Origin of the sequence: Rhodococcus sp. WWJCD1, assembly GCF_002258735.1 — a bacterium.
Classification (GTDB): domain Bacteria; phylum Actinomycetota; class Actinomycetes; order Mycobacteriales; family Mycobacteriaceae; genus Rhodococcoides.
The window spans coordinates 1-110,530 of record NZ_NOXY01000024.1; the positions used below are offsets into that span (position 1 = coordinate 1).

General features: G+C 63.7%; 106 protein-coding genes, 1 rRNA gene and 1 pseudogene. 50 read left to right on the top strand and 58 right to left on the bottom strand.

Annotated features, from left to right (window positions below; genetic code table 11):
* Window positions 1-97, top strand: a 5S ribosomal RNA gene (gene rrf / locus CH286_RS16825); the annotation flags it as partial.
* 181 nt (window positions 98-278) lie between these two features.
* Window positions 279-899 carry a DUF6188 family protein gene (locus tag CH286_RS16830; RefSeq protein WP_176458269.1) on the top strand — a complete coding sequence of 207 codons (621 nt, stop codon included), beginning with the start codon at window positions 279-281 and terminating at the stop codon, window positions 897-899.
* Here the strand turns inward: CH286_RS16830 and CH286_RS16835 are convergent.
* The gene (locus CH286_RS16835; protein WP_255182682.1) at window positions 878-1,627 is read right to left on the bottom strand and encodes a YqjF family protein; all 750 of its coding nucleotides are present in this window, start codon (window positions 1,625-1,627) and stop codon (window positions 878-880) included. The genes CH286_RS16830 and CH286_RS16835 overlap by 22 nt on opposite strands.
* 23 nt (window positions 1,628-1,650) lie before the next feature.
* Window positions 1,651-2,319, bottom strand: a complete 669-nt coding sequence (locus CH286_RS16840) for an SIMPL domain-containing protein (protein WP_094609813.1) — start codon at window positions 2,317-2,319, stop codon at window positions 1,651-1,653.
* An 87-nt stretch (window positions 2,320-2,406) separates the two neighbouring features.
* Between CH286_RS16840 and CH286_RS16845 the strand changes: the two genes are divergently transcribed.
* Window positions 2,407-3,399, top strand: coding sequence for an isopenicillin N synthase family dioxygenase (locus CH286_RS16845; RefSeq protein WP_094609814.1), 993 nt, complete (start codon window positions 2,407-2,409; stop codon window positions 3,397-3,399).
* Here CH286_RS16845 and CH286_RS16850 read toward each other — a convergent pair.
* Window positions 3,393-3,821 carry a DoxX family protein gene (locus CH286_RS16850; RefSeq protein ID WP_032402959.1) on the bottom strand — a complete coding sequence of 143 codons (429 nt, stop codon included), beginning with the start codon at window positions 3,819-3,821 and terminating at the stop codon, window positions 3,393-3,395. The two genes, CH286_RS16845 and CH286_RS16850, sit on opposite strands and share 7 nt — an antisense overlap.
* A 34-nt stretch (window positions 3,822-3,855) precedes the next feature.
* Between CH286_RS16850 and CH286_RS16855 the strand changes: the two genes are divergently transcribed.
* Window positions 3,856-4,923, top strand: coding sequence for a DNA polymerase IV (locus CH286_RS16855; protein ID WP_094609815.1), 1,068 nt, complete (start codon window positions 3,856-3,858; stop codon window positions 4,921-4,923).
* Here CH286_RS16855 and CH286_RS16860 read toward each other — a convergent pair whose 3' ends face one another.
* From CH286_RS16860 to CH286_RS16870, 3 genes are all read right to left on the bottom strand, one after another.
* Window positions 4,924-5,628: a TerD family protein gene (locus CH286_RS16860; RefSeq protein ID WP_094609816.1), complete on the bottom strand. Its 705-nt coding sequence runs from the start codon at window positions 5,626-5,628 to the stop codon at window positions 4,924-4,926. It lies immediately after the preceding gene.
* Between the two features lie 197 nt (window positions 5,629-5,825).
* Complete coding sequence (locus CH286_RS16865; protein ID WP_094609817.1) at window positions 5,826-7,577, bottom strand: pyruvate dehydrogenase; 1,752 nt, start codon at window positions 7,575-7,577, stop codon at window positions 5,826-5,828.
* Window positions 7,578-7,783: 206 nt separating this feature from the next.
* Window positions 7,784-8,896 carry a YbfB/YjiJ family MFS transporter gene (locus CH286_RS16870; RefSeq protein ID WP_094609818.1) on the bottom strand — a complete coding sequence of 371 codons (1,113 nt, stop codon included), beginning with the start codon at window positions 8,894-8,896 and terminating at the stop codon, window positions 7,784-7,786.
* Between the two features lie 157 nt (window positions 8,897-9,053).
* Here CH286_RS16870 and CH286_RS16875 point away from each other — a divergent pair, with 157 nt between their 5' ends.
* Genes CH286_RS16875 through CH286_RS16890 form a run of 4 tightly spaced genes read left to right on the top strand, consistent with a single transcriptional unit; the run spans window position 9,054 to window position 11,837 of the window.
* Complete coding sequence (locus CH286_RS16875) at window positions 9,054-9,353, top strand: type VII secretion target (RefSeq protein WP_094609819.1); 300 nt, start codon at window positions 9,054-9,056, stop codon at window positions 9,351-9,353.
* Window positions 9,350-10,357 carry a hypothetical protein gene (locus CH286_RS16880; protein WP_094609820.1) on the top strand — a complete coding sequence of 336 codons (1,008 nt, stop codon included), beginning with the start codon at window positions 9,350-9,352 and terminating at the stop codon, window positions 10,355-10,357. Before CH286_RS16875 ends, CH286_RS16880 begins: the two co-directional genes overlap by 4 nt.
* Complete coding sequence (locus CH286_RS16885) at window positions 10,354-11,310, top strand: hypothetical protein (protein WP_094609821.1); 957 nt, start codon at window positions 10,354-10,356, stop codon at window positions 11,308-11,310. Before CH286_RS16880 ends, CH286_RS16885 begins: the two co-directional genes overlap by 4 nt.
* On the top strand, window positions 11,307-11,837 hold the full coding sequence (locus CH286_RS16890; protein ID WP_094609822.1) for an LpqN/LpqT family lipoprotein: 531 nt from the start codon (window positions 11,307-11,309) through the stop codon (window positions 11,835-11,837). The genes CH286_RS16885 and CH286_RS16890 overlap by 4 nt, the downstream gene beginning before the upstream one ends.
* 1 nt (window position 11,838) lies before the next feature.
* Here CH286_RS16890 and CH286_RS16895 read toward each other — a convergent pair whose 3' ends face one another.
* From CH286_RS16895 to CH286_RS16905, 3 genes are all read right to left on the bottom strand, one after another.
* On the bottom strand, window positions 11,839-12,762 hold the full coding sequence (locus CH286_RS16895; protein ID WP_094609823.1) for an ABC transporter substrate-binding protein: 924 nt from the start codon (window positions 12,760-12,762) through the stop codon (window positions 11,839-11,841).
* A gap of 73 nt (window positions 12,763-12,835) precedes the next feature.
* A complete protein-coding gene (locus tag CH286_RS16900; RefSeq protein WP_255182683.1) occupies window positions 12,836-15,139 on the bottom strand; it encodes an ATP-binding cassette domain-containing protein in 2,304 nt (767 codons plus the stop codon).
* A 138-nt stretch (window positions 15,140-15,277) separates the two neighbouring features.
* Window positions 15,278-15,811, bottom strand: a complete 534-nt coding sequence (locus tag CH286_RS16905; protein WP_094609825.1) for a DUF2231 domain-containing protein — start codon at window positions 15,809-15,811, stop codon at window positions 15,278-15,280.
* An 89-nt stretch (window positions 15,812-15,900) separates the two neighbouring features.
* On the opposite strand from CH286_RS16905, the gene CH286_RS16910 reads away from it, so the two are divergent.
* Complete coding sequence (locus CH286_RS16910; protein ID WP_094609826.1) at window positions 15,901-17,397, top strand: acyl-CoA synthetase; 1,497 nt, start codon at window positions 15,901-15,903, stop codon at window positions 17,395-17,397.
* A gap of 7 nt (window positions 17,398-17,404) precedes the next feature.
* Here CH286_RS16910 and CH286_RS16915 read toward each other — a convergent pair whose 3' ends face one another.
* The 3 genes and pseudogenes from CH286_RS16915 to CH286_RS28430 all read right to left on the bottom strand — a co-directional run.
* On the bottom strand, window positions 17,405-19,009 hold the full coding sequence (locus CH286_RS16915; RefSeq protein ID WP_255182684.1) for an HNH endonuclease signature motif containing protein: 1,605 nt from the start codon (window positions 19,007-19,009) through the stop codon (window positions 17,405-17,407).
* Window positions 19,010-19,055: 46 nt separating this feature from the next.
* Window positions 19,056-19,307, bottom strand: a complete 252-nt coding sequence (locus CH286_RS28240; RefSeq protein WP_255182694.1) for a DUF3253 domain-containing protein — start codon at window positions 19,305-19,307, stop codon at window positions 19,056-19,058.
* A gap of 15 nt (window positions 19,308-19,322) precedes the next feature.
* Window positions 19,323-19,592 (bottom strand): annotated as a pseudogene (locus CH286_RS28430) (DUF2256 domain-containing protein); the annotation flags it as partial.
* On the opposite strand from CH286_RS28430, the gene CH286_RS16925 reads away from it, so the two are divergent.
* The 3 genes from CH286_RS16925 to CH286_RS16935 all read left to right on the top strand — a co-directional run bounded on the left by CH286_RS16925 (window position 19,474) and on the right by CH286_RS16935 (window position 21,948).
* Window positions 19,474-20,040 carry a peptide deformylase gene (locus CH286_RS16925; protein ID WP_094609828.1) on the top strand — a complete coding sequence of 189 codons (567 nt, stop codon included), beginning with the start codon at window positions 19,474-19,476 and terminating at the stop codon, window positions 20,038-20,040. The pseudogene CH286_RS28430 and the gene CH286_RS16925 overlap by 119 nt on opposite strands.
* A gap of 83 nt (window positions 20,041-20,123) precedes the next feature.
* Window positions 20,124-20,537 (top strand): DUF6992 family protein, encoded by a 414-nt coding sequence (locus CH286_RS16930; protein WP_094609888.1) that lies wholly within the window; start codon window positions 20,124-20,126, stop codon window positions 20,535-20,537.
* Window positions 20,538-20,679: 142 nt separating this feature from the next.
* Window positions 20,680-21,948: a DUF4185 domain-containing protein gene (locus CH286_RS16935; protein ID WP_032404083.1), complete on the top strand. Its 1,269-nt coding sequence runs from the start codon at window positions 20,680-20,682 to the stop codon at window positions 21,946-21,948.
* On the opposite strand, the gene CH286_RS16940 is transcribed toward CH286_RS16935, so the two are convergent.
* Window positions 21,881-22,543 (bottom strand): hypothetical protein, encoded by a 663-nt coding sequence (locus tag CH286_RS16940; protein WP_032404084.1) that lies wholly within the window; start codon window positions 22,541-22,543, stop codon window positions 21,881-21,883. The genes CH286_RS16935 and CH286_RS16940 overlap by 68 nt on opposite strands.
* On the bottom strand, window positions 22,540-23,496 hold the full coding sequence (locus tag CH286_RS28250) for a hypothetical protein (RefSeq protein ID WP_255182685.1): 957 nt from the start codon (window positions 23,494-23,496) through the stop codon (window positions 22,540-22,542). The genes CH286_RS16940 and CH286_RS28250 overlap by 4 nt, the downstream gene beginning before the upstream one ends.
* 320 nt (window positions 23,497-23,816) lie before the next feature.
* On the opposite strand from CH286_RS28250, the gene CH286_RS16950 reads away from it, so the two are divergent.
* The 6 genes from CH286_RS16950 (at window position 23,817) to CH286_RS16975 (ending at window position 31,461) form a co-directional block, all read left to right on the top strand.
* Window positions 23,817-24,797, top strand: coding sequence for an ABC transporter permease (locus tag CH286_RS16950; RefSeq protein ID WP_032394960.1), 981 nt, complete (start codon window positions 23,817-23,819; stop codon window positions 24,795-24,797).
* Window positions 24,798-24,829: 32 nt separating this feature from the next.
* Window positions 24,830-25,750 (top strand): ABC transporter permease, encoded by a 921-nt coding sequence (locus CH286_RS16955; protein WP_080730695.1) that lies wholly within the window; start codon window positions 24,830-24,832, stop codon window positions 25,748-25,750.
* Window positions 25,743-27,644, top strand: coding sequence for an ABC transporter ATP-binding protein (locus CH286_RS16960; protein WP_032404085.1), 1,902 nt, complete (start codon window positions 25,743-25,745; stop codon window positions 27,642-27,644). Before CH286_RS16955 ends, CH286_RS16960 begins: the two co-directional genes overlap by 8 nt.
* Window positions 27,645-27,679: 35 nt before the next feature.
* Complete coding sequence (locus CH286_RS16965; RefSeq protein ID WP_094609829.1) at window positions 27,680-29,368, top strand: ABC transporter family substrate-binding protein; 1,689 nt, start codon at window positions 27,680-27,682, stop codon at window positions 29,366-29,368.
* A gap of 212 nt (window positions 29,369-29,580) precedes the next feature.
* Window positions 29,581-30,021, top strand: coding sequence for a hypothetical protein (locus CH286_RS16970; protein WP_141215857.1), 441 nt, complete (start codon window positions 29,581-29,583; stop codon window positions 30,019-30,021).
* 81 nt (window positions 30,022-30,102) lie between these two features.
* A complete protein-coding gene (locus CH286_RS16975) occupies window positions 30,103-31,461 on the top strand; it encodes an acetamidase/formamidase family protein (protein WP_094609831.1) in 1,359 nt (452 codons plus the stop codon).
* Window positions 31,462-31,534: 73 nt separating this feature from the next.
* Here CH286_RS16975 and CH286_RS16980 read toward each other — a convergent pair whose 3' ends face one another.
* Window positions 31,535-32,152, bottom strand: a complete 618-nt coding sequence (locus CH286_RS16980; RefSeq protein WP_170944772.1) for a TetR/AcrR family transcriptional regulator — start codon at window positions 32,150-32,152, stop codon at window positions 31,535-31,537.
* A gap of 85 nt (window positions 32,153-32,237) precedes the next feature.
* Here CH286_RS16980 and CH286_RS16985 point away from each other — a divergent pair, with 85 nt between their 5' ends.
* Window positions 32,238-33,590, top strand: a complete 1,353-nt coding sequence (locus CH286_RS16985; RefSeq protein ID WP_094609832.1) for a cytochrome P450 — start codon at window positions 32,238-32,240, stop codon at window positions 33,588-33,590.
* Between the two features lie 2 nt (window positions 33,591-33,592).
* Here CH286_RS16985 and CH286_RS16990 read toward each other — a convergent pair whose 3' ends face one another.
* The 7 genes from CH286_RS16990 to CH286_RS17020 form a co-directional block, all read right to left on the bottom strand.
* Window positions 33,593-34,456 (bottom strand): alpha/beta fold hydrolase, encoded by an 864-nt coding sequence (locus tag CH286_RS16990; RefSeq protein ID WP_094609833.1) that lies wholly within the window; start codon window positions 34,454-34,456, stop codon window positions 33,593-33,595.
* Between the two features lie 47 nt (window positions 34,457-34,503).
* Window positions 34,504-34,800, bottom strand: coding sequence for an antibiotic biosynthesis monooxygenase family protein (locus CH286_RS16995; protein ID WP_094609834.1), 297 nt, complete (start codon window positions 34,798-34,800; stop codon window positions 34,504-34,506).
* 67 nt (window positions 34,801-34,867) lie between these two features.
* Window positions 34,868-36,244 (bottom strand): NAD-dependent succinate-semialdehyde dehydrogenase, encoded by a 1,377-nt coding sequence (locus tag CH286_RS17000; RefSeq protein WP_032404091.1) that lies wholly within the window; start codon window positions 36,242-36,244, stop codon window positions 34,868-34,870.
* A gap of 67 nt (window positions 36,245-36,311) precedes the next feature.
* Window positions 36,312-37,298 carry a helix-turn-helix domain-containing protein gene (locus tag CH286_RS17005; protein ID WP_255182686.1) on the bottom strand — a complete coding sequence of 329 codons (987 nt, stop codon included), beginning with the start codon at window positions 37,296-37,298 and terminating at the stop codon, window positions 36,312-36,314.
* A gap of 112 nt (window positions 37,299-37,410) precedes the next feature.
* Window positions 37,411-37,893 carry a hypothetical protein gene (locus tag CH286_RS17010; protein WP_094609835.1) on the bottom strand — a complete coding sequence of 161 codons (483 nt, stop codon included), beginning with the start codon at window positions 37,891-37,893 and terminating at the stop codon, window positions 37,411-37,413.
* A 22-nt stretch (window positions 37,894-37,915) separates the two neighbouring features.
* Window positions 37,916-38,449, bottom strand: a complete 534-nt coding sequence (locus CH286_RS17015; protein ID WP_217902934.1) for a flavin reductase family protein — start codon at window positions 38,447-38,449, stop codon at window positions 37,916-37,918.
* A 117-nt stretch (window positions 38,450-38,566) separates the two neighbouring features.
* Window positions 38,567-39,991: an NtaA/DmoA family FMN-dependent monooxygenase gene (locus CH286_RS17020; RefSeq protein ID WP_094609892.1), complete on the bottom strand. Its 1,425-nt coding sequence runs from the start codon at window positions 39,989-39,991 to the stop codon at window positions 38,567-38,569.
* A gap of 619 nt (window positions 39,992-40,610) precedes the next feature.
* Between CH286_RS17020 and CH286_RS17025 the strand changes: the two genes are divergently transcribed.
* Window positions 40,611-42,848, top strand: coding sequence for an NADP-dependent isocitrate dehydrogenase (locus CH286_RS17025; RefSeq protein ID WP_094609837.1), 2,238 nt, complete (start codon window positions 40,611-40,613; stop codon window positions 42,846-42,848).
* Between the two features lie 173 nt (window positions 42,849-43,021).
* On the opposite strand, the gene CH286_RS17030 is transcribed toward CH286_RS17025, so the two are convergent.
* Complete coding sequence (locus tag CH286_RS17030; protein ID WP_176458270.1) at window positions 43,022-43,846, bottom strand: adenylate/guanylate cyclase domain-containing protein; 825 nt, start codon at window positions 43,844-43,846, stop codon at window positions 43,022-43,024.
* Window positions 43,843-44,823, bottom strand: coding sequence for a GlxA family transcriptional regulator (locus tag CH286_RS17035; protein WP_094609838.1), 981 nt, complete (start codon window positions 44,821-44,823; stop codon window positions 43,843-43,845). The genes CH286_RS17030 and CH286_RS17035 overlap by 4 nt, the downstream gene beginning before the upstream one ends.
* 125 nt (window positions 44,824-44,948) lie before the next feature.
* Here CH286_RS17035 and CH286_RS17040 point away from each other — a divergent pair, with 125 nt between their 5' ends.
* The 4 genes from CH286_RS17040 to CH286_RS17055 are packed head-to-tail and all read left to right on the top strand — an operon-like array spanning window position 44,949 to window position 47,691.
* Window positions 44,949-45,581, top strand: a complete 633-nt coding sequence (locus CH286_RS17040) for an isochorismatase family protein (RefSeq protein ID WP_176458271.1) — start codon at window positions 44,949-44,951, stop codon at window positions 45,579-45,581.
* 21 nt (window positions 45,582-45,602) lie between these two features.
* Window positions 45,603-46,025, top strand: coding sequence for an EVE domain-containing protein (locus CH286_RS17045; protein ID WP_242640189.1), 423 nt, complete (start codon window positions 45,603-45,605; stop codon window positions 46,023-46,025).
* A gap of 12 nt (window positions 46,026-46,037) precedes the next feature.
* A complete protein-coding gene (locus CH286_RS17050) occupies window positions 46,038-47,012 on the top strand; it encodes an alpha/beta fold hydrolase (protein ID WP_094609840.1) in 975 nt (324 codons plus the stop codon).
* Window positions 47,013-47,034: 22 nt separating this feature from the next.
* Window positions 47,035-47,691: a nitroreductase family protein gene (locus CH286_RS17055; RefSeq protein ID WP_094609894.1), complete on the top strand. Its 657-nt coding sequence runs from the start codon at window positions 47,035-47,037 to the stop codon at window positions 47,689-47,691.
* A gap of 22 nt (window positions 47,692-47,713) precedes the next feature.
* Here the strand turns inward: CH286_RS17055 and CH286_RS17060 are convergent, their stop codons facing one another.
* The 3 genes from CH286_RS17060 to CH286_RS17070 form a co-directional block, all read right to left on the bottom strand.
* Window positions 47,714-48,004, bottom strand: a complete 291-nt coding sequence (locus CH286_RS17060) for a DUF1330 domain-containing protein (protein WP_094609841.1) — start codon at window positions 48,002-48,004, stop codon at window positions 47,714-47,716.
* 66 nt (window positions 48,005-48,070) lie between these two features.
* Window positions 48,071-48,715 (bottom strand): response regulator, encoded by a 645-nt coding sequence (locus tag CH286_RS17065; protein ID WP_094609842.1) that lies wholly within the window; start codon window positions 48,713-48,715, stop codon window positions 48,071-48,073.
* Window positions 48,706-49,926: a sensor histidine kinase gene (locus CH286_RS17070; RefSeq protein WP_094609843.1), complete on the bottom strand. Its 1,221-nt coding sequence runs from the start codon at window positions 49,924-49,926 to the stop codon at window positions 48,706-48,708. The genes CH286_RS17065 and CH286_RS17070 overlap by 10 nt, the downstream gene beginning before the upstream one ends.
* Window positions 49,927-50,097: 171 nt before the next feature.
* Here CH286_RS17070 and CH286_RS17075 point away from each other — a divergent pair, with 171 nt between their 5' ends.
* Complete coding sequence (locus CH286_RS17075) at window positions 50,098-50,754, top strand: DedA family protein (protein WP_094609844.1); 657 nt, start codon at window positions 50,098-50,100, stop codon at window positions 50,752-50,754.
* A 61-nt stretch (window positions 50,755-50,815) separates the two neighbouring features.
* Here the strand turns inward: CH286_RS17075 and CH286_RS17080 are convergent, their stop codons facing one another.
* From CH286_RS17080 to CH286_RS17090, 3 genes are all read right to left on the bottom strand, one after another.
* Complete coding sequence (locus tag CH286_RS17080) at window positions 50,816-51,883, bottom strand: ParB/Srx family N-terminal domain-containing protein (RefSeq protein WP_094609845.1); 1,068 nt, start codon at window positions 51,881-51,883, stop codon at window positions 50,816-50,818.
* A gap of 138 nt (window positions 51,884-52,021) precedes the next feature.
* Window positions 52,022-53,248 (bottom strand): MFS transporter, encoded by a 1,227-nt coding sequence (locus CH286_RS17085; RefSeq protein ID WP_094609846.1) that lies wholly within the window; start codon window positions 53,246-53,248, stop codon window positions 52,022-52,024.
* Window positions 53,249-53,295: 47 nt separating this feature from the next.
* On the bottom strand, window positions 53,296-53,826 hold the full coding sequence (locus CH286_RS17090) for a GNAT family N-acetyltransferase (protein ID WP_037148642.1): 531 nt from the start codon (window positions 53,824-53,826) through the stop codon (window positions 53,296-53,298).
* Window positions 53,827-53,942: 116 nt separating this feature from the next.
* On the opposite strand from CH286_RS17090, the gene CH286_RS17095 reads away from it, so the two are divergent.
* From CH286_RS17095 to CH286_RS17110, 4 genes are read left to right on the top strand one after another with little or no spacing between them, the layout of a single operon-like run.
* Window positions 53,943-54,800 carry an ABC transporter permease gene (locus CH286_RS17095; protein ID WP_080734286.1) on the top strand — a complete coding sequence of 286 codons (858 nt, stop codon included), beginning with the start codon at window positions 53,943-53,945 and terminating at the stop codon, window positions 54,798-54,800.
* A gap of 3 nt (window positions 54,801-54,803) precedes the next feature.
* Window positions 54,804-55,523: an ABC transporter ATP-binding protein gene (locus CH286_RS17100; protein ID WP_094609847.1), complete on the top strand. Its 720-nt coding sequence runs from the start codon at window positions 54,804-54,806 to the stop codon at window positions 55,521-55,523.
* Window positions 55,524-55,574: 51 nt separating this feature from the next.
* Window positions 55,575-56,621 carry an ABC transporter substrate-binding protein gene (locus CH286_RS17105; protein ID WP_094609848.1) on the top strand — a complete coding sequence of 349 codons (1,047 nt, stop codon included), beginning with the start codon at window positions 55,575-55,577 and terminating at the stop codon, window positions 56,619-56,621.
* A 28-nt stretch (window positions 56,622-56,649) separates the two neighbouring features.
* Window positions 56,650-57,759, top strand: a complete 1,110-nt coding sequence (locus CH286_RS17110) for an LLM class flavin-dependent oxidoreductase (protein WP_032402581.1) — start codon at window positions 56,650-56,652, stop codon at window positions 57,757-57,759.
* Window positions 57,760-57,780: 21 nt separating this feature from the next.
* Here CH286_RS17110 and ribA read toward each other — a convergent pair whose 3' ends face one another.
* The 4 genes from ribA to CH286_RS17130 form a co-directional block, all read right to left on the bottom strand.
* Window positions 57,781-59,007 (bottom strand): GTP cyclohydrolase II, encoded by a 1,227-nt coding sequence (gene ribA, locus CH286_RS17115; protein WP_094609849.1) that lies wholly within the window; start codon window positions 59,005-59,007, stop codon window positions 57,781-57,783.
* The gene (locus CH286_RS17120) at window positions 59,007-59,504 is read right to left on the bottom strand and encodes a flavin reductase family protein (protein ID WP_094609850.1); all 498 of its coding nucleotides are present in this window, start codon (window positions 59,502-59,504) and stop codon (window positions 59,007-59,009) included. The genes ribA and CH286_RS17120 overlap by 1 nt, the downstream gene beginning before the upstream one ends.
* Window positions 59,501-60,007 (bottom strand): NADPH-dependent FMN reductase, encoded by a 507-nt coding sequence (locus CH286_RS17125; protein ID WP_094609851.1) that lies wholly within the window; start codon window positions 60,005-60,007, stop codon window positions 59,501-59,503. The genes CH286_RS17120 and CH286_RS17125 overlap by 4 nt, the downstream gene beginning before the upstream one ends.
* A gap of 157 nt (window positions 60,008-60,164) precedes the next feature.
* Window positions 60,165-61,457, bottom strand: coding sequence for an NtaA/DmoA family FMN-dependent monooxygenase (locus CH286_RS17130; protein ID WP_094609852.1), 1,293 nt, complete (start codon window positions 61,455-61,457; stop codon window positions 60,165-60,167).
* Between the two features lie 418 nt (window positions 61,458-61,875).
* On the opposite strand from CH286_RS17130, the gene CH286_RS17135 reads away from it, so the two are divergent.
* From CH286_RS17135 to CH286_RS17190, 12 genes are all read left to right on the top strand, one after another.
* The gene (locus CH286_RS17135; RefSeq protein WP_032402586.1) at window positions 61,876-62,703 is read left to right on the top strand and encodes an ABC transporter ATP-binding protein; all 828 of its coding nucleotides are present in this window, start codon (window positions 61,876-61,878) and stop codon (window positions 62,701-62,703) included.
* Window positions 62,700-63,743, top strand: a complete 1,044-nt coding sequence (locus CH286_RS17140) for an ABC transporter permease (protein WP_094609853.1) — start codon at window positions 62,700-62,702, stop codon at window positions 63,741-63,743. The genes CH286_RS17135 and CH286_RS17140 overlap by 4 nt, the downstream gene beginning before the upstream one ends.
* Window positions 63,743-64,627, top strand: a complete 885-nt coding sequence (locus CH286_RS17145; RefSeq protein WP_052077540.1) for an ABC transporter permease — start codon at window positions 63,743-63,745, stop codon at window positions 64,625-64,627. Before CH286_RS17140 ends, CH286_RS17145 begins: the two co-directional genes overlap by 1 nt.
* A gap of 134 nt (window positions 64,628-64,761) precedes the next feature.
* Window positions 64,762-66,417 carry an ABC transporter substrate-binding protein gene (locus CH286_RS17150; protein WP_141215858.1) on the top strand — a complete coding sequence of 552 codons (1,656 nt, stop codon included), beginning with the start codon at window positions 64,762-64,764 and terminating at the stop codon, window positions 66,415-66,417.
* A gap of 183 nt (window positions 66,418-66,600) precedes the next feature.
* Window positions 66,601-67,908, top strand: a complete 1,308-nt coding sequence (locus tag CH286_RS17155; protein ID WP_032402590.1) for an NtaA/DmoA family FMN-dependent monooxygenase — start codon at window positions 66,601-66,603, stop codon at window positions 67,906-67,908.
* Window positions 67,909-67,941: 33 nt separating this feature from the next.
* Entirely contained in the window at window positions 67,942-69,255 is a 1,314-nt protein-coding gene (locus CH286_RS17160; protein WP_094609855.1) for an NtaA/DmoA family FMN-dependent monooxygenase, read from the top strand.
* A 37-nt stretch (window positions 69,256-69,292) separates the two neighbouring features.
* A complete protein-coding gene (locus CH286_RS17165) occupies window positions 69,293-70,582 on the top strand; it encodes an NtaA/DmoA family FMN-dependent monooxygenase (RefSeq protein WP_032402592.1) in 1,290 nt (429 codons plus the stop codon).
* Window positions 70,583-70,665: 83 nt separating this feature from the next.
* Window positions 70,666-72,102, top strand: coding sequence for an MFS transporter (locus tag CH286_RS17170; protein ID WP_141215859.1), 1,437 nt, complete (start codon window positions 70,666-70,668; stop codon window positions 72,100-72,102).
* Window positions 72,099-73,388, top strand: coding sequence for an NtaA/DmoA family FMN-dependent monooxygenase (locus tag CH286_RS17175; protein WP_032402593.1), 1,290 nt, complete (start codon window positions 72,099-72,101; stop codon window positions 73,386-73,388). The genes CH286_RS17170 and CH286_RS17175 overlap by 4 nt, the downstream gene beginning before the upstream one ends.
* Window positions 73,388-74,827 carry an MFS transporter gene (locus CH286_RS28255; RefSeq protein ID WP_094609857.1) on the top strand — a complete coding sequence of 480 codons (1,440 nt, stop codon included), beginning with the start codon at window positions 73,388-73,390 and terminating at the stop codon, window positions 74,825-74,827. Before CH286_RS17175 ends, CH286_RS28255 begins: the two co-directional genes overlap by 1 nt.
* On the top strand, window positions 74,791-75,987 hold the full coding sequence (locus CH286_RS17185) for an NtaA/DmoA family FMN-dependent monooxygenase (protein WP_255182687.1): 1,197 nt from the start codon (window positions 74,791-74,793) through the stop codon (window positions 75,985-75,987). Before CH286_RS28255 ends, CH286_RS17185 begins: the two co-directional genes overlap by 37 nt.
* Complete coding sequence (locus CH286_RS17190; RefSeq protein ID WP_094609859.1) at window positions 75,984-77,312, top strand: NtaA/DmoA family FMN-dependent monooxygenase; 1,329 nt, start codon at window positions 75,984-75,986, stop codon at window positions 77,310-77,312. Before CH286_RS17185 ends, CH286_RS17190 begins: the two co-directional genes overlap by 4 nt.
* 43 nt (window positions 77,313-77,355) lie before the next feature.
* Here CH286_RS17190 and CH286_RS17195 read toward each other — a convergent pair whose 3' ends face one another.
* Window positions 77,356-78,207 (bottom strand): GntR family transcriptional regulator, encoded by an 852-nt coding sequence (locus CH286_RS17195; protein WP_094609860.1) that lies wholly within the window; start codon window positions 78,205-78,207, stop codon window positions 77,356-77,358.
* A 279-nt stretch (window positions 78,208-78,486) separates the two neighbouring features.
* On the opposite strand from CH286_RS17195, the gene CH286_RS17200 reads away from it, so the two are divergent.
* A complete protein-coding gene (locus CH286_RS17200; RefSeq protein ID WP_094609861.1) occupies window positions 78,487-79,404 on the top strand; it encodes an ABC transporter ATP-binding protein in 918 nt (305 codons plus the stop codon).
* Window positions 79,405-79,414: 10 nt separating this feature from the next.
* Here CH286_RS17200 and CH286_RS17205 read toward each other — a convergent pair whose 3' ends face one another.
* Genes CH286_RS17205 through CH286_RS17220 form a run of 4 tightly spaced genes read right to left on the bottom strand, consistent with a single transcriptional unit; the run spans window position 79,415 to window position 83,438 of the window.
* A complete protein-coding gene (locus CH286_RS17205) occupies window positions 79,415-80,575 on the bottom strand; it encodes a serine hydrolase domain-containing protein (protein WP_094609862.1) in 1,161 nt (386 codons plus the stop codon).
* On the bottom strand, window positions 80,565-81,191 hold the full coding sequence (locus CH286_RS17210; RefSeq protein WP_094609863.1) for a TetR/AcrR family transcriptional regulator: 627 nt from the start codon (window positions 81,189-81,191) through the stop codon (window positions 80,565-80,567). The genes CH286_RS17205 and CH286_RS17210 overlap by 11 nt, the downstream gene beginning before the upstream one ends.
* Window positions 81,188-82,750, bottom strand: a complete 1,563-nt coding sequence (locus CH286_RS17215; RefSeq protein WP_094609864.1) for a class I adenylate-forming enzyme family protein — start codon at window positions 82,748-82,750, stop codon at window positions 81,188-81,190. The genes CH286_RS17210 and CH286_RS17215 overlap by 4 nt, the downstream gene beginning before the upstream one ends.
* Window positions 82,751-82,775: 25 nt before the next feature.
* Window positions 82,776-83,438: a nitroreductase family protein gene (locus CH286_RS17220; RefSeq protein WP_094609865.1), complete on the bottom strand. Its 663-nt coding sequence runs from the start codon at window positions 83,436-83,438 to the stop codon at window positions 82,776-82,778.
* A 183-nt stretch (window positions 83,439-83,621) separates the two neighbouring features.
* Between CH286_RS17220 and CH286_RS17225 the strand changes: the two genes are divergently transcribed.
* Window positions 83,622-85,562, top strand: coding sequence for a flavin-containing monooxygenase (locus CH286_RS17225; RefSeq protein ID WP_255182688.1), 1,941 nt, complete (start codon window positions 83,622-83,624; stop codon window positions 85,560-85,562).
* On the opposite strand, the gene CH286_RS17230 is transcribed toward CH286_RS17225, so the two are convergent.
* The 3 genes from CH286_RS17230 to CH286_RS17240 are packed head-to-tail and all read right to left on the bottom strand — an operon-like array spanning window position 85,563 to window position 87,516.
* Window positions 85,563-86,174: a hypothetical protein gene (locus CH286_RS17230; RefSeq protein WP_141215860.1), complete on the bottom strand. Its 612-nt coding sequence runs from the start codon at window positions 86,172-86,174 to the stop codon at window positions 85,563-85,565.
* A 14-nt stretch (window positions 86,175-86,188) separates the two neighbouring features.
* Window positions 86,189-86,824 (bottom strand): hypothetical protein, encoded by a 636-nt coding sequence (locus tag CH286_RS17235; protein ID WP_141215861.1) that lies wholly within the window; start codon window positions 86,822-86,824, stop codon window positions 86,189-86,191.
* 14 nt (window positions 86,825-86,838) lie between these two features.
* Window positions 86,839-87,516, bottom strand: coding sequence for a hypothetical protein (locus CH286_RS17240; protein WP_094609896.1), 678 nt, complete (start codon window positions 87,514-87,516; stop codon window positions 86,839-86,841).
* Window positions 87,517-87,778: 262 nt separating this feature from the next.
* On the opposite strand from CH286_RS17240, the gene CH286_RS17245 reads away from it, so the two are divergent.
* On the top strand, window positions 87,779-88,306 hold the full coding sequence (locus CH286_RS17245) for a hypothetical protein (protein ID WP_094609868.1): 528 nt from the start codon (window positions 87,779-87,781) through the stop codon (window positions 88,304-88,306).
* Window positions 88,307-88,331: 25 nt separating this feature from the next.
* Window positions 88,332-88,856: a hypothetical protein gene (locus tag CH286_RS17250; protein ID WP_094609869.1), complete on the top strand. Its 525-nt coding sequence runs from the start codon at window positions 88,332-88,334 to the stop codon at window positions 88,854-88,856.
* Between the two features lie 21 nt (window positions 88,857-88,877).
* Here the strand turns inward: CH286_RS17250 and CH286_RS17255 are convergent, their stop codons facing one another.
* From CH286_RS17255 to CH286_RS17320, 14 genes are all read right to left on the bottom strand, one after another.
* Window positions 88,878-89,351, bottom strand: coding sequence for an ArsR/SmtB family transcription factor (locus CH286_RS17255; RefSeq protein ID WP_094609870.1), 474 nt, complete (start codon window positions 89,349-89,351; stop codon window positions 88,878-88,880).
* Complete coding sequence (locus CH286_RS17260) at window positions 89,348-90,454, bottom strand: serine hydrolase (protein WP_094609871.1); 1,107 nt, start codon at window positions 90,452-90,454, stop codon at window positions 89,348-89,350. The genes CH286_RS17255 and CH286_RS17260 overlap by 4 nt, the downstream gene beginning before the upstream one ends.
* A gap of 99 nt (window positions 90,455-90,553) precedes the next feature.
* The gene (locus CH286_RS17265; RefSeq protein WP_094609872.1) at window positions 90,554-91,327 is read right to left on the bottom strand and encodes an 8-oxoguanine DNA glycosylase OGG fold protein; all 774 of its coding nucleotides are present in this window, start codon (window positions 91,325-91,327) and stop codon (window positions 90,554-90,556) included.
* 219 nt (window positions 91,328-91,546) lie between these two features.
* Complete coding sequence (locus tag CH286_RS17270) at window positions 91,547-92,383, bottom strand: SMP-30/gluconolactonase/LRE family protein (RefSeq protein ID WP_094609873.1); 837 nt, start codon at window positions 92,381-92,383, stop codon at window positions 91,547-91,549.
* The gene (locus CH286_RS17275; protein ID WP_094609874.1) at window positions 92,380-93,312 is read right to left on the bottom strand and encodes a sugar kinase; all 933 of its coding nucleotides are present in this window, start codon (window positions 93,310-93,312) and stop codon (window positions 92,380-92,382) included. The genes CH286_RS17270 and CH286_RS17275 overlap by 4 nt, the downstream gene beginning before the upstream one ends.
* Entirely contained in the window at window positions 93,309-93,935 is a 627-nt protein-coding gene (locus tag CH286_RS17280; RefSeq protein WP_094609875.1) for a bifunctional 4-hydroxy-2-oxoglutarate aldolase/2-dehydro-3-deoxy-phosphogluconate aldolase, read from the bottom strand. The genes CH286_RS17275 and CH286_RS17280 overlap by 4 nt, the downstream gene beginning before the upstream one ends.
* Window positions 93,936-93,961: 26 nt before the next feature.
* Window positions 93,962-95,110: a galactonate dehydratase gene (gene dgoD / locus CH286_RS17285; RefSeq protein ID WP_094609876.1), complete on the bottom strand. Its 1,149-nt coding sequence runs from the start codon at window positions 95,108-95,110 to the stop codon at window positions 93,962-93,964.
* Window positions 95,107-95,826, bottom strand: coding sequence for a FadR/GntR family transcriptional regulator (locus CH286_RS17290; RefSeq protein WP_094609877.1), 720 nt, complete (start codon window positions 95,824-95,826; stop codon window positions 95,107-95,109). The genes dgoD and CH286_RS17290 overlap by 4 nt, the downstream gene beginning before the upstream one ends.
* Before the next feature lie 31 nt (window positions 95,827-95,857).
* Entirely contained in the window at window positions 95,858-96,598 is a 741-nt protein-coding gene (locus CH286_RS17295) for an SDR family NAD(P)-dependent oxidoreductase (RefSeq protein WP_094609878.1), read from the bottom strand.
* Entirely contained in the window at window positions 96,595-97,779 is a 1,185-nt protein-coding gene (locus tag CH286_RS17300; RefSeq protein ID WP_094609879.1) for a DUF4380 domain-containing protein, read from the bottom strand. Before CH286_RS17300 ends, CH286_RS17295 begins: the two co-directional genes overlap by 4 nt.
* The gene (locus tag CH286_RS17305; RefSeq protein WP_255182689.1) at window positions 97,776-98,870 is read right to left on the bottom strand and encodes a zinc-dependent alcohol dehydrogenase family protein; all 1,095 of its coding nucleotides are present in this window, start codon (window positions 98,868-98,870) and stop codon (window positions 97,776-97,778) included. The genes CH286_RS17300 and CH286_RS17305 overlap by 4 nt, the downstream gene beginning before the upstream one ends.
* 38 nt (window positions 98,871-98,908) lie before the next feature.
* On the bottom strand, window positions 98,909-99,961 hold the full coding sequence (locus CH286_RS17310; protein WP_255182690.1) for an ABC transporter permease: 1,053 nt from the start codon (window positions 99,959-99,961) through the stop codon (window positions 98,909-98,911).
* Window position 99,962: 1 nt separating this feature from the next.
* A complete protein-coding gene (locus CH286_RS17315; RefSeq protein WP_255182691.1) occupies window positions 99,963-101,555 on the bottom strand; it encodes a sugar ABC transporter ATP-binding protein in 1,593 nt (530 codons plus the stop codon).
* A complete protein-coding gene (locus CH286_RS17320; protein ID WP_094609881.1) occupies window positions 101,522-102,505 on the bottom strand; it encodes a substrate-binding domain-containing protein in 984 nt (327 codons plus the stop codon). The genes CH286_RS17315 and CH286_RS17320 overlap by 34 nt, the downstream gene beginning before the upstream one ends.
* Window positions 102,506-102,649: 144 nt before the next feature.
* Here CH286_RS17320 and CH286_RS27875 point away from each other — a divergent pair, with 144 nt between their 5' ends.
* From CH286_RS27875 to CH286_RS17340, 5 genes are all read left to right on the top strand, one after another.
* Window positions 102,650-102,823, top strand: coding sequence for a DUF6670 family protein (locus CH286_RS27875; protein ID WP_176458272.1), 174 nt, complete (start codon window positions 102,650-102,652; stop codon window positions 102,821-102,823).
* Window positions 102,824-102,896: 73 nt separating this feature from the next.
* The gene (locus CH286_RS17325; RefSeq protein WP_255182692.1) at window positions 102,897-105,347 is read left to right on the top strand and encodes an AAA family ATPase; all 2,451 of its coding nucleotides are present in this window, start codon (window positions 102,897-102,899) and stop codon (window positions 105,345-105,347) included.
* Window positions 105,344-105,700 (top strand): hypothetical protein, encoded by a 357-nt coding sequence (locus CH286_RS17330; protein ID WP_094609883.1) that lies wholly within the window; start codon window positions 105,344-105,346, stop codon window positions 105,698-105,700. The genes CH286_RS17325 and CH286_RS17330 overlap by 4 nt, the downstream gene beginning before the upstream one ends.
* Before the next feature lie 26 nt (window positions 105,701-105,726).
* Window positions 105,727-106,665, top strand: coding sequence for a hypothetical protein (locus CH286_RS17335; RefSeq protein ID WP_176458273.1), 939 nt, complete (start codon window positions 105,727-105,729; stop codon window positions 106,663-106,665).
* Window positions 106,662-107,231, top strand: a complete 570-nt coding sequence (locus CH286_RS17340; protein WP_217902935.1) for a hypothetical protein — start codon at window positions 106,662-106,664, stop codon at window positions 107,229-107,231. The genes CH286_RS17335 and CH286_RS17340 overlap by 4 nt, the downstream gene beginning before the upstream one ends.
* Before the next feature lie 369 nt (window positions 107,232-107,600).
* On the opposite strand, the gene CH286_RS17350 is transcribed toward CH286_RS17340, so the two are convergent.
* Both CH286_RS17350 and CH286_RS28260 read right to left on the bottom strand, forming a co-directional pair.
* Window positions 107,601-109,571 (bottom strand): lipase family protein, encoded by a 1,971-nt coding sequence (locus CH286_RS17350; RefSeq protein WP_141215863.1) that lies wholly within the window; start codon window positions 109,569-109,571, stop codon window positions 107,601-107,603.
* 136 nt (window positions 109,572-109,707) lie between these two features.
* Complete coding sequence (locus CH286_RS28260) at window positions 109,708-110,424, bottom strand: hypothetical protein (RefSeq protein ID WP_255182693.1); 717 nt, start codon at window positions 110,422-110,424, stop codon at window positions 109,708-109,710.
* Between the last annotated feature and the right edge of the window lie 106 nt (window positions 110,425-110,530).

Genomic DNA, 110,530 nt, shown 5'->3' on the forward strand with positions numbered 1-110,530 from the left:
GGAAACGCCCGGTCCCATTCCGAACCCGGAAGCTAAGCCCTCCAGCGCCGATGGTACTGCACTCGACAGGGTGTGGGAGAGTAGGACACCGCCGAACACAACATTCCGTAATGCCCCCGACCTCACGGTCGGGGGCATTACGCATTTCGAAACCACAACCGCCACAGCCGAACCCGCGCACACCGATCGCGACACCGACGACTCTCCAGCCCCGCCGCCCCGGGTGTGCCGTGCTCGGTTATGTACCGGGACTCGGTTCTGTGGCACAGTCGAAGTCGATGAAACTCGCCGTCGATCAGCACCGTGTCAGCAGAATTCTGCTCGATTTCGATCTGACCATCGAATTCGACGATGGAGCCACCGTTTCCTTCAGCGAAGTGGTGATCGATGACCTCACGGTCGACGAAGACAATCAGTTCGAGGGTTTACGGGCCTTCGCGGCTTTGCACGGTCTCGTGTGCGAGGACGTCGACTACGACCGATCGGGCGTGCTGCGGATGGCGTTCGCCGGCGGGCACACAGTGGTGGCTCGTCCCCGCGACGAAGTCGAATCCTGGGAGTACTGCGCCGCAGACGGGTCCACCGTCCTGTGCGGACCGGATGGAGCCGTCGAATCGTGGCCGGCCCCCGAGCACCCCAGTACGGAGGGGCCGACCGTCGAAGGTCTCCCGTCCATCGGAGCCACTGTAGTTCGGTTGTCGACGGGTGACGAGCCGGCTGTCGAATTCTCGGACGGCACAAAGCTTCTGTTCGACCTTCCGCTCGATTCCGGCTATCTCGTCTTGCGGGAGAGCGTCACGTCGAGCTCGAGCTCCGAAGAAGGCGACGAGGCCCGCGGCGATTGGGTAGTCGAGCTGTCCTCGGGACACGTGATCTTCTATCGGCCGCGAACCGTGTAGGGCTTTCCGAACTGGGTTTCGACTCCCGGTGAATACAGCACCGAGTCCGGCGGTCGTGTGCTGACGCCGGGCAGGCCTGCCGCAGCAACGAGTTCATCGGAGCAGTGGGTCAGTTCGGCATCGACCAGGTTCCAGTGCCGGTGCACGTTCGGTACGTACAGCAGCCGGCCGGCCAGCGAGGTGTGCAACCCCCATCGCGCGGTGAGAAACACGGCCAGTGAGTTCTCGGACATGTCGCGTGTTCCTCGGACAATTCCGAAATTGGTCGTGGCACCGCGATGCGGGGGAGCGAGCCGCTTGCTGCGGTATCCGATCGTGGTGGTGTCATCGTCGATGTCGATCGATGCCCATCGATACGGAATGCGGGCGACGTTGGTGCCCAACACGACTGCCAGTCGGGAAGCCTCCAGCGATCTGAACACGACGCCGCGTCGACCCTCTGCGTCGACGGAGTAGAGCCGGACATTGATCTCCCCGAACGTACCGAAGTAAGGAACCGGGTGCCGATATCCGAGTCCGGCACCGACCATGTGAAAGCCGATCAGGCCGACCCAGGTCGAACCGTCGAACTCGTCCGGTTCACATCCTTCGGGAAGCAGCGGGGCGACGGCCGAACTCGGGACTTGCCAATGCAAGAAGACCAGCCGTTCCCAGCGCTGATCCATCAGGATCGGACGAGGCAAGAGCGGTGGCCGCGGCCAGAGGCGTCGGGCATCGTCTCGATTCATGGTTCGAGCGTATGCGCGCGGAGTCAGGTAGCGGTGAATCGGGCGTGCACGCTCGCAACGATCGTGATGTTCTCGGGTTTGAGCGCGAACCCGGCCGGGGCCGACTTCGCGGCGAACATGCGAGGCGAGGCGTCGGGGCCACCGTGCTCGGCGGTCCCCGGCAGCAGACCTGGATCGGCTATCGCGACGGCGTGCACGCTCGTTCTCCCCAGGCTCGACGCGTAAGCCTCGGCCTTGGCCACCGCGTCCTGAACGGCGAGTTCGCGTACTGCCAGCGTGTGCGAGATCCGGCTCGATTCGGTCAGGTCCCAATCGAAGTGATCGATCGACACACCCTCGAGCGCAGAGGAGGCGTAGACGAAGGCATCGACGAGGTCGAGCTGGCTGAACTGTACTTCCACCGACGCCTCCGCCTGGTAGACGTACGGCAGTTGTTCGCCGTCGTGGTTGAACGGCCGGTTCCGCGAGTGCCGCACCTGATCGACGGACCATCGATCGATGGGGCCGCCGTCGCTGCTGTAGAGCGGCTCGACAAGACGCGTCAGCTCGCGGACTAGTTGTTGGGCCGGCTCGGACGCCGACTCCGCCGTTCGTCCGTCGGTACGGACGGTCAGCGACAGCGTGCACTGCTCGGGCGGATAGGTGGCTGCGCCGTGACCGACGACTGTGATGTCGAGTGCTCCATGGCTCATGGCGTCCAGTGTGGCATTGGCGCATGGATATTCACGGAACCTCAACAGTGCTGGCCGCCGCGTCAGGTGGGGAGGACAATCGCGAGCATGCTTCCTGTTCTCGATCTTGCTTCGGCCGAAAAGGACCCCTCCGCGTTCGAGCGGGCACTACGCGAGGCCGCCCATCGGTCGGGCTTCTTCTACCTTGTCGGGCACGGGATCGAGACCGAGCGAATGCACGACGTGCTGCGTCTGGCACGGGAGTTCTTTGCTGTGTCGGACGATGTCAAAGACGAGATCAGTCAGCTGAAGAGCCCTCATTTCCGCGGCTATTCGCGGGTGGGCGGAGAGCTGACCAACGGCCGAGTGGATTGGCGGGAGCAGATCGACATCGGACCCGAACGGCCGGCACTCGATGGGGCCGAGGGGTACTGGAACCTTCAGGGTCCTAATCTGTGGCCGTCACAGCCCCCAGGGTTCAGAGAGACGTTCGAGGACTGGGAACGCACGGTGTCCGGTCTCGGACTTCGTCTCCTACGGCATTGGGCGCAATCCCTCGGAGCCCCCGAGAATGTGTTCGACGAGGCCTTCGCCACCGCGCCCGCAACGCTCATGAAGGTCGTCCGCTATCCGGGTACCCCCGATCATTCGCAGGGCGTCGGCGCACACAAGGATTCCGGGGTGCTGACGCTGCTCCTCGTCGAACCGGATTCGTCCGGACTGCAGGTGGAGACGACTCCCGATACGTGGATCGATGTGCCGCCCTTGGCCGGGGCATTCATCGTCAACATCGGCGAGTTGTTGGAAGTGGCGACCGGCGGCTATCTCCGGGCCACGCGGCACCGGGTGGTCGCGCCAGGCCCCGGCAGCGACCGGATATCGGTGCCACACTTCTTGAGCCCGGCGCTCGATGCCGTCGTACCGGTCATCGAACTGCCTGCCGAATTTGCGCAGCATTCACGGGGAGTCGAGAACGACCCCGACAACCCCATCTACAGCACCTACGGCGAGAACGCATGGAAGTCCCGCACGCGAGCACACCCCGACGTGGCGCAGTTGCACCACGGCATCGTTCCGGCCGGGCAGCGGTCCGCCTACTGACTCCGGCTGCGCCCGTGTCGTGACAGTCGATACTGCGCCCATGCCCCGGTGCACCACAGCGCCCACAGGATCAACAGTGGCTGGAACAGCAATCGGATTCCTCGTGCCGTGTCGGAGTCGAGGCCGAACGCGTCGGTGTGCGTGACGAACTGTGAAATGTTGCCGGGGAACACCGCGACGAAGAAGGCCGCGACCACCCAGCCGACGAGCGGTGCGCGAGCAGTCCAGAACAGCAGTGCCAGCCCGAGCACGATCTCGACGACCCCCGAAGCCAGCACAACGAAGTCGGTGCTCAGTGGCACCCACCCGGGCACCTGGGCTGCGAACGTACTGCGTGCCCAGAACAGGTGGCTCAGGCCGGCGAAGACGAGGAACGCCCCGAGTACGACCCGGCCGATGGTGCGAGATATCGATTTGGTCATTGCGCCATGAGACACCACGGGCACACTGGGCACCATGACCGGGAGCACCCCAACCGACCCAGGGCGTCGCCGATGGGTACTGCACGTCGACCTCGACCAGTTCATCGCTGCCGTCGAAGTGCTGCGCAACCCCGATCTGGTAGGCAAAGCCGTGGTGGTCGGCGGTAGGGGAGATCCCACCGAGCGCGGTGTGGTCTCGACGGCGTCGTACGAGGCGAGGGCCAAGGGTGTCGGTTCCGGGATGCCGCTGCGCATTGCCGCGAAGAAGATCCCCGACGCGGTCTTTCTCCCGGTCGACAAACCGGCATACGACGAGGCGTCGGCGATGGTGATGGACACGCTGCGGACGTTGGGTGTCGTAGTCGAGGTGATCGGCTGGGACGAAGCATTTCTCGGTGTCGAGACCGATGACCCGGAGCGCTTCGCCAAGACAGTGCACGACGCGGTGTTCGACGCGACAGGGTTGCATTGCTCGGTCGGCATCGGAGACAACAAGTTACGAGCCAAGATCGCCACCGACTTCGACAAACCGCAGGGCATCTACCGCCTGACACAGAGCAATTGGTTCGAGGTGATGGGTGAGCGTGGTACCGACGCGCTGTGGGGGATCGGCAAGAAGATCTCGAAGAGGCTCACCGCACTGGGCATCTCGACCGTTCGTGAATTGGCCGATGCCGACGATGCGGACCTGGCTGCGGCGTTCGGACCGAAGATCGGCCCCTGGCTCGGTACGAAGGGGCGGGGTATCGATCTCGCGCCGGTCACGTCCGAGCCGTGGGTAGCGCGATCACACAGTCGCGAAGTCACGTTCCAGACCAACGTCGCCGATTGGGCCGTGATTCGGCAAGAGGTCGCGGCTCTGACATCGAAAGTGTTGGCAGACATCGAAGCCGAGAACCGGCCGGCCGTGCGAGCGGCACTGAAGATACGCTACGCACCGTTCGAGACGCATACCGTCAGCGCGCCGATCGCCGGAGCGCCGACCTTCGATCCGGAGATTCTGACCTCGGCTGCAGTGGCCCTCGTCGATCGCCTCGACCACAATCGAGAGGTTCGACTGATCGGCGTCCGGCTGGAAATGACTCCGCCGCAACCTCTCTGACTACTTGCGCCCCGCCGCCCAGCGCAGTCCCCAACCGTACTTCTTGTCCAGGTCGGCCTGGCTACCCTGGATGTACTCCACCTCACGGGTGACCGTGATTCCGGCAGAAGTGTTCTCCAACAATGCGATCGAGCAGATCCGCGCAGAGTTCTCGGCCGAGTCGAGTCGTACCTCCACCTGAGGTCCGCTGGTGGGGTACAGCGTCACCACTCCGTCGACGGCCGCCCAGTTCGGTGCGCCGTCGTAGATCATCGCGAAGATCAGGATGCGGGCAAACTTCTCGGGGTGGGCGAGATTGATGTGCATGTTCTCGCCGCCGCTGACCGAGCCGGAACGGTCGTCGCCGTCGAGCGCGATGAACGGCGCATCCTGCAGCGAACCGAAGCTGTTGCCGAGCGCCTGTACGACGCCTTTGGAGCCGTCGCGCAATTCGTAGAGGCACCCGAGGTCGAGATCGACTCCGCCCGAACCGTACGACGCGGCAGCCAGCTTGGCCAGGAAGCCCTTCTTCTTCGGCTGTGCAGCGGGTGCGCCGGTGGACCAGTTCAGGTTGACCCGCATCGAACCCTGCTTCTCGCCGGACTTGGTGAGGCTGATCGTCGGCGACGCCTTGGACAGCGTCACTTTGCTCAGACTGACCGGAGCACCGGCCTGCGGCGCCGAGGATTGCCCGGTCGAGGGCTTGCGGGTGTAGTCGATGGCCATGGTGGTGCCTTCCGAACGGTCGATTCCCGGATCGTGATGTCCGGTTTGGGCGGTCCGTCGAGAATAGCTGCAAACTTGGCGATCGACGCTCGGTGTCGGCCGGACGTCGACCGGTGGATCGAGGCACCTGCGACAGAACTCGGCGCGACGAGCGAGACCTCGCGGGTAACCCGTCGCGCCGATGTCGAGAGGTGCGACTACGGCCGGGGCACGTTGCGCAGATTCGACTTCGCCATCCGAACCGCCTCGCCGACGCCGCCGTTCAGTACGACTTTGCTCATCGCGAGCGCGAATCCCTTGATCTGCTCCCCGGTGATGGTCGGCGGAACGGACAGCGCGAGCGGATCGGTGATCAACTGGACCAGTGCCGGGCCGTCGACCGCGAAAGCAGCCTCGAGTGCGCTGCGGATGTCCTCCGACTTCTCGACGCGTTGCGCGTGAAGGCCCGCTGCGGCTGCGATGCCCGTGTAGTCGACCTGGGGCACGTCCACGCCGAAGTCGGGTAGGCCGTCGACGAGCATCTCGGCCTTGACCATGCCGAGCGTCGAATTGTCGAACAGCACGATTTTGACGGGCAGCTTGTACATCGCGACGGTCAAGAGTTCGGAAAGCAGCATCGAGAACCCGCCGTCGCCGGAGATCGACACGACCTGGCGGCCCGGATTGGCGAACTGCGCTCCGATGGCGTGTGGCAACGCGTTGGCCATGGATCCGTGCAGCATCGACGCGACGAAAGCTCTTCTGCCGGTTGGGTTGATGTAGCGCGCGGTCCACACGTTGCACATGCCGGTGTCGGTGGTGAACACTGCGTCGTCGGCAGCAAGGTCGTCGAGAACCGATGCGGCGTACTCGGGGTGGATCGGAACGAGCTTCTCGGCGTTGCGGGTGTACGCGCCGACGGTCTTCCCCATCAGGTCGTTGTGCTTGTCGACCCACTTCTCCACGTAGCGGCGGTCGGTCTTGCGAGTGACCAATGGCTGCAACGCATTCAAGGTTGCCCGAACATCACCGTGGATCGGGTACTGCACCGAGGTTCGACGTCCCAGCTTGGTGGGATCGATGTCGATCTGCGCGGTCGTGACGTCCTCGGGAAGGAACTGCTGATACGGAAAGTCGGTGCCGAGCAGGATGAGCAGATCGGCGTCGTGGATCCCGGCATGCGCAGCTCCGTACCCGAGCAGCCCCGTCATGCCGACGTCGTACGGGTTGTCGTACTGGATGAACTCCTTGCCGCGCAACGAATGTCCGACGGGAGCGCCGATGGTGTCGGCGAATGCGACCACCTCGTCATGGGCACCCTTGACGCCGTAACCGGCGAAGATGGCAACTTTCTCGGCGTTGTTGATGGCGTCGGCCAGTGTCTGGATGTCCGCCGCGGGCGGTGTGACGATCGGTGCCGAGGGAATGGCGATGGGGTCCATCGTTCCGGCGGCCGACAGCTCAGCGATATCGCCCGGGAGCGTCAGAACAGACACCCCGCCCCCGGTGATGGCGGCATTGATCGCCGCACGGAACACCCGAGGTGCCTGCTCCGCGGTGGAGATGAACTCGTTGTAGAGCGAGCATTCGCCGAAGAGTCGATCGGGGTGTGTCTCCTGGAAGTAGCCCGAGCCGATCTCACTGCTGGGAATGTGCGACGCGATCGCCAGAACCGGTGCGCCGGAACGGTGTGCGTCGAACAGTCCGTTGATCAGATGCAGGTTGCCCGGGCCACACGAACCCGCACACACGGCCAGCGCGCCGGTGGTTTGCGCGTCGGCGGAAGCAGCGAACGCAGCGGCCTCCTCGTGGCGTACATGAATCCAGTCGATGCCGCCCTTGGCCGATCCGCCGGTGCGACGCACTGCATCGACCACAGGATTGAGACTGTCGCCGACGATGCCGTAGATGCGTTGTACGCCGGCGTCGACGAGTCCTCGAACGAGCTGATCGGCCACTGTGGTGGGCATGTGCAATTCTCCTCGGATGTAGTGGCGCGTTCGGATCGATGTGCCTCACGTGCGCCAGTTCGACGCCTTCCCTGTGCCGAGGGCGTATCAAACATAGAAGTGCAGCACGATCGGTACCGCAAGAGGAAAGACCAGGTAGAGGCCCGACGCGATCTCCGTCACGTGGCGATATTCCTGCCAGCACCCAACCGGTTTTGCGGGTGGCCCTACGCAGACAACCGCATCACCCGGAGGGACGCTACGGTTCCCAGCACCAGCACCCCGGTCGCGATGGCGAAGGCGATCGAGTACGAGTCGCCGATCGCCGGCGCGACGACCAACGGCCCCACCACCTGACCGACGCCGTAGACCGCCGTCAGCGTCGCCGCGGTACGTCCGATGGGCAATGTCTGGGCGGTACTCATCGTCAGCATCGTGATGCCCATGAACGTTCCGCCGAACAACAGAGCCGAGATCACGGCGGCGACGGTATTTCCGGTCAGAGCGGGAAGGACCGCGGCGATGGTCTGCAATGCGAATGCTGCCACCAGAGCGCTGCGCATGCTGGTTCGCCGAGCAATTCCCTGCCACAACACGGTCGCCGGTACCGCGGCGAATCCGACGACGATCCACACCGCCGGACCTACCGACGTGCTGCCGTGGCCACCGACCGCTGCCACGAGAAACGTGCCGACGACGATGTACCCGAGGCCCTCGAGGAAGTACGCGACGAGCAGTGTCCGCCACACCGCCCTGGTTCCAGCGTTCACCTGCCCGGACTCGGACCGCCCTCCAGGCTCGGGGTGTACTCGAAGCGTCCACGCCGGGGCGACGAGCACTGCAGTCAGTATCGCCGAGCACACCCACAGCGCCTCCCAGGACATGTGCGGTCCGACGAGCAGGGTCAGAATTCCCGACGCCGCGATGCCTGCGCCGACGCCGCCGAAAGCGATACCAGGGGAGGCACCTTCGGCGCGATGTTTCGTCACGGTGCTCGCGCACGCGATGAAAACCGCGGCGCTCGCCAGGCCGGCCAGGAACCTCAGCGCCGAGAACGCTGCGGTGGAATGCACTGCAGCCATGGCCAATTCGCTGGCCACAAGCACGACCGTCCACAGCCTGAACGACGTCGTCGTATTGATCGACGGGCGCACGGACAACACGATTGCCCCGACGAGATAGCCGGCATAGTTCGCGGTTGCGATGACGGCACCGCTGCTCGGCGTCAGCTCCGCCGCGTCGACCATGATCGGTAGTAGCGGCGTGAACACGAAGCGCCCGACGCCCATCGCGGCCGCGAGTCCGGCCGCGGCAGCGAACGATAGTCGACGGCCGTTCATGCGGTTGCCCCCCCTTGGGTCGTTAGCCGGGTCAACGGTACGCGTCCCATTCGCGTCTGCGGAACCGGACCGGAGGGAACCGATCCGATCCGGCAGGCGTCAAACCCGATGACGCCGATTCACCGGGCGTCGATACGGTGCGACTCGGGGGAGTGTCATGACAGTGAATGTGGATCCAGTGATCCTGCGGCAGTTCTCGAATGTGTTGTCGGGAACCGGGGAGGCGATTGCCGAGTTGGATACCCTCGCCCCGTTCCGGGAATCCGAGAATGCGCTGCAGGGTACCGACTTCGGCGCAGCATGTGCGGCGGCGGCCGCAGCAGCGGCGGGAGCTGTTGCGGCACTGGCCGGCCGGGCCGAATGCGTCGCGGACATCGCACGCGGTGTTGCGCAGAACTACGAGATCGCCGACGACGAACTCGCCCGCCGCCTCGCCGCAATGGACGAGCCGAAATGACACCGACCGTGCCGCACGTCGCCGGCTGGGAGCCGGAGTCGATGCGTAAGACGATGATCGAACTGGCCGAGATCGTCGAGCGAGTCAACGGTCAACGCACCAGCGTGTTGGACGAGCAGGATGTGCTGGCCGAGACATGGACCGGCGACGCAGCAGGCGCAGCGGCCGAGCGCGTGGTGACCGAATGCTCCAGGATGAGCTCGGTGTGCGGTGAGATCGATTCGCTCGGTAAGGCATTCGAGACCGCAGCAGGAATGGTCGACGCCGCGAAGGCGCACCTGCAGGCGCAGGTGTCGGCAGCAACGACCAGCGGGTTCGCCGTACGGGCAGACGGTGTGGTCGATCCCGACGGGATGATTGCGCTGATCCCGGACAGTCTGGGCGAAGAGAAAGTACGCCAGGCCGATGAACTGCGCTCTGCTGCAGCGCAGTTGACTCGGGATATTCAGAGTGCTCTGAACCAGGCCGACAAGGCCGCGCTCGACGCTGCCGAGCAGCTGGTCGGCCCCACGAAGCTGTTGACAGAGTTGGCGCTCACCAGCCCGACCGGACAGTTCGTGGAGAACCCGGACGGATCGTTCTCGTGGATGCCGGATTGGCCGACGACCGTGGCGGCGTCGGTCATCGGTGCAATGACCGACGCAACGAAGAGGGCGCTGGAACTTCCAGGTGTCGGTTCCGTGGACGACGTCGCCAGAAACATCGGTCGCGGACTCGGGGCATTCGGTGCGGTCGCCGGAACGATTCCCTCGATTGCACACGATATCGACGAAGGAGTGGACCCGACCGAGGCAATCCTGGTGAATTCGGCGAGCACGGCCGTCGGTCTGGCGGCCGCAAGCTACGTGACGTACGCGCTCGCAGGACTCGGGGGCGCAGCGGGCTCATGGTTTCCGGGTCCTGGAACGGTTGCCGGCGCCGCCGCAGGGGTCGCGTTGGGAACCCTCGTCGGGGGCACCGTGAGCCACGGCGTGTCCAAAGCTTTCGAGTGGACATTGCGATGACCGACCGCAGAGACGATCGTGCCGTGCCGCGGCAGGAGGGTCCTCCGGCATATTCGGTTCGTAAAAGCGTTGTGGGACCGCCGAAGCCACTGTGGGTGCGAACGTGGCGCAGTGTGCATGTCGGGTGGCTCATAGCGTTCGTCGGTCTCGCTGGGGCATCCGTAGCGATTCTTGTGACCCTCGTCCTTCTGTTCGAGCCCCTTCCCCCGGATGTGCTCATGGGCTTGTTGTGGCCCGCGTTTCTGGTGATCGTGGCACTCGGACAGTCTGTGGTGATGTCCGGTGTAGGATCTGTGCGGCTGTCGCGTTTCGTGCGACCGATCGAGGTGGCTGCGGAGGGACGTGGTTTGTCCGTGCCCGGGCGGGGAGACTTCCTGATCCGGAGCTTCATCTTCGCCCTCGCGGTTCTGTTCGGCTTTTCCTATTTCTACTGGAGGGACGACGAACCTGGACGTCGCCAGTTCAGGGCGGAGATCTCGACGCTCGTCGGAGCCCCGGTGGTGCTGCTGTGCTTCGTCCTGGGATTCGTCATCGTCAACCGGACGAGAATTTCGCTGCATCCCGACGGCATAGTGCAGGAGATCTATCGACGTCGGGCATGGAAGGTGACCAGCGACGTCACGGTTGTTCCGTGGGACGGGATTGTCGGCCTGCAGCCACAAACACATCCGAATCCGGCGGTGCCCCATCCGCACTTGTACCCCACTGTCCGGGTTGTGTATCGCGAAGCCGACAGCGAATCGGATCAGGAGCTGATACTGATGGTGTGCGAGAAGAAGGTCGAACCGAACTCGTTGCTCGCGCTGTTGCAATGGTGTCGCGACAATCCCTGGGCTCGTGAGCAACTGGGCCACGACGATGCGCGCGAGTTGCTGCGTCCACCCAGTCTGCTCGAGCGCATCCGCGCCGACCGAGCCGCCTCGATCTCCGTTGGAAGGAATGGTGTTCAATGACGGTTCGAGAGGGATCGATCGACAGTTTCCTGCAGCAGCAGGGTGTCGAGCTCGTGCCCGTACATCGCAGCGAATGCGACAGGTTCGGTCTCGAACTGCCGACAATGCCGGGCTGGGACCTGGTTCCCGAGCACCTGTTCCCGCATGCCACCGCGGTGCTGTGTTCGCCGGCGAATGCCGTCGACGGGTTCGTGCCGAATGCAATGGCTCTGGTGGGCAAGTTCACGCGATCAGTGGACCCGATAGCGTTGCTGGAATGCGGGTTCGGAGACTCGCGGGCGTTGCCAGGTTGGGTCGAGGTCAGTCGCGACCGAGCACCGCTGCGCGGACTCCCGTCCGTCTCGATCGCCGGTCGATACGACTGGGACGGTCGGACGCTGTTCGCCCGGACCCGCTATGTGGTCGTCCAGCACATCGTCGATCAGTACCTCGTGCAGATGACGGTCACCCTGCCCGACCTGACCAGGGATCGATTGGGTTGGGCAGCAGACGAGTTCGTAGACGAGGTGCGGATCGGGTACGAGTGACTCACGCAGGAATTTGCTGCACCACGGCGGCAACGGCCTCCACCTGGTCCGCGATGCGAGGACCCCATCGACTCGACAAATCCTCGTCCATCGCGAAAATCCTGCCGTCCCGGACGGCGGGCATTGCTCCCCACCCCGGCCGAGCTGCGACGGATTGGGCTGTCACTCCGCAGCATTGGGCGTCAGCGAGAAAGACCACGTCGGGGTCCGCGGTGATCACGGTCTCGGCGGACAGCTGCGGGTAGTCACCGGCATCGGAGCCGTCGGCGATGCTTTGCAGACCGAAGAGGCCGTAGATCTGCCCGACGAAGCTCTGGCTGGTCACGGTGTACAGCGTGTCGTCGAGTTCGTGGAAGTACGTCAGTGGCTCTTCGCGCGTCGGCACGCTGGCGACGGCCGCATCGATCCGGTCACGCATCTGCGCGACCACTGCGTCGCCTTCGGCGTCGTGCCCGGTCGCGTCGGCCACTTGTTCGATCTGCGAGTACGCGTCGTCAAGGCTTGTCGCGGCCGGCAGCAACAGCGTCGGGACCCCCGCCTCGGCCAGGGTGGATGTCACGATGCCCAAGTCGGTGGAGGTGATCACCAGATCGGGGTCGTACGCAACGATCGCCTCGAGGCTCGGCGTGAATGCCGACAGGCCGGTCTTGGGCGCGTCGGCCGGATAGTCCGACTGATCGTCGACGGCCGCAACCTGCTCACCCGCGCCGACGGCGAACAGGGTCTCCGTCGCCGTCGGGCTGAGCGAGACGATCGTGCGGGGCATCGCGGCGATGGTGACGGTCCCACCGTCAGAGCCCGACGCGATCGACTTGGGGAATTCCCCGGTCGGCGCGGCGGCTGAGGTGGTGGCCGGGGTATCGGTCGTCGCGCCACCGCACCCGGCTGCAAGAAGCGCGACGACCGCGAACCCTGCTGAGATCATTCGTGCCGATCGACGCTGCACTGCCACTCCTGTGTCCGATGTCCCTGGAGGGCCAACACTATCGGGTCTTCGGTCACCGTCCCAGGCTGCGCGCCAGGTACCGCCCGGTGTGGGTGTCCGAGGTGAGCAGCGCGTCCACCGGTCCGGTGAACGTGATCAGGCCGCCGTTGTGCCCGCCGTCGGGGCCGAGGTCGATGACCCAATCGGCGGCGGCAACGACGTCCAGGTTGTGTTCGATGACGATCACCGATCTGCCCTCGTCGACCATCCCGGACAGCAACGCGATCAGATTCGACACGTCCGACGGGTGAAGACCGGTCGTCGGTTCGTCGAGTACCAACACCGGTGACGATCCGACCAGCTCGGTGGCGAGCTTGAGGCGTTGGCGCTCGCCACCGGACAACGAGGAGAGGTTCTGGCCGAGGGAGAGGTAGCCGAGGCCGACGTCTCGGCACCGCCGCAGAATGTCGCGGATCTTCTTGACGTCGAAGAAGTCCTGCGCGTCCTCGACGGACATCTCGAAGATGTCGGCGATGCTGATGCCGTCGACGGTGTGCCGGATCGCGCCCGACCGAAATCGCCTGCCCTGGCACGTCTCACACGTGCTGGTCACCGGGTCGGTGAATCCGAGATCGGTGAAGATCACGCCACTGCCCTGGCAGTCGGGGCAGGCACCGTCGGAGTTGGGTGAGAACAGCGATGGCGGCTGGCCGGTCTTCTTGGCGAAGTACGCGCGGATCGGGTCGAGGAGTCCGGTGTACGTCGCGGGGGAGGAGCGGCGCGAGCCGCGGATGGGTGCCTGGTCGATGATCACGGCGTCCGGCGCGGCCTCGCGGAGGTGTCCGTGGATGAGCGAAGACTTTCCGGAACCGGCGACCCCGGTGACGGCGGTCAGCACCCCCAGCGGAACGTCGACGCTGACGTCGCGCAGATTGTGGGTGCTTGCTCCGGTGATGCTCAGCCAGCCGGAAGGGGCACGCGGAGTGCGCAATTCGATGTTCTCGCGTCGTAGTGCGGCACCGGTCCGGGTGTCGGCGTCGCGTAGCTCGTCGTAGGTTCCCTCGAACACGACTGTGCCGCCGGCCTTTCCAGCACCGGGTCCGATCTCGACGATGCGGTCGGCGATGGCCATCACCTCGGGGTCGTGCTCGACGACGAGGACGGTGTTGCCCTTGTCGCGGAGCGCGAGCAGCATGTCGTCGAGGCGGTGCACGTCGCGAGGATGCAACCCGGTGGTCGGCTCGTCGAAAACGTAGAGCATGTCGTTGAGTGTGGCTCCCAGGTGCCGGACCATCTTGATGCGCTGAGATTCACCACCGGAGAGCGACGACGTAGCGCGGTCCAGGCTGAGGTAGCCCAGTCCGAGATCGACGAGTCTGCGGAGCTGCGTGACGATTTCGCTCGTGAAGGTGCCCAAGCCCTTGATCTTCCAACCGTCGATGCGATCGGCGAGTTCGGATACCTGCATGGCGAACGCCTCGGGGAGGGAAAGCCCCTCGAGGGTGGCACCTCGGACGGTCTCGTTGTAGCGGGAGCCGCCGCAGGCCTCGCAGGTGCCCCGGGTGACGATGCGCTCGAACGCCAGCTTGGACTTTCCCTTGAGCGCATCGGCGTCCTTCGCCAGATAGCTGCGTCGGAAGCGGGAGACGATGCCCTCGTAGCTCTTCATGACTGCGTCGGGGTTCGTCACCTCGACCTCGCCGGGCTTGGCGTCGAAGAAGATGTGGCGCTCGCGGGCCGAGTACTGCTCGATCGGGACTTCCAGGTCGAACAGACCCGAGTCGGAGAACACCCGGTACGGCCATTTGCCGACCTCGAAGTCCGGATGCTTGAACGGCCCTTCTCGCAAGGACTTCGACTCGTCCACCAGTTCGCCGAGGTCGACGACCTTTGCTTCGCCGAGCCCCTCGCACTCGGGGCACATGCCGGCGGGGTCGTTGAACGAGAATGCGTTGGCGTAGCCGATCGACGGAGTGACGCCTCGGGACCAGAGCATGCGCAGCCAGTCCCCGATGTCGGTGATCGTGCCGACTGTCGAACGCGGGCCGCCGAAGAGACGCTTCTGATCGACGATCACGACGGCCGACAGGTTGGCGATCAGATCCGCGTCGGGCCGACCGTAGGACGGGAGGAACGTCTGCGCGAACGCGGTGAACGTGGAGTTGATCTGTCGTTGGGCCTCGGCTGCGATGGTGTCGAAGACGAGGGATGACTTGCCTGACCCGGAGACGCCGGCGAACACGACGAGCGAACGTTTGGGCAGGTCGAGGCTCACATCACGAAGATTGTTCTCGCGGGCACCGCGAACGATGATGGTGGACAGGTCTTGGGCAGGTGTGGCTGGCGGAGTGGAGATCATCGGCTGGGCTGGAGTCATTGCGCGGGAGTCGCCTTTCGCCGCCCCCGGCGCTGGTTCGCCCGGGGCCGACGCAGTCTACCGTACGGCGTACGGAAATGCTGCTCCTAATAGTTGTGTGCAGGCCACGGCCGGACCGCTGATGCGCACTCCGCGGCGTCAGGCGCGGTGTTGAACCACTGATGGCGTGTCACTGCTGGTCGAGCTGTAGGCGAGGTGACCTCCGATGAGTCCACCCACGCTGGCGGAAGCGAGACCAGCCGCGGCGAGCGCTTTGGCAACACCGTCGGTGTGCTTGCGGCGTCGTAGGTAGGAGCCGAGGAACAGGAATACGCCGGTCGCGTTCGAGGCCGCGTGGATCATCCCGACCCGCCGCTGGCGAACGTTCATCGTCGAGCAGTCGGCCCAACCGGTGGCGATAGCGGCGGGCGCGGACGCCAGCCCGACGGAGATGACCAGTTTGCTCGCCCGGGACTGGTGATTCATCAGGTCGAGGACCACTGCGCTCGTCCAACTGCCGATGGTGACGTTGACCAACGCAGGGTGGATGGGGTGCCCGACCCACCGCCCGCGGAGCGCGGAACCGACGGCGGTGTCGTCGAGTGCGGGCGCGAGAACTCCGTTGATTGCGTTGCCGGCTCCGTCGAGGAAGGAGGCCGATTCGAGGCTGTCGAGTGCTTGTTTGGCTGTCATACCTTCCCGCATGCCCCACCTGTCCTGTGCGAACCGTAAGGGCAGCCAAACACAGGACGAAATGCTTGGACGTCCTATAACGTCGGGTGATGAGCAGCGGAACACGAGTGAACACCGTCGACGGCGTCCTGCGACGGTCGGCAGCGAAATTCCCCGACCGTCTCGCCGTGACGTTCGAGGGACGTAGCCACACCTACAGAGAACTCGATACCGCGGTCACCCGCGCCGCTCGTCGACTGATCGCGTTGGGTTTGAACAAGGGTGACCGCGTCGCGGCGTACGGCGTGAACTCGGATGCGTACGTCGTTGCGTTCCTTGCTTGTGCGCGAGCCGGATTGGTGCACGTTCCGATCAACTACGCGCTCGTGGGCGAGGAATTGCAGTACTTGCTGGAACAGTCGGGCTCCCGCGTGGTTCTCGTGGACCCGGCGTTGACGGCCACCCTCGACTCGGTTCGCACCAACCTGAGCATCGAGCACGTGGTGTCTCTTCCCGATGTGCTGGGCACGGACGGCGACAGTTCTGACCTCGACTCCGCCGCAGAGTCGACCGACCTCGCTCAGTTGCTCTACACCTCCGGAACGACGTCGAAGCCCAAGGGCGCGATGATGTCTCACGGCGCACTCGTCGCGGAGTACGTCTCGTGTGTCATCGCTCTCGGGTTCACCCAGGACGACGATCCGCTGCTCGTGATGCCGATGTACCACTCGGCGGGGATGCACGTGTTCATGCTGCCCTACCTGTCTGTGGGTGCCACTGTGCGTTTGATGCGTAGGCCCGACGTTCCGGAAATCCTGCGCCGCATCGAAGAAGAGAGGATCAAGTCGCTGTTCCTGGCCCCGACGGTCTGGGTTCCGCTGGCCAATCACCCCGATCTGGAGACGCGCGACCTCTCGTCGTTGAAGAAGGCGCAGTACGGGTCGTCGATCATGCCGGTCACAGTGCTCACCCGACTGCGAGAGCGGTATCCGGACATCGAGTTCTACAACTGTTTTGGGCAGTCCGAAATAGGGCCGCTGGCAACGGTATTGCAGCCTGCCGAGCACGAAGCGAGGCCGGCGTCGTGCGGCCGCGCGGTGTTCTTCGTCGAGACCCGCGTCGTCGACGCCGACGGCAACGGTGTGCCGGACGGTGAGCCCGGCGAGATCCTCTACCGATCCCCTCAGTTGTGCCACGGCTACTGGGACAAGCCGGAGGCGACGGCAGATGCGTTCTCGGACGGGTGGTTTCATTCCGGCGATTTGGTGACCCGCGATGCCGAGGGGTTCATCACCGTCGTCGACCGGATCAAGGACGTGATCAATACCGGCGGCATTCTCGTCGCGTCACGCGAAGTGGAGGATGCGATCTACACCCATTCGGCGGTGGCCGAGGTCGCGGTGATCGGGACCCCCGACGACCGGTGGATCGAGGCGGTCACTGCTGTCGTTGTGCTGAAAGACGGGCAGGAGTTGTCGGCGGAGGCGTTGATCGACCACGTCAAGGGTCGCATCGCGCCGTTCAAGGTGCCCAAGACCGTCACGTTCGTCGACGAGTTACCGCGCAACCAGAGCGGGAAGCTGCTCAAGCGAGAGTTGCGCGGTTGACCTGTCCTCAGGCTGCTCGTCGTTTTCGTCGGTGGTAGCTGGGGAGTGGTTGTCTTTTGGGGTCGACGGATTCGGGTGGGATGGCGTAGGGGTGTCCGTCGTCGCCCATGATCATTTGCCAGTCGCCGTGGTGGACGAGTCGGTGGCATTCTCCGCAGACCAGCGCGAGGTTGTTCAGATCGGTTACGCCGCCGTCTTCCCAGAACTTCACGTGGTGGGCTTGGCACCACTGCGCCGGTCGGCCGCACATCACGCAGCAGGTGTCGCGGATGGTCAGGGCGATGCGTTGATCGTCGCTGGCGAGTCTGGTGGTGCGCCCGAGGGCGAGCGGAACGCCGTGGTCGTCGACGATGACCGGGGTCAGGTCTGCGTCGCAGGTGAGAAGTTCGGCAAGGAAGCGAGTGATCGGGCCGGTCCAGTCGAGGTGGAACGGCCAGTCGGCGTCGCCCGGCTCGGGCGCAGATTTCTGCCCGGCACGATCACCGCCGGCTGTTGCTTCGCCGCGAGCGTCGGTATGGCCTCGGGCAGCGCGATCGGGACGCGGGTCGGTGGGACCGGTGCTGTCGCCCTCTTCGTGGCGCACTGCATCAACGCTGGAACCGACCCTGTCGTGGCCGGCACCGGTTCCCGTCGAGTCCGTTGTTGCGCTTCCGGGTTGCTCCTTGCCGCTGTGGGCGAGCAAGTCTCGTAGCGGAACGATCAGGTGCACCGACGCCCGCGACTCACCTGCCGGCCCGCGGGTGCTGCCGTGTAGGTGTCGGTCGAGGATCTGATCGAGGGCGTCGGCTCGCCGCTTCGATGGGCTACGTGGGTCGCGTTCGCCACCGGGACCTGGCCGCGGCGCCGTCAACGCCGACAGGGCGGTGAGCAGTTTCTCGGCCAGCAATCGGTCGGCGTTGCCACCGAATTGATAGCGGCCGTTCGCGAGAGGATGAAGATCGAATCGGTTCAGGTCCGGGTTCTCCGACACCGGTGCCGGCGCGGGAGTCGGCGGAACAGGCTCGGGTGCAGGCGGTTCCGGGTCGGGTAGCCTGCCGTGTGGAGTCGCTGAGTGATCGCTCCGTCCCGCCTGATCTTGATGCTCCGGCTCCCTCTTTTCCTGCTCTCGTTGTTGTTGCTCGCGCCGGTCCTTCTCGTGTCGAGCTCGGGCGTCGTCCGCCGCAGAGTGCGCCAGTGCTTGCGCACGTGAGGTGACCTGACCGGCGGTATTGCGTATCGCGGTGTCGAGGAGTTCGGCGACGATTGCGTCGCGTCGTTGCTCGTCGAGGGTGGGGTCGGCCAGCAGGACGACGTCGTAGCCCTCGGCGATTGCTGCGGCGTGAGCGGCGTGAATCTCACCGCAGGCGAGGGCGTCGAGCACAGTGTGGTGATCGTGCAGCCAGTACCCCAGTGCGTTCTGGCGGGCCGCTGATCCGTCGGTGATCCGGACCGATCGGGCGTACCAGCGGGTGACGGACGAGTGACCGAGTTTCATCGCCAAGCCGCGTCGGTCGATTTCGGCGAGCAGTGTCAATCTGGTTGCAGCGAGTGCGTTTTCGAGGGATGTCACGTCAGTGAGCTCGGAGACCAATTCCTGGTCCGCGAGCCCGAACACATCCCCCCATGTCTTCACACCACGAAAGCTATACCCACCCACCGACACGTTTTTGCGACGCCGGTCAACGCTTCCAACGAATACGGATCGGGCCCTTCGCAGTCGAGGGATCGACCACGGACCCCTTCTGGGTGATCTCGACTTCTCCCGCGTCGACCATGCGGCGAGCAGCGCGGCGGACCGGCTCCATCAGCTCGCGCCATCCGTCGTCGGACAGTGCTCGTGCCACGTCGGAGGGGCAGATCGTGGCGTCGCGGGATCTGGCCTCGAGCAGGGTGCGGATCTTGTCTTCGAGTTCTTTGTCGGTGGTGCTCACCTTGTGTCGCCGGCATGTGTCGCTGCAGTACTTGATGTCATCCCAGTTCTTCTCCCACTTCTTGCGCCACTCGATTCTCCGCCCGCACGATGCGCAGACCTTGTCCGCGGGGTGAGCCGTGGGGGAGCGACGGGAGTGAGCCATACTTCGACAGTAACCTCGTCGCATGGCGATTCGATCCATACTCATTGCCGGCGACCCGCGTCTGACGACCCGAGCCACTCCCGTCACCGTGTTCGATGCGGAACTGGCGGCGTTCGTGGACGACCTGTTCGAAACGAACATCGCCGCACACGGGGCGGGCCTCGCTGCCAATCAGGTCGGTGATCCGCGTGCAGCTTTCGTCTACGACCTGCGCGACGGCGGAGTGCGTCACCGCGGGCACGTGATCAATCCCGTGCTCGAGACGTCGCCGATCCCGGAGACGATGCCCGCCCCGGAGGACTCCGAAGGGTGTCTGTCGGTCCCGGGGGAGCGGTACCCCACGGGACGCGCCGAGTGGGCCCGCGTCACCGGCGTCGATGTGGAGGGGAACGCGGTGACGGTCGAGGGCGAGGGCTACCTGGCTCGGTGTCTGCAGCACGAGTGCGACCATCTCGCCGGACATCTGTATCTCGACCGTCTGATCGGCCGCAATCAGCGTGCAGCGAAGAAGATGATCAAAGCCAATGGGTGGTCGGTACCAGGCAACAGCTGGCTGCCCGGATCCGACTCGAATCCGTTCGGTCGGTGATCAGCACGCCCCGGTTACAGCGCACGCTGTCGAACGCTCCTTTTTCAAACGGCGCTGCCGCCGAACACGGCACACTGGAAACCATGACCCCAATCGAAGCTCCCGTCGTCGCCGAGCGGCTCGGCCGTCGTCTCACGGTGTGGGGTGGTGGAAGTGTGCTCGCCGGAACGGTGTTGGCGTTGCGCGGCTCGTCGCCCGCACGACGAGCGTTCGGTCTGCAGACGGCCGGGTGGGGTGCGATCGATCTCGCGATCGCGGGTGCCGGCGCACTGAGTTCGACGCCGCCGACGGCTGCGAGCCTGAGCCGGCTGCTGTGGATCAATGCCGGTCTCGACGTCCTCTACATCGCGACCGGTGCGCACATCGCCGTCAGGAAGCCTCGCTTCGGCCGCCGGATCACTGCCGACCAGGCGTTGGGCCACGGAACGGCAGTTGTGGTCCAAGGCGTAGCCCTGCTGGTTCTGGACACGGCGCACGCACGCATGATCAGCGGATAATCACACCAGTGTCATTCCCGCAGTGGGTGATTTGTCAAGCACCGACACGCCCCATTTGTTGCGCGATGAGTAGATTTGCGTAACACTCGTCCCATCAGTCACATGAGTATCGTGGGTCACACGGGAAACGGTGGGTTCGTCCATGCGTGTACGTAGTCGGCAGATCGCTGTCGGGGCTGTCCTGGCACTGGCAGTGAGCGGGCTCAGCGCTCTGACCGCGCCTACCGTCTCGGCCGAGCCGTGTGGTGGCCTCGGCGGACCGGGCTCGTCGCCGCTCTTCGGGTCCTCGGGCAGCGCGGGGATGTCGGGCAAGAACCCCCAGGGTCCGCAGGGGCCTCTTCCGCGCATCACCGGCAACACGCAGAGCATCGCCTGGGTCACCGGCCCGCAGAGCGTGAACGACACCTACAACACTTTGGCGATGTCGGGAACCGACCTGGGCATCAGTTGGGACAACGGCTCCGGCCAGATCCTGATGGCGTTCGGTGACACGTTCGGTGATTGCTCCTCGGGAAATGCGCAGTGGCGCAGCAATGCTCTGTTCCGGTCGGACAAGGCGTCGACCGATCTCTCCCAAGGAATCAAGATCGGCCCGGCCGACCCGAACAGCAGCACCTCGGGTGCTGTTGTCCGAGCCAACAATCCACGCTACGCCGCCGAGATCATCTCGAGCGCAAAGCTACCGAGCGTCGAGGACACCACCATCCCCACGGCGGCTATCGCGATCGGCAGCACCCAGTACATCAACTACATGTCTGTGCAGAGCTGGGGCGCACCCGGTCGCTGGATCACGAACTACTCCGCGACGGCCAAATCGACCGACAACGGCCAGAATTGGACGACGGATCCCAAGACGATCCGCGTCAACAAGGGCGTCACGATCCCCGGCTTCACCAATGTCCACGAGAGCCAAGGGAAATTCCAGCAGAGTGCCTACGTACTGAGCCGCGATGGCAAGACCCTGTACCAGTTCGGCACCCCCAACGGACGATTCGGTGATGCCTTCGTCTCACGAGTCGCGTCGGCCGACATCGAGAATCTCGACGCGTACGAGTACTCGACGCAGGATCCCGACCCAACCAAGCAGTGGTCCAAGAACATCGGCGATACCGTCGCCATCGTCAAGGGACCGGTCAGCGAGATGTCCGTTGCGTGGAGCGACTACCTCGGCCGCTACGTGATGATGTACGGGGACGAGAACTCTCGTACGTTGGTCGCGCGTACTGCCGAGAATCCAGAGGGGCCGTGGAGCGCGCCGAAGACGATCCTCGATGCAAACCAGACGGCCGGCGGTATCTACGCACCGTTCATTCATCCGATGTCGAGTGGAAAAGACTTGTACTTCACTGCATCTCGGTGGTCGGACTACAACGTGCTGCTGCTGAAGACGAACCTCGATGCGCTGAAGTGAGCTTCGCCGATCGTTCGATGGCGGCTTCCAGGTAGGCGTCGACGTCCAGATCGAGCGCTGCAGAGAGCAGCCCGCGGCGAATCGTCGAGCGATATCTGCTCGACGGTGCGCCGGGCTCCCGCACGATCGAGCTGGTCAGTGTGAAGGCCGGAATTCCGTCGATGTCCGGAAGCCGCAGCAGTGCATCGTATTTCCCGCGGAAGCTCTCGCCCTCGCGATCCACTTCCAGCTGCGACCACTGTCCGACGGCGAGCGTCTCCGTCGCCCCGGCATCGATGGCTGCGACGACGTTCTCGACCGCGGCCAGGTGAGCGAACTGGACTCGTTCGATCAGATAGCCGTGCGCTACAGAACGATTGGCGGCATCGACCGTCGTCGACACGAAGGCGGATGCTCCGGTCCAGCGCCGGGATACTCCCGCGAAGTACAGCGCATGATCGATCCACAGCCACCGTTGTTCGGCAGGTAGTGACGCGGTGGGTGCCGGCGGGTGCGCGCCGAACTCCGAGTGCTCGTCGGATCCGGTCAGGTAGGTATGGAACCTCTCGCGCAGCAGATTGGACCCGTACGAGACGTACCACAGCCGTTCGCTCATTCGGCCTCGAACAGCTGCCGGTACGCCTCGGCGAGTAGGTCGGCCGCGAGATCGTGGTTGTGTGCCGCTGCGCCCGTTGAGTTTCCGGACCGCATCAGTCGAGCGTTGAGGCCGTAGGCGAGGTCGTCGAACGTGTCGTCGTCGATACCCAGGTCGACGTCCACGTCCTCTTCCAGCAGCGCCCCGAGGTCGATCGACCACGACCACACGCGTTCGTCTCGATGCGGTCCGCGTCCGGCGCTGACGGTCTCGTTGAAGATCTCGAGCTGCTCGTCGGTCCGGTCGCGCGGAACGTTGGTATTGATGCGCAGGTCCAGCTCGATCGTGTCGTCGTCGTGCATGATCTCGTCGACGCGGAGGGTCTCGAATCCGCCGCACGTCAGCGTCAGTAGACGTCGCGGACCGGTGTCGTCCTGTGCGTCGGACAGGGCGCTGATCTGCCACAGGTACTTCTCGGTGTTCGCCGGATCGGGGATCGAGGAGTTGATGTAGTCGGCCACGATGCTGCGGATGGCGGGGTAAGCGATGTGGTCGGAGAGCTCCCAGAACCGTCGACGGCTCTGCCCGACGGCCGCGTCCAGCAGCGTTGCGCGCTTGGCGCGTTCCTTCGGCAATGCGGCTTTCGCGCTCGGTGCTTCGCCGATCGCGGTCGGCTCCGCCGGACGCTGACGCAGGTCGGTCAGTTGCGAGACCAGCGCTGTCAACTGCTCGAGCTTGTCCTCGGTCCCGGGGGTGAAGTCGAGCGAGTCGATGTCGGCCCAGATGACGCGGTCGGCGGCGAATTGGGCTGCCACGGAGTGGGAGTATCCGACGAAGGCCTCGTCGTTCGTGAAGTGCAGGATGTACAGCCCGGATCGGTGATCCTTGGCCGCGAAGGTCGTGGCGATGGATCCGGCATCGATGACATCGAACCGCTCGAAGGCGAACCCGTCGGGTGTGGAATCAGTCGGCATGGTCGAGAATCTACCGATGTGAGCTGAAAGCACCTATTTCCGGCCTTGTCCGCAATGTCGGGAATTCGTTCCAGAAACCCATGATTTAGGTGAACCTTCGTAAACTCGACGTTCAGACTTGTTCTGGCACCGCCTGTTCCGCATTGTCCGATGTACCGGAGGTACTTCCGCTACCGTGAACGAAAGACGAATTCGTGGTGCTATCTTGTGGAATGTCTGTTTCCACCGCTAACGAAACAAGCAGGTAACACGCGGTGTGAACAATGCCGAGAGCAGTGCCATCGGGCACGGCCGTGGTGCTCGATGGAAGGTGGTTGCGCGTGGGCGGTTATCTTGCGCGGAGGTTGCTGAACTACGTCGTCCTACTGCTCATCGCGACGTTTCTGACCTACCTTCTGGCCTCGCTCACGTTCGATCCGCTGTCCAATCTGCTCAGTCGCAATCCGCCGCCCTCGAGCGCTGTACTCGACGCCAAGCGCGCGGCGCTGCATCTGGACGACAACCCCGTGCTGCGCTATCTGAAGTGGCTGTGGGCTGTGCTTCATGGCGACTTCGGTCAGACCATCGCGGCCGGCTCCGTCAACGACGAACTGTGGCGACGCATCCTCGTCTCGCTGCGGTTGGTAGTGCTCGGCACCGTCCTGGGCGCAGTGCTCGGCACGCTCGTCGGTGCGTACGGTGCCGTCCGGCAGTACAAGATCTTCGATCACGTCGCGACTGTCGTGACGTTCATCCTCATCAGCACTCCGATCCTGGTTCTGGCACCGGTTCTCAAATACCTTGCTGTGCAGGTCAATCAGAGCACCGGAAGCCAGTTCTTCCAATACACCGGTGAGACGTCGACAACGCTCGCCCCCGGTCTGATGAACGAAATCATCGACCGCGCACAGCATTTGCTGTTGCCGACCGTCGTGCTGATGTTGTTCACCATCGGCGGTTACAGCCGCTACATGCGCAGCTCCATGCTCGACGAGCTGAACATGGACTACATCCGCACGGCCCGCGGCAAAGGGCTCACCCGCGGCCGTGCGATCTTCAAGCACGGTTTCCGTACTGCTCTGATCCCGATGGCGACGCTGTTCGCGTTCGGTATGGGCGCGGTGATCACCGGTGCCACGTTCACCGAGCGCGTCTTCGGTTGGTACGGCATGGGGGATTGGCTGATCTACGGCATCACCAGTCAGGACATCAACATCACGCTCGCGGTTTCGCTGTTCACGGCTCTGTCGGTGCTCGTCTCCGGCATGTTGACCGACATCTTCACTGCCGCTCTCGACCCGCGCGTTCGCTACGCGGACTGACCCACCACCTCGGACGAAAGAAAGGACTGGCGATGGCGACACCCGTGGTTCCCGAGATCACCGCGGTGGACGGCCCGAGCGATTCGACGGCTCCGATCACCCGCAGGCGCTTGGTGCTGCGCCGGTTCCTGCGCAACCGGCCGGCGCTGGTGGGCATCGTGGTACTCGTGGCGATGTTCGTCGGCGCATTCGTGCTCCCGCATTTCATCCCGTTCACCTACGAGGAACTCGACGCGTACGCGCTCAACTCGCCGCCGACCACCCGGCATTGGTTCGGCACCAACCAGATCGGGCAGGACGTCCTGGCTCAGACGTTGCGTGGTCTGCAGAAGTCGCTGATCATCGGCATGCTCGTCGCGTTGATCTCCACGGTGCTCGCCGGTGTCGTCGGTGCGGTGGCGGGGTATTTCGGCGGTTGGACCGACCGCGCGCTGATGTGGGTCGCCGATGTTCTGCTCGTCGTCCCGAGCTTCCTGGTCATCGCGATCTGCTCACCGCTGTTTCGCGACAAGAGTTTCTTCATCCTGGTTCTGCTGCTTGCGGCGTTCGCGTGGATGATCACCTCGCGCATCATCCGGGCGATGACGCGATCTCTGCGCGAGCGCGAATTCATCCGTGCCGCAAAGTACATGGGTGCAACGCCGAGCAGCGTGATCGGCAAGCACGTGCTGCCGTCGATGGCGTCGATCCTCATCGTCGACGTCACGCTCAACGTGGGTATCGCCATCATCGGTGAGGCGTCGCTGAGCTACTTCGGCTTCGGTGTCCAGCGGCCCGACGTCTCGCTCGGCACACTGATCGCGGACGGTACGTCGTCCGCGTTGACGTATCCGTGGCTGTTCGCGTTCTGCTGTGGCGCACTGGTATTGATCGTGCTAGCGACGAACTTCGTCGGCGACGGCCTGCGCGACGCATTCGATCCGAACTCGACGAGGGGACAGGCACGTGGCTGAGACTGTGCCGGTGTTGAAGGTCAGCGGACTCGAAGTCAGCTTCCCGAGCGAAGAAGGCCGCGTCACCGCAGTGCGTGGTCTGGACTATCAAGTCGACAAGGGCGAGGTCATGGCCATCGTCGGCGAATCCGGCTCCGGAAAGTCGGTCTCGTCCCTGGCCGTCATGGGGTTGCTCCCGCAGAGCGCACGCGTCACCGGGTCCATCGAGCTGAACGGCCGTCAGCTACTCGGACTGTCCGATCGCGAGATGTCCCGTGAGCGTGGGCGTTCGGTGGCGATGATCTCGCAGGACCCGCTGACGGCGCTGACTCCCATCTACCGCATCGGCGACCAGATCGCCGAAGCGATCTCCGTACACAATCCGTCGCTGAGCAAGGCGAAGGTCGAGGAGCGCACCCTGGAGTTGCTCGATCTGGTCGGCATCTCCGATCCGAAAACGCGGGCGAAGTCGTATCCGCACGAGTTCTCCGGCGGTATGCGCCAACGCGTCGTCATCGCGATGGCCATCGCGAACGATCCCGATCTCATCATCGCCGACGAGCCCACCACTGCTCTCGACGTGACGATCCAGGCGCAGATCCTCGACCTGCTGCGCACGGCCCGTGACGTCACCGGAGCAGGCGTCGTGTTCATCACGCACGACCTGGGAGTCGTTGCCGGAGTTGCCGATCGGGCCATGGTGATGTACGCCGGGCGCGCCGTCGAAACTGCTCCGGTGGACGAGCTGTACGCACACCCGTCGATGCCCTACACGGTGGGCTTGCTCGGCTCCGTCCCTCGCCCGGACCGTCCTGCGCAGGAGCGCCTGGTGCCCATCGAGGGCACGCCGCCCGCGCTGGTGAATCTTCCGACGGGCTGCCCGTTCGGGCCTCGATGCCCGTTGCACACGGAGGCCTGCGACAAGGGTGAACCGCCGCTGATCCAGGTTGCCCCGAATCACAGCGCGGCGTGCATCCGCATCGATGCGGCCACAGCCGAGTCGGTGGAGGCCGAGTTCGAGGGTGCCCCGCGGTCGGAGGCACCGGCGGAGTTGGTGGTGACCGTGCCGAAGGATGCTCCGGTGCTGTCGGTGACCGATCTGCACAAGAGCTACCCGATGTTCAAGGGCTCCGTGCTGCGGCGTCGGGCCGGGGACGTGCCTGCCGTACAAGGCATCAGCTTCGACGTGCACGCCGGATCCACTCTGGCCATCGTCGGTGAATCCGGGTGCGGCAAGTCGACGACCCTGCTCGAGATCATGGAATTCGTGAAGCCGCAGCAAGGCTCGATCGAGATCAACGGCGTCGAGCCCTACAGCCTGAGCCGCGCCGAGCAACGAAAGTTGCGCGCACACATCCAAATCGTGTTCCAGGACCCGATGGGCTCGCTCGATCCCCGCATGCCGGTGGGGGAAATCATCGCCGAGCCGTTGAAGATCAACGGCGTCCCGGTCGACGAGCGCACCCGCAGGGTTCGGGAACTGATGGACACCGTCGGAATGCGTCCCGAGCTCGCGGATCGGTATCCCACCCAGTTCTCCGGCGGGCAGCGTCAACGTGTCGGTATTGCACGGGCTTTGGCGTTGAAGCCGTCGATCCTGGTCCTCGACGAGCCTGTGTCTGCGCTCGACGTGTCGATCCAGGCGGGCGTGCTGAACCTCCTGCAGGATCTGCAGGAGGAGCTCGGTCTGGCGTATCTGTTCGTCTCGCACGATCTGTCGGTGGTGCGTCACCTCGCCGACGAAGTGGCCGTGATGCGCAACGGAGTGTTCGTGGAGAAGGGCCCGACGGCGCAGATCTTCGACGCACCCCAGGACCCGTACACACGGGCACTTCTGAAAGCCATCCCCATCCCCGATCCCGTGCTCCAACGAGCCCGAATCGCCGAGGCCGCAAAACTGGCCGACGCCATCTGACCCGCAAGATACGGCACACTGAGAAAGGTGAACTGATGAGAGCCAAGCTATTTCGGGCACTGGTCCCGATCGCGGTGGCCGTGACCACTGTGGGACTGGTTGCGGGGTGCAGCTCAGGCGATACCGGGCCCAACCCCGATGCGCCTGCGTCCTTCGAGAGCGGAGCGCAGATCAATCCGCATCCGATCAGCGATCTGCAACAGGGCGGGAACATGAACTTCCCCCTCTCGCAGGTGCCGACCAATTACAACTACTACCAAATCGACGGCACCACAGTCGATGCGGCACGGTACTACCTTGCATTGATGCCGAGAGCGTTCACCGCGGCGGCCGATGCGAGCCTGACCACTGCGTCGGACTACTTCACCGACATCACCGAATCGGAGGTCGACGGCAAACAGGTCGTCACCTACAACATCAACCCGAAAGCCAAGTGGAGCACCGGTCGGCCGCTGGACTACACCGACCTCGTGGCTACATGGACGGCCAACAGCGGCAAAGACCCGGCCTACGAGGCGTCGTCCACCGCAGGTTACGACAAGGTCGAATCGGTGGTTCGGGGCGAGAACGACCAGCAGGTCATCTTGACCTTCAACGAAAAATTCGGCGACTGGCGTTCGCTGTTCGTGCCCCTGATGCCTGCAGAGTCGGTGAACACCGTCGAGGCGTTCAACACCGGATCGGTGACCACGATGCCCGCTACCGCGGGGCCGTTCCGCGTTCGGAACATCGAGCCCGGCGGAAAGCGCATCGTCGTCGAGAGGAACCCGGATTGGTGGGGTGAGAACCCAGCGGTCCTCGACACCATCACCTACCTCCCACTCGATTCGACGGCCTCCGTCGGAGCGCTGCAGAGCGGCGAGCTCGACTACTACGAATTGGGCAGCAGTGCTGATGCATTCAAGGTGGCCCGGGGTATCCCGAACGTCGACTTGCGGCAGAGCCTGGGTCCGCAGTACCGCCACTTCGATTTCAACGGCGCGTCCGGACGCATCACCTCGGACAAGGCGGTAAGGCTGGCTCTGATGAAGGCGATCGACCGCGACTACCTGGCTACCTCCCAGCTCGGCCAGATCACCTCCAGTCCGACGGTGCTGAACAGCCACATCTACGTCGACGGCCAGAAGGGTTACCAGGCCAACAACGGAGACATCACGTTCGATCCCGAGAAGGCGAAGTCCGAGCTCGACGCTGCGGGCTGGACGATGAACGGTGACTTCCGGTCCAAGGACGGCCAACAGCTCGATCTGCACGACATCATTCCGGCCGATACTCCCAATGCGACGCAGGAAGCACAGATCATCCAGCAGAACCTCAAGGCCGTCGGTGCCAACCTCATCATCGATGCGGTGCCGTCGGACGACTTCTTCGAGAAGTACATCTTGGTGGGTGCCTTCGATGTCACCCACTTCACTTGGGAGGGAACGCCGTACACCTCCAGCAGTGACGGCATCTTCCGTTTGACGCCCGGCAGTACGTTGCAGAACTACGGCCAGGTCGGATCCGAGGAGATCAACGGTTTGCTCGACAAGGCGGCCGGCGAGCTCGACGACGATGCACGTATCGCCGACTACAACGAGGCGGACAAGGCGATCTGGGCGGAGGGGCACAGTCTGACAATGTTCCAGCGTCCGTCGACGTACGCGACGAAGTCCAATCTCGCCAACTTCGGTGCTCCAGGATTCGGAGACATCGACATGTCGAAGGTCGGGTTCCTGAAATAAAGAACGGGCTCGGCTATCCGGTCGGTGTCGCGGCAATCAGTCTGGTTGTCGCGGCATCGACCGTTGTCGTCATAGCTCCACTGAGTGTGTTCGTTGCGTTCGTCGTCCTCGTCTGGACGGGTTGGTCGATGGCGTGCGCCGTACTCGCCCGCCGGTCAGCCAAGTCCGGGCCTGTACGAACCACCGTGCGGCGAGTTCGGTTTCAACACCGCATGCGGTCGCGCGGTTACCTGGAGGTCCACGAGAACAAAGGGCGGGCCTGGTACCCGATCTACTTTCACACCGGGCTGCTGGCGATCATCCCGGACGCTGGCGCGCACGCGAGCAGGTCGATCCTCGGACGCCGCGCCTTTGTCGTCGAACCGGGGATAGTTGCGCTGCCGTCGGGGCGTCGTCGCACCTCGTTACCTCCCGGAACACCCCTCGATGCCCCTCGTCTCAACGAGTCCGATCTACGCACGCGCAGTGAGAGATTCGGATCGCTGCGCCGCCGAATCATGCTCGACGCCCCCGCCGCGGTGGCCGGCCCGATCATCGGCCTGCTGTGGCTGATCGTCGACGGGGGAGGATTCGCTCAGTTCCTCGCAGTCACTCTGCTGGCTGCAGTCACCGCGCTCTGGTGGTCGGCAATCGGGGGCAGCGACCCCAGCTGAGCAATTGGGGCGACGCGCGTTCGTAACTGCCGAGAAACACCCCTGATCTACGTTCGAGATTCGGACAATTCAGGAGGCACCATGGCGCGGTCGATGGCGGAGCAGGCAGCGGAGACGATCACCAAGGGGATCGGTCGTCGCGGATTCATCCAGGCGGTCGCCGCCTTGGGCGCGGGCGTCGGAATTGCCGGCACGGCAGCGTGTTCGACCTCGTCGACGAGCACCTCCGCCGCGAGTTCGTCGGCACCGGCACCGGTCGGCATTCTTCAGCCCGGAGCCGGCGACATCTCCGGCGATCACTACCTGAGCTCGGAGGTCGACAAGGTCCTGTGGGGCTACGTCCCGACGGTCGAGTCCGAATCGGTGCTGCAGATGAAGTCCGGTGAAACGGTGACCATCGACGCGCTCAGCCATGAGGGGATCCTCGAAGACCAGGGCCGCGACCCCGTCGAATTCTTCGGCGGCAAAGGTGTTTCCGAGTCCGATGTGCTGCAGGACGCGATCGACATTGCCGGCGGGTACGACCGGACGGTACGCAACTTCGACGTCGACGGACCGCACGTGGTGACGGGCCCGGTGTTCGTCGAGGGTGCGCAGCGCGGCGACGTGCTCAAGATCGAGACGCTCGAGGCGATTCCCCGTGTCCCGTATGGCGTGGTGTCGAGCAGGCACGGCAAGGGATCTCTGGCGGTCACCGCGTCCGGTGAGGCACCTGCAGGTATCAGCCTGGACGAGGTCATGCCGCCGATCGGAAGCGATGGCAGAAAGTCGGGTGACCCGACGCAGTACGGCAACGTGTCCACGTTCACCGCGGTCGAGGACGGGCAGGGCGTGATGCGGTACGGCGATGCGGCCGTGCGCTTTCCACTGCGACCGTTCATGGGCATGATGGGCGTTGCGTTCGCCAGTGACCCGGGTCTGACGTCACCGAACGCCAATTCGATTCCCCCGACGCTCGGCGGCGGCAACATCGATGTCGGTCTGCTCGGCGTCGGATCGACGTTCTATCTCCCCGTGTTCGCCGAGGGCGCGTTGTTCTACGTCGGTGATCCACACATGGCGATGGGCGACGGCGAGGTGGCGCTCACCGCGATGGAGGGGTCGCTGCGCGGCACCTTCCGTCTGACCGTCTGCAAGGCGGGCAGTGGAGACGCACCGTCCGTCGCGTACTCGTATCCCTTTGCCGAGAACGAGGATTCGTGGATCCCGATCGGCCTGTCCGATCCGGACGGTGCCGTCGGAGGCCAGAGTTCGGACCTCAACGCCGCCATGCGTCGCGCCGTGGTCAACGCTTTGGATTTCCTCGAGACGGATCTCGGCATGGACCGCGCGACGGCGTACGCGTACCTCTCCGCGGCCGCGAACTTCACCGTCTCGCAGGTGGTCGACAAGACGGTCGGCGTGCACGGCCAGATCTCGAAGGCACACTTCGACCGGTAGGAGTGCGCCTTCGGCGCAGTGGTGCGTTCGAGTGCCTCAGCGGGCACCTGATCACACCACTGCCGAAGGCACCTCAGCGGTGCGCCGTCGCGATGAACTGCCGGGTTGCGGCGTCGACGATGTCGCCTGGGGTGATGTCTATTTCGTCGTTCAGCCAGGCAATCACGAGTTCGGCGAGTCCGCCGATGAACAGCAGGCCGTTGATCTCCGACTGCGGGTGCGGAAAAGCCTGCTCACCGTAGAGTTCGCGTGATTGTTCGGCAACCAGATGGGCGAAGGCGCGCATGGACTTTCGTCGGTACGCCCGGAGTGAGTCGACGGCCAGCGATTCGATCATCGCGACGCGGCCCTTACGTGGGTCCTCGGTGAGCACGCCGACGAACGCGGCGATGGCGTTGTGCACCTGTTCCTCGACGGTAGGCGCGGGGGAGTGCAGCGCGTCGAGCGCCTTGGCTCGGATCTCGTCGGATATCGAATCCACCACTCGTTCGAGTAGATCGTCTCTGCTGCTGAAGTTTTCGTAGAAATAGCGTTCGGTCAGCTTGGCGTGCGCGCAGATGGCGGTCATGGTTGCACCCTTGGCCCCGGCGGCCGCGAATACCTCGAGCCCGGCATCGAGCAAACGGGCCCGACGGTCGGCAAGGCGATCGTCGGCGCTCATGCCGTTGTAGCGGCGCGTGGTGGAGGCCATGGATAGATCTTGACAGACGGAGCGCGTGTGACGCAGACTACATCTCATCTGACAGGCCGCTCTGTCAGATGGATGGAGGTCGACAATGGCACGTGCTTTGGCTGCTCCACCTGTTGATTCAACGCTCGAGCCGGTGTTCGGCGATGGCGGTCTGCCGGTAATCGGTCACACCCTCGAGTACATCCGCGACCCCCTCAAGCTGTTGGGTAGTCGGTGGGAGAAGTACGGCGAGGTGTCGTGGTTGACGATGGCCGGCCAGAAGTGGATCACCGTCCTGGGGCCGAACGCGTGCCAGCAGGTGCTGCAGAACGCGGACAAGGCGTTCGTCAACGGTGACGGATGGTCTCTGCTGATCGGACCGTTCTTTCACGGCGGCCTGATGTTGCTCGACTCCGAGGAGCATCTCCGGCACCGCCGAATCATGCAGCAGGCGTTCACTCGCGATCGGCTCACCAAATCCGTCGACGCGTTGAACCCCGTCACGGCAACAGGATTGGACGCCTGGCAGGGCGGACGCGACTTTCAGGTCTACCCGGCGCTCAAAGCGCTGACGCTCGAGGTCGCAACATCCATCTTCATGGGCGGGGCCGAGGACAGTACCGATGCCGACATCGCAGAACTCAACGCCAGTCTCGTGGCGTGTGTCCAGGCCGCGACCTCGATCGTGCGCTATCGGGTTCCGGGTACCCGCTGGAAGCGGGGGCTGGACGGCCGGGCTGTGCTCGACGACTTCTTCCGCCGCTACCTACCGGCCAGGCGCACACAGGAAACCGACGACCTCTTCTCGGTTCTGTGCCACATCGAAGGGGACAACGGCGAGCGTTTCTCGGACGACGAAGTGATCGACCACATGATCTTCCTGCTCATGGCTGCGCACGACACGTCCACGATCACGCTCTCGACGATGATGCAATACCTCGGCCAGCATCCGGAGTGGCAGAACAAGTGCCGTGCCGAGTCCGAGTCGCTGGGCACCGATGCGCCGACGCTGGCGCAGCTCGACGAACTGCCCAGCGTCGATCTGGTCATGAAGGAATGCTTGCGTTTGGTGTCGCCGACCCCGGTGGTCGCCCGCCGCGCAATCAAGGACACCGAGGTGCAGGGCAAGTTCGTCCCCGCGGGGACGTATGCGTCGGTCGCCCCGCACTTCACGCACCACATGGCGCAGTACTGGCCCAACCCCGAGGAGTTCGACCCCGGCCGATTCGCCGACGACCGTCGTGAGGACAAGGTTCATCGCTATGCGTGGGAGCCGTTCGGCGGCGGTGTGCACAAGTGCATCGGGATGTTCTTCGCCGGCGCGGAGATCAAGACGATCATGCATCACCTGCTGCTGCGGTTCGACTGGTCGGTCGATCCCGATTACGTTGCGCCACTGAACTTCACGTCCCTGCCCTTTCCCGAGGACGGGCAGCCCGTGCAGCTGCGAAAGCGGTAGGTCTATCCGGCGCGGTCGGTGAGCCAGCCGACGATGTTCGCGGTGACCTCGTCGCGGTTGGTTTCGTTGAGAATTTCGTGGCGGGCACCGGGGTACAGAGTGACGGTCACGTCGCTCATGCCGGCCTCGCGGTATCGGGCAGCAAGGGTTTCGATCATCTGACCTCCGCCCGCGAGCGGATCGTCGGTTCCCGACGTGATCAGGAGTGGCAGGTCGGAGCGGATCTGCTCGAGGTTGTGTGGATCGGCGAGCTTCTCGGCCTCACCGAACAAGGCAGGGACCGTCGACTCGGGGAGGTCGAAGCCGCACAGCGGGTCGGAGACATAGGCGTCCACTTCGGCCTCGTCGCGAGAGAGCCACTCGTATCCGGTGCGGTGCTCGAAGGCGGCGTTGAACACGCTCAGGTCCCCGGCGGGGGCGTCGGCCATTCCGGCGGCGAGAACGTCCAGCGTGGTCGATCCCGACAACACCACACCCTCGTACAGATCCGATCGCTCGATCAGAACATGCTGCGCGGCAAACGAACCCATCGAGTGAGCGAACAGGAACAGTGGCAGGTCCGGGTACTCGTTCAGCAACGATTCGCCGAGTTGCTCGATGTCGGCCCACAACCCGGCGAACGCGGCAGCCCCGAAGTTGCCCGGTGTGTCGACGATCGACTCTCCGTGGCCGCGATGATCGGACGCGACGACGTGAAATCCGGCGTCGTTCAGCGCGGCGGCGAAGCGGGCGTAGCGGCTGCCGTGTTCGGCGAGTCCGTGCGCGATCTGTACGACGCCGCGAGCCGGATCGACGGACGTGGTCCAGGTGTAGGTGCTGATCTCGATGTCGTCCTGCTTGGATACGAACGACGAAGCGTTGGCCACGAAAATCTCCTCGGAGCGGCGATGGGGACGAGACTCGAACCTATCTCTTAGGCCTTCGATATCGGTTCGAAATGCTCGACGACGGGAAACGGCTCGTAGAAGTGATGCAACAGGGTCTTCCACTCCTGATACCGGTCGGACTGTCGAAAGCCCTCGGTGTGGTCTTCGAGGCGTTCCCATTCCACCAGCAGTAGATAGACATCGGGCTGCTCGATGCCTTTGGACAGTGTCAGATTCACGAACCCCGGCATCGAGGAGATGATCGATTTCGCGTCGGCGAAGGCGGCCTCGAATTCGACGGTTCGCGCGGGGACGACGTGCAACAGAGCATGTTCGACGATCATCGGAACAGTATGACCGCGGCATGACATGGCTCCCCGGACAACTGCCCGGGGAGCCATGTCAACAGATCTATTTCGCTGAAACTCTGACGAGCTTCTTGTTCACGAACTCGTCCATGCCCCACGGTCCCAGTTCGCGGCCGACGCCGGAGCGCTTGACGCCGCCGAACGGCAGGCCGGGCAGTGTGGTGCCGTGTTCGTTGACGAAGGCCATGCCGACTTCGAGTTGCTCGGCGACGTCGCGAGCCTTGTCCAGGTCTGCGCTCCACACCGAGCCGCTCAGGCCGTAGGCAGAGGAGTTCGCCAGTTCGATTGCCTGCTGCGGGCTTTCGACCTTGTAGATTACCGCTGCCGGTCCGAACAGCTCTTCGCTGTACGCACGCATGTCCGGGGTGACGTCGGTGAGCAGCGTCGGCTGGACAAATGCACCCGGCCCGTCGATCTTCTTGCCACCGGTGAGCAGTGTTGCGCCCTTGGCGACGGCGTCGTCGATCTGCTCGATCAACGTGTCGGCGGCGGTCTGCGACGACAGCGGGCCGAGGGTGGTGTTCGCGTCCAACGGGTCACCGGTCTGCACTGCCTCGAACGAGGCGGTGAGCTTGGTGACGAAGTCGTCGTAGTACTCCTCGGCGACGAGGATGCGCTTGGCGGCGTTGCAGGCCTGGCCTGCGTTGGACAGCCGCGCCCGGGTTGCGGACTCGACCGTGGCGTCCATGTCGTCGGAGTCGAGCATGATGAACACGTCCGAGCCGCCGAGCTCGAGCACGACCTTCTTGAGGTTGCGTCCTGCGGTTTCGGCGACCGAGGTGCCGGCCCGCTCGCTACCGGTGAGCGAAACCCCCTGCACGCGTGGGTCGGCGATCATGTCGGCGATCTGGTCGTTGGTCGCGAAGATGTTGATGTACGCGTCCTGGGGGAGTCCGGCCTGCTCGAAGATCTCCTCCATCAGCAAAGCCGACTGCGGGCAATTCGGTGCGTGCTTGAGCAGAATCGTATTGCCCACCATCAGGTTCGGGCCGGCGAACCGGGCCACCTGGTAGTACGGGAAGTTCCACGGCATGACGCCGACGAGGGCACCCACCGGCTTGCGCTGCAGCACAGTGTTTTCCGCGCCGGGCACGTCGAGCGTCTCGTCCTCGAGCAGCGCGGGGCCGTTGTCGGCGTAGTAGCGGTAGATGTTCGAGGACAGCTCGACCTCGCCCTGGGATTCGGTGAGCGGCTTGCCCATTTCGAGCGAGATGGTTCGGGCCAGTTCGTCGGAACGCTCGGTGTAGAGGTCGGCGACCTTGTGCAAGATTTCGGCGCGGTGCTTCGGTGAGGTCTTGCGCCACGTCTGGAAACCGGCGTGTGCGTCGGCCAGTGCGCGCTCGACGCCGGCCGCGTCGAGAGTTTCGAATTCCTTGACAGTTGTGCCGTCGGCAGGATTGACAGTTTTGTAGGTCGTCATGATCTGTTCAACGGTCGGGGAGGGGCCCGTTGTTCCTATTCGGGCAAATCGGATGCTCCGACGGTGGTCAGGAAGGGGTCCGAGTTCCGGCGCCGCGGTGACGCGTCCGGTACTCCATAGGTGTGCAATCGAATTGACGACGGAACGTACGCGTCAGGTGCGAGCTGTCGTGGAAGCCCCACCGCGCAGCGATCTCGCCGAGGGTGACCGCGGGATCCGCGGTGAGGATGTCTCGTATCGCGCCGTTCATGCGTTCGTGGCGCACGCATTCGGAGAAGGTGGTGCCTGCTGCGTTCAGTAGGCGGTGCATCGTGCGGGTCGAGATCATGGCCTCGCGCGCTGCGGCGTCGGCGCTGACGCGGCCGGACGGTAGGGCGGTGCGGATGTAGTGGCGCAGCATCATTCGGGTGGCGTTGTCGCGTGTCTCCGACTCGCGTGTGTTCGTCGTCGATCCGGCCACCGCGGTCAGCACGTCGACGAACGATCGATCGAGTGTCGCGAGTGCGCCGGGGTCGAGCGTCGAGCTCTCCTTCCACAGAACCGACATCATCGATCCCACCAGTGCACCCGCACCCGTCGTGGTGTCGATGCTGGTGCCCGTCACCGCGTCGGGATTCCACAGCTCCCGCGGGATTCGGAACGAGAGCACTTTCCACATCTCTCTGCTCTCGGTCTCGCGGTACTCCATCTGGTACGGGCGGGTGGTGTCGAAAACGGTGATCGAACCAGGCGTGATCAGCGAGCGGCGTTCGTCCTGCTCCGCGAGGCATGTTCCTTCCAGCTGGAGGTTGACGAACACTGCGTCGAGCGGCGTCCGCGTGACTTCACGTCGACCGTGTTTGAGGACCTGGGTGACCGAGGAGATCTCGGCGCAGTTGACCACCGCCAGTTCCTGAGAGTCGACCCAACCCGGGACACCGTCGGGAACGGAGCTGCGGTCTCGTTGCGAGCGGCCTCGATGGGGAGCCAACGGTGTGAAGGCCTCGCACACCACGTCACCCCAGTAGCTCACCTGCTCCTGGGGGCTCAGCCCGGACGTGGACCAGTACGGCACGATGGCCCTCCTCCCGTGGTGTCGGCATGTCCACTGGAACCGACGATAGATCGCCTGATCGACAGCTGTATTTCCCCGGCGTAACAACCTCGACCGTGGCGGTCGTCGCGCGTCAGGCCGTTCTGCGGTACGTCGATTCGCAGTGGGCTGCCCTGGTGTGCAGCATCGGCAGGACCTCGTCGAGGAGGGAGCATTCGAGTTCGGCGCGATGAGTGTCGAGCAGGGGAACGATCGTCACCCCGTCTGCGACGTGTGCTGCCTCGATGTCGGCGATGAGTCCGGCCAGACCCGACGGTGTGCCGATGTAACAGACGGTCCTGGGGGCCTGGACTCGTGCTTCGGCCAGTTCAGTGCGCGCTGTTCTCGCGTCGTGCGCTATGTGAACCGCGACGTCGAGAACGACCGACGGCGCATCTGTCCGGTGCTCACGGTCGTTGTGCGCTGCACGCAGGCGGGCTCGGGCGAGCTGGGCCGTGGCGAGGTCATCTGCCCGGATGTGAACGGTCTCGGTGACCGGTGGGTCGGTCAGCCACCGTGGATTCGACTGGTCGGTCGGTGTGAGAGACAGTGCGACAGCCATATTCGTGGTGAGCATGAGGGGTCCGTTCGCGTCGAGGTCAGTGAGTGGGTTCGGGTGGGGTCAGGGACCGCAGGGTGGATCCGTGCCATACGAGGGGTTCGGTGCTCGGGTCGCTGCCCATGCGGTGCACCTCCATCAGCACGACGTCGTGGTCGCCGGCTCGAATCTCGCTGTGGATGCTGCATTCGAGGTGTGCTGCGGCACCGCCGATGAAATGCGCTTGGGCATCGGAGGTGAACGAGTCGATCCCGTCGAATCGATCTCCGGACTTCGAGGACAGCTGACCGACCGAGGATCGGTGGAGTCCACTGAGCACCGACACCCCGAGGCGCGGCGATCTGCGCAGCTTCGGCCAGGTGGTCGAGGTGTGCTGCACGGCGAACAGCACGAGGGGTGGGTCGGCGGAGATCCCTACCTGAAAGGAGGAGGCCACAAGACCGACGGGCACGTCGTCGACGACGGCCGACAGCATGACGATGCCCGACGGAAACAGTGCGAAGGTTTTTCGAAGCAGGCTCGCGTCGTCGGAGACGTCGACGAGCGAGAGTGAGGGTGAGGGTGGTGTTGCCATCCGGGTCATGTGTGACCGCCGTTCTGAGTGCTTGGGGGTGGTCGAGCGGGGGATGGCCGCCGAGTGCGGCCATCCCCCGTCCGGAGGAGAGCGATGTGTGAGAGCTGCGGCGACGTGTCAGACGCCCGCGGTGACCCAGTCGACGTGTGTTCCGCCCGTGCCACTGACCTCGGCGTCGCGCACAAAGGCTCCTCGGTACTTGGCGGCTGCGTGCCGATCGGGGAGCTGAGGGCCGATCTCCGGGAACATGCGTTCGCGCAACGTGCCGGATCCGTATTCCTTCTGCGCGAGTCCACGTTCCTGCAGCACCGGGATGACATAGTCGACGAAGTCCTCCGCCGACTGTGGGAAGTACTGGATGATCTGGTTGACGCCGTCCACGCCCGCGTCCTGCCACTGCTCGAGCTGATCCGCGATCTGCTCGGGGGTGCCCACCATGCGACTGGCGTAGGAGAGGGCCCCGACGAGATCGGAGACCTTGGCCTTCTGTCCGTTGTTGGAGTCCTCGAACATGCGGGCGTACCCCTGCACTCCGGACATGGAGGTCTGCTCGATCGGCATGTCCGGGTCCAGGCCGGACACGTCGATGCCCATATCGCGGCCGATGTGTGCGGCCAGGCCTCGATAGCTGATGTCCTCGTCGATCTCGGCGGACTTGCGCCACGCCTCTTCCTCGGTGGATCCCACGACGAAGGAGAAGCCCTGGATGAACTTGAGGTCGCCTGCGTTTCGGCCGGCGGCCACCGTTTCCTTGCGCTGCTCGGCGATTCCCTTTCGAGCTCCCTCGATCGTCGGATACACGACGAACGTGGCCTCGGCATGACGAGATGCGAACTCACGTCCCACTTTCGACGATCCGGCTTGATACATGACCGGTGTGCGCTGCGGGGACGGGGACGCCATGTGTGGGCCGAGGACCTTGTAACGCTCGCCCTGGTGGTAGATCCGGTGGATCTTGTCGGCATCGGCGTAGACACCGGCTTCACGATCGGCGAGCACCGCGCCGTCGTCCCACGATCCTTCCCACAGCTTGTAGACGACCTTCATGTACTCGTCGGCCCAGCGGTATCGTTCGTCGTGCTCGACGATCTTGTCGAAACCGAAGTTCTGCGCGGCCGAGTGGGTGGCGCTGGTGACGATGTTCCACCCGATTCGCCCCTTGCTCAGGTGATCCATCGTGGACATCTTGCGAGCGAAGCTGAAGGGGTGCTCGGTGAGGATCGAGCTGGTGAACGTCAGTCCGAGGTTGTCGGTTGCCCCGATGAGAGCAGCGCAGAGAGCAGCCGGGTCGTGGCAGGGCATGTGCAGCCCCTCCTCGATGTACGCGTTCCACTTGCCCTCGTACGCGGGATCGATCCCGACGACGTCCGCCAGGAACAGGGCGTCGTACTTGCCGCGTTCGAGCGTCTTGGCGAGGTCGACCCACGTATCGAGGGTGTCGAAGTGCACCTGGGTGGTTTTCGGATTGCGCCACAGACCGTGATAGGTGTGCGAGACGGTATTCATCTGGAATGCGTTGAAGATCATTCGATTGCGTGTCATGGAGAGAAATGTAAACAGCGCTTGTGTCGCATCCATTAAACGCGGAATCGGTTGCGTTTCCATCACCTCACCGGTACTTGCAGTGGGCAGTGAGGCGGAAAGAATCACCGAATATCTTGTGATGCAACATGATTGGTATGCCAGCATTGAGACTGACTTTCGTGAAAAAGGCATGCGAAAGCCGCACCCTGCTCGTGTTTTTCGGCAGATGTGCGGCGTTCTATCGGGAATGTGCATCCCGGATAATCGGGTTACGGAAAGTCGGTTTCGATCGGTGCAAGGGCCTGTTTTGCCGAGCCTGTTGTCGGAGGAATTCTTTCTCGTGGATTTGCGTGCGCTCGGCTTGCGGGGGCGGTCGTGGGGGTGTGCGCTCCATGTTGCCCCCGCAGTGCGGTGTCTCGATTGTAAAAATCGGCCATCTTTTTGTACCGGTGCGCCATGCCAGTCGATCCGGGCCTGGAGAGGTGGGTCTGCCGACCTGCGGAACTGCTACTGGTCGGTAACTTTGGCGCGTGGATGGAGTGATACCCCACTGCCCCGCACAGCAGCAGATTCGAAGATTAAAGTCGAGGTTGGACGCATCCAAAAGACGACGTTGAAACTGAGGCAAAGGCGAAACATGACAGCGAAGAAGCCGACCATCATTTACACCCTGACCGACGAGGCGCCCATGTTGGCGACTCACGCGTTTCTGCCGGTCATACGTTCTTTCGCCAGCGCGGCCGAGATCAACGTCGAGTCGAGTGACATCTCCGTTGCCAACCGCATCCTCGCCGAGTTCCCCGATTACCTCAACGAAGACCAGCGAGTGACCGACAACCTCGCCGAGCTGGGCAAGCTGACACAGCTGCCCGAAACCAACATCATCAAGCTGCCGAACATCAGCGCTTCGGTGCCGCAGTTGCTCGCTGCCGTCAAGGAGCTGCAGGACAAGGGCTACGCGATCCCCGACTTCCCCGGCAACCCGAAGACCGACGAAGAGCGCGAGATCCGCGACCGGTACACCAAGTGCCTCGGCAGCGCGGTCAATCCTGTTCTGCGTGAAGGTAACTCGGATCGCCGCGCGCCGAAGGCCGTCAAGGAATTCGCGCGCAAGCACCCGCACAGCATGACCGAGTGGTCGATGGCGTCGCGCACCCACGTCGCGCACATGCGCGAGGGCGATTTCTACCACGGAGAGAAGTCGACCGTGGTCGACGGCGACCGCGAGGTCAAGATGGAGCTGCTGCCCGCCGATGGCGAGCCGATCGTGCTCAAGGAGAAGGTCTCGCTCACCGACGGTGACGTCATCGACTCGATGTTCATGAGCAAGAAAGCGCTTCTCGATTTCTACGAGGCCGAGATGCAGGATGCCTACGAGACCGGCGTCATGCTATCGCTGCACGTCAAGGCGACGATGATGCGGGTTTCGCACCCGATCGTCTTCGGCCATGCCGTTCGCGTGTTCTACAAGGACGCGTTCGCCAAGCACAACGAGATCTTCGAAGAGCTCGGCGTCAACGTCAACAACGGCCTCTCGGACCTGTACACCAAGATCGAGACGCTGCCGGCGTCCAAGCGTGACGAGATCATCGAAGATCTGCACAAGTGTCACGAGACCCGTCCGGAGCTCGCGATGGTCGACTCCGCTCGCGGCATCTCGAACTTCCACTCGCCCAGCGACGTCATCGTCGACGCATCCATGCCCGCGATGATCCGCGCCGGCGGCAAGATGTGGGGAGCGGACGGGCGTCCCAAGGACACCAAGGCCGTGAACCCCGAGTCGACCTTCTCCCGGATCTACCAGGAGATGGTGAACTTCTGCAAGACCAATGGCCAGTTCGATCCGACGACGATGGGCACCGTTCCCAACGTCGGCTTGATGGCGCAGAAGGCAGAGGAGTACGGCTCGCACGACAAGACCTTCGAGGTACCGAAGGCAGGCGTCGCGAACATCACCGACAAGGCCACCGGCGAGGTGCTGCTGACGCAGACCGTCGAAGAGGGCGACATCTGGCGTCTTTGCATCGTCAAGGATGCCCCGATCCAGGACTGGGTCAAGCTCGCCGTGACGCGCGCGCGTGAATCCGGCATGCCGGTCGTCTTCTGGCTCGACCCGTACCGCCCGCACGAGAACGAGCTCATCGGCAAGGTGCGCAAGTACCTGAAGGATCACGACACCGAGGGCCTCGACATCCAGATCATGTCGCAGGTTCGCGCGATCCGGTACACGATGGAGCGTCTGGTCCGCGGACTCGACACCATCTCGGCCACCGGCAACATCCTGCGTGACTACCTCACCGACCTGTTCCCGATCCTCGAACTCGGCACCAGTGCCAAGATGCTCTCCATCGTTCCTCTGATGGCAGGCGGCGGACTGTACGAGACGGGCGCAGGCGGATCGGCTCCCAAGCACGTCAAGCAGCTCATCGAGGAGAACCACCTGCGCTGGGATTCGCTAGGTGAATTCCTGGCTCTGGCAGTCAGCCTCGAAGACCTCGGCACCAAGACCGGCGACGTCAAGGCGACCATCCTCGCCAAGGCACTCGACTCCGCCACCGGCAAGCTGCTCGAGAACAGCAAGGGCCCGTCGCGTTCGACCGGTGAACTCGACAACCGTGGCAGCCAGTTCTACCTCGCGCTGTACTGGGCGCAGGAACTCGCCGAGCAGACCGAGGACGCCGAACTGGCCAAGCACTTCGGCGCACTGGCGAAGACGTTGGCAGACAACGAAGAGAAAATTGTCGCCGAGCTCAACGAGGTCCAGGGCAAGGCAGTCGACATCGGCGGCTACTACTACCCGGACCCCGAAGCCACCGCTGCCGTGATGCGTCCGTCGAAGACGTTCAACGACGCTCTGGAGTCGGCAAAGCAGTAGTTCTTTCTGGCTCACCCCTTCATGGAATGAATGGTCCATTCACGCGCTCAGACGTTGTGAATGGACCATTCATTCGTATTGGGGTGCAACAACACTCGGGTTGACCGCCCACCCCGGTTTGGGGTCAATGCGACTTTCACGCGCTCAGACGTACTGAATGGACCATTCATTCCTTAAGTGACCTCGGCAGCCGGCAGCACGGGCAACGCCACCGGATACAACTGGAAACTTCCGCTCATTCCCTTGAGTTCGACGTCTCGTGGCGTACCGAGGTTCAGATCATGCGCCGTGCTGATGGCGTTGCGCACCGGTTCGCTGACGAGAATTTCGCCGCCGTCGGCCTGTCCTGCGACGCGTGCTGCCATGGCGACGTTGAGACCGAACAGGTCGTCGCCTCGCCGCACCGAGCTGCCGACGTGCACGCCCATGCGCACGCGGATGCGGTCCCACCTATCTGGGTTCTTCAGCAGGGCCTCTTGGACTTCCACCCCGCAGCGCACGGCCTCGGCCGGGTCGGAGAAGGCGATCATGTAGCCGTCGCCCTGACTCTTCACCACATGTCCTCCGTGATCTGCGACGTGCTTACAGATCAGTTTGTTGTGCTTTTCGAGCAGCTTCACCCAGCCGCGATCACCCAGTTCCTCGTTGCGTGCGGTCGACCCCTCGATGTCGGAGAACATCACCACGATGTCGCCGTCTGCGGTCATGCGTGCCAGGTCGGGGCGTTCCACCTTGGCCCAGCCGGCGAGATCCTCGACGGAGTTGCGCACTGTTGCGCTGAAGCCCTTGTTGATGAGTAGGTCCGTGGTGTGGAAGGCAGTTCTGATCGCAAAGGGCACCAAGCCGCGTCGTTTTCGACGTTGCTGCGATTCGAGAGCGCGGTCGAGTGCTCGGCGCGTGTGCTTCAATTGTCGGCGCGAGACGATCAAGACCACGCCGAGTGCAATGATGGCGGCGAGCTCTACTCCGGCAACTATCCACAGGATCACGTCGCTCATCCTTGCCTGTCGACCGCACCTGTGGGCGCACAACCGACGGCGAATTGCCGTCGATATGCCGTCGGTGTCACCGCGAATGCCGAGCGGAAGTTCTGACGCAGAGTGACAGCGCTGCCGAATCCGCACAGAGCAGCGATGTTCTCGATACTGCGATCGGTCGTTTCGAGCAGGCTTCGAGCTTCCTCGAGACGTTTGTCCAGCACCCAGCGAGCCGGGGTGGACCCTGTCTCGAGCTGAAACTGGCGGATGAAGCTGCGTCGGCTCATGCGCGCGTGTTCGGCCAGTCGCTCGATGGGCAAGGGCTCGTCGAGTCGCTCGAGTGCCCAGCTCAGCACGTCGGCGATCGCAGTATCTCCCGATGCCTCGATGACCGGACGTTCGATGTACTGCGCCTGACCACCGTCGCGATGGGGTGCGACCACCAGGCTGCGCGCCACCCGCGTCGCCGCAGCCGAACCGAGGTGCTTGCGCACGATGTGGAGGCAGGAATCGATCGACGACGCGGTTCCCGCGGAGGTCATCACGTCTCCGTGGTCGATGTAGAGAACCGACTCGTCGACGCCGGCGTGTGCGTTTCGCTCCCGCAGTTCCGTCATCTTGGTCCAGTGCGTGACGGCGGGGCGGCCGGCCAGCAATCCGGTATCTGCGACGGCGAACGAACCGAGACACAGACCCGCGATCTCTGCGCCTCGGGTATGTGCTCCGCGGAGTGCCTTCGAGAAGTCAGTATCTATGTGGGGCAACGACTCCGGCCACGACGTCACGATGACGATATCGGCCCAGTCGACAGTGTTGGGACCCGCGATCTCACCGATCGGAAACCCCTCCTGGGTGCGGATTGTGCCTGGTTCGTCGGACCACACTCGCGTCTCCCAGTCCGCGGCGAGTCCGAGTCGGGTCACCTCGCCGAACACCATCAACGGCGCGGCGAGGTGAAACATCGTGATGCCGTCGAACACATAGAGCGCTATTCGCATGGCCGGCTCCGATCTCCAATGTTGGCGCAAATCAATCGAAAGTATGCATCCGTGCCACTCGTGAATGCAAGGTCGGTGCCGAAGTATGAGTCTCGACCGAGAACGCCACTTGAAGGAGAATGCCCATGACTGCACCGCGTAGAGCCCTCATCGTCATCGATGTCCAGCAGGAATACTTCGAGGGAGTGCTGAAGATCCAGTACCCGCCTCGCGACGAGTCGTTGGCCAACATTGTTCTTTCCATCGAAGCTGCTGTGGCGCAGGATGTTCCGGTCGCGATCGTGCAGCACGAGATGCCCGAAGGTTCGCCCGCTTTCGTCAAGGGAACCCCGACGTACGAGCTGCACCCCGAGATTCAGGCCGTCGTACAACCCTCGTTCGTGCGGGTGGAGAAAAAGTACAGCAGCGTGTTCGCAGGAACCGGCGTCGCGAAGTGGTTGCAGAACAACAATATCGACACAGTCACGATCGTCGGTTACATGACCAACAACTGCGACCTCGCCTCCAGCGCCGACGCCGAGGCGCTGGATCTGACCGTCGAAATTCTGTCGGACGCTACCGGTGCAATCAACCTCTCCAACGAGGCGGGCACTGTCTCGGCCGAGCAGCTGCACAAGGCTTTGATGGTGCTCTATCAGTCGAACTTCGCAGCAGTAGCAACGACGGATCAGTGGATCGACGCGGTGAAGAACGGAAGCGGGCTCACCGCGAACAACCTGGTGGTCTCGGCTGCTCAGGGCAACGACGCGGTGGCCTAGTTCGTCACTACGATGGCGAGTGTGACGACACGCGCGATAACGAACCAGACGCTCGGTGCGTGGGTCATCAAGTGCAATCCGCACAAGACCGATCTCGCACCGATGGTCGAAGCCAGACGTGCGCACGAGAACTGGTGCGTCGCCGACAATTATCGAACGCGCCTGATGGCACCCGGGCAACCCGTTCTGTTCTGGGTCAGTAGCCATCCGCGACGCGGGATCTGGGGTGCGGGTCGATTGACCGGCACCCCGGTCCCCGGTCCGCAGTGGAAGGTCCCGACGAACATCGCTCTGTTCGACGCGCCGATTCTCGCGTCGGACATTCAGTGCGTCGAGGAACTGTCGATGCTCGAGGTGTTCCGATCGCCGCAGCAGTCCAACCCCTCGTGGATCGACGCAACCGCATGGGCGGCGATTCGGCCGATGCTGCCGGTCATCCAGTGATGTGATGGCGGCATGACACTCGACCACGACCGTCCGACACTGCACGGGATGTTGGATGTAGGGGATGGGCAGCGAATCTATTGGGAGCAATGGGGTCCTTCGGACGGAGTCCCGGCGGTATACCTGCACGGCGGACCAGGCGGAACTCTGAACGCCAGTCAGTTTCGTCGACACTTCGACCTGTCCCGTGTTCGTGCAGTCGGATTCGAGCAGCGCGGGTGCGGACGGTCCACTCCGCATGCGTCGGATCCCTCGACGTCGTTGGCTACCAACACCACTGCGCACCTGATCGCCGATATAGAAGCCCTGCGTGAGCACCTCGGCATCGACGCCTGGATCGTCAACGGCGCGTCCTGGGGATCCACCCTCGCCGTCGCCTACGCCCTTGCGCATCCGACGCGTGTCCTCGGCATTGTCTTGTGCGCCGTCACTACGACCAGCCGCGCGGAGGTCGACTGGATCACCGAGGGCGTCGGCGCGATCTTCCCCGAGGCGTGGGATCGTTTCGCCACGTTCGCCGAGCAGGCCGGCGTCGGCTATCGCCGCGGGCACGGTCGAATCGTCGACGCCTACGACCGTCTGTTGAATTCATCCGACCTTGCACTGCGCGACAGCGCATCCCGAGAATGGGCATTGTGGGAAGACGTCCACATTTCGATCGGCACCGGCGGTATCCGACGCGATCCCAGGTGGGAGGATGACCGGTTCCGCCTGGCCTTCGTGCGGCTGGCCACGCATTACTGGTCGCACGACGGGTTCTGCGATCCGCCTCTGCTCGATCGTGCCGGCGGTCTACGTGATGTCCCGGGCGTCCTGATCCACGGCCGACTCGACGTATCCGGACCCGCCCTCACTGCGTGGCGTCTGCACCGGAAGTGGCCCGGATCGACACTCGTCGTCGACGAGGGTGACGGGCACGGGGGCAGGTCCATGGCCGCGCAGTGGGACGCTGCGAACGAGGAACTGGTCGATCGGGCCCAGAGGTGACCGCATGGTGCATGATCGAGAGGTGACTTCCTTTCCGATTGTCGATCTGACTCCCGACGAACTGCTGACCACGACGCGCACCGTCCGCAAGCGCCTGGACCTGACGCGGCCGGTGCCGATGGAGCTGATCAAGGAATGTCTGGAGATCGCGCTGCAGGCACCGTCCGGCTCGAACAAGCAGGGGTGGCAGTGGATCGTCGTCACCGATCCTGATCTTCGTGCCCGCATCGGTGCGATCTACGGAGAACTGTTCGCCGAGTATCAGGCATCGAAGCATTCCGCATCGGCCTTGTTCGCCGACGATCCGGAACGCGCATCGGTGCAGAAGCGCGTCGGAGACAGTGCCGGATGGCTCGGCGAGCACATGGGTGAAGTTCCGGTGCTGCTGATTCCGTGCATCCAGGCCGGTAAGACGCTTCCGGCAGGAAACCAAGCGGGACTGTGGGGTTCGCTGCTACCTGCGGTGTGGAACTACGCCTTGGCCGCACGCGCTCGTGGCCTCGGAACGGCCTGGACGACAATCCATCTCGCGAAGGAAGCAGAGATCTCCGAGCTACTCGGCATCCCCGAGGGATTCCACCAGGGTGCGCTCATTCCAACGGCGTACTACACGGGTGAGACGTTCAAGGTCGCTCCGCGGGATCCGATCGAGACGGTTCTGCACGTCGATCGCTGGTAGACGCACCGGCCCGGCGCAGCCATCAGACGAGCGTCTCCACGTGAATTATCTCGGTTCTCGCCACCGCCCGGCGATGGACATCGGCGAGTGCAAGCCGCTCGGGGTCCTCCAAGTAGGCTTTCAAGGCCGAATCGTCCGGCAGGTGGATGACCTGTACCTCGAGTGGTCCGTCGCCCGGGTCGACGCGGCGGACCCTGCTCACCACTTCGCCGCCGTACTTTGGAATCAGGTCCAGCACCGTGTCCTCGTAGCGGGTGAGTGCGTCTTCTTGTCCGTCCGACGCCCACAGCAGCACACACAGCTTCAGGTTCATGACGCGACAGGGTACCGGACGTCATGAGCCCCAGACTTGCTCTGCAACGCCTACCCCCGATCGACATCAACTTCGCAGGTAGGCCACCACAGCCATGACGCGTCGGCTCATACCGGTGGAGTTCGCCAATCCGAGTTTGTCGAACACAGCGTTGATGTGTTTTTCGACCGAGCTCACCGAGATGTACAGATCGGCTGCGATCCGCGCGTTGGTGAGACCTTGCGCCATCAGCTCGAGAACATCGCGCTCTCGGGGAGTAAGTCGTTCGAGTGGATTCAATCGGGTCGTGCGTGACAGCAGCTGGCGCACCACTTCCGGGTCGAAGGCAGTCCCGCCGCCGGCCACCCTGTCGAGGGCGTCCAGAAACTCGTCGACCTGCGCGACGCGGTCTTTCAACAGATAGCCGACCTTGCCTCCGGATCCACTGATCAGCTCTGCTGCGTAACGGTTTTCGACGTACTGGGAAAGCACGAGAACCGCCACCTCGGGCCATCGATCGCGAATCGTCAGTGCTGCCCGTAGTCCCTCGTCACTGTGATCGGGAGGCATCCGGACGTCGGTAACCACGATGTCCGGACGGTCCCGTTCCACGGCAGCCAGGAGCGCGTCGGCGTCACCTACGGACGCGATCACGTCGTGGCCTTCCTCGGCGAGCAGACGAACCAGTCCCTCACGCAGCAGCGTCGAGTCCTCGGCAACGATCACCCGCATGGGACGCTCGCCATCACGACGGTCGGGCCTCCGTCCGGGCTGTGCACGGTCAGGGTGCCGTCCACGGCCGCGACGCGGCGGGCCAGCCCGGACAAGCCGGTACCGGACGGATCGGCCCCGCCGGGACCGTCATCGGTGATGGTCGCGAGAGCGCGGTCGAACTTCTGGTGAGTGACGTTGACCTCCAACAGTTTCGGGAAGGCGTGTTTGGCTGCGTTGGTCACAGCCTCCGAGATGACGAAATAGAGGACCGCCTCCACAGCGGGCCGTAGTCTCTCCGTCAGTTCGTAGGTGAGTCGGACGGGAACACTGGCGCGCTCGGCCATCGTCTCGACAGCTGCGCGCAGGCCGTCCTTGTCGAGCGCGATCGGGTACACCCGGTTGGCGACCTCGCGTAGCTCGCTGATCGCCCCCTGCGATGTTGCCTGGGCTTGAGCGAGCAGCTCGTGCACCTTGTCGGGTTCGTCGGCCCGGCGGGCCCGGCCGATGAGCATCCCCAGAGCAATCAATTGCTGCTGTACACCGTCGTGCAGATCGCGCTCGATGCGGCGGCGTTCGTCGTCGATGGCATCGACAACGTGATCGCGGCTGCTCGTCAGTTCGGCAACCCGCTGGTGCAGCAACCGATCCGACTGCCGGCCCAGTACCTGGATGACGAACCAACGATCCAGCGATCCCACCCCGGCCACGCCGACGGCCGCGACGAAGATCAAGAGGATCCCAGGCAAGGCTGCGACCGCTACGAGTCCACCGTCGACTCGGTCGGAGTTCTCGATCAGGCCCCAGCTGCCGTTCAGGATCCACGCCGAGATCATCGAGCCGGCCACGACGAGACAGAGCATCAGAAGAAGGACCACGCCGATTCCGAGTAGTCCGATAGACCAGCGCATCCCGAGATACCAGCGGCAACGTCGAGGGGTCGCCGCATCCGTGTGCACCGTGCCATGAAAGCGAGTGATTCGACGAATCTCCAACTCGGACAACGCCAGTGTGCTCTCATCGACTGCCCTCCGAAGTGGCGTTCCCCAGCGGCCGAGGATGCGCGCCAGAGTGAGGGCGAGTACTGCCGCAACCGAGAACAGCAGGGCCGCGATCGCCGTGAGGCTACCGAGCAGAACACCGACCAGCGCACCGAACCATTGCCGAAGAAGTGAGCTGACGGCAATGCGATCCGCCAGGTCAGGTGGATGGACGCCGTCGTTTTCGAGCACGCATGCAGCGTAGCCGGGTATGTGTCCGCTGATACTGCGGAAAACCGCAAGGTTTCACGGGGGCAGCCCCATGCATGTTCGACGGCATTCCTCGATGTCCCGCAATCAGGAAGTTCATAGCGTTTTCAGCGTCCTTCCTGACAAGCAACACCAACGAACAGGGGAATGAATATGTCCGACTTGCTGATTGCCGCAACTGCTGAAACCGAGCAACTCGACGGGCTGGCCGGATGGGCGGTCGGCGTCATAGATGCGCTCGGCGGCCCCGGTGCCGCCGTTGTCGTCGGTGCCGACAATCTGTTCCCGCCGATCCCGAGCGAACTCGTTCTCCCACTTGCCGGGTTCTCGGCCAGTCAGGGAGTGTTCTCCTTCGGTGCCGCTCTCTTCTGGACCACGCTCGGCTCGGTCTTGGGCGCGGTCATCGTCTATGCGGTCGGTGCGCTCATCGGACGCGAGCGCACGCGAGCACTGGTGGCACGGATCCCACTGATCAAGGCCAGCGACTTCGACCGAACGGAAGCGTGGTTCGCCAAGCACGGCTCGAAGGCGGTGTTGCTGGGCCGCATGGTCCCGCTGTTTCGCAGCTTCATCTCCCTGCCCGCCGGAATCGAGCGGATGGGAATGGTGAAGTTCCTCGTACTCACCACGATCGGCAGCCTGATCTGGAACACCATTTTCGTCACCGCGGGATATCAGCTCGGCGAGAACTGGCACGTGGTCGACGCGTATGCCGAAATCCTGCAGAAGATCGTCGTCATGACTGTCGTGTTTGCTGTCGTCGTCCTCGTGGCCTTGCGGTTGCGGTCGCGCCGCCGGGCCGGTCTGTGACGACGCCGGCCCGGCGACATGACTTGGATCTACCGCGACGTGGAACTGACGCGACGTGGAATTACCGGGGCAGTCCCAACTTGTACTGCAAGGCGTAGGCCAGTTTGCCGGGCTTGTCGTCCGAGTACGGTGCCGAGAGCTTCCCGAACTCGCCCTTGCCGGCTGCCTTCCCGTCGTTCCAGGCGTCCAGAGCGCCGAGTTCCGCTGCGGTCCGGCCACTGTCGATCACACTGTCTTTCGGGGCCGCGACCTGCGCGCGCGAGACCGACTCGACGGTGCTCAGGTAGCTCGCCAGGTTGTTGCTGTCCCAGCCGCTGATGTCGACTTCCGCCGAGTCGCGAACCCATGCACCCCAATAGAATTCCTGGAACGGGATGGTTCCGGGTGTGAAGCCGATGTCGCGGGCGAAGTACATCAGGCTGCGGTACTTGTCGTTCTGGAACTTGGCGAGGCCGACTCCCGACGGCAGTTGTTCCACTGGAACCTCGTTACCGTCGACGTCGTAGTTCCACACCCACTTCTCGGCTTTCATTCGCGCCCAGAAATCGGCGGTGCTCAGGTCACTGAGGTTCGCGACCACCCGCAGGCGGAGGTGCAGATTCGGTCCGCCGTCGGCTGTTTCATAGAACGAGGTCAGTGTGTGGTGCCCGTCGGTCAGGTAAGGCACACCGCCCGGCCCGATGACGACAGTCTTCATCGGCGCGATGGTGTCGGGCGTTTCCTGGCCGACGGGGACGGTGCAGGTGAACGACGACGGATTGTCCAGTCGTGCATCGGGTAACGCGGAGGCGGCCTCTTCCTGGCCGTTGGCCTCGCACCAGTCGTCGAACTTCTTGTTGATCTCGTCCTTGCCGAGTGTGTATCGACCGAGCTTGTAATACACCTCGTCGTACCCGAGCGAGGGTTGCGTCGCACGCACTTCGCCGATCGGCAGATCGAGAAGCTCACCGGCTTCGGCACATTGGTAACCGAGGCCCGAAGACGATCCGGTCGGGATGAGGGCTGCGACCTGACACAGCGGCGACGCCGTCCGGGCCGGGGCGGCAGTGGCAACGGTGCCCATCGACGCGGATGCGAAAGAAATGAGTGCGAGTGTGCCCAGCAGGGCTGCTCTACGACGCGAGGTCATCCGTGAAACTCCTATGAGTTCGAGTGAAGTTCCCCGGAGACTGTCGCACTCCGGTCACCGGCCGATGTCGAGGAACCGAACGAAAGATGGTCGCGAAGTGAACGCGCTACGTCGCGGACACAGCACTGGGATGCTTGGTCAGAACTCGGCTTCAGGGTGTCGCAGTGGCGAGAATGCCACTATGGCTGCGGCGATGGTGAATACGACGATGACGCCGATCAGGGTCGGTCGTTCACCGATCGCGCTGACCAACAGGCCCGCGATCACGGCACCGAGGGCGGCCATGGTGCGGTTGATGGAGCGCCTGGTTGCATTCACACGCCCGAGCAGCTCATCCGGGGTGAGCGCTTGCCAGTACCCCATCTCGTTCGCGTTCTCCGCGCCCGCCGCGAGGCCTTGCAGGCCCAGGGCCGCGAAAAGCAGAACATGGCCGACCGTTGTGTCGGTTGCGAGGGCCACGAGAATCCAGGCGAGGGGATACAGCGTGCGGGCGAGGATGACTGCTGGACCCGGCCCGAGTCGCTTGCTGAGCGTGTGGGCGATGGACGCTCCCAGCAGGCTGGCGGCACCGAATGTCGTCAGCAGCAATCCGTAGGTGTAGGCGCTGAACCCGAGCGAGCGGAGCGCGAAGAGCGACAGCACGGTCAATGCGGCTCCGTTGGCGAGGAACCACACGTGTGTCGAGACAGCGAGCGGGTTGAGCGTGCGGTGGCGGTACGTGAACTTCAGACCGTCACGTACTTCGCCAATGAGGTTGCGGTCGTGAGCAGTAGTTCGAGGCTCGTCCACATCGAGACTCGAATTGAGTGCTGCATCGACGAGATAGCTGATGGCATCGACAGCAATGACCACGGGAGCGCCGAGCAAGCCTACGAGTCCGCCTCCGATTGTCGGCCCCAATGTCGTTGCTGCCGCGTCGGCTTGGTCGAGTCGAGCGTTCGCCTGCACCAGTTGACCGCGTGGCACCAACCGAGGCAGCAACGACTGCATCGCCGCGAATCCGAACACCGAGAAGGATCCGAACAAGAGCAATACGACGATCAGTACCCAGATGTGAAGTAGGCCTGCGAGCCACAAAAGCGGCACAGCGCCGAGCGTCAAGGCGCGGCCGACGCTGGCCCACACCAGAATCGGCTTGCGACGCCACCGATCGACGTACACCCCGGCGACCAACCCGAGTACCGCATATGGGATGAACTGTGCAGCGTTCACCACCCCGACCTCGAAGGGTGTCGCGTCCAGAAGCTGCACTACCAAGATGGGCATCGCAACCGCTGTCACCGACGAGCCGGCCGAGCTGATCACTGCGGCCGTCAGAAACCGGCGAAACGACGAACGACGGCCGGGCGTCGAGACGTCACTCACGGGTTCTGCTCACGGTGCCTCCGCACAACTCGGCCGGTCTGTGGTGGTCAGCGATCCCCGCGCAACATCGCGTAGACGAGGGTGTCGGTCCATTCACCCTTGCACCACCAGTTCTGGCGGAAGTGCGCTTCCTGACGCATCCCCACCCGCGCCGCCAACCGGGCCGACGCGTCGTTGCGGCCGTCCAGCTGTGCGCTGATCCGGTGAATCTGAGGTAGCGAGAACACGTGCTCGACCAACGCGTTCACCGCTTCTGTGGCATATCCGCGGCCCGCCACGTCGGGGGAGAACGTCCACCCGAGCTCGACGAGAGCCGGGGATCCGTCGATCAACCACGCCTCGACGTTGCCCACCACAGTTCCCTCGTGTTCGACGACCATCGCGAGTGCCTGGGTGTTCAATCCTGATCGCTTCATCCGTTTGCCCACCGCAGCAACCGCATCGGCGTGAGTCCACGCTTCGTGGAGCAGGTAGCGGCAGACCTCCGGGTCGCTGTAGTACGCGAGAATCCTTTCTGCGTCGTCGGGTTCGTACAGACGAAGGGTCAGGCGCTCGGTGTGGATGGGCTCGACAGTCATATGTCCGATTCTGCCCGACTTGCATTCACGCTGATTCGAACCCTGGTCTCGGACCGGCATCGTGACAGATGGTGGTGAGTCGAACCTGCTCGTCATCAAGTGGAAGGCACGTGAATATGGTCGTGACGTCGTACGCCCCACCCGCGGGACCCGTGGCCACGCGTGTCAGCGACGTGCAGGGCGGCCCGGCACCCGTTTCACCGACACAGTCGGTGTGGCAGCGGTATCGATGGACCGTCCTTCGCGTTCTGTCGCCCGTCGCACTGCTCGTCCTCTGGCAGATCGCCAGCGCGGCCGGAGTTCTCTCCGAACGGGTTCTGCCCGCCCCGTCGCTGATCTTCGACGCGGGTCTGGAATTGCTGCGCAACGGTGAATTGGCCGACGCGCTGGCCATTTCCGGCACGCGCGTGGTCCAGGGGCTTGTGCTCGGCGGGCTGATTGGGGTGGCGCTCGGAGCACTCGTCGGACTGTCCAAGCTCGCCGAAGCAACCGTCGACCCACCGCTGCAGATGCTGCGCGCACTCCCGCACCTCGGCCTCATCCCGCTGTTCATTCTGTGGTTCGGGATCGGCGAGACTCCCAAGATCCTGCTGGTCGCTCTGGGAGTCGCGTTCCCGCTGTACCTCAACACGTTTTCGGCCATCCGTCAGATCGATCGTGACTTCCTGGACACGGCCGTCGTACTCGGTTTCTCTCGGCGTCAGCGGTTCACGACGATCATCCTGCCCAGCATCGCACCGCAGCTTCTGGTGGGACTTCGGCAGTCGTTGGCCATCGCGTGGCTGTCGTTGATCGTGGCCGAGCAGATCAACGCCGAATCCGGGCTGGGCTACATCATCAACAATGCACGGGACTTCCTGCGTGTGGACACCATCATCTTCGGGCTCGTCGTCTACGCCCTGATGGGAATCGCTACCGACGGCATCGTGCGAGTACTCGAAAAGCGCGCCCTCCGTTACCGATTGGATGCTTGATTCATGACTACGACGACGACCTCCGTCGCCACCCTGCACGGCATCGACAAGTTCTACGGATCCAGCCACGTGTTGAAGGGCGTCGACCTGTCCATCGAACGCGGCGAAGTCGTCTCGCTGGTCGGGCGATCCGGCTCCGGCAAGTCGACCATCCTGCGTGTTTTGGCCGGACTGTCGACCGACCATACGGGGGAGCGGCATGTGGCCGGGCATCCCGCGGTGGCATTCCAGGAACCACGCCTGTTTCCGTGGCGGTCGGTCCGCCAGAATGTGTCCTACGGTCTGAACACCGCGGGCGTCACGGGTAACGACGCGCTGACTGCTGCGGACGCGACTCTCGACGAGGTAGGTCTGGCCGACAAGCGAGACGCATGGCCACTCACACTGTCCGGTGGGCAAGCTCAGCGCGCCGCGTTGGCGCGGGCATTGGTGGGGGAGCCGGAACTGCTGCTCCTCGACGAACCGTTCGGTGCCCTCGACGCACTCACGCGGCTCACCATGCAGTCTCTCTTGCTCGATCTGTGGGGACGGCACGGCTTCGGCATTCTGCTGGTCACCCACGACGTCGACGAGGCAATCGCCCTGGGGGACAGGGTGGTGGTGCTCGACGGGGGTGCCGTTTCCGAGACCGTCCCCGTCGACCTGCCTCGTCCCCGCGACCGGGGAACAGCCGGATTCTCTCGCATTCGCACTCACTTGCTCGGCGCTCTCGGCGTCCACTGATCTTCCAGTTCGCCGACCCATCAATTTCACTGATAAGAAGGATCTTTCAGCATGTCGTCACACGCTCGTTCTCGATCGCTGCGCGCCGTCGGGATACTCGCTGCCCTCTCCTTGACGGTCGTCGGGCTGACCGGTTGCGTCTCCCGTGGCAGCGACACCGCGACCACCGAAGCCCCCGCACTCGTCTCCAACGACCAGCTCGCCACGGTCACCCTCGACGTCGGCGACCAGAAGGGTGGCACCGAGGCCCTGCTTCGTGCGTCGGGTGAGCTCGACTCGGCTCCCTACGACGTCGCGTTCTCCACCTTTACCTCCGGCCCGCCGCAGGTGGAGGCCGCAACGGCCGGCCAGATCGACTTCGCGGTCACTGGCAACACGCCGCCGGTGTTCGGTGTGGCAGCCAACGCGCGAATCAAGGTCGTCTCCGCCTACAGCAACGATGCGAGTGGGGATCAGATTCTCGTGCCGGCAGATTCGACTCTGGCGTCGTTCACAGACCTTCGGGGTAAGAAGATCGCAGTGGGCAAGGGAAGTTCGGCGCACGGTCATGTGCTGCTGCAGTTGCAGAAGGCCGGCTTGACCACCGATGACGTTCAGTTGGTGTTCCTTCAGCCTGCCGATGCGCTGACGGCATTCACCTCGGGTGAGGTCGATGCCTGGGCGATCTGGGATCCGTTCACCGCGATCGCGCAGGTCCAGAACGGCTCGAAGACGCTGACCACCGCGGAGGGCGTGGCCAACGGCTACGGCTTCGGTATCGCGTCGCAGCAGGCGCTGGACGATCCCGCGAAAAACACTGCGCTGCAGGACTTCGTGGTTCGTCTGGCCAAGGCGTCCGCATGGGCGGACGCCAATCCGACCGAGTGGGCGGCGGCGTACTCCACGGCCGTCGGCATCGACCCGGCCGCGGGTGAATTGGCGCAGGGACGAAGCCAGCGACCCGCAATTGCGTTGGACAACACTGTGATCGACTCCGAGCAGGCGCTCTTCGACGCGTTCGTCGAGAGCGGAAGTATCCCCGGCGGGAACAAGTTCGAGGACTTCGTCGACACGCGTTACAGCGACGCCATCGCGGGCGCGACCGCCTCCACCAACTGATCACCCACCACGTCGTAGGAGTTCACACGTGACCGCACGTATCTTCTGGTTCCTTCCCACCGCTGGCGACGGCCGCTCCATCGTCGGCGCGTCCCATGCATCCGGCAACCTCCGCGAACCCGCCGGGTTTCGACGCCCGTCGCTGCGCTACCTCACCGAGGTCGCTCAGGCCGCGGACCGACTCGACTTCGAGGGTGTGCTGACCCCGACCGGAACGTGGTGCGAGGACGCATGGCTGACGACGGCCGCGTTGCTGCAGAGCACCCGACGGCTGAAGTTCCTCGTCGCCTTCCGCCCCGGCCTCACACCGCCCACGTTGGCGGCGCAGCAGGCCGCGACGTTGCAGCGGTTCTCGGAAGGGCGTGTGTTGTTCAACATCGTCACCGGTGGCGACGACGTCGAACAGCGTCGTTTCGGGGATTGGATCGACCACGATCGGCGCTACGCCCGCACCGACGAGTTCCTCGAACTGGTGCAACGCATTTGGACCGAGCCGTCGGTGGACCACGAGGGTGAGTTCTTCAAGGTCGCCGATGCGCGAGTGTCCGAAGCGCCGGACCCATTGCCGGAGTTCTGGTTCGGCGGTTCCTCCGAGCCGGCTCTGGCCGTGGCAGCCAAGCGAGTGCAGACGTACCTGACGTGGGGCGAGCCACCGGCCGATGCTCGCGCCAAGATCGAGAAAGTGCAGGCGCTCGCGGACGCCGAGGGCCGCAAGCTCACCTATGGCATTCGCCTGCACACCATCAGCCGCGACACGTCCGAAGAGGCCTGGGCCGTCGCGCAAAAGCTCCTCGACGAGCTTCCCGAAGAGCAAGTGTCTCAGGCACACGCGCTGCACTCGTCCTCGCAGTCCGAGGGGCAGCGCCGGATGGCCGCATTGCACGGCGGCAGCAAGGACTCGCTCGAGATCTACCCGAACCTGTGGGCAGGTGTCGGCCTGGTTCGTGGCGGCGCGGGTACGGCTCTCGTCGGTTCACACGAGGAGGTCGCGAACCTGATCGGGGAGTATCACGATGCCGGGTTCGACGAGTTCATCCTCTCGGGCTACCCGCATCTGGAGGAGGCGTATCACTTCGCCGAGGGAGTGCGTCCCATCCTCGACGCGCGAGGAATCACCGTTCCGGCCCGCCGGGTGTAGTTCTCGGTTCGAGTGGGTGGGCTACCAACCCTGGGCAACACTGCGGGGGAGCAGGTGGCCCATGTGAGCGCGCTTGGTCTCGAGGTAGTGAATGTTCGCCTGCGCCGCACCCACGATGATCGGTAAGCGGGTACTGACATCGACTCCGTGCGCTTCGAGGCCGCGAATCTTGTCCGGGTTGTTCGTCAGCAATCGAACGGTCGTCAGCCCGAGATCGTGCAGAATGGCTGCCGCGCCGCCGTATTCGCGTCCATCAGCAGGCTCGTCGAGTTCGAGGTTGGCTTGCACGGTGTCGAATCCCTCGTCCTGAAGTCGGTATGCGGCAAGCTTCTTCAGCAACCCGATTCCGCGACCTTCGTGACCGCGGAGGTAGACGAGTACGCCTCCTTCGGTGGCGATCTGCTCGAGAGCGGTGGTGAGTTGTGGGCCGCATTCGCAGCGCTGCGACAGGAACGATTCGCCGGTCAGACACTCCGAGTGAACGCGAACCATGGCGTCGTTGCGGACATCTCCCGAGACGAGCGCCACGTGCTCGGCGCCGGTTTCGAGGTCGAGGTAGCCGAACATCCGGAACTCGCCGTGCGGTGTCGTGAGAACGGTCTCCACGATTCGTTCCACACGAGCGGGGACGGCCACCGGCGCGGGATCGACCAGCCGGCGATAAGCGATGAGTTCCTCGATGGTCAGTACCGGCAGATGCATGCGAGAGCCGAGGCGTTCGATCTCATGGAATTGCATCATCGAACCGTCGTCGGCGACGAGTTCGGCAATCACACCTACCGCGGGAAGCCCGGCGAGCGCACACAGGTCGACGGCGGCTTCGGTATGACCCGGCCGCTCGAGGACGCCACCGGGGCGTGCCCGGAGCGGTAGGACGTGGCCGGGACGGATGATGTCGGTGGCGACGGAACCGGGATCGGCCAAGACCTGCAGGGTCCTGGCTCGATCCGCTGCGCTGATTCCGGTGGTGATGCCCACGGCCGCATCGACAGTGACGGTGTAGGCGGTCTTCTTCGGGTCCTGATTGTTCGACACCATCGGCGGTAACTCCAGGGCGTCCGCGCGGGCGTCACTCATCGGAGCGCACAGCAGGCCCGAGGTGTTGCGGACGGTCCACGCCGTCCAAGCCGGAGTGACCCGGTCGGCCGCGAGGATGACGTCGCCCTCGTTCTCGCGGTCGGCCGAGTCGGTGACGAACACCGGCTTTCCCGCTCGCAGTGCATCCAGGGCATGCTCGACGGCACTCATCACAGATCCACAGCGAGACGTCGGAACTTGCTGCCGTGGAACACTATCGGTGCGATGCCGTCCTTGATCTCGAGCTCGTTGATGCGCATCAGAACGATGTCGTGGTCACCTGCAGTGATCTGCTCGGTCACCGTGGCGTCGAGCCACATGCTCGCGCCGTCGATGAAGACTGCACCGTCGTCGGTTGTCGTCGTGGTCAATCCTTCGAAGCGGTTGCCCGTCTTCTGCGCGAGGGTTCGTGCGGCGACGTCGTGGAGCTCACCGAGCACGCTGATACCGATGCGCGGTGCTGCTGCGAACTTGGGCCACGTCGTCGAGGTGTCCTGTACGCAGAAGGCGACGAGAGGCGGATCGATCGACACCGCAACGAAACTGCTTGCGGCCATGCCGATCTTGACCCCGTCGATCTCGGCGCAGACGGCGACGACACCACTGGGAAACTGCCCGAACGCGTTTCGTAGAACGGACTGGTCGAGGCTTGTGGTGGTCAGGGTCATGATGCATCCGTTCGGGTTCGGGCCACGGCGACGATGGTGTCGCCCCAGCGTGAGACGTAGTCGGCGATAAGAGAATCGGTGGTGTAGGTGGAATCGATCAGGTAGAGCCCGGGGGCGGGGGTGATCGCGCCCAGTTCGACCAGAACGTGCTTGAGAAACAGATCCGGTGCCATCGCATGAGCGGGCCCGGCACCCAACATGAGCGGAACGGCAACGACATTCTGCAGGCCGGTGCCTCCGGCGAATTGATCGAGGAACAGCTTCAGTACGCCGGTGTATGTCGCCTTGAACGTCGGACTGGCGAAGACGACGAGGTCCGACGAAGAGACGGATTCGACTGCAGCCTTCACTGCCGGATCGCCCCAGCCGAGCAGACCGGCCCCGAGGGTGATCACGTCGATGGTCTCTCCGGGCTCACCCGTCAGTGCGGTTGCGAGAACATGCGCTGCGTCGAGTGTGCGCGACTCGGGTTTCGGATTGCCTGCTACTACAGTGATTTTCATTGGTGAACCTATTCTTCGAGGCGATGACATCAGCCAACACCAGGCGCGTGACGGTCGTGACACCTCATCGTTGCGGAACCATTGCGCCGCTCGCAAGGGCTGTGAAAACGGTGCACGCTGCGGCGTTAGCGCACGTGGCGATCACAACGCCACCGGTTCAGAAGGCGGCGAGGTTCTCGCGGAACGTCGTTCGGGAGTAGCCGTCGCGTATTGCCCCGCGTCGACGCAATGCGGGAGCGAGACCATCGCTGATCTCGGAGATCACTTTTCGGGTCACGGGGGAGGCGATGAGGAATCCGTCGCCGCCGACGAATTCCATTGCCTCGTCCATCTTCTCGGCGACGGTCTCGGCTGTTCCGACGAGTTCCATCGATTCGACGGTCGGATAATTGGCGATGATCTCGCGCAGCGTCTTTCCCGATTTGGCCATGTCCTCGAGCGTGCTCTTGTGGCCGTTGTACTTGGTCAGATCGGGAACCGGTGCGTCGATGTCGAATTGCGAGAAGTCGGTACTGCTGAGATAAGACATCGCAGCGAGTACTCCGTCGATGTTGTTCTTCTGGACTTCGCGCATGCGATCGCGCTTGACGACGGCTTCCTCATCGGTGTCCGCCATGATGGGGCTGACCAGGAACAGCACTTTGACGTCGTCCGGCTTGCGGCCGTAATCGACCAGTCGACGGCTGATGTCCTCGCGGTATTCCTTCATCGCGTCGAGTCCGCGGACGTTGGCAATGATGGTGTCCGCGTGCTTGGCACCGAACGCCCGGCCGGCAGGGGAGCCTCCGGCCTGGCAGATCACCGGCCGCCCTTGGGGTCCGCGCGGAACGTTCAACGGGCCACGCGAGGCGTAGTACTTTCCCTCGAAGTCGATCTTGTGGATCTTCTCGTGATCGGCGAACACACCGGACTCCGGGTCGAGGACCAGAGCATCCTCGTCCCATGAATCCCACAGCTGCGACACGACATCGACCCATTCGTCTGCCATCTCGTATCTGAGATCGTGCTCGATCTGCTTGGGTAGTCCGTAGTTCTGCGCGGCTCCGTCGGCACTCGCGGTGACGAGGTTGATTCCGACGCGGCCCTTGGTCACATGATCGAGGGTCGACATCAACCGTGCGGCGAGAAACGGTGGGTAGAACGTCGTCGCGACGGTGGCGATGATGCCGATGCGCTCGGTGGCGTCGGCCATCAGTGGGACGAGTGGCATCGGGTCGAAACGTACGGTGGTCCCGCGTCGAACCGAGCTCTCGAACGTTCCGCGATACACGTCGGACAACACGGAGGAATCCTCGAGCATGATGTAGTCGAATCCGGCGCGCTCCAGGCTCTTTGCCGCGTCGACGAACAGATCGGGGCGACCGATGTCCGACGCCACGTTGCCGGACCACGGTTGGTTCCAGCCGTAGACACCGAAACCCGTGGTGAAGAACCATCCGAGGTGCATCATCGGGCAACGCCCGAGTGGAGTCGATCGGTGGACAACTGCGTCGGCTCGACGCAGTCGGCGGAAGCGTGCTCGTTCATGCCAATCCTTTCGTGATGGTGGGCAACTCATCGGTTGCTCATGAACGAAGCCTGCTGCAGCGGCATTACTGAACGTGGCGCAGGCGTAAATGAGTTATTACGCCGCGAACAACCCCTGCTCGAGCCGTTTGTAGGTTCCGATAACGCCGCTCGTCGCCGGCACGCAGGGTGGCCGAGACCTACGTCACTGCGGCGTTAATAAAGTTCCGGGGGCTCTGACCAGTGGATTCAGGCGGCGTAATACTTCAGTTACGCCGGAGGTCGTTTTCAGTAATGCGTGTCGAGAAAGCTGTGCGAACAAGCAGCAGATCTGCTGGAGACAACCGGCTTGGAGGATCTTGATGAGTGGCAATTCGCGCACTGCGTACGCCGAGATCGACGTCGAACACCTGGGCAAGAGTTTCGATCGCACGGGATCCAGCGCACCGGCCGTGAACGACATCGACATGACGATCACGTCGAGTTCGGCAATCGGAATCGTCGGTGAGTCGGGATCCGGCAAGTCGACGTTGGTTCGGATGATGTGCGGGCTGCTTTCACCCACGACGGGTTCGGTGCGCTACAACGGAGCCGAACTGAACGGGGTGCTGTCCTCGAAGTCAGGCAGGCGTCAATTCAGGTCGAAGGTGCAGTATGTCGCGCAGGACACGACATCGTCCTTCGATCCGCGCCGAACATTGCGTGATGCGGTGCGGCTACCTGCCGTCCGGCTTCTCGGTATGGACAACAAGGCCGCAGACGCACGAGTGGACGAGACATTGGAGTCACTCGAAATCCACCCCGCGATGGCGGACCGATATCCCTCGGAGGTCTCGGGAGGTCAACGGCAGCGTTTTTCGATTGCTCGGGCGTTGGTCGTTCGGCCCCGGATCTTGCTGTGCGACGAGGTGGTGTCCGCATTGGACGTCTCGGTTCAGGGCGCAATCCTGAACATGCTTCGTCGGTACTGCATCGAATCGGAATGCGGACTGGTCTTCGTCTCGCACGGGCTACCCGCCACGGCGTTCATCGCCCGCGACCTCGTCGTCATGCGGAACGGCATCATCGTCGAGCAGGGCAGCACCGACGATGTCGTCGAGCGACCACAGGACCCCTACACGGCGGAACTGCTCGACGCGTACCGCGGTGACGAAGCCGTCGAGCAACTCGCCGTGGCGGCTGCGCGATGAAGACAATTATCGGACGTCAACGGTGGTGGCTCGGCCGAGTGGCCGTCCTACCGCTGCACCTGTTGGTCTTCGCGGTCGCCGCGTTCTTCCTGGTACGTGCCATCCCGGGTGACCCTGCCCGCGAAGTGGTCGGTCCCGAAGCTACCGAGGCCGATTACCTGGCGACGAAGGCCGAGCTCGGTCTCGACGGCAGCCTCTTGTCTCAGTTGATGTCGTATCTGAGCGATCTACTGCATTTCGACCTCGGCAACGCGATCATGACCGGTAGGCCGGTGACGACCGATATCGCAGACCGTCTACCGGGCACGCTCGAACTCGCAGGAATCGCGTTCTTCTTTCTCCTGGCGATCACGTTGCTGCTCTCGGCGGTAGTCGTCGCCTGGCCCGGATCGGTTGTGGCGCGGGCTGTTCGCGGTTACGCCCAAGCCGCCGGTGCCGTTCCCGAATTTGTCGTCGGCGTGGTCGGAATCTTCCTGTTCTACGCCACGCTGCAGGTGGTTCCCGCCCCTACCGGCCGAGTGCGGGCCGGATTGACCGAACCCGAGCCGCTCACCTCGTTCCCGCTGCTCGACGCGATTCTTCGTGGAGACACCGTTGTGGTGTCCTCGATGATCTCGCACTTGCTGCTCCCGATTGCTGTGCTGGTGCTCTCGGTCACCCCGATTCTACTCAAACAGCTTCTGACAGCTCTCGATTCGAGCCTCGCCGCGCAACCGACGATGTTCAAGATCGCCACCGGTTCGGCCCGCAAGTACATCTATGCAAGTGCGTACCGTCGAGCATTGCCGCCGACCGTCGCGCTGTTCGGCATGGTCTTCGGCTCTCTTCTCGGCGGTGCGGTCATTCTCGAGACCCTGTTCGGACTCGGCGGCATGGGCCGATACGCCGTCGAGGCAGTCGCGGCGACGGATCTGATTGCGCTGCAGGGATTCCTGCTCGTCGTCGCCGCAATCTCGCTGGTCGTGTTCCTGTGTGTCGATCTCGTCAACATGTTGCTCGACCCTCGCCGCAAGCCGGGCCGAGCAGGAGGTGGTTCCTGATGGTTGCTCTGGTACCGAAGAAGGTCGAGTCCGATACTCGCAGTGCGAGGCGGCCGACTCGAAGGTCGGTCTCGGTCGGCACTGTCCTGCTCTTCGTTCCGCTGGCCGTGATTCTGCTGATCACCCTGATCGGACCGTGGATCGTCCCGTTCGATCCGACCAAGGTCGTCGGTGCACCCTCTCTGTCACCGGATTCCGAGTTTCTTCTCGGCACCGACTCCAACGGCCTCGACGTGTTCTCACGCACCATCGCCGGGGCCCGCATCGACGTGACGATCGCCCTCGCCGTCACGGTTGCCGCCACCGTGGCGGGAATTCTGATCGGACTCACCATCGGAATGAACGAGGCCGGACGCGGACTGGGCGGCTTGCTGGCTCGCGGCGCGGCGCGCTTCCTCGATCTGCTCGAAGCCGTTCCCACAGTGATCGTCGCCTTGGTTGTCGTGTCGTTCTTCGGAACGTCCTCGATCACCATGATTTTCACGCTCTCGATCATTCTCGCGCCGATTCAGGCCAGGCTCGTCCGTACCGAAGTACTGCGGGTGCGCGGCGACGCGTATCTCGATGCCGCCCGTCAGGCAGGATTGTCCGAGACGCAACTGGTGTTCCGACACGTATTGCCCAATTCGTCGGTTCCGGCGCTGCAGAACGCGTCGGTCGTGTTCGGCATGACGATCATTCTCACCGCAGCGCTCGGCTTTCTCGGTGTCGGTCTGCCGCCGCCTACCCCCGAATGGGGTTCGATGATCACCCGCGGTGCAGGCGACGCCGCCATCGGAAAGCTGTGGTCGGCAGGCGCTCCCGCGTTCGCACTGTGTCTGACCGTCGCCTCGGTGGCGATCGTCGGTCGCAGGTTGACCAAGGGCACCCGCCGCTCCCATTGACTGCGGCCATCTGCCACAACGGACAGTGCTGTCCGCGAAAACCTCTCTCGTACCTCATCTCCCGCGATCGAAGCCACTGGCTCGACCGGTGATTCCCTCTGCGCTCGTGCACCCAAGAAGGAGACCAACCCATCGTGAAATCCTCACATCGTCTTTCCATCGGACTCAGGTGGACGGTCCCGTTGCTCGTCGGTGCCCTCGCGTTGAGTGCCTGTTCGGACAGCGGAACCGAGTCCTCGGCGTCGACCCCCGGCGAAATCGTTGTGGTGACACCTGATCAGGCGTCGAATGTGGTGCGCGACTACGGCTACACCGCAGGCACCGACAATCAGGACGTCACCAACAACATGCATGCCCAGTTGATTCGTAAGCCGTACGTCGAGGAGGACGGCTCGGATGCATTGGTGCAGGACTACTACAACTTCGAGCCGTACCTGGCGGAGAGCTACGACGTCAGCCCCGACCAACTCGTCTACACCTTCTCCCTGAAGCAGGGCGTGATGAGCGAGCACGGTAACGAGCTCGACGCCGACGACGTGCTGTGGTCCTTCGAGCGCAAGTTCGCCACTCCGGGTGGCGGTATGGCCGGCTATTACAAGCCGATGTTGACCGACCCGGCGACCCAGATCAAGAAGGTCGACGACTACACCGTCAGCTTCACCGTGGAAAAGGCCGGCTACGGATTGACCCTGCTGGCCAACCTGGCCGAGAACATCGGGTCGATCTACGACAGCAACTACCTCATCGAGAACGCCACTCCCGAGGATCCGTACGCGGTGGCCTGGGGTGCCGAGGACATGATGCGCGGCAACTTCGGTTATGGCGCATACATGTTGGAGTCCGTCACTCCCGGCCAGGAGATCGTCATGACGGCGAACCCCAACTTCGTTCTCGGTGAGCCCGAGGTGAAGCGCATGATCCGACGCGTCGTGGCGGACCCCGCGACACGAGCGAACATGGTTACCCGCGGCGACGCGGATGTCGCCCTGGCGCTGCGCTCGTCGGACCAGGCCACGTTGGAGAGCAACGACGCCGTGACCGTCCCGACGACGACATCGAATCAGTACCTGTTGTTCTCGATGAACACCACCACCGCGCCGTTCGACGACGTGCGTGTCCGCCAGGCGATGGCCTACGCGATCCCGTACGACCAGATCATGTCCGACGTCTTCTTCGGCAGGGCCTACAAGTACAACCACGTACTCGACGACAAAGCGCCGAACTGGGACGGGAGCGATCTTCCCCAGTACGACAGCGACCCCGAGCGAGCCAAGTCGCTGCTGGCGGAGGCCGGCTTGACCGATGGTCTTGCGTTCACCCTCAGTGTCAACAATCAGCTTCCGGCGGCGCAGGACACGGCGATTCAGATCCAGTCGTTTGCGGCCGAAGCGGGCATCGACGTCACGATCGCGGAAGTGCCTGCAGCGCAGCTCAATGCCGACACCTTGGCCGGAAAGGTCCAGGCCAGCCTCAGTATCGGTGCATCGGTGACGATGACTCCGCCGTACTCGCTGCAGTTGCTCACGCAGCCGGGTGGTGGCTCCAACATCGCGCTGTGGAACGACCCCGAGTTTCTCGCGATGGTGGATCAAGGACTCGATGCCGGTGATGCACTGAGCCCCGAGGCCGGGGTGTTCTGGAATCAGGCAGAGCTGCGCATGACCGAGCAGGCGCCCTACATCTTCATCGCCAGGGTGCGGCCGTCGGTGGCGCTCGAGGCCGGCATCGGCGGGTTCGTACAGCGCACCGATTTCCGGATCGACTACTCCAATCTGACGCTCGGTTCGTAGAGCGCACTCCCGCAGGCAGTTCGGTCGGTGGTCATATCGGGCTTCCCGGCCGAACTGCGTGCGGAAACGCCCGTGATTCGCGGCGAAATCCGACGGCTACCGAGAACGTGGCCGGGCGAAACATCCGCGCGGTGTAGTTGACCTACACCGAGGAAGAACGACCAGCGAGGAACGAATGTGACCATGACAGACAACAGATTTCATCTCGGTTGGTTCGGCAGCTTCGTACCGACGTCCTGGAACACCGCGTTCGAGGGTTCCGACAGTGGGGACTGGTTGAACGGAGATTTCTACGTCGACTTCGCCAAGACCCTCGAGCGCGCATGCTTCGACTTCCTGCTCCTCGAGGATTCGTCGATGGTGTCCGATACCTACGGTGGCAGCTCGGAAGCGACCCTGAAGACCGGCGGGTGGGCACCGAAAGGTGATCCGATGGCATTGGCTCCCTTGCTCACCCGGGCCACCAGTCATCTCGGTATCGCCCTGACCGCATCGACGTCTTTCTATCCGCCCTATCTTCTGGCACGCTCGATCTCCTCGCTCGATCACCTCTCATCGGGTCGTATCGGGTGGAACGTGGTGACGTCCAGCGAAGATCGCGCGGCACAGAACTTCGGCATGGACGCGCTCCCTCCGCACGACGAGCGCTACGTGCGCGCCGACGAGTACGTGGAGCTGGTCGAGAAGCTGTGGGACTCGTGGGATGCCGACGCTGTGGTGATGGATCGCGAGACGTCCACCTACGTCGACCACACCAAGGTTCACACCATCGACTTCCAGGGCAAGTACTACTCCTCGCGCGGGCCGCTCAACACGCTGCCGTCACCGCAGGGGCGACCGGTCATCACGCAGGCGGGCGGTTCACCGGCAGGCCGTGACTTCGCGGCCAAGCACGCCGACATGATCATGGCGCTGCCCAAAGGTGTTGCCGCGATGAAGGAGTACCGGTCCGACATCAGGCGCCGGATGGCGCTGCACGGCCGCGATCCCGATTCGGCAAAGGTGATGTACGTGGTCTCGCCCATCCTCGGTGAGACCCACGAGGATGCGCTCGCGCGCAAGGAACGCAAAGCGGAGGCGGTACGCGCCAATCCTGCGGGCGTGCTCGTCGGCTGGTCGGCGAGCATGGAGATCGACTTCTCCACGTTCGATCTCGACAAGCCGATGCCCGAGGACGTACACACCAACGGACATCAGTCCACGTTGGAGAACTTCCGCAACTGGGCCGACGGCCGCACGCTCCGCGAGGCCTGCGTTGCGTACCGAACCGAATCGATGGAGCTGGTCGGTACACCAGATGCTGTTGCCGCGCAGATGGGCGACGCCATGGCCGAGGTCGGCGGGGATGGGTTCCTGATCTGGAGCCAGCCGCACAACCGACGGTACATCGGTGAGATCGCCGACGGACTCGTGCCCGCTCTGCAGAGTCGTGGCCTGATGCGCACCGAGTACAGCAGCGATCATCTGCGCGACAACCTGCTCGAATTCTGACCCTTTCACTCGTTTCGTATCTGGAGAAAAACTATGACTGCCAACAAATTTCACCTCGGATGGTTCCTCGGAGCCGGCTTCGGCGTCCAGTCCTGGAACCAGCCGTGGTCGGGTACCGGTGCGACCGACTGGATGATGCCCGATCAGTACGTGGACCTGGCGCACTCGCTTGAGCGGGCGTGTTTCGACTTCCTCATCATGGAGGATTCGGTGCAGGTCTCGGACACCTACAAGGGTTCGATGGAGTACTACCTGGCAACGGCATCCGCGGCACCGAAACACGATCCTGCCGTCCTCGCCGGAATTCTGTCCTACACGACCAAGCACCTCGGCATCGTTCCGACCCTGACCACCACCTTCTACCACCCGTACACCGTGGCGCGTCTGATGTCGACGCTCGACCATATCGCCGAGGGGCGAATCGGCTGGAACATCGTCACCGGCAGCAACACTCGCGCCGCGCAGAACTACGGATTCGACATGCCCGAGCACGATCTCCGCTACGACATCGCCGACGAGTTCGTCGAGCTCGCCTGCAAACTGTGGGACTCGTGGGAAGACGGAGCGGTGCACGCGGACACCTCGGCGGGCGGCATCTACGCCGACCACGAGAAAGTCAACCGAATCGATTTCGAGGGCAAGTTCTTCAAGTCGAGGGGACCGTTGAACACCATACCCAGCCCGCAACGTCGGCCGGTGTTTCTGCAGGCAGGTGGCTCGGACAAAGGCAAGGAGTTCGCCGCCAAGCATGCCGACGCCATCATCTCCAATCCTCATGGGACCGAGAAGATGCGACGCTACCGCGAGGACATCCGCCAGGGTGCCGTCGAGGCCGGTCGCAACCCCGACGACGTCAAGGTGATGTACCTGATCTCCCCGATCCTCGGTGAGACGACGGCCGAGGCCAAGGCCAAGCAGAAGCGTCGGGCAGATGCAGCGTCGAGCAACATCGACGGTCTCCTCGCCGGACGTTCGCACCTGTCCGGTATCGATCTGAGCCAGTTCGACCTCGACGCGCCGTTGCCGGCCGATCTCGAAAGCAACGGGCACCGCAGCAGTTTCGCCGAGTTCAAGGGCGACGGCACGCAGACCCTACGCGAGCGCATCACCGGCCACAGCGCCATCGACACCCTGGAATTCGTGGGTACTCCCGACGACGTCGCAGACATGATGGACGGCGTCATGCAGGAGGTGGGCGGCGACGGCTTCCTCATCGCGGGAGCTCCGATGAACCGGCGCTACGTCGCCGAGATCACCGACGGGTTGGTGCCCGCGCTCAAGCGTCGAGGCCTGACCCGAACGTCCTACGAGCACAACCACTTCCGCGAGAATCTTCGCGCATTCTGATCGACCGACCGTAGGTTTCGAAACAAGAGGAGAAGACATGTTCCACCTTGGTTGGTTCTTGAGCTGGCAGGTGCAGTCGTGGAATCAGATGTGGTCGGGTGAGGGCGGAACCGAATGGAACCATCCCGAGCTGTACATCGACATGACGCGATCGCTCGAACGGGCCGGATTCGACTACATCATGTTCGAGGACGGCTCGTTCGTCCCGGACTCGTTCGGTGGTTCCTCGGAGTGGTGGCTGGCCAATGCACGGTCGGTCCCCAAGCAGGACCCGAACTCGTTGCTGCCCATCCTGAGTCAGCACACCGAGCGTCTCGGCCTCATCGCCACGATGACGACGTCATTCCATCCGCCGTACATGGCGGCCCGCACGGCAGCCACGCTCGACCACCTCAGCAACGGGCGCGCCGGGGTCAACCTCGTGACCTCGCACAATGTTCGGACGGCACAGAACTTCGGCTACGAGGAAATGTTCGAGCACGACCACCGGTACGAGATGGCCGACGAGTGGATCGACCTGGTCAAGCAACTGTGGTCCTCGTGGGAGCCGGATGCGGTTCGGCTCGACCGAGAAGCGGGCGTCTTCGCGGACTTCGCGAAGGTCCACAACATCGATTTCAAGGGCAAGTACCACTCGTCCCGCGGGCCGATCAACACCACTCCGACGCCGCAGGGCCGACCGGTGATCTGCCAGGCCGGCGGTTCGCCTGCAGGCCGCGGCTTCGCAGCCAAACACGCCGAAACCATTCTGGCTCAGGTCGAGAGCGTCGAGGCCATGAAGACGTACCGCGACGACGTCCGTGCCCGCATGATCGTGGAGGGTCGGGACCCGGATTCGTGCAAGATCATGTTCATCGTCAGCCCGGTACTCGGTGAGACCGACCAAGAAGCGCAGGACAAGAACGAGCGGATCCTCGACGGCTTCCGCAACAACATCGACGTCAATCTGGCCTCGATGTCCTACGCCAGTGGTATCGACTTCTCGAAGTTCGATCTGGACGCGCCGATTCCCACCGTCGAGACCAATGCGGGCCGGGGAACGATGGCCCTGATCGGTGCCAACACCTCGGGGATGACACTGCGGGAGGCGGCGAGTTCGGACATCAGGAAGTCCGTCCAACTGATCGGCACAGCCGACGCGGTGGCGGAGCAGATGGGCGATATCGCGGCCGAGGTCGGCGGTGACGGCTTCCTCATCGCGGGAAGCGTGAACCGGCGATACATCAGCGAGATAACAGACGGTCTGGCACCCGAACTGCGTAAGCGTGGACTGATTCGTGACGGATATGCGCACGAGTTGTTCCGCGACAACCTGATGGACTTCTGATCGTCGCTGCAGGGGTCGGCCCGTCGACGCAGGTGCGACCCGACTCGTATCCCTGGCGCGTGCTGTCGGTCACCGGACTCGGGATGAGCATCACGTTCGTATCGGTCTCGATGCTCCCCGTCGCGCTCCCGGAAATGAGCGCGGGACTCGGAGCCTCTGCAGCGCAAACCGATTGGTTCATGCTCGCCTACCTTCTCACCACAGCAGTGTTCATTCTGGTGCTCGGTAAACTCGCCGATCTCGTAGGCCGACGCCCGGTCTACCTCGCCGGCTTGGCCTGTCTGACCGTCAGCGCCGCGGTTATTGCGATGGCGAGTGACCCGGATGTCGTGATCGCGTTGCGGGTGGTGCAGGGTATCGGCGCTGCGGCGGTGATCACCAACACCACCGCGCTTCTCGTCGACGCGTTCGAGCCGCACAAGCTCTCGATCGGTATCGGCTGGAACATCACCATCATGTCGCTCGCCGTCTCCATCGGCCCGCTGCTCGGCGGCGTGCTGACCGAAACAGTCGGATGGCGTGGAGTATTCGGAATCGTCGTTCCCCTCGGTGTCGTCGGAACAGTGTGGGCCTGGCTCACTCTGCGCCGGACTCCGCGGCCGAAGGCCGGGGCACCCCTGGACTACGCCGGCGCAGTGGGATCGATGGTCATCCTCGGCGGCCTGGTCTACGGGGTGAATCGAGGGGGCAGTGACGGTTTCGGCGCGTGGCAGTCGGTGGCACCGCTCGCGTGCGTTGTGGTCGCGGTGCCGCTGTTCTGGTGGTGGGAGAAGCGAGCCGCAGATCCGATCGTGGATCCGAAGCTACTGATGGACAGATTCCGGGGGAGTGCCTACACCGCATCGTTTCTGGTGACGATGGCTGAAGGCGCGGTGGCGGTGACCATGTCGCTGTACCTGCAGAGTGTCCGGGGCTCGAGTCCTATCGACGCCGGATTGCAGATCACCGCGCTTGCCGTCGGTACCACGGTGATGTCGCCGATCGCGGGCACACTGGCCACCCGGGTATCGACTAGGACGTTGACGACGGTGTCCACGCTTGGCACCGCAGCAGTGCTGTCGGTACTCGCCCTGCATATCGCCGGGCCGGCCCAGGGCGTTCCCATCGTCGTGCTGCTGTTCGCCCTCGGTCTCAGTGGCGGGATCTTCAAGACAGCCAATGCCGCCGCGATCAACGTGGGGGTGGCACCGAACCGTTCGGGAATGGCGAACGGTCTTCGGGTGTCCCTCGACAACACTGCAGTCACCCTCAGCACGGCGCTCGCCCTGGTGCTCGCCGTGTCTGCACTGCCGCCTGCGCTGCGCGAGTTGGTGTACTCCGGCGACAGCGACATGTTGACTGCGGCCGAATCGGATCCTCTGACAACGGGATTCGTGATCGCCGTCGCCGCGATGGCTGTCGCAGCGCTGCTCGCAAGCGTGGCGTCGGGCCTGCGCGGAATCCATCCGAAAGAACCCGCCGAGCTGTCTCGGCTGCACAGAAGTGATCTACCCACATCGAGAGCAAGGAGCACGGCATGACCAAATTTCATCTGGGGTGGTTCACCAACTTCTCCAACCCGCCGTGGAACACCACCTGGGCAGGCGACGAAGGCAGGACGTGGGCCAACGGCGAATTGCACGTCGACTTCGCTCGGTCACTGGAACGAGCCTGCTTCGACTACATCATGCTCGAGGACTCCTCGATGGTCTCCGACGCCTTCGAGCAGACGTCGAGGGTGGACCTGAAGTACGGCCTGTATGCGCCGAAACACGATCCGGTGACGCTGGTTCCGATGCTGACGGCGTCGACGAAGCACATCGGCATCATCGCGACGTGTTCGACGTCCTTCTACCCGCCGTGGCTGCTTGCGCGCCGGTTCTCCACCCTCGATCACCTCAGCGGCGGGCGGGTCGGTTGGAATGTCGTGACGTCCAGCGAGGACCGTGCCGCGCAGAACTACGGCATGGACAAGCTGGCCGAGCACGACCAACGGTACGAGCGCGCCGACGAGTTCGTCGATCTCGTCAAGCAGTTGTGGGCGTCGTGGGAGGAGGACGCAATGGTCCTCGACCGGGACACCGGCACGTACGTCGATCACACGAAGGTCCACGTCACGAACTTTCGCGGCAAGTACCACGCATCTCGCGGACCGCTGAATCTGCCGCGGTCACCGCAGGGCGAGCCGGTGATCTGCCAGGCCGGCGGATCGCCGCGGGGTCGCGAATTCGCCGCCCGCAACGCGGAAACCATCCTCAGCGCAGCCAAGGACCCGGTCGCGATGAAGGCATTCCGCGACGACATCAGGATGCGGATGGAGAAGGCCGGTCGCGACCCCGACAGCTGCAAGATCATGTTCATCACGCAGCCGGTATTGGCCGACACCGAATCCGATGCCCGCGCCAAAGTGGAACGGATGTCCGCCGACGTCGATTCGCGCATCGAGTCGGCGCTCGGCCACATCTCGGCGCTGACCGAGATCGACCTGTCGACGTACGAGCTGGACGAGGAGTTCCCCGAGCTCTCCACCAACGGGCACCGGACGACCCTCGGTGACTTCCTGTCCTACGGAAACACGCCCCGCACAGCGGCATTGGGTTGGACCATGAAGAACGTGCACTACGTCGGCACCCCTGACTCCGTTGCCGAGCAGATGGGCGAGACGATGGACTTCGTCGGGGGTGACGGATTCCTGATCACCGGCAACATAGGTCGACGCTACGTCGGCGAGATCACCGAAGGCCTCGTCCCTGCGCTGCAGCGACGTGGACTCGTCCGCACCGAATACGAGCACGACATGTTTCGTGAGAATCTCATGTCCTTCTGATGCGGTTGCTGCGCAGAGATTCGGTGGTACCGGGGCCGGTGTACGCGTTGGCGTTCGTCAACGTGTGCATCGGTCTCGGCTACGGCGTTGTGGCTCCCGTCATTCCGGTCTTCGCCCGGGATTTCGGGGTGTCCGATCTGGCGGCGTCCTCGGTGGTGAGCATCTACGCCTTCACCCGAGTGTTGTCGTCGTTCGGCGCATCTCGTCTGTTGATGCGGTTCGACGAACGCACGATCCTCACCTCGGGGCTGCTGCTGGCGGCCACCTCGTCGCTGGCGGCAGCATTCGCTCCGACGTTTCTCTCACTGTTGTTGCTCCGGGCCGCCGGCGGCGTTGGAACTGCGATGTTCACCGTGGCCGGGCAGCAGTTGCTCTTCCGCTACAGCACCCCGGAAACCGGCGGCAGAACTGCGTCCGTCTTCCAGTCCGGCTTCCTCATCGGCGGGGTACTGGGCCCGGTCATCGGCGGTGCGGTCGCTCTGGTCTCGCTTCGGGCTCCGTTCCTCACGCACGCACTGACGCTGATCGTCGGGGTCGCCGTCGTATGGTTCGCGTTCCGATCGAGTGACAGAAAGGACGCCGCGAACGGTGTCGTGCACGATACGACAACACGACCGGAGATGATGACGCTGCGAAGTGCGCTCGGCCACCGCGGATTCCGGGCGTCCATCGCGTCGAACTTCGCCAACGGCTGGGTCGGCAACGGGGTGAGGTTCACTCTCATCCCACTGTTCGTCGCGACGGTGATCGGTGGCAGCCCCTTCGTCTCGGGTCTGGTTCTCGTCGTCGGAGCCGTGGTGCAGATCGTTGTCGTCAAACCTGCAGGCAAACTCGTCGACAGCTGGGGTCGACGGCCCATGCTGGCCTTCGGGTCCGGTCTGATCCTGCTCGGGCTCGTCGTTCTCGCCCTCGTTCCCACATTGCCGATCCTGGTGCTGACGATGGTGTTGTGGGGAGTGGGCGGCACGTGCGCCATGGTCGCAAGCGCCGCGACCGTCGGCGACGTGCTGGCGGGACGCGGCGGCAGTCCCATTGCCGTGTACCAGGTCACGTTCGATGTCGGCACCATGCTCGGCCCGCTCGTCGCCGGCGCTGTCGTCGCTCAGGCGTCCTACTCACTCGCCTTCACCGCCTGTATCCCCGTCGCGGCATTGGCCGTCCTACTGGCACTTCGACCCTGGCGGACCGTCGCGGTGTCGACCCCCGAATCGAAGGTGGTCGTCACCGAGGAGTCCGCCGTCCCTACCCCGACCATTCACGACCACCACTTTGGAAAAGAGGACCGATGTCACAACCGTTCACTCTCGGTTGGTTCACCAACTACCTCGTACCCGACTGGACCGGACCCTTCGCCGGAACCGGTGGAACAGACTGGGCCGACGGCACTTTCGCTGTCGACGTCGTGCGCGCGCTCGAGCGAGCGGGAATCGACTTCGTGATGCTGGAGGATTCGACGGCGCTGACCGATATCTACGGCGGCACGTTCGAGTCCGAACTCAAGTGGACACCGCGAGCGCCGAAGCACGACCCGATGGCGCTGGCCTCACGACTGGCGTACGAGACCGACAGAATCGGCATCGTCGTCACCGCGTCCACGAGTTTCTACCCACCGTTCCTGCTCACTCGGCTGCTCTCGACCCTCGACCATCTCAGTCGCGGACGGATGGGGTGGAACATCGTCACTTCGACCGGGGACCGAGCGGCACAGAACTTCGGCAAGGACACGCTGCCGACCCACGATGCCAGGTACGAGATCGCCGAGGAGTTCGTCGACGTCGCGAACCAGCTCTGGGCGTCCTGGGACGCCGATGCCGCATCCCCGATCGCTCCCGGCCTCGAGTCCTACGTGGACCACACCAAGGTCAGGACCATCGATCATGTCGGAGCGCACTTCTCGGTCCGGGGCCCGCTCAACACCTTGCCGAGTCCGCAGGGCAAGCCGGTGCTGTGCCAGGCGGGAGCGTCGAAGTCCGGTATCGATCTCGCGGCACGAGTCGCCGATCTCGTTGTCGCTGCGCCGAAGGGGCGAGACGCGATGCGCGAGTACCGAAACACGGTGCGGGCCCGTGCCGCGGAATTCGGACGCGACCCCGACGACATCAAGGTTCTCTACATGGTGACGCCGATTCTGGGGGAGACCGAGGAAGATGCGAATCGCAAGGCCGAGCGCTACTACGAGGCGACCGATGCGGCCATCGCACGCCGGCTGATCATGCTGTCCGGAGACATCGACTTCTCTGTGCTCGACGTGGACAAGCCGATTCCGGACGATCTGAAGACCGAGGGGAGCACCAGCATTCTGGACAACCTGCGGAAATGGGCGAACGGCAGATCGATTCGCGAGACCGTGGCCACCGAACGGACGGAATCCTTGCGACTGGTCGGCACGCCGGCCAGTGTGGCGGACGACATGGAAAGCGTCATCGACGAGGTAGGCGGGGACGGCTTCCTGTTCTTCGGGGGTGGCGGCGGGGTGCTCAACCGTCGGTACGTCGATGACGTGTGCGACGGGCTGATGCCCGAACTCGCACGACGGGGCGTCGCAGGCACCGGGTACCGCGGTGGCAATCTTCGTGAGCACCTGGCAGGTGTGCGATGAGTACACCGCGCATGCATCTGGGCTGGTTCACCAGCTTTCGTCCACCGGTGTGGAGCTCGCACTGGACCGGATCCGATTCCGACTCCTGGGCGGACGGGCGTTTTCACGTCGAGATGGCTCAGGCGCTCGAGCGTGCAGGATTCGACTATCTGATGCTCGAGGACTCGTCCATGGTGTCCGACATCTACGGCGGCACCACGGAGTTCGATCTGGCGAAGGCGCAGTACGCGCCCAAGCACGATCCGGTCGCACTGGTGCCGATGTTGGCCGCGGCAACATCGAGGCTCGGGATCGTAACCACGATGTCCACCAGTTTCTACCCGCCGTACCTGCTGGCACGGGTGGTGTCGACTCTCGATCACATGTCCCACGGACGGGTCGGGTGGAACGTGGTGACGTCGAGCGAGGACCGCGCCGCACAGAACTTCGGCATGGGCGCACTGCCGCCACACGACGAACGGTACGAGCGCGCCGAGGAGTTCGTCGAGGCTGTCGATGCGCTCTGGAAGTCGTGGGAACCCGACGCGCTGGTGATGGACAAGGCGTCGAACACCTACGTCGATCACACCAAGGTGCACGACGCGAATTACGTCGGCAAGTTCCACCGCACGCGCGGTCCGCTCAACACGCTGCCGATGCCCCAGGGCAGGCCGGTGATCTGCCAGGCCGGGGGATCTCCGCGCGGACGCGCATTCGCCGCTCGCAATGCCGACACCATCATCTGCCAGGCTCAGGGCATCGAAGCGATGAAGGCCTATCGCGACAATGTTCGAGCCATGGCGTCGGACGCCGGTCGCGATCCCGATTCGATCAAGATTCTCTACATCGTGTCCCCGGTGCTGGGTGAGACCGACAGCGAAGCTCGCGAACTGGATGCGCGCTCCCGCGAGGCCACCGATGGACGTGTGCACGCCGCCTTGGCGCATATTTCCGCGGTGACCGGAAACGATCTGTCGACGATGGACATCGATGCCCCGCCGCCGGATCTGACGACCAACGGGCACCGCACGACGCTCGCGGACTTTCTCGCGGGCTCGGGTAGCAGCAAGTTCAACGAGGACGGAACTCCGAAGACGTTGCGCCAGTTGGCTGCCACCTGGTCGATCACCTCGGTTCCGCTGGTGGGTACTCCCGATACCGTGGCAGAGCAGATGGAGGACGTCATCGATGCTGTCGGTGGTGACGGCTTCCTCATGACCGGTCGGCTCGGGCGTCGGTATTACACCGAGGTGACCGACGGGCTGGTGCCTGCATTGCGTCGCCGCGGATTGGTGCGAGACACGTATGCGCACAAACAGTTCCGCGATAATCTTCTGGACTTCTGACTGATCGACACCAGGGGGTCGGTATTCGCACGACCCCCTGGTGTCAGTTCAGGGTGGTGGTACCGGCAGTGACAGTAGATCCGATGATGGCGACTCGGTCGGCTCGGAAGTGAGTGAAACTGAGCTCGGACGGACGGCCATCGGTGTCTCGAGTAATCAACTCGCGCAACAATACCGGTGATCCTACCTGCATCTCGAGTAGCTCGGCCGCCCGTTCCTGGCAGGAGATCGCCTCTACGACGGAGCTGCTTCCGCCGTAGGTGGTGCCGAAGATTCGATGATGCGCGACGGCGATCGGTGGGAACTCCGAGTGATTGCTCTCGATGCGTTCGGTGAACTCGCCGATGTCGAAGTCCGTGATGCAGTAGCCGACGCGAAGGTAGAGCGGCTTTGCGTTCATCCGGCCGATCTGTTCGAGCAGAATCACCGACTCGACGTCGGTACCGATGAACTCCTGAATGACCGCAGGTGCAGTGATGCGTCTGCATTCCAGTGTCTCCACCGTCAGTCGGCCCGCGTCCGGCATGCCCGCCCACGCTCTCGGGCCCACTTCGCCGTCGCGTACGGCCACGATGTCGTGAGCGATCGATGTCCCTGCTCGACGCGCCCGCAGCACGACGCCATCGTCGGCGAGCATCTGAAGTGCCTTGCGCACAGCATTTCTCGTCGCTCCCAACGTCTCGATGAGATGCTGCTCCGAGAGAACCTCGTCGTGCGGCATCGTGCCGCGGCGGATTCCCGAGCGGATCAGTTCGTACACACGGCGGGGGGAGGTTACGGACTTCTCGCCGCGGTTCGATTGCGCGCGAATGTATCTGGCGCGCTGCTCGTCGGCCTGTCTGCGTAGATGGGCGGCAACGGTGCCGGATTGGTCGTCGAAGAAGGGGCGAGTCATCTGTCATCGCCTTTCGGGGATGCGCATGGGAGATCCGAGGTGGCCGCAGCGTCGAGATCACCGATGATGACTACGAGCATATCGGACGTGGGCGGTGAACTTGTTGTTCGAGCTACGGCCTTAACGAAGAAAATTACGAACAAATACCTGCTCAGGGACGTATGGGCGCGGCGTAGAGGCTGCGTAATGCGCTGTTTACCGCCGACGCGGCTCAGGGAAACACCGTGCCGCGACCATGGACACCGTACATAATCGACGGCGTATCGGCAGGAGTTCCCAATGACGACAACCGCAGAGCGAGAATCGCTTTCGCTTTCCAGTCGCGATCATGACACCGATGACTACTCGCTGGTAACCGACCGGCCGGTTCTCGGTGTCGAGGATCTCACTGTGACATACGGAACCGGTGACTCTGCGGTGGTCGCGGTGAGGGAGGCATCGTTCGAGATTGCACCGGGCGAGAGAGTTGCTCTGGTGGGTGAATCGGGTTCGGGGAAGTCGACCTTGGCTATGACGATCGCGGGATTGCTGGACGTGTCGGCGGGCGCAACAGTGGAATCGACGCGTCTCGAATTCGAGGGCAGCCCCGCCCGGCCGGAGACCGGTCGCAGCGTGCCACGGCGCACCGACGGAATTGCGATGGTGTTTCAGGACGCTATGACGGCACTCGATCCGGTGTGGACCATCGGGGGCCAGTTCAAGCACGTGCTCGCGGGAGCGGGAATCAAGGGCAGGCGTGAGCGTGCGGATACCACTGCGTACTGGCTGAACAAGGTCGGGCTCTCCGACACGAAGCGAGTGATGCGGAGTCGGCCGTACGAGTTGTCCGGCGGAATGCGTCAACGGGTGATGACGGCTCTGGCGTTGTGCGGGTCTCCGCGTCTGCTGATTGCCGACGAGCCGACCAGCGCGCTCGATGCATCTCTTGCTCGCGGAACGATGGAGCTGCTGCAGAACCTGACCCAGGAGCAGGGGACTGCGCTACTCATCGTCAGTCACGACATCAAGCTGTGCCTCGAATTCTCCGACACCATGCTGGTGATGTACCGGGGCGAGTTGGTGGAGCAGAAGGCGTCCGCGGAAATTGTCGCAACCGCGGTGCATCCGTACACCAAGGGTCTGTTGGGTTGCGTCCCCACTCTTGCGAACCGTTCGGCGACGAGACTTCCCGTGCTCCGAGACTTCATGTCTGCCTGACGGGTCTCGTTCAGTCGCGACCTGGTTTCGAAGTAGTGGATGACACGGCTTCGTAGACAGCCCGCACGTACTGCTCTGCCCGGTCGGAGCCGATGATTCCCGGACCCATTCGGTTCATGACATAGGAGATGGTCAGCTGCGATTCCGGATGCAGAACGGTCAGCGATCCGCCCCAGCCTCCCCAGAAGCAGATCTTGCCGTCGGGGATGTACGGCATCGATTCCTTCTGTGGCAGAGCGAAGCCCAGGCCGAAGCGCAGCGGAATTCCCAGGGCTAGGTCGACTCCGCTGGACTGCTCCTCGAAGATCGTGTCGATCGTCCCCGGGCTCAGCAGCCTTACTCCGTCGACTGTTCCCCCTCGGGAGATGACCGACAGGATTCTCGCGACCGATCGGGCATTGCCGTGCCCGTTCAGTGCACCCATGTCCGCGGCACGCCACCCTGGGGTGTTTGCCGACGATGCCTGCACCAACGGTCCGAGAAAGGTCTTACGACGCACCATCGTCGGATCGGGCACAGCATCATCGGACGGAGGGGGCGGTGGAACCACATCGGCGATCCGGACCCAGTCGCGTTCGGCGGCACCGATCTGGAAGTCGGCTCCGAGGGGACCAGCAATCTCGTCGGTGACGAACTGCCGCAACGACTTTCCCGTGACGCGGCGGACGAGTTCACCGATCAGGTGGCCCTGACTGGCCGCGTGATACCCCGATGTGGTGCGCGAATCCCACCACGGAGCCTGCGCTGCCAGACGCGAGGTCGAGAGTTCCCAGTCGTAGAGGTCCTCTTCGCTGAACGGCCTGTCCCAACCCGAGACTCCGGAGGTGTGCGACAGCAGGTTCCGGACCGCGATGTCCTGCTTGCCTGCCGCTGCGAACTCGGGCCAGTACGCTGCCACCGGCGCATCGGGATCGAGCACTCCACGGTCGATGAGCATCAACGCCGCCAGGCACGTCACCATTTTCGTCGTCGACCACACGTTGGTGATCGTGTCCGACTCCCACGGCAGGCGGCGCTCGGCGTCGCGGTAGCCACCCCAGAGGTCGACAGCGGTGTGGCCGTCGATGTCGACCACCACAGACGCGCCGAGTTCGGCTCCGCTCTCGAGGTTTGCGCTCAGGGCGTCGCGCACCGCCGCGAATTCGGGCTCGCAGTGACCGTCAATCGCCATGTGCTGCGCCAAGAATACGGTGGACGGCCAGTTCGACGTAACCGTCGGCGACGTCGTCGATGCTCAGCTCTCCGCCGTCGTGGAACCAGTTGCTGATGCCGTTGAGCATGTCGGTCAAGGCGAACGACGCCAAGCGCGCGTCCGGGACGGTGAACTCACCGCTGCGCATTCCGGCGGTGATGACGTCGCGGACTCGTCGTTGGTACTGACGGCGATAGTCCTCGATGACAGTGCGGTGCTCGGGGGTGAGCGAGGCCAGTTCGTGCAGCCCCACGATGTACTCCACCCGCCGCCGGTTGAGATGCACCAGGTGCGCCCGCACCAGAGACGAGATGCGTTCGGTGGGGGTTCCGGCCGCGTCGAGCAGCGGCAGGTTCTCCTCGGCCGGCTCCTGCGTGACCGTCAGACAGATCGCGAAGAGGATGTCTTCCTTGGACGGGAAGTGGTGGTAGAGGCTGGCACCCTTGATGCCGACGGCGTCGGCGATGTCGCGCATGCCCACGTTCGAGTAGCCCTCACGCGCAAAGATATTCGCGGCGTTGGCGACGATGTCGTCTCGCCGTTGACGGGTCCGTTGCTGTCGGGGAAGAGTGGTGACCTCGGATGGCTGCGTCATACGGTCTCCTCGACCGCCGCCAGTAGTCGCAGTTCACGCTTGAGGATCTTGCCCTGCGGGTCGACGGGCAGTTCGGCCACGATGTGCACCGATTTCGGGGCCTTGTACGACGCCAACTCGGTGCGGCAGTACTCGATGATCGCGGCCGGGTCGGCGGTCACCCCGTCGCGGGCGATGACGAAGGCGGTCACGGCCTCGGACCAGTACGGGTCGGGTACCCCGACGACGGCGGCACGCAGCACATCCGGGTGAGTGTGGATGGTGCGTTCCACTTCCTGCGACGACACGTTCATCCCTCCCGACTTGATCATGTCCTTCATCCGATCGTAGAAGAACAGGTTGCCGTCGGCGTCGATGCGCACCATGTCGCCGGTGTGCACCCATCCGTCCCGGAACACTTCGGCAGTGCGCTCGGGGTTCTTGAAGTAGCCGAGCATCACCGATGGAGTGCGGCAGAGCAATTCGCCGATCTCGCTCTCGTTGCCCGCGGGGTCGACCACCTTGATCTCGAGGTGAGTGACGGGCTTGCCGATCCACGACGCGTCGCCGTCGGGAATGTCGTCGAGTGTCGAGAACCACCCGACCGAGCCGAGCTGCGAGAGTTCGGACTGTCCCCAGTAGGTGCCCCAAATGGCCTCGGGTGCCGCGGCTGCCCAGGCGCTGATCGTGTGCGGTGACACCTGGCCACCGTAGGTGAGGCAGCGCCTCACCTGGCTCACTGCCTCCGGGCCGAACTGCTCGTCACGGGCCAGGGCCAGATAGAACGTGGGTGTCTGCGCGATGACGGAGATCTTCTCGGCGGCGATGATGCGGAGCGACTGCGCCGGGTCGACAGTCGCGGGCAGTACGAGGGTCGCGCCCATCAGTGTGAGGGTCGTCATCGAGCCGAGTCCGGCGATGGTGTGGAACGGCATGACGAACAGCCAGGTGTCTTCCGGTCCGGTGCGCAGGCCCCAGCTCCACGCGGGCGCGGTGGAGATCAGAAAATTACGGTGCGGGATCATCACCCCCTTGGGAGCCGCTTCGGTTCCCGAGGTGTAGATGACCATCGCGACGTCGTTCTCGTCCATCTCGACGTCCGGCTCGGTGGACGGGGTGTTCGCCGTCAGTGCGGCGTATTCGGGTCCGAACGTCACCAGGGTGGTGGTGTCCGGCTTCACCGAGGAGATGATCTCGGCGTAGGCCGGATCCGCCACCACCACAGTCGGTTCCGCGTGTTCGAGTTGGTGCTTCACCTCGGCGGCGCGATACATCACGTTGATGCCGGTGAAGGCCGCACCGGCCTTGAGTGTGCCGTAATACGCCACCACCACATCGACGCTGTTGCGAGCCATCGATGCGACGCGGTCACCCGAGGTCACCCCGAGATCGACCAGCAGGTTGGCGAACTGGTTTGCGCGTGAGTCGAGTTCGCCGTAGGTGGTGACCTCGCGGGTGCCGTCCGCCGCGTAGCTGATGAACGCGACCTTGTTCGGCTGAGTCCGCGCATGGCGACGAAGCTGATCGCCGATGGTGGCGCGGCCGATGGGGGAGCGATGGTGAATGGCGGTACCGGGCACGGCGGACTCCTTCAGATGCTGTGGTTTAAAGTGCAGGCGAAAGCGCAGCGGAGTCGAACATCGGCTGCGAGAACGTCTCTGCCGCAACGATCTGCTCTACGGGATCGCGAGTGAGCTTGCGAGGGAACGACTTCTCGGGATATCCGACGGCAATGTGCGCGGCGGTGATGTAGTCGTCCGGGATGCCGAGCAGATCGCGGATGGCCGGTTCCTCGTGGCACAGCAACGTCGTCACCGCGGTCGCGACGCCCTGATCGCGCAGGCTCAGGCACAGGTTCTGGACGGTGGGGTAGATGGATGCGCCGCCGACGACGGAGAGTCGTCCGAGTTCGTGGTCGGTGGGGTGCAGTCCGTCCAGCGCGGCGCAGACCACAACGATGGCGGGCACCTCGGCGAGGTGGCGGGCGAAGTAGTCGGCGTCCTGGACGGTCTTGGGCAATGCGCCGACGGCGACGGTTCCGCCGGTGATGCCGGCGAAGTAGGCGTCCCACATCGGGAGGTAGAGATCGGCGAGGGCCTGCTTACGGGCGGCGTCGCGCACAACGATCCATCGCACGGGCTGACGGTTTCCGCCCTGGGGGCCGAAGCGGGCGACGTCGAACGCGGCCTTGAACACCTCGTCGGGAACGGGATCGCTGAGGTACCGCCTGCAGGTGCCGGTGGTACGCATCGCCTCGGTGAGTTCCATGGGTGTTTCCCTTCGCCTGTCCGCTGTTAGGTAGTGCCATGAAGCATCGTGTGGCGTGGGCCACATTGTCAAGACTCGAATCGCTGTGAATTTCGAGATCGCGAATCCCTTGCGTGAAATTGCCTAACCGTGGTTAGTTGAGCTGTCGGAGTCGGATGGAGCAGCGCGCAGCAGGAGGTACCGGTGTCCACAGACGCAGGAACGGCAGCGGAGACCGTGGGTGGGGTTGATCGGGACCGGGTAGATCGGGACCGGCTCTCACGTGCTCTTACCGCGGCCAATCTGCCCACGCTGGTGGCGGCGCTCTATCAGTTGACCGGAGATCCCATGTGGCTCGCCGATCCGTATCGCCCCACGCGTAGTCGGGGCATGGACAACAACGACACGGGCGGATTCGACGACGCAGTTGCCGACCGCATCCGATCTGCGGCGCTCGACGCGATCTGCGCGTTCCACGAGGGTGCGCCCATGGCGGTGCCCTCGCCCGACTCAGAGCACCTCGTCGAGATGATCAGCGTGGCCGTCGGTGAGCAGGTTCCTCCTGAGTTCGGCGTCATGGTTGCCGAGGACATGGGGTTCACCGCCGCGGACACTCCCGTGGCCGCGCCGAACGATCTGTCGGTCATCGTGATCGGTGCCGGTGTCTCCGGGATGCTCGCGGCCATCAAGCTGCACGAGGCGGGCATCAGTCACACAGTGCTGGAGAAGAACTCCGACGTGGGCGGCGGCTGGTTCGAGAACACCTACCCCGGTGCCGGTGTCGACACCCCCAGCCACCTGTACTCCTACTCCTTCGCGCCGCGGGCCTGGAGCACCCACTTCGGCAAACGCGACGAGGTGTGGCGGTACCTCAGCGATGTCGCGTCCGAACACGATCTGCGGCAACGTATTCGATTCGACACCGAGGTTGCGACCGCCGAGTACGACGCCCAGCGACAGGGCTGGACCGTCACGACTGTCGACGGCGACACGCTGACCGCCGACGTGGTGATCACCGCGACCGGTCAGCTCAATCGGCCGAAGGTGCCCCACATTCCCGGGCTCGAGTCGTTCGATGGACCGATCTTCCACACCGCGAACTGGCCGGCCGATCTGGATCTGACCGGTAAGCGCGTCGCCATCGTCGGAACCGGGGCCAGCGCCATGCAGGTGCTGCCGGCCATCGCGTCGACGGTGGGGCATGCGACGGTCTTTCAGCGCTCGCCGCAGTGGGTGTCGTCGAGCGATGTGTACTTCACCGAGATGGGCGACGACGCCAACTACCTCATGGATGTCGTTCCGCTGTATCGGCTTTGGTACCGGACCAGACTCGCCTGGAACTTCAACGATCGGGTGCACAGTTCGCTGCAGGTCGATCCCGAGTGGGAGCATCCGCAGCGCTCGATCAACCCGGCGAACGACGCGCATCGACGGGTCTTCACCCGCTACATCGAAGCCGAGCTCGAAGGCCGACCGGACCTCATCGAGAAGTCACTTCCCGATTACCCGCCCTTCGGCAAGCGGATGTTGCTCGACAACGGCTGGTACGCCGCGCTCAAGCGCGACAACGTCACGCTCATCGCCGACGCTGTCTCCTCGATCACTGCCAACTCGGTTGTGGCACGGGATGGTTCGGAGACCGAGGTCGATGTGGTGATCCTCGCGACGGGATTCGAGACCCACAAGCTGCTGACGCCGATCGACGTGCGCGGACGGTCGGGGGAGTCCATCCGCGATATCTGGGGCCCGGAAGATGCGCACGCGTACCTCGGCATCACCGTCCCGGACTTCCCGAACTTCTTCATCACCTGCGGCCCCGGAACGGTGCTGGGCCACGGGGGCAGTTACATCACCATCGCCGAATGCCAGGTGCGCTACATCGTCGATGTGTTGATCGACATGGTGGACAAGCGGATCGGAGCCATCGAGTGCAAGGCCGACGTGGAGACGGAGTATGTCCGCAAACACGACGAGGCGCACGCGAAGATGATCTGGTCGCACGGCGGCATGGACAACTGGTACCGCAACGACGCCGGACGCGTGGTCTCGACGCTGCCATGGCGCATCGTCGACTACTGGGAGATGACGCGGCGGGTCGATCTGGACGACTTCGTCACGGAGCCTCGTCTGGATGAGGCTCGGTGATCAGTTCCACGTCGCCTGCTGCATCGACAACACGAATCCGTGCCCGCCGCCCGCGTCGCAGACCATTGCCTCGACCCGCGAATAGCAGGTGTAGCCGTTGAACGAAATCGATGTGTTGTACTCCAGCGGCTGAGCATTCTCGACCCCGAAAGCGCCTTGGTTGAAGCACATCGGCGTCACCTGCCCGGGATCTAGGAAGAAGCCTTTGCTCATTTCGTCGGCCGAAAACGGCGGCTTGTCGCAGTCGGCACCGTCGGGCACCGGTGCGTTCGTGGCTTGACAGCCCGAAGAGAACGCGGTGAACCCGAGCTTGCAATAGACATTGCCGGACGGCGACTTCCACCCGACCTCGTTGTTAATGGCGGCATATCGTGCCGGGTCGATGGGAGTGATCGGCGCCGAGTCGACCGATGGTGTTGCTGGAGAATCGGATTCACTGTTGCCCGGTTGCGGAGTGACCGAGGGTGACGCTGATGCGTCGGTCGATGTCGCTGGCGCACCAGCAACCACAGTGGGAATGACAGACGGCATCGCATCCGTCGGTTCGTCCGAACTGCTGCAACCCGCCAGGGCAAAGCCAATACAGGTAATGGCGATGACGACCGTGCGCATCCTGGGCCCCGTCATCAGTTGGACGTCGCTTGCTGCATCGACAACACGAAACCGTGGCCGCCTCCGGCGTCGCAGATCATCGCTTCGACACGGGAGAAGCAGGTCATCCCGTTGAACGTGATAGAGGTGTTGTATTCCAACGTCTGCGCGTTCTCGACGCCGAATTGGCCCTGGTTGAAGCAGGTCGGCGTCACCTTCCCCGGCACCATGTAGAAGCCTTTGCTCAGTTGGTCGATGGTGAACGACGGGGTGACGCAGTTCGCGCCGTCCGGTACCGGAGCATCTCCTGACTGGCACCCGGATCCGAATTCGGTGTTGCCGATCTTGCAGTAGATCTTTCCGGACGGTGACTTCCACCCGACCTCGTTGCCGTACGCGGTGTAGCGGGCCGGGTCGACGGGGGTGATCGGTGCGGTGTTGTTCACCGGGTCCGCGCTGTTCTGGCCTGGATCGGCGGTCTCCGGTGCGGCGTCGGAGACTGTGGTGTCGGCCGGCGGGTTTGCAATGGTCACCTGGGGCGGCGCGGGAATCTGCGACGCGGCGCTGGGAGCTGGGGCCGGTGCGGTCGCGGGGGCATCTTCGTTGCCGCAGGCCGTCATAGCGAAAGCGACGGCAGCACTGGCCGCGAGTACGGCTGCTCTACGGAACATTCGGAGCTTCTTCATCAGAACGCGATGTTGACGTCGCGGGAGATCATGAATCCTCTGTCGCCGTCGTAGCAGGTGATCCCGGCTTCGGCGGAGCGGCAGAAGTTGCCCGTCACTCCGATGACCTGGCCGTACTGAAGTACCTGAGTGTCGCCGTTGTTCGGATCGCCGACGAAAATTCCCTGGTTGGTGCAGATCTGTTCGACAGTGCCGTCTTGGTTGATCTTCACCCCGTAGGTGTTGTTAGCCGTGTTTGCGCACTCGCGTCCGGTATTGCCCGGCACCGAGTAGCGAACCTGGCAGCCCACGATGGTGCCGGGAGCATTGGACGAGTTGAATCCGCAGAACACATTTCCGCTGGGGGACTGGAAGAAGTACTGGCCGCCGGCCTGCTCGTAGTCGCGCGCATCGACGTTGACGTCGTCACGGTTGGGAGCGGGCGGCACTGCTGCAGGCCCTGCATCGGCGGGCTGCTCAGATGCCGGAGTCACGACCTCCGAAGCCTCGACCGCTGGTCCGTCCGTTCCGGTGCCACCGCCCACGTCGGGGGAGTCGGCGGCTGACGGAGCGGGCGCTGCGCTGGTGACCGGCGCTGGATCGGTGCTGGTCGGCTCCTGGGAACCGCACGCGGTGGCCCCAAGAGTGGTCGCGGCGACCAGCGCACACATGGCCACGATGTTGCGGACTTGCCTCATTCGTTCGTCCTCACCGGTGGCGCAGAGTGCATCACCTCTTGGCACGTTTATCGAACGGGTCAAGTGGTCTGTTAACGTCTTTCGTATCACGACCCCGTCACGAATCGGTATACGGGTAGACGATCGGACATTTCGCCTGCGAGGGTGAAACGACGAAACACTCAAGAACCAGTTGATGTTTCAGCTTCAACCTGAGACGCCTGGTGTGAGATTTTTTCCGATCTGGAATCACGTTGTGTGACATAGACGAAAGGCATGCAGTATGCGAAAGTCATTGCGGGGAGCGGTAGTAGCGACGGCACTTACTGCTCCCTTGGTGTTCGGTATCGGAGCGGGCACGGCGACTGCGTCGCCGCAGGTGACGAATCTGCAAGTGCCGATCGTGACCGGGTTCCAGATCGCTCCCGGAGCCGTCCCCGGTGGCTTCTTCCAGACCATTCCGATGAAAGCCACCGTGGGCGACGAGCCCGGTGTTGCCCGCTTCTCGGCAGCGAACATTGCCCCATTCGCCGACCAGTATCCCTACCGGTATCTGAACCTGACCTGGCGGAACTTGGCGACGGGCGCAACGGGTGCCGCCGACCTTCGGCACTGGCAAGACGATCCGACACCGTCGCCCGAGGGACCCTACGGACGGGAAGATCTTCCGCTCGAGGTGGTAGCAAACACCGGCTCGGGTCCCGTCGTGGTGACGGTGACGCACACCCGGGACTACTCGAACGGCGGTCAGTGGGGCTCTCCGTACCTCGACACGCTTCTCCCCGGTGCCGGCGTAGTACTGGTCCCCTGATTCGAACGCGAACGAAAGGCACACAATGCGAACATCTTTGCGACGCGGAGTAGTGGCGCTGGTGGTCTCCGTACCACTGGTTCTGGGTGTGGGAGTGGGCGAGGCGACGGCAGCACCCACGACGTCCGAGCTTCTGGTGCCCGTCGTCACCGGGCCGGAGTTCGGACCGGCTGGGGTTCCAGGTGGACTCGTTCAGACGATTCCGATCAAGGCGACAGTAGGTGAGAAGCCGGGTGAGGTGCGCTTCGCGGCTGCAGACATCAGGCCGTACTACTACCAGTTCAATTACCGCTTCCTGACGGTGAACTGGCGCAATCTCGCCACCGGTGCCGTCGGAGCGGTCGATATACGGCACTGGGAAGCCCTCGAGAATCCATCGCTACCGATCAACGCGGAGCCGAGATATCCGGTCAATCTGCCTCTCGAAGCGACCGCGCAGACCGGTGCGGGCCCGGTGGTCGTGATGGTCACCCACAACCGTGAGCAGTGGCAAGCCCCGCCGGCATCGAACGCCCTCATCCCCGGCTTGGGTGTGTTGTTCGTGCCCTGATCCGACGGTTGCGCGAGGCGGTCAGGTGCCCAGATCGCCCGCGATATCAGCAGCAGCGAGCATCGAAACAAGCACCGGCACGACGCGTTTCGCGGCGATTCGGTAGTCGCCGCGGCCCTGCTGCTCGACGATGTTCGCCGAACTGAGCGTCTTGAGGTGGTGATAGATCTGACCGGACGAGCCGACTCCCACCGCCGCGTGCAGGTCTGCCGCGTTCGCTGGGCCGCGAAGCAGTGTCCGCACGATCTGCAACCGCACTGGATGTCCCAGGGCAGCAAGCACTTCTGATGCCGACGGAACGGGTAGCTCCACGATGGCGTCGGGGGAGTAGCCGATGTCCCAGCGGACCGTGCCGTACAGATGCACGTCGCCTTGGTAGGCGATCAAACCGCCGGTCGACGGTACAGCCTCGAGCTGCTCGGGAGCGTCGCGTCGTTCCAGTTCGGCGACGCGGGCTTCCAGCTCTGCCAGTCTCGACTCGAACTCTGTGCTCACACCACGCAGGCTATCCGGTCTAGAACCTCCGTCGAGAGCATCGCCTCGACAATGAGTTGCTGCTGCGTGCCGGCTCCGGCCATGGCTTGATCGAATCGGTCGGCCGACAGTCCGTCGGTGAGCCACACCGCCGTCGCGACTGTTCCGTCGTTGCGGCGCAACTCGAATCCCTGGGTCAGGACACCGGGGAGGCTGCCACCTTTGAAGCCGACACCGAGAACGCTGTCGCCGGCGGGTTGCCATTCCAGTTGGCGCAGAATGGTGTCGGATGCGTTGCCATAAGTGCCGTCCGTGAAGGCGCGATACATTCCGTTCAACTCTTCGGCCGAACCGCCGCGGAAACTGCTCTCAACCCTGGCGGCCTGGTCTTCGTAGATCGGCACTTGCACGGACGCCTCGACCTGGGCCCGGAACTGCGGGTCGAACGCCCACTTCTGTGCAGTCTCCCAGGTATCTGCATCGGCGAGTTCGGGATCGAAGACCGAGAGCATGTCGGCCACCATGCTCGGTAGCTCGAAGTTCTCCCAGCCTCCGGTTGCTGCGGCGTCGACGAGTGCCTGATCGCCGAGTCGGTATCGGAGGTAGTCGGGCACCGAGTTGTCGCTTTCCTGGATCATGGCCGAGACCATGTCGTCGATGCGGACCGTGGCGTTGGGGTCGGTTGCGTTGGTGCCGGCGTTCGCAATACCCAACCGGGTCAAGGCCTTCGGATGTGCATTGGCGTCGGTACCGGGTACGTACCAGTGTTCCCAATCCGACAGGGCCACTTGCTCGTTGGGGTCAATGGTGCCGTTCGCGACTGCCTGCGCGTATGCGGCGAGATGCACCACCTTGATTGCGGAGGCGAGTACCTGCTCCTGGTCTGCCCGATGTTCGACGGTTCGGCCGCGGCCGTCGTCGATGACAAGGCTGACTGTGTCGGGCGCTTGATCGATCAGTCCGATCCAGCCGTCCTCGGTCGCGAGGTCGGTGGACGTGACGGGCGCGCAGTTCTCTGGCGTCGGGGTAGTGGTGGTCGCTGCAGTTGCGTCGGTGTCGGTGGCGCATCCGCCCACCAACAGCGCAGCTGCACAGGCTGTCGAGATCCAGGTCGAGCGTCGCATCGAGTTCTCCCATCCGTTATTCCGTAATTCCGGAATAACCATAGAGTCGGGAGTTCGACGCCGCAAGAGCTGAATAGGATTTGCTCGTGAACTGGCTGTTCAGAACAGCGTTGGTGCGGTGTAGCGACCGTGTCGTGCTTCGTTGAGTCGGGCGCTCCAGCGCTGCACGAGCCACATTTCGACGAGTTCGGGGCTGGTGCCGATGTCGGTGGCCCATGCGGTGATGAGTTCGACGTAGCGGTCGTAGCGTCGACGAGTGAAGCCGGTGACGGACGGATCTTCGAGCCACCCTTCGTGGATGAGGGTCGAGACTCCGTATTGGTCGATCAGCTGCGCCGGGCCGCCGTAGACCGAGGCTTTCACCGCCCACAAGAACGTGGCCATCAGCGACATTCCGACGCCGGGAGCATCGGGCCAGCCGGACCAGGTCGAGTTCGGGTGGTCGGGTACTGCGCGGTTGCGGACACAGCTGTTGAGCACGGCAAGAGTCTTGGCGACGGGGTTCTCGTCGGGACGGCTGAGGTGCGGGTTCATGACGTCCGGAAATCTCCGCATTGCTCTGCGGTGCCGGTGGCTGCCCTGCCATGCTGCGCAGAGAAACAACAGGCCGAGCGAATCGTGTTCGCCTACAGCCAGATCGGTGCCGATCCGAAGATCGTTGCGCTGCACCGTGGCACCGCCGTACTCCACGATTTCGCCGTCGAGATTGCGCCCGCGCAGCCGAAGGTCGTGGCCTGCCCGGTCGAGGTGGCCGTTCCACCAATCCAGGTCCACCTCCACACCGTCGTCGAGGACATGCAGGTCGTAGCTGCGGTGCTGACACCACTGCACACAGGCCGTGGGCGGCGGAAACCCCTCGTCGAGTCGTGACATACCGCCATCGAAGCATCGGGTACCGACACACTTGCGTTTGTGCTGTGTGTCCTGCGATGGTCAAGGGGCTGTGAGTACTTTCAGCGGATCAGGAAAGCCGCCAGGTATCCGGGAGCCGTCGCCCTGCGACCCTGTCGAGATCAGGTCACCCTGGTCCGATGCTCATGGCAGACCACACACTTCGCTGGTCGAACCCGGGGACACCCTGGATCGAATAGGTCAACCACCGAACATCGCGGTCGGCACACCGGCGACGGTGGTCGACGCAACCAGGGTCGCTCCGTCCCAGGGGCCCGGCGCGTCGAGTCCGGTCGTTGCGGTGGTGACCAGAATGCGCCCAGAGGCGAGGGCAATGCTGGTCGGCTGAGCTGCGGGGACCGGAACGATCTCCTCGAGTCCCCCATCCGGCGCATACCGATGAAGACGGTGCCCACCCCACAGCGCCGACCAGAGGTACCCGTCGGCGTCGACGGTCATTCCATCCGGACTGGCGTCACCGACTTCGGCGAAAACTGTTGGGGCAAGAAGATGGCCGTTGTCGGCCACGTCGTACCGGGTGATCAATCCCGCCGAGCTCTCCGCCAGATACATGACGGATCCGTCCGCGGAGAAGGCCGGACCGTTCGGAATCGTCAGTCCGTCGAGGACACGACGAATGCTGCCGTCGACGTCGACACGCACGAGGAACCCGGTGCCGGGATGGTCTCCGTACGGCATGGCACCTGCCCAGAATCGGCCGTGCGGATCGGCGACCCCGTCGTTCATGCGCATCGGCACCAGTGCGTCGACCAGCAGGTCGGCAACCCACTCGATCTCGCCGCCGGACCGGTCCAGGAAGGCGATCCCGTTGCCCGCAGCGGCAATCCATCCTCCATCCGTTCGAGGTGCCACAGCCCCGAGAGGTACGTCCAAGTTGTGAAGCATCGAGCCGTCGTCTGCGATCAACGCGCCGGCCAGTAGGTCGACGAACACGAATCCGCCGTCCGAGGCTCTTGCTCCTTCGCCCAATTCGTATCGCGCATCGGACAGCGGTGCCCATTCACCCACGAGAGTCATCGCAGCGCCGCCCCGGATTCGGTGGTGATCAGACCGAGCTCCCCGCGTGTGGGTAACCCCTCCCAGTCACCGCGGGTCGATACTGCGAACGCTCCCAACGTGTTCGCACGAGCGAGCCGTTCGGTGATGGACAGCCCGTCGAGACGGCCGGACAGGTATCCCGCGGTGAATGCGTCGCCCGCTCCGATGGAATCGACGACTGTCACTCGGTGGCCGGGCTCTTCGTCGACGCCATCGTGGGTGTGGACGGCGGCACCGTCGGCGCCTCTCTTGATGACCACCTCGTGCACCCCTGCGTCGAGCAGTTCGTCCGGATGCGTTGCGACCAGATCCAATTCGTCTTCGGACGCAATCACGATGTGTGAAGCACGAACGAGCGGACGCAGCACCGCGGCCGCTGAATCCGGGTCCCACAGCCGGGACCGAAAATTGACGTCGAACGACACGAGCACACCGTCGGCGCGGGCACGCCGTACAGCGGTCTCGATCGCGGCGGCGGCATCCGTCGACAGCGCGGGCGTGATGCCGGTGAGGTGGAGGATGCGGGGCGACTCGGTCAACGCAGTGACGGCGTCGGCAGGGGTGAGCCGGGATCCTGCCGAGCCCGAGCGGTGGTATTCGACGCGAGTGACGTCGGGCAGGCGCTGCTCGAACATCACCAGCCCGGTGGCGTGATCGGGATCGCGAACCACGGTGTCCGTCAACACGTTCTCGGCTCGTAGTGTGCGGAGGATCAGTTCGCCGGATTCGTCGGCACCCACCCGTCCGGCCCAGCGGACCCGATGGCCCAGCCGAGCGAGACCGATGGCGACGTTGGTCTCTGCCCCGGCCATCGCCACGGTCGCTGCGCCACCGAACTTGATCAGGCCTGCGCACCGAACTGCCACCATCGACTCACCGATGGTCACGACGTCGAGGTCGGCAGTCATCGGTCGGTTCGGACAGCGTCGAGAAACGCACGCGCGCGGTCGCGAAGTTCGCCGAGATCGCCACCGTTCGGAGCGTCGCCACACAGTGGACTGGCGACGCCGACAGCGGTGGCCCCGTTGGCGAGATATGTCGCGATTGCGTCGGCCCCGACCCCGCCGACCGGGATGAGCGGCACATCGGGGAACGGTGCCCGCAGATCCTTGAAGTACTGCGGTCCGAAGACCGACGCCGGGAAGATCTTGACGCCGTCGACGCCGAGGCCGACTGCCGTGACGACTTCCGTCGGTGTCAGTGCGCCACACAGCACCGGAATACCGCCGGCGACAGCAACTTCGACCGACGGTGCGACGGCGGGGGTGACGACGTACGTCGCGCCGGCGTCTCGTACCCGCGCGACATCCGCCGGGTCGATCACTGTGCCGGCCCCCAGCTGAACCTTCCCGTCGAGGCGAGCGGCAACAGTCTCGATGACCCGCAGTGCGTCGGCCGACGTCAGCGACACCTCGAAGAGACGGACCCCTTCGTCGGCGAGGGCGAGGGCGGTGTCGATGGACGCTGCGGCGTCGGTACCGCGGATGATGCCGAGCAATCGGTGATCGCGAAGGTCGTCCAACAGAGTCATGGAAGTTCTCGTTTCTGTAGAGCTCGTCACCATTCGGCGAACGAACCATCCGGGTGGTGCCAGATCGGGCCGTGCCAGCTCTCGGCAACGGCGTCGGCGCGACGTACAGCATCCTCGTCGACCTCGATGCCCAAACCGGCTGCGGTCCAACGCTCGACGTGACCGTCGACGAAGGCGAACGGTGACCGGTCGAGCACATAGTCGAGCAGCTCCGCGCTGCCTTCGTTGTAGTGAATGCCGATGGACTGCTCCTGCAGTAGGAAGTTCGGCGTGGCGAATGCGACTTGTAAACTCGCCGCCAACGCGATCGGACCGAGTGGGCAGTGCGGTGCCAGCAGAGCCCCGAAAGTGTCGGCGAGCGTGGCGATGCGCCGCACCTCGGAGATTCCGCCCGCATGGGAGATGTCCGGTTGAACGACGGTCACGCCGGCTTCGAGGACAGGCAAGAACTCCGCGCGTGAGAACAACCGTTCGCCGGTGCCGATCGGAACACTGCTGCTGGACACGATGTCTCGGAGTCGATGCGCAAATTCCGGGAGCACCGGTTCCTCGACGAACAGCGGCCGGAGCGGCTCCAACATCGGTAGCAGTCGCCGCGCGTCCGCGACACCGACTCTGCCGTGGAAGTCGATCGCCACGTCGTTTCCGTCGCCGATCGCCGCACGAACCTGCGAGACACGCTCCACCACACCATCGAGCTCGGCTGCGGTGGCGAGACGCCCCAGGCGGCCGCACGCGTTCATCTTCAGTGCAGTCAGCCCGTTCTCGATCTGAGCCTGGGCAGCGTCGGCCACCTCGGCCGGTTCGTCGCCGCCGATCCATCCGTATACGCGGACTCGGTCGCGCACCGCGCCGCCGAGCAGCTGATGGACGGGCACACCGAGCGATTTGCCGAGGATGTCCCACAGTGCCTGGTCCAGTCCGGCGACTGCGCTGGACAGCACCGGTCCGCCGCGATAGAAACCGCCTTTCGTCATCACCTGCCAGTGCGCTTCGACGGTGCGGGGATCGCGGCCGATGAGGAGCTCGGCCAGTTCTCGAACGGCGGCGCGCACCGTGTCGGCGCGGCCCTCGACGACGGGCTCACCCCACCCGACGATGCCGGCATCGGTCTCGACGCGGCAGAACAGCCAGCGGGGTGCGACAGCAAACGTGTCGATTGCAGTGATCTTCACTCGTGGTCCTTGCTGTTGATCAGTTCGAGCACGCGCGACAGGTCGTCGACGGACTTGTCGAGAAGCGCACGGGTCAGCTCGACCGCACCGGCCGCATCGCTCGCTCTGATGGCGTCGACGACGGCACGGTGGCTGGGGACCGGATTGTCTTCGGTGTGGTTGTGCACCAATGAGTCTCGAACCATCAGGGCCGGTTCTACGAAGATGCTCATGCTGGCGAGCATTTCGTTGTGGGCCGCACGCAGCAGTATCGCGTGCCAGGCAAGGTCGGCTGCGGCTGCTTGGTCCGCACCGGCCGATGACGCTGCCTCCATGTTGTCGAGCGCTGCCTCGAAGTCGGCGAGATCGTCGTCGGTGCGGCGCAGCGCAGCGAGGCCTGCCGCCGACGGTTCGATGATGGCGCGAACCTCGGCCAGCTCGGTGAGCATTGCCGCCGCATCGCCCGCGGCGTGCCGCCATCGGATGACGTCGCTGTCCAGCACGTTCCATGCGGCCCGGTCGCGGACGAAGGTGCCGCGTCGCTGCCGAGAATCGAGCAAACCCTTCGCGGCAAGCACCTTGATGGCCTCCCGCAACGCCGTCATCGACAGGTCCATCTCCGAGCCCAGAGCGCGAAGGTCGAGGGTCTCACCAGGGGTGATGGTGCCGTCCACGATGCGTGAGCCGAGCAGTTCGACTGTGGTGCCGTGCAATCCGCGTCCTGTGTAGCCCGTCATGCGATCCCCTTCACGCCATCGGTGTGCTCGCTCATGCCGAATTCTTGGTGATACTCCACCCGCCGTCGACGACGAGGGTGGCTCCGGTGATGAACGAGGCGCCATCGCCCAGTAGAAATTCGATCGGTGCCGCCACCTCGTCCGGTTGTCCGAGTCGGCCGGTCGCGGTGTGGGCCGCACTGGCTGCGCGGTCTGCATCCGAGATCCCGTCCCACTGCGCGGTCAGCACCGGTCCGGGCAGCAGACAGTTCACCCGGACCTCGCCACCGTATTCGGTCGCGAGCTGGCGAGTGAGACCCGTCAGCCCGGCCTTGGTCGCCGCGTAGGCAGGGACGGCGGGGAGCCCGAAGTTGGCGTGCACCGATGACACGAGCACGATCGACCCGCTCCGGTCGCGGCGCAGATCGCTCAAGCATGCCCGCACACCGAGGAACGTTCCGGTGAGGTTGACGTCCAGTTGCCGTTGCCACGACGCCAACGTCATCTCGTGCAGTGGCACCCGGTCGGTGGCGAGGGCGTTGCTCACGAGGGCATCCACCGGACCGAGTTCGGCGTGGACCCGGTCGAGCGCATCGTTCCAATCGTTCTCCGACGTGACATCGCCGACGAACGCGAGAGCTCGCCCACCTGCCGACTCGATCTCTGCTGCAACCTCATCGACTCGATCGTCGAGATCCAACAACGCGACGGACCACCCCGATGCCGCCATCCGACGGGCCGTCGCGGCACCGATACCGCCGGCCGCGCCGGTGATGAGAACGGTGCGTGTCATGGAGTGTCCTTCCGTGCTGGGGTCACGTCGTAGTCGGTCCCGGTGTAGTCCCGCAGCGTCGTATCACCGACAACCGCGATGGTATGAGCATCGCCCGCCCGAACGGATGCCACGGCCTCACCGTCGACGATGAGGTCGCCGGAGAGGTAGCTGCAGAAGCGGTCGTCGCCTTCCCAGTGTCCGACCGGAGTGACGGCGCGGACGTCGCCCGAACCTTCGGAGAGACCACTGCGGTAGCGGTAATCGGTTCGATCACCCGGTGCCAATGCGGCCGAGGGGCCGAGCAGTTCGATCTCCACGATGCGAGCGCTGGGGTGCAGGCCACCCAGGTGGGTGATCGGGTGGGTGAGGGGGTGTTCCATCCAGACCTCGACCCGCGAGCCCTGATCCGGATACTCGGCAGTCGGGTCGACGGTGAACGTCTGCGTCGCGGTGGTGCCGAAAGCGTTGTGCGCCAACCATCCGCTGGCTCCGGGTACACCGACCTTGACGACGATGTCCTGGTGGGCCACGTGCAGTCGGTCGGCACCCAGAGCGTCCACGCGCGGTGCGCCCGTGCCGACGGCCAACTCGACTGATCGGTGATCGCCGGGCTCGACGCCGATGTCCACACCGCCGGACCCGGGTTCGCCGCCCGCGCGCTGGGTGACGTTCCACAGCGCCCATCGCACGTTGTTCTCGGAGGTGTTCTGCGCGGACAAGTGCACGTCGTAGGCGCTCTGCCCGCGGGTCACGGTGACCGCGCGCGTGAGGGTGAGGCCGGTCCGTGGGTCGTGGCCGCTGGCCATGGTCACGGTTGTCGACTCGTCGGTGCGGTCGACGGTCCAGTCGTAGCAGCCGGAATCCAGCACGGGGTCCGGTGGTCCCGCCCATTCGTTCGCCGCCGACCAGCCCTGCGGTGCCGGCCACGTCTTGTCGCCGCCGTAGTTGTTCCACAGGCTCATCGCGCCGGAAACGGGTTCGGGGACATGTGACCCGACCGGATGCAGTGCGTCATCGAGCAGAGACGCGTTCCGCCACAACAACTCCTGCCCTCGCAGGCGGATCGAGAGTAGGCGTCCACCCAGCGCGGGGACGAACCCGAGGCGCAGTACGGCGTTGTCGATCCATACGACGTCGGGTCGGGCGTCGCCGCCTTCGTCGATCTCGGTGGCGACCTCAGTAGGCAAGGGCACTGTCACCGAACCGAATTCGAGACGAACACGACTTTGCCTCGACTGCCGCCGGCGGCCAGAGCGAACGCTTCTTCGGCCTGGTCGAGCGAGAAGCGATCGCTCACCACCGTCTCCGGACGCAGACCCCAGGCGACAAGGTTGTGGGCCAGGTCGGACATTGCTTGCAGCGACGTGACCCAGGATGCGTGCAGCGTCAGTTGCTTGTGCAGCAACGTGTCCGAGACTTCCGTGTCGAAGCGGCCACCCTCGCCGATGAACGAGACGTGGCCCCATTCGGCCGCGTGTTGCACGGCGGTAGTGCGGCCCGGTGCCGAGCCCGAGGCGTCGATGGTGAAACCGAACCCGGCACCACCGGTCATCTCGGTGAGAAGGGCGTCGGCCTCGTCGGGAGAGACAGTGGCGTCGAAGATCCCGAGGGAGTCCGCCCAGGTGCGGCGTATTTCGGACAACTCGACGCCGACCACTCGTCGTGCGCCCATCCCGCGCCCGATCATGCCGGCCGCCAATCCGACCGGTCCCAACCCGACGACCAGCAAATCGCCCTCTCCGCTGACTCCGATACGTCGTAGACCTTCGTACGCGGTCCCGAATCCGCATGCGATCAAGGCACCGTCGATGTACGACAATTCCTCGGGCAGTGGTACGCACGTCCGCTCTTCCGCGAGAACGTAGCGGGCGTTGCCGCCGTCACGTTGCCAGCCGTACGACTCACGGGAATCCGCAGTGCAGCTGATGTAGTACCCGCGGCGGCAGTTGTCGCAGAGCCCGCAGCCGGCGATGTGGTAGACGATGACTCGATCTCCGGCGGTGAACCGTGCGCAATTCGGTCCCGCCGCAACGACGCGACCCGACGGCTCGTGACCGGAGACGACGCCGCGGTAAGCGGGTCCGTCGATCCCGCGGTGTGTCTTGTACTCCCTATAGATGTAGCTGATGTCCGTGCCGCAGATTCCGGCGGCACCGACCTCCACCAACAGCTGGCCCGGTCCCGGTGTGGGCACGGAGACGGTACGCCGTTCCGTGGTGGAGTTGCCCGGGAGGTAGATGCCGGGCATCGTCGCGGGGACGACGGGGGAATCTTGCTCGACTGTGGTCACGATGTTCTCCTGCTTTAATTCTGAGTTGGGACGGTGGGTCAGGAGGTTCGCATCGCCGCGGCGCTGCGCCGGCCGATGAGTGCGTTGATGAGAACGGCACCGACGATGATGACTCCGCGGATGACGTCCTGCAGGAACGAGTTCACACCCAGGAGCACCAGACCGTTGCCGATCACCGTGATGAAAACCACGCCCAGGAACGTCCCGAGCATGGTGCCGCGTCCACCGGCGAGTGCTGCGCCGCCGATGACGACTGCTGCGATGATGTCGAACTCGAGCCCGGAGCCCGCGCTTCCTGAGCCGGCACCCAAGCGTGCCGCGAGCAGGATTCCCGTGATGGCCGAGAGCAACCCGGTGGTGGCGAACAGCAGGATGCGGACCTTCGTGAGGTTGATACCCGACAGTCGAGCGGCCGACGCGTTGCCACCGATGGCGTAGATGGAGCGGCCGTAGGCGGTGAACTTGGCAATGTAGACGAACACGACGAAGAGAACGAGCATGACGACAGCCGACGTCGGGATGCCGAGAATGGAACCGCCGAGGAGGTCGAACAAGCCACTTTCGGGGAGCACGACGGGTAGGGCGTCCGTGAGGTAAAACCCGAGTCCGCCCAGAACACTCCACAATCCGAGTGTGGCGATGAAGGACGGGACCTTGAAGGCTGCCACCAGCCAGCCGGCCAGTGCGCCCCACGCGATGCCGAGTACCAGGGTGAGGAGGACTGCGCCGACGATCCCGAATCCCCATGTGGTGCTGCCCATCGCGACGACCACGGATGCGAAGGCGACGGCAGGTCCGATGCTGATGTCGATCTCACCGGCGATGATCACCAGCGTCACGCCCCACGCCGCGATACCGATCGTCGCCGCATCGCGCAGAATGCCCAATTGGTTTGCGCCGTCCATGAATCCCGCGGCGGTGAGGCCGAGTACCACGTAGAGGGCGATGATCGCGACGACCAGCCCAATCTCGTTCAGCTGGTGCGAGCGTGAGCTCAGCCAGCTGCTTTTCTTCGTGCCTTCGCCTGCGGGCCGGTCCTTGTCGATGGTGACCATGTCGGTCCTTCTCTCGTCGTCGCTCGGGGTCGTCACGTCATGCCGCCATTGCGGCGACGAGAACGGAATCGATGGTGATGGCGGATCCGGTCAGCTCGTCCGCGACCTCTCCGCCGCGAATGGCTATGACACGGTCACAGACCAGCGGTATTTCTTCGAGTTCGCCGGAGACGAAGATGATGGCGGCACCGCCGTCGGCGAGTTCGCGTACGAGGCGATAGATCTCGGACTTGGCTGCGACGTCCACACCTCGGGTCGGTTCGTCCAGCAACAGGATGCGGCTGCCGGCGTGCAGCCAGCGGCCGATGACGGCCTTCTGCTGATTTCCGCCGCTCAGGTTGACGATAGGTGTGGCAGCCTTGGCGGTGGCGATCGACAAGCGGGAGATGAGGTCGGCTGCTGCCGACCCGACTCGCTTGTAGTCGATGGTGGGTCCACGACTGACGCTGCGCAGGTCCGACATCACCATGTTCTCGTCGACTCCCAGCATCGGGACGATGCCGGCACCTTTACGGTCCTCCGGAGTCATGCCCACGCCGAGCTTCTTCATGTGCGATGGAGAGACGGAGTCGACCGTCGTACCCTCCACCACAACGGAACCCGAGACAATAGGGTCGAATCCGGCGATCGCACGGAGAAGTTCGGTGCGTCCCGATCCCATCAGCCCGGCCAGGCCGAGTACCTCTCCGGCGTGGACATCGAAGGATACGTCCCGAATTTTCGGCGGCAGAGAGAGATTGCGCACCGACAGCAGGGGAGTGCGGGCGCGGTTCACGTCGCGTTCGACTCGCATCTCGGCCTCGGTGACGCCCCCGACCATGAGGTCCACGACGTGCGCGGTGGTGGCCTCTGCGAGCGAGACGGTGTCGACGATGCGGCCGTCGCGCATGACCGTGGCGGTGGTGGCGACCTGCCGGATCTCGTCGAGTCGATGGCTCACGTACACCACGGCGACGCCGGTGGAGGCGATGCGGGTGACGGTGCGCAGCACGATCTGAACTTCCGCAGCGGCGAGCGCGCTGGTCGGTTCGTCGAGAATGAGCAGCCGAGGGCGTCGACGGACAGCTCGGCAGATTTCCACCAACTGTTGTTCGGCGAGAGGCAGTGCTTCGACCCGGCTGAGTGGATTGATGTCCAGGCCGAGTTCGTCGAAGATGCTTGCGGTCTCGCGTCGCATCAGCGCGTAGTCGATTCGGCCTCCGGAGCGGGGCCAGACGCCGAGAAACATGTTCTCCGCAACCGTAAGTGACGGGACGAGGCTGAGTTCCTGGTGGACGGTTTCGATGCCGAGGCTGGTCGACTCTCGGACACCGCCGTCTCCGAGGAGAGCGCCGTCGATGCGGATCGTTCCGGCGTCCGCGATCTCGACTCCGGACAGCAGCCGGATCATTGTCGACTTGCCGGCTCCGTTGCGTCCCAACAGAGCTCGGACTTCACCGACGTGGATGGTGATAGAAGCGTCGGTAAGAGCGCGAACTCCGGTGTAATGCTTGGTCAGTCCTTCGATTTCGGCGACGATGTTCGTGCCGGCGTGTTCTCGGTCGTTCATGGTGTCCTCTCGGCGCGGGCTCTGGTCGTCGGTGACTCCGCGGCCGGTCACGGAATGCCGTCCGGGTGCGTCTCGATCCATTCGCCGCCTGCCTCGGGTCCGACATATTCATCGATCGGAGCGCGAATCACCATGTCGGTCGGGGTTTTTCCGTCGAGCACCTCGAGTGCTGCGTTACCCGCCAGTTCGCCGACCTTGATGCCCGAGATGTCGGCGATGCCTTTGAGGATGCCGCCGTTCTGTAGCATTCCGGCCGCCTGGGTCGACATATCGCCGCCGAACACCACGACCTTGCCGGTGAGTCCGCGCGACTCGACGGCACGCACGGCGCCAATCGTCTGTGATCCTGCTTCGCCGTAGAAGGCGTTGATGTCGGGGGAGGAGGTGAGCACCTGTTCGGCGCGTTTCACGGCTTCGTCGAGGGTCAGGCCCTCCTGGTTGGCGACGACCTGTGCCCCGGGAATTGCCGCGGTCAGTGCTTCCTCGAAACCGATCCGACGCTCGATGCAAACTTCGAATTGCTCGCAGTTGATCACGGCCACTTTGGGTTCGGTGAGTCCGAGCTGTTGGAAATGAGCAGCCATTTGACGCCCGGACGCCGCCCCGAACTCTCTCGGATCTCCGAGGACGTAGGCCGACACCAGTCGCTCCGCGGCGGCGTCCTCGACGCAGGTGTTGTAGCAGATGATCGGCACGTCGTTCTCGTGTGCGAGTTCCAGCGCGGGGATGGAGGCGGTGGCCGACGAGGGGGAGATGATGAGTGCGTCGGCTTTGACCGACGCGACGGTGTCGACGAAGGTGCTTTCCTGTGACGCGTCCGATCGGATGTTGGCCTCGAGGAGTTGAGGCGAGTCGCCCACCGCGGAGAAGGCGTCGTCCACACCGCGGGCGACGCCGGCGTAGTACCCCTCCGCGTTGAGGTACACGACCGCGATCCGTCCGTTCTCACCGATCCGGTCGGCGCAGCCCGTAGCGGAGACGGCGACCAGCGCAGCACCGATCACGGCACCGAGCTTCCACTTGAACTGCATATGACCTCGATGTTCTGGAGGGGCGACCTTGTCCGTTCCACAGTGACCCATGCCACCCGCCGACGTCAATACTAAATTATTATTTATTTCCAACTGGGGTCTGGACCTGCTGTTTTTGTCAACTGAGCTCCTGCCGCACGGAGCGTGAACGACGATCGCGGTGAGCTGGTGCTTGAGATTCAGGCCACGATCGATGCTCTCTGGCGTGCGGGTCATGGCGTCGGCTTCGTCAGCGAATACGCCTACACCGGGCGGTGGGGCGACGAAGAACTCGAAGGCAGCGGGTACATCGTATGGGTGGACTGCGAGGTGCACTGATCTTCTGCGGACTGTCGGTCCCATATGGAACTGTGGGGTCTGGTTAGCCATCAGAACGAACAGGGGAGTGCCGGTGCCCGTTGCCGACAATGCTGTCGACAGGCCACTCGTCGACGTGGTGATCGAAGCCATCGACGCGGACAATGACCTGTCCGACGAGGCCAAGTACTACGTTCTCGCAGCCCTGGACGGGCCGACAGCACTACAAGAGCTGCTCGACGGCATCTCGACCCCGCACGTTCCGGAGCCGTCGGGGAGTCAGCTCGTCGAAGAGCCGGTCGGTGCGTTTCTTACCTCGATTGTTGTCGCGGGATTCCGCGGCATCGGGCCCAAGGCAGCGCTGGAGCTACACCCCGCGCCGGGCATTACGATCGTCAGTGGCCGCAACGGATCGGGCAAGTCGAGCTTTGCCGAGGCGCTCGAATTCGCGATCACCGGTTCGAGTTACCGCTGGGAGAACAAGGCCAAGCTGTGGGCCGACACCTGGCGCAATCTGCATCAGGGAGACCCGTGTGAGGTGCGGGTGGGGCTCACGATCGAAGGATCCGAACCGACGGTTGTCGGTGTCGACTGGACTCCCGATGCCGCGCTGAAGGAATGCTCCACCTGGACTCAGGTGGGAAAGCAGAAGCGCAGCACCGGTACCGATGCACTTGGGTGGAAGTCTGCCGTCGAATTACATCGGCCGATCCTGTCCTACGACGAAATCGGCGGCCTGTTCGACGCGACGCCGTCCACCCTGCACGACGCCCTGGCCAAACTCCTCGGACTCGACGAGATCACCGATGCCGAGAAGCGACTGGCAGCGGTACTCAAGGAGGTCAAGGGACCCCGGCAACGAGCAGCGGAGAGCCTGCGCCAGCTCAAGACCTCGTTGTCGGATGCGTCGGACGATCGCGTGAAAACTGCTGCAGACCTGGTCAAGAAGCGGGTTGCGGATCTCGACGCGGTGCTGGCGCTCGCCACCGGAGCCGACGCATCGGCATCGCCCGCACTCAACGGCTTGAAGCGGCTCGCAGAGTTCAGCGCCCCGACGCAGCAGCGTGTCGACGAGGTGGTGGCCGAGCTCCGGGCAGCTGCGGCCGACACCGCGGATTCCGCTGATGAGGCGCTATCGGCGGTGGAGCAGCGCAACGATCTGCTCGATGCGGCACTGCGGCTCCACAGTGAGACGGGCACTATCGACTGCCCGGTCTGCGCGACGGGGACGCTCGACGATGCCTGGGCCGAGCACTCGCGCGCGCAGCTTGCCGAGCAGAGCCAGAAACTGGCCGCCTACAAGAACAGCCGCCGCCGACTCGACCAAGCGCAACACGCCGCAGTCGAACTGGTGAACGGAATCGCCGACGCCACCGCGGTGGACGGCGTCGACCTGCCTTCCTTGTCGAAGTACCGAAAGTCCGTCGCCCTGGCGCGCGAGCAACCGTCGAGTTCTTCCGGTGTGGCGGATCACTTGGCTACGACGATCTCCGCGGTTATCGAGTCTGCTGAGGCGCTGCGCACCGAGGCCAAGGAAGCGGCAGATCAGCGTGAGGACACGTGGGCACCGATTGCTGGACGTCTGGCCGCGTGGGCCACTCTCGAATCCGCGGCGCGAGGGGCGGATGAGGCCGTCAAGAACGTCGACGCGGCCAAGAAGTGGATTGCCTCGCATGCCAAGCAATTGAGGGATCAGCGGCTTGCTCCGATTGCCGAGCAGGCGCGCGACATTTGGGCGGAGTTGCGCCAGGAAAGCAATGTCGACATCGGTGCTATCAACTTGGTGGGCCACAACACCAGCAGGCGAGTGGTGATGACCGGCTCGGTCGACGGCGTGGACTCCGAGGCACTGTCGGTGATGAGTCAGGGCGAGCTGCATGCATTGGCATTAGCACTGTTCATACCGAGAGCGACTACGCCGAACAGTCCGTTTCGATTCATCGTGCTGGACGACCCGATCCAGGCGATGGATCCAGCGAAGATCGACGGCTTCATCAAGGTGCTGTCGACGCTCGCGAAGACCAGGCAGGTCATCGTGTTCTCGCACGACGACCGATTGGCCACTGCGATCAGGCAACTCGCAGTCGACGCGCGGCTCGTCGAAGTGACGCGCGAACCAGGTTCCAGCATCAGTGTTTCCGAGACTCAGAATCAAGCGACCCGCTATTTCAACGATGTGCGGGCATTGGTGCTGGACGAGAATGTGCCCGAGGACGTCAAGCGGCGAGTTGCGCCGGGCTTGTTCCGATTGGCTCTGGAATCGGCTGCGCAGCAGGTGTTCTACGCAAAGCAACACCGGGCGGGGGAGTCGCGGATGGTGACCGAAGGGCGGTGGTCGTCAGTGCACAAGACGCGCAACAAGATTGCCCTGGCTGTGCACCAGGATTCCGAACGCGACCTATCGCAGTGGCTGGGCTTCCGCACCGAACGGTTCCCGACGCTCCACATTGCGAACGCCGGCACTCACAAAGGTGCAGATCGACCGATCACCTGGGAAGTGGTGAACGATCTGAAGAAGATGGTCGACGGGATCCTCGCCGAATGACTACTGCTACGTCACCGGCAGTAGCGCTGAGAAATGCCGAACTGCTGCTCGACGGAAGTCATGGTGCTGCAGGCGGTTCGGCGCGTCTGGCTGCGTTCCTCGCTCGCCAGGCGTTGGAGGAATTGGTAATCGAGCGTTGCGTGGCGCTGGGCGTGGACATCGAACGGCCGAGTATGCGATCGCGGCTTGTGATCATGCGGTCACTTGGCACAGCCGAGAACGCCGACGCTGCAGCGATGGCATGGAACAGATTGAGCAACGCATGTCATCACCATGCGTACGAATTGGCACCCACGGTGGCGGAAGTGCGGCACCTGTGCGGAGTGGTTGCAGTGCTCTTGAACGGTGAATGAATGCGACCAAAGGAGATGATGTGGAAATGAACAAGAGCTTCTTCGTACTGTGGAACGGAAGTGAAGACGGCCTCGATCCTTCTGTTCGTGAGGAAATGATTGAAGAAACCGCTGCCGGCCTCACTTATCCGGACTTCTGGAGCTTCGGCCAAGGCTATGGTGATCCCCTGGTAGGGGATCATGTTTTCATGCTGCGCACAGGCAAAAATCGTGGCGTTGTAGCGGCCGGTGAGCTTGTCGCCGACGGTATCTTTCCTGGCGAGCATTGGGGCGAGAGCGGCAGGGAGGGCAAGTACGTTGACGTCAGCTGGAACGTGATGCTTGCCGACGAAGAGCGCCTTCCGGTTGAAGAAGTGCACCAAGCTTTGGCCGACTTCAAGTTCCCGGTCCTAAACTCAGGCCGGCTGATCAAAGAGCCGTCGGCGTCAGTACTGGCCGAGCTGTGGGAGCGGCATCTCGAAGAGCTGAGCCGCGTCACTGAAAACCCTTGGCTCGGCGGCCGCAGAAGTTCTCCCGGACAGCCGTCGTCGAGGCGTATCCCTCTGGAGCGCAACCGCATCAAGGAATATTACGTCGAAAGTTTCTCTTCCTATCGCGCGCGGCGTGCAGAGAGCGAGATGGTGCACCGATTCGCGGCCACGCTGACTGCGAGGAACGCGGACGTAAGCGGCTTCCAAATGAAGGTCGGTGATGGTATGCGCTCGCTTCTTGCAGACCTTTTCGATCACACTGACAACGTGCTCTATGAGGCGAAAGGATCAAGCTCACGAGAGGCGGTTCGAATGGCGTTGGGGCAGTTACTCGACTATCGAAGGCACATTGATTCGAGACCGGCGGTTTCGGTCTTGCTTCCTGACAAGCCGGTTGATGACTTACTCGCTCTGTTAAGGGAGCACGGCGTCGGGTGCGTATACGAAGATTCTGGTCAATTCGTTTACGAGTTGGCACCAGGGTTTCGACCATGATTCTCGACCCTGACGGTCTTCGACGCCTTGTAGATGCGCATGTTGCCTACGACGCGGCCACGTCCGAGGCCTATGACGAAGTCCTGTTCGACGTGGTGACCCGAGTTCAGGACGCAAAGAGCTTGGGCAAAGTCGACATTGGAGCTTTGCTGTTCTGGAAACGTTTGCGTGCCGATACGCCGTGGGTCATGGCATTGAACAGAACGCCGGACACCGTGGTCCGACAAGCAACTGGGGCAATGTACGTCGCAGCGAACAACGAGGTGACCGATACCGTATCGGCAGCCGGCGAGGCACGGAGTGCTCTGAGCGTCTTGCCGGGATTCTCCTCTGGCGACGCTTTGGCGTCGGCTCTGATCCTCGCTGCGGCACCGGAGCGCATGGCTGTTTTCGACAGGCGGGCCCTCGCGGCGCTGAAGGGTCTTGGCGTGAAAACAACAGCGAGTCGTGGGCAGTATCGACGCTACATGCAGATCGTGGAAGACATCAGAATGCAACTTGCAGCGCAAGACATTACGTGGCTCGCACGTGATGTCGACAAATCCTTATTCATGTTGGGTGGTTGATCATGGAGATTCCATGAGCTGAATGGTTCCGCAGGGAGAATGGTCCGTTGGTAGCGAAAGTTTGCTCGACGGTCACTGCTCCGGCTCCGCAGTCCGACGATGGGGTGCTTCGGGCTCTCCCCGCACAGTCGACCCTCTGATCGCAACGAACTCGGATCCGCCGACGACCGAGCATGCTGTCGCGGTTGGTCATCTTGCGGTCACTTGACACACCGGAGCGGTCCGACGTTGCAGCGATGGCATGGAACAGATTGAGCAACGGATGCCACCACCACGCGTATGAACTCGCGCCGACTATCGATGAGGTGCGGCACCTGTGTGGCGCGGTGGCGGTTCTGTCGGTGGGCGAGTGACGATTCAAGCCCAAATTCAGGCGAGGACGATCCGCGGTACAGCGTCTGGAGTAAGGTCTTCCGCTTCGATGAACTGCAACAGGTTCTGAGTCATGTCCCGCTCCGCGATCATCGCTACCACGGAAGGTGCTTTCGCATCGCTGAGCGCCTCAATCGTGTTGATCTGAGCGGATAGTTCTGCCACCGCTGTCGACGCTTTCGACCACAGATCTTCGTCGAAGTCCTGGGCCAGGGCTTTCTGCGCATAAGCAACGGCTACTGCGAGCAATAGTTCCTCGGGGCTCATCCGGCCAGCTCCCCGGCGATCAGAGACAGTTGCCGCTGTTGTGATGGCTGTACCCGTTCCAGCGATTCCGCCGATCGTGCCAATGCCGCCGGCTATGCCCCCTAGCTTTAGCGCGGGCAGCCCACCTGTCGCAGCTTTTGCTCTTACAGCTCTGGCCGATGCGAGCGCGACAAGGCCGATCGGTGAAACTGAGATGACTGCGACGCCTGCCCCAGTGATTGCCCGGCGCTGCCAGTTCGTACCCGGCTTGACCAATTTAGCCAGTTTGTTGTTGAACCTTCTTGCCGCACCAGCGAGCGTGTGTCCGAAATCCTCGGTCTGGCCTATCTTTTCAGCAAAACCGGGAAGGGCTTCGAAGTTGCTGTCCCCGACATTGATCTCGAATGGTGCAGTGAGGTCGCTGAACGTGAGGATGGTTAGCTGTTCGATAATCCTGGCTTTGTTCCAATGATCAGGTATCTTCGGTGTTTTTCCTTCGGCTAGCAAGTGCAGCTCGCGGGGGAGGGGTATTCCCCTACTATCTGCTTCCCATATATGGGTAATCAGCTCGCGGCGCAGGATCCGGATTGCTTCGGTGAAACGAGCTCTCACCTTAGCATCGGTGATCGCCTCAGATACCGCGTACCGAAAGTGCAGTTCCAATATCAAGGCGGCTGTATCGTCGGTCAGCGCCGTCGTCACCCTCGTGGTGCGTCGTGGCGTCAGGTCGGATTGGTGGTACACGCTGCCGACAGCTCTGGCTACGCAAGGTTGTTCGAGATAACCAGCCGAGCCATGGCCGATCTTGCCGATATTCACCCGAATGTCCTGTACATCAGCGAAGACTGTCGCCAGTCCACGTGCGCGGGTGACTGGGTCTCGTCTACTGAAGAAGTTCAGCCATGAGTTGGTCCGAGAGTAGGGGAAGTTGCCGATCAGTTCACGCCGCGACACCGCGAACAGTCCTGTGTGCGCCGGGCTTCCGATCGTGACCACACGACGGACCGAAACATCTTCCGGTAGCCGCGACAAGAGATCAACAGTCACGACGCTTCCCAGGCTGTGGCCAACTATAACTATCTCGCCTTGTTGAGGTATCGCAGCCAAAATCCGCGTCAGTAGTGCACCGCGTAGACCTTTCTGGTGCACATAGGCCTGAATCTGCTTGATTTCATCCGCGAACCATTTGTCGGGCACCCCTTTCAAAACCGCGCCCAACTTGGCATCCATTGCGTTCAAGTCGGGCAGCGGAAATCCAAGGCTCTGCGCCGAGGGGTCGGCACCGACCACCCGCGCGGCCTCGATTTGCCGGTTGATGAACTTAGACCGTTCTACCGAAATATCGGACTTCTCGTTGTTGACCGTTGGCTTTGGGATGCTCGCCGAGGCGTCCGGACTCAAGAGTAAGTCGCTGTAATGAGGTGCGATGACGTCTTTCGGGTCGATCACTGGCAGGTTTTCGGCCAACAAGCTTGTGTTGAGCGCGTCGAGCCACGCTCGGCTCGTGTCGCCGTCGCCGACACCGTGCAAGTAGATCAACTTCATTGATGGACAGCCCTTCGAGCGGAGCGGATTGCGTCTTGGTTCGAGCACGAGGTTAATACCGGCTGTTCGGCTTATGCCAGGCAACCCATAGGTCAATGCCGCCCGTAAGCGGAAATAGTCGCCGTAAGGTCGCGCCACCGAGGTGGATCGCCAGCCTGTGGCCGCGATATCCGGCATCCGGCCGGAACTGCAGCCCCACGCAACGAGTTCCGGCGGGTCACGCGGTTGCGGCGATCGACCGTGTCTCAATGTACGACAGAGTATTTCGCGACCACAACGTGAGCTGACAGCTCGTCCAATCGGTGTGTCCAGGCTAGAAGAGTGTCGGGTCCTCGGGGACGAGTTGGTCGGCGAATCGATAGTTGCAGCCGATGTCGATCCTCTCGTTCGGGTCTTGCTTGTCCCGGAACCAGGTGACGCAGGTTTCCGCGGCTAGTCGACGGTCCTTGGTGAACAGGTAGCCGTCGGTGCAGTCATCGAAGTGGTCCTGCAGATACCACTTGTCGAGAGTGATTGCTGCAGTCGAATAGTCGGCGAGCAGTAGATGTCCGAGCTCTGTGCGTGAGCGACGAACAAGGAATACGTGGTCCTCCATCACCTGGAGTTGAGCACACGGCACGTCGTCGGAATCGCGCTCGCTGGAGATGTAGTCGTTGGGACCGAGGTCGATAATGAGTGCCACCGGTTTCGCGAGTAGCGATTCGGCCAACCATTCTCGCGTGTAGACCCACGGGTCGATCGCAAGACGGGTGCCCGCAGGGGTGAAAAACGCGGTCAGTAGCGCCCCGCCTTCGACTGGTGCTCCCCAGCCGTCCACTGAGTCTCCGAGTCCGAACAGGTTGAAATCGGTCTCGTCGTCGCGCCACAGGGTTTTCGACATAACCTGACCGATCTGTATGTCGCCTTCCTGCTCGACTTCCACCGACCATCCGGCGTAGTCATGATCGAGGTCGGTAATCACGGCGTACCGATCTCCGTCGATGGTCGATGCGAAATGCCATTCTGGTGCGGCGTAGTCGGGTTGCTTCATGTATGTCTGAGGTTCCCCCCGGAAAGTGGACAGTGGTTACGCGGCCATGACAGGCGCGATCAGTGACTGTTCGTAGTTGGCGGGGCTGAGCATCCCGATTGTGGAG

Excerpts from the sequence above, each read along its gene's own strand:
- CH286_RS16830 (WP_176458269.1), top strand. The coding sequence starts at position 279 with ATGAAACTCGCCGTCGATCAGCACCGTGTCAGCAGAATTCTGCTCGAT.
- CH286_RS16835 (WP_255182682.1), bottom strand. The coding sequence starts at position 1,627 with ATGAATCGAGACGATGCCCGACGCCTCTGGCCGCGGCCACCGCTCTTG.
- CH286_RS16840 (WP_094609813.1), bottom strand. The coding sequence starts at position 2,319 with ATGAGCCATGGAGCACTCGACATCACAGTCGTCGGTCACGGCGCAGCC.
- CH286_RS16845 (WP_094609814.1), top strand. The coding sequence starts at position 2,407 with ATGCTTCCTGTTCTCGATCTTGCTTCGGCCGAAAAGGACCCCTCCGCG.
- CH286_RS16850 (WP_032402959.1), bottom strand. The coding sequence starts at position 3,821 with ATGACCAAATCGATATCTCGCACCATCGGCCGGGTCGTACTCGGGGCG.
- CH286_RS16855 (WP_094609815.1), top strand. The coding sequence starts at position 3,856 with ATGACCGGGAGCACCCCAACCGACCCAGGGCGTCGCCGATGGGTACTG.
- CH286_RS16860 (WP_094609816.1), bottom strand. The coding sequence starts at position 5,628 with ATGGCCATCGACTACACCCGCAAGCCCTCGACCGGGCAATCCTCGGCG.
- CH286_RS16865 (WP_094609817.1), bottom strand. The coding sequence starts at position 7,577 with ATGCCCACCACAGTGGCCGATCAGCTCGTTCGAGGACTCGTCGACGCC.
- CH286_RS16870 (WP_094609818.1), bottom strand. The coding sequence starts at position 8,896 with ATGAACGGCCGTCGACTATCGTTCGCTGCCGCGGCCGGACTCGCGGCC.
- CH286_RS16875 (WP_094609819.1), top strand. The coding sequence starts at position 9,054 with ATGACAGTGAATGTGGATCCAGTGATCCTGCGGCAGTTCTCGAATGTG.
- CH286_RS16880 (WP_094609820.1), top strand. The coding sequence starts at position 9,350 with ATGACACCGACCGTGCCGCACGTCGCCGGCTGGGAGCCGGAGTCGATG.
- CH286_RS16885 (WP_094609821.1), top strand. The coding sequence starts at position 10,354 with ATGACCGACCGCAGAGACGATCGTGCCGTGCCGCGGCAGGAGGGTCCT.
- CH286_RS16890 (WP_094609822.1), top strand. The coding sequence starts at position 11,307 with ATGACGGTTCGAGAGGGATCGATCGACAGTTTCCTGCAGCAGCAGGGT.
- CH286_RS16895 (WP_094609823.1), bottom strand. The coding sequence starts at position 12,762 with ATGATCTCAGCAGGGTTCGCGGTCGTCGCGCTTCTTGCAGCCGGGTGC.
- CH286_RS16900 (WP_255182683.1), bottom strand. The coding sequence starts at position 15,139 with ATGACTCCAGCCCAGCCGATGATCTCCACTCCGCCAGCCACACCTGCC.
- CH286_RS16905 (WP_094609825.1), bottom strand. The coding sequence starts at position 15,811 with ATGACAGCCAAACAAGCACTCGACAGCCTCGAATCGGCCTCCTTCCTC.
- CH286_RS16910 (WP_094609826.1), top strand. The coding sequence starts at position 15,901 with ATGAGCAGCGGAACACGAGTGAACACCGTCGACGGCGTCCTGCGACGG.
- CH286_RS16925 (WP_094609828.1), top strand. The coding sequence starts at position 19,474 with ATGGCGATTCGATCCATACTCATTGCCGGCGACCCGCGTCTGACGACC.
- CH286_RS16930 (WP_094609888.1), top strand. The coding sequence starts at position 20,124 with ATGACCCCAATCGAAGCTCCCGTCGTCGCCGAGCGGCTCGGCCGTCGT.
- CH286_RS16935 (WP_032404083.1), top strand. The coding sequence starts at position 20,680 with ATGCGTGTACGTAGTCGGCAGATCGCTGTCGGGGCTGTCCTGGCACTG.
- CH286_RS16940 (WP_032404084.1), bottom strand. The coding sequence starts at position 22,543 with ATGAGCGAACGGCTGTGGTACGTCTCGTACGGGTCCAATCTGCTGCGC.
- CH286_RS28250 (WP_255182685.1), bottom strand. The coding sequence starts at position 23,496 with ATGCCGACTGATTCCACACCCGACGGGTTCGCCTTCGAGCGGTTCGAT.
- CH286_RS16955 (WP_080730695.1), top strand. The coding sequence starts at position 24,830 with ATGGCGACACCCGTGGTTCCCGAGATCACCGCGGTGGACGGCCCGAGC.
- CH286_RS16965 (WP_094609829.1), top strand. The coding sequence starts at position 27,680 with ATGAGAGCCAAGCTATTTCGGGCACTGGTCCCGATCGCGGTGGCCGTG.
- CH286_RS16970 (WP_141215857.1), top strand. The coding sequence starts at position 29,581 with ATGCGGTCGCGCGGTTACCTGGAGGTCCACGAGAACAAAGGGCGGGCC.
- CH286_RS16975 (WP_094609831.1), top strand. The coding sequence starts at position 30,103 with ATGGCGCGGTCGATGGCGGAGCAGGCAGCGGAGACGATCACCAAGGGG.
- CH286_RS16980 (WP_170944772.1), bottom strand. The coding sequence starts at position 32,152 with ATGGCCTCCACCACGCGCCGCTACAACGGCATGAGCGCCGACGATCGC.
- CH286_RS16985 (WP_094609832.1), top strand. The coding sequence starts at position 32,238 with ATGGCACGTGCTTTGGCTGCTCCACCTGTTGATTCAACGCTCGAGCCG.
- CH286_RS16995 (WP_094609834.1), bottom strand. The coding sequence starts at position 34,800 with ATGATCGTCGAACATGCTCTGTTGCACGTCGTCCCCGCGCGAACCGTC.
- CH286_RS17000 (WP_032404091.1), bottom strand. The coding sequence starts at position 36,244 with ATGACGACCTACAAAACTGTCAATCCTGCCGACGGCACAACTGTCAAG.
- CH286_RS17010 (WP_094609835.1), bottom strand. The coding sequence starts at position 37,893 with ATGCTCACCACGAATATGGCTGTCGCACTGTCTCTCACACCGACCGAC.
- CH286_RS17015 (WP_217902934.1), bottom strand. The coding sequence starts at position 38,449 with ATGGCAACACCACCCTCACCCTCACTCTCGCTCGTCGACGTCTCCGAC.
- CH286_RS17020 (WP_094609892.1), bottom strand. The coding sequence starts at position 39,991 with ATGACACGCAATCGAATGATCTTCAACGCATTCCAGATGAATACCGTC.
- CH286_RS17025 (WP_094609837.1), top strand. The coding sequence starts at position 40,611 with ATGACAGCGAAGAAGCCGACCATCATTTACACCCTGACCGACGAGGCG.
- CH286_RS17030 (WP_176458270.1), bottom strand. The coding sequence starts at position 43,846 with ATGAGCGACGTGATCCTGTGGATAGTTGCCGGAGTAGAGCTCGCCGCC.
- CH286_RS17035 (WP_094609838.1), bottom strand. The coding sequence starts at position 44,823 with ATGCGAATAGCGCTCTATGTGTTCGACGGCATCACGATGTTTCACCTC.
- CH286_RS17040 (WP_176458271.1), top strand. The coding sequence starts at position 44,949 with ATGACTGCACCGCGTAGAGCCCTCATCGTCATCGATGTCCAGCAGGAA.
- CH286_RS17050 (WP_094609840.1), top strand. The coding sequence starts at position 46,038 with ATGACACTCGACCACGACCGTCCGACACTGCACGGGATGTTGGATGTA.
- CH286_RS17060 (WP_094609841.1), bottom strand. The coding sequence starts at position 48,004 with ATGAACCTGAAGCTGTGTGTGCTGCTGTGGGCGTCGGACGGACAAGAA.
- CH286_RS17065 (WP_094609842.1), bottom strand. The coding sequence starts at position 48,715 with ATGCGGGTGATCGTTGCCGAGGACTCGACGCTGCTGCGTGAGGGACTG.
- CH286_RS17075 (WP_094609844.1), top strand. The coding sequence starts at position 50,098 with ATGTCCGACTTGCTGATTGCCGCAACTGCTGAAACCGAGCAACTCGAC.
- CH286_RS17080 (WP_094609845.1), bottom strand. The coding sequence starts at position 51,883 with ATGACCTCGCGTCGTAGAGCAGCCCTGCTGGGCACACTCGCACTCATT.
- CH286_RS17090 (WP_037148642.1), bottom strand. The coding sequence starts at position 53,826 with ATGACTGTCGAGCCCATCCACACCGAGCGCCTGACCCTTCGTCTGTAC.
- CH286_RS17095 (WP_080734286.1), top strand. The coding sequence starts at position 53,943 with ATGGTCGTGACGTCGTACGCCCCACCCGCGGGACCCGTGGCCACGCGT.
- CH286_RS17100 (WP_094609847.1), top strand. The coding sequence starts at position 54,804 with ATGACTACGACGACGACCTCCGTCGCCACCCTGCACGGCATCGACAAG.
- CH286_RS17105 (WP_094609848.1), top strand. The coding sequence starts at position 55,575 with ATGTCGTCACACGCTCGTTCTCGATCGCTGCGCGCCGTCGGGATACTC.
- ribA (WP_094609849.1), bottom strand. The coding sequence starts at position 59,007 with ATGAGTGCCGTCGAGCATGCCCTGGATGCACTGCGAGCGGGAAAGCCG.
- CH286_RS17120 (WP_094609850.1), bottom strand. The coding sequence starts at position 59,504 with ATGACCCTGACCACCACAAGCCTCGACCAGTCCGTTCTACGAAACGCG.
- CH286_RS17125 (WP_094609851.1), bottom strand. The coding sequence starts at position 60,007 with ATGAAAATCACTGTAGTAGCAGGCAATCCGAAACCCGAGTCGCGCACA.
- CH286_RS17130 (WP_094609852.1), bottom strand. The coding sequence starts at position 61,457 with ATGATGCACCTCGGATGGTTCTTCACCACGGGTTTCGGTGTCTACGGC.
- CH286_RS17135 (WP_032402586.1), top strand. The coding sequence starts at position 61,876 with ATGAGTGGCAATTCGCGCACTGCGTACGCCGAGATCGACGTCGAACAC.
- CH286_RS17140 (WP_094609853.1), top strand. The coding sequence starts at position 62,700 with ATGAAGACAATTATCGGACGTCAACGGTGGTGGCTCGGCCGAGTGGCC.
- CH286_RS17145 (WP_052077540.1), top strand. The coding sequence starts at position 63,743 with ATGGTTGCTCTGGTACCGAAGAAGGTCGAGTCCGATACTCGCAGTGCG.
- CH286_RS17155 (WP_032402590.1), top strand. The coding sequence starts at position 66,601 with ATGACAGACAACAGATTTCATCTCGGTTGGTTCGGCAGCTTCGTACCG.
- CH286_RS17160 (WP_094609855.1), top strand. The coding sequence starts at position 67,942 with ATGACTGCCAACAAATTTCACCTCGGATGGTTCCTCGGAGCCGGCTTC.
- CH286_RS17165 (WP_032402592.1), top strand. The coding sequence starts at position 69,293 with ATGTTCCACCTTGGTTGGTTCTTGAGCTGGCAGGTGCAGTCGTGGAAT.
- CH286_RS17170 (WP_141215859.1), top strand. The coding sequence starts at position 70,666 with ATGAGCATCACGTTCGTATCGGTCTCGATGCTCCCCGTCGCGCTCCCG.
- CH286_RS17175 (WP_032402593.1), top strand. The coding sequence starts at position 72,099 with ATGACCAAATTTCATCTGGGGTGGTTCACCAACTTCTCCAACCCGCCG.
- CH286_RS28255 (WP_094609857.1), top strand. The coding sequence starts at position 73,388 with ATGCGGTTGCTGCGCAGAGATTCGGTGGTACCGGGGCCGGTGTACGCG.
- CH286_RS17190 (WP_094609859.1), top strand. The coding sequence starts at position 75,984 with ATGAGTACACCGCGCATGCATCTGGGCTGGTTCACCAGCTTTCGTCCA.
- CH286_RS17195 (WP_094609860.1), bottom strand. The coding sequence starts at position 78,207 with ATGACTCGCCCCTTCTTCGACGACCAATCCGGCACCGTTGCCGCCCAT.
- CH286_RS17200 (WP_094609861.1), top strand. The coding sequence starts at position 78,487 with ATGACGACAACCGCAGAGCGAGAATCGCTTTCGCTTTCCAGTCGCGAT.
- CH286_RS17205 (WP_094609862.1), bottom strand. The coding sequence starts at position 80,575 with ATGGCGATTGACGGTCACTGCGAGCCCGAATTCGCGGCGGTGCGCGAC.
- CH286_RS17210 (WP_094609863.1), bottom strand. The coding sequence starts at position 81,191 with ATGACGCAGCCATCCGAGGTCACCACTCTTCCCCGACAGCAACGGACC.
- CH286_RS17220 (WP_094609865.1), bottom strand. The coding sequence starts at position 83,438 with ATGGAACTCACCGAGGCGATGCGTACCACCGGCACCTGCAGGCGGTAC.
- CH286_RS17230 (WP_141215860.1), bottom strand. The coding sequence starts at position 86,174 with ATGCGCACGGTCGTCATCGCCATTACCTGTATTGGCTTTGCCCTGGCG.
- CH286_RS17235 (WP_141215861.1), bottom strand. The coding sequence starts at position 86,824 with ATGTTCCGTAGAGCAGCCGTACTCGCGGCCAGTGCTGCCGTCGCTTTC.
- CH286_RS17240 (WP_094609896.1), bottom strand. The coding sequence starts at position 87,516 with ATGAGGCAAGTCCGCAACATCGTGGCCATGTGTGCGCTGGTCGCCGCG.
- CH286_RS17245 (WP_094609868.1), top strand. The coding sequence starts at position 87,779 with ATGCGAAAGTCATTGCGGGGAGCGGTAGTAGCGACGGCACTTACTGCT.
- CH286_RS17250 (WP_094609869.1), top strand. The coding sequence starts at position 88,332 with ATGCGAACATCTTTGCGACGCGGAGTAGTGGCGCTGGTGGTCTCCGTA.
- CH286_RS17260 (WP_094609871.1), bottom strand. The coding sequence starts at position 90,454 with ATGCGACGCTCGACCTGGATCTCGACAGCCTGTGCAGCTGCGCTGTTG.
- CH286_RS17265 (WP_094609872.1), bottom strand. The coding sequence starts at position 91,327 with ATGTCACGACTCGACGAGGGGTTTCCGCCGCCCACGGCCTGTGTGCAG.
- CH286_RS17270 (WP_094609873.1), bottom strand. The coding sequence starts at position 92,383 with ATGACTCTCGTGGGTGAATGGGCACCGCTGTCCGATGCGCGATACGAA.
- CH286_RS17275 (WP_094609874.1), bottom strand. The coding sequence starts at position 93,312 with ATGACTGCCGACCTCGACGTCGTGACCATCGGTGAGTCGATGGTGGCA.
- CH286_RS17280 (WP_094609875.1), bottom strand. The coding sequence starts at position 93,935 with ATGACTCTGTTGGACGACCTTCGCGATCACCGATTGCTCGGCATCATC.
- CH286_RS17290 (WP_094609877.1), bottom strand. The coding sequence starts at position 95,826 with ATGACGGGCTACACAGGACGCGGATTGCACGGCACCACAGTCGAACTG.
- CH286_RS17295 (WP_094609878.1), bottom strand. The coding sequence starts at position 96,598 with ATGACACGCACCGTTCTCATCACCGGCGCGGCCGGCGGTATCGGTGCC.
- CH286_RS17315 (WP_255182691.1), bottom strand. The coding sequence starts at position 101,555 with ATGGATCGAGACGCACCCGGACGGCATTCCGTGACCGGCCGCGGAGTC.
- CH286_RS17320 (WP_094609881.1), bottom strand. The coding sequence starts at position 102,505 with ATGCAGTTCAAGTGGAAGCTCGGTGCCGTGATCGGTGCTGCGCTGGTC.
- CH286_RS17330 (WP_094609883.1), top strand. The coding sequence starts at position 105,344 with ATGACTACTGCTACGTCACCGGCAGTAGCGCTGAGAAATGCCGAACTG.
- CH286_RS17335 (WP_176458273.1), top strand. The coding sequence starts at position 105,727 with ATGAACAAGAGCTTCTTCGTACTGTGGAACGGAAGTGAAGACGGCCTC.
- CH286_RS17340 (WP_217902935.1), top strand. The coding sequence starts at position 106,662 with ATGATTCTCGACCCTGACGGTCTTCGACGCCTTGTAGATGCGCATGTT.
- CH286_RS17350 (WP_141215863.1), bottom strand. The coding sequence starts at position 109,571 with ATGCCGGATATCGCGGCCACAGGCTGGCGATCCACCTCGGTGGCGCGA.
- CH286_RS28260 (WP_255182693.1), bottom strand. The coding sequence starts at position 110,424 with ATGAAGCAACCCGACTACGCCGCACCAGAATGGCATTTCGCATCGACC.